This is a genomic window from Klebsiella sp. CB_Kp196, from assembly GCF_040061575.1.
GTDB lineage: Bacteria > Pseudomonadota > Gammaproteobacteria > Enterobacterales > Enterobacteriaceae > Klebsiella > Klebsiella michiganensis.
In genome coordinates, this window is record NZ_JBEAFH010000037.1 from 1 (window position 1) to 114627 (window position 114627).

Sequence of the window (114627 nt, forward strand, 5' to 3'; positions counted from 1 at the left end):
CAGCGCGGCAGTTCGCGGCGTATGCAGGACTGACGCCGGTGCAGCATGAGTCGGGCAGCAGCGTGATGCGGGCGAGCCGGATGAGCAAAGCGGGGCCGGTTCAACTGCGCAAGGCGTTATACATGCCAGCGTTATCGGCGCTGTACCATACGGCGTGGGGAAAAGCGTTCAGGAAAAGGCTGGAAGAGAGCGGAAAGCGGGCAAAAGTCATCATAGGGGCGATGATGCGAAAGCTGGCGCAGGTGGCTTATGGAGTACTGAAGTCAGGAAAGGCGTTCGATGCCTCACAGCATGAGCTGTTGATAGCGTAACAACGTTCCCTGAGAAAAAACGACAGCACCAGAGAGTGCTGTCGTTGGTGTGCCTGTCATCCGGGAGCCGGAGAAAGTATCGGCAACTAAAAATGGTTGCAGGCGTTCACAGTATCTACGCGCCCTCAGCGGTCTGCGGTCCGGTAGCCCGGGCAAGGCGCTGTGCGCCGCCCCCGGGAGAGACGCGCAGGGTGGTGAAGAATTGCCCCGGAGGCGAGCGGGGCTATTCTTCCGGGGTATTGGCGCGGACGTGGCGGCCGCTGGCAACAAAGTTGCCGGTGCCGAGATGATGGAGGGTATTGATCTTATCGTCGTCGAACTGCCAGCGTCCGCTGACGAACGCGCGCTCATCGGCGGCGGCGGAAACCACTTCGCCAAACAGCGTATCGTACTGCTCCTGAGCCGCCGTTGCCGGCAGCAGTCGGCACTCCATCCATGCAAGACACTTCTCTTCAATCAGCGGCAAGCCCAGCTCCGGACCTTGCACGACCGGGATGCCGTAAGCGTTAAATTTATCCTCATCGCGTCCGCTGATGCTGCCGACCGCGTAGGTCCAACTGGCGGCCTCGACGCCGGGAACGACGATGCCAAATGCGCCGTTGCGCTCAATAATTTCCCGCGTCCAGGCGCTTTTATCTACCACGATGGCCAGCCTCGGCGGAGCGAACTCCACCGGCATCGACCACGCGGCGGCCATGACGTTGCGGCGTTGAGAGTGGGCGTCATAGCTGGTTATCAAAATTGTTGGGCCATGGTTGAGCAGGCGACTGGCGTACTGAAGTTCCACGTGGCGAAAACGGCTCATATGCGTTCCTTGGTAAATGGGTCTGATGCCAGACAACACGTTAATCCGCAATGAAAATGTAATCAATACGTCATCGAGGGTCCCTATAGTCGGCGTCACTAAGTCCCAAAGAGGATAACAATATGTTAGCTCCCCTGAATTTGTCTCAGGTGAGCGCGCGCCGGCGGATGTTGACCGCGGGCAGAGCCTCGCTTTCCCGACGGGAGGGCGATAATGCGCGCGCTTACCAGCATTAAACTCGACGGCGTTTCTTTCGCCTTCGGCGCCCACACCGTGCTTAATCAGATTGATCTGCATATCGATGCGGGCAGCATTGTTGCGCTGCTGGGGCCTTCTGGCTGCGGTAAAAGCACGCTGCTGCGCCTGCTCGCCGGATTAACCGTACCCGCCAGCGGCAGCATTCACTTTGGCGATCGCCTGGTGGCGAAAACCGGCTGGGGCTTGCCGTCGGAGCAGCGCGATCTCGGCATGGTCTTTCAGGATTACGCCCTGTGGCCGCACATGACGGCGGCGCAGAACGTGGCTTTCCCGCTGCGTATGCGCGGCGTCGGGCGTCAGCAGCGACAGCAACGGGTCGAGGAGGCGCTGGCGATGGTCGGTCTCAGCGGCTTCGCCGACCGCAAACCGTCGGGCCTTTCCGGCGGTCAGCAGCAGCGCGTTGCGCTGGCCCGCGCCATCGTCGCAGAACCGCGCGTGCTGCTGTTCGATGAGCCGCTCTCCAATCTCGACAGCGAGCTGCGCGAGTCGCTGTGCCTCGAAATGAGCCGCCTGCTGCGCCAGCTGGGCATCACTGCTGTCTACGTCACCCACGACCGTCGCGAAGCCGAACTGCTGGCCGACAAGATTATTCATTTATCTGCGGGCTGCATTGCCGCCGTCCGCGCCGTGACTTCAACCTCAGGGGAATCCGTATGAAAACCGTTATCACCGTTACCAAAGGAGCCGCGCTCGCGATGATGTTGTCCGCCACCACGATCTCCAGCGCCCAGGCGCTCACCGTCTACACCGCCGGGCCGGGCTCGCTGGCGAAAAGCCTTGCCAGCGGCTATGAGAAGAAAACCGGCGTTAAGGTGAATATTTTCCAGGCCACCACCGGTAAGGTGATGGCGCGTCTCGAGGCCGAGCAGGCTAACCCGCAGGCGGATGTGCTGATTTCCGCCTCGTGGGATACGGCGGAAGATTTGCATCACCGCGGCTGGCTGCTGCCGTATCAGAGTGCCAATGCCGATAAGGTCCCGGCGAACCTGAAATCCGCCGATTACGTTGCTCAGGGTATTTCGGCCCTGGGGATCGTCTGGAATACCAAAAGCGGCACTCCGGAGCCGAAAGAGTGGCGCGACCTGACCGAAGCGGCGTTCAAAGACAAAGTGACGACGCCGGACCCGGCGCTTTCCGGCGCGTCGCTGGATTTGCTGATCGGGTTACAGAATGGCATGGGCGATAAAGCCTGGGCGCTATTTGATGCGTTAAAGAAGAATGGCATGGTGGTCAGCGGGCCGAACGCCCAGGCGGTGACGCCGGTGATGCAGGGGGCGAAAGCGGCGGTATTCGGCGCGGTTGATTATGTCTCTTACGGCAATATCCATCAGGGCGAATCGCTAAAGGTGATTTTCCCGGCCAGCGGCACGGTCATTGCACCGCGGCCGATGATGATCCTCAAAACCAGCCAGCATGCTGACGACGCAAAAGCCTTCGTTGATTATGTGCTGTCGCCGGAAGGCCAGGCGCTGGTCGCCGACGCCTGGCTTATGCCCGCCCGCAGCGATATTCCGGCGAAGCGCCCGCTGCTCAACGAGCTGAAAATTCTGCCGACCGCAGGCGATGGCAATAGCGAACGTAGCGCGGTGCTTTCCCGCTTTAATACGCTTTTCGCCCAGTAAACCGACTTTTCCCCCGGGCTTCGAAAGTTGGCTCGGGCACTTTCCCCGGAGGCGGCGCAGGCGCGCCTGTCCGGGCTACCGGACCGCAGACGGCTGTGACCCCGTAGCCCGGCTAAGCGCAGCGCGAGCCGGGAAGACGCAACGCCTGGGCATCAGCCCGGGCACATTCCCCGGAGGCGGCGCTGGCGCGCCTGTCCGGGCTACCGGACCGCAGACGGCTGTGACCTCGTAGCCCGGCTAAGCGTAGCGCGAGCCGGGAAGACGCAACGCCTGGGCATCAGCCCGGGCACATTCCCCGGAGGCGGCGCTGGCGCGTCTGTCCGGGCTACCGGACCGCAGACGGCTGTGCCCGGTAGCCCGGCTAAGCGCAGCGCGAGCCGGGTAAGATCGTATCCAGGAAAATACCGTGAAACAGAGACTTATTTCAGCGGGCACGCTGGCGGCGCTGCTGGTGCTGGTGGCATTGCCGCTGCTGTTTATTGTCCTCCAGGCAATTTTTCCCCAGTTTAGCGCCGGTTCGCTGGGCGGCGCGTTTAGCGGTGTATCAACGCTGATTGCCGACCCGCAGCTGCCGACGATGCTCGGCGGTACCCTGTGGGTGGCCTGCGGCGTGGCGCTGATGAGCGTGGTCATCGGTCTACCGCTGGGCGTCTTGCGCGGATTGTTTACTATCCCGCTGCCGCGGCTGTGGGATCTGCTTTTTCTGATCCCGTTTCTGACGCCGCCCTATATTGCCGCGCTGTCGTGGATGCTGATGCTGCAAAGTCATGGCTATCTCCAGCAGCTGACCGGCTGGGATCTCAACGATCTGCTTTTTAGCCGCATCGGGATCGTGTTGGTGATGACCCTCAATATCTTTCCGGTGGTCTACTTCGCCGTCTCGCGCAGCCTGTTGGCCAGCGGTCAGCGGCTGGCGATTGTCGCCCGGGTGCACGGCGCCAGCGCCTGGCGAGCGTTCTGGCACATCACGCTGCCGATGCTTTCTCCGGCCCTGGCGGCGGGGATGCTGCTGGCGTTTACCCTGGCCATTGAAGAGTACGGCGTTCCGGCGGCCCTGGGTTCGCGGGCGGGGCTGGTCATGCTGACCGTAGGCATTGAGAGTAAGCTCGCCGACTGGCCTGTCGATCTGCCCGGCGCGTCGCTGCTTTCGCTGCTGCTGATCGCGGTGGCGCTGCTGGCCTGGTGGCTGCAAAAACGGCTGACTGGCGATAAAGAGGTCACCAGCGTCACCGGCAAGCCGGGAGAGAATAGCGGGGCGGAGTTGGGCTGGCTGACGCTTCCGGCGGTGCTAGTGATGGCGGGCGTCGGGGGGCTGGCGGTGGTGATGCCGGGCGCGTCGATGGTGCTGACCAGCCTGATGAGCACGCTGTCGGGCGGTATCCACGCTGACAACGTTACCCTTCGCCATTTTGCCGCGCTGTTTGCTCAGCAGGGCGACGCGCTGTCGGCACTGGCAACCAGCCTTTCGCTGGCGCTGGCTTCGGCTGGGGTTGTTGGGCTGGTGGGGCTGCTCGCCGCCTGGCTGGTTGTGGTGCAAAAAATCAAGGGGAGCGCGATAGTCGATGCCTTATCGCTGCTGCCGGCGGCGCTGCCGGGCGTGGTGGTGGGCGTCGGGTTGATTCTGTTGTGGAATCAGCCGTTCTGGCCGCTTTCCCCCTACAACAGCTGGTTTATGCTGCTGCTCTCCTACAGTTGTCTCCTGCTACCCTGGCCGGTACGCTACGTCGGCAGCGCGCTGCGCCAGCTTGGCAATAATCTTGAGCCTGCGGCAAGGGTACATGGGGCGACGGCCCTACAGGCGCTGCGTCTGATCGTTCTGCCGCTGGTCTTCCCGGCGCTGCTGGCGGCGATGCTGATGGTGTTCGCCGTTGCCTCCCGCGAGCTGGTGACCTCGTTGCTGCTTGCGCCGGCCGGGACGCAAACCGTCTCGGTGTTTATCTGGCGCCAGTTTGAGCAGGGCTCGGCGGGAGAGGGAATGGCAATGGCATCGCTGACGCTCTTTACCGGTCTGGGGCTGATGCTCTGCGCGCTGGCGCTGATGCAGCGGGGCACGCGCGGATAAATACGATCGCACAAAATAGCTGGTCAGGCGAGAAAAACAGGCTATAAATGTCGGACACCGATTGCTGGAGGCATTGATGAGTCCCTTTTTAAGCGCCTATTTTTCTCGTCTGGGCTGGACGGGCACCCCGGACGTTTCACTTCACACCCTGCGCGAACTGCATATTCACCATAACGGCGCGATCCCCTTTGAAAATCTGGATGTGCTGCTGCCCAGAGAGATACATCTCGACGATCGCACCCTCGAAGAGAAGCTGATTCACGGTCGTCGCGGCGGCTACTGCTTCGAGCAAAACGGCCTGCTGGAGAGAGCGCTGCGCGAGATCGGCTTTCCCGTGCGCAGCCTTCTGGGGCGCGTGGTGCTGGCCAATCCGCCGCATATGCCGCCGCGTACCCATCGGCTGCTGCTGGTGGAGGTGGAGGGGGAACGCTGGATTGCCGACGTTGGTTTCGGCGGCCAGACCTTGACCGCGCCGATTAAGCTGCTGGCGGATATAGAACAATCCACCCCGCACGGCGAATATCGCCTGATTTACGAAGGGGAAGAGTGGGCGCTGCAGTTCAGCCATCACGGCCACTGGCAGTCGATGTACCATTTTGATTTAGGTCGCCAGTACGCTTCCGACTATGTGATGGGCAACTTCTGGTCGGCGCACTGGCCGCAGTCGCACTTCCGCCATCATCTGCTGATGTGCCGCCACTTGCCGGACGGCGGCAAAATGACGCTGACCAATTTCCACTTTACCCATTGGGATAAAAACCACGTTGTCGAAAAGCTCGATTTAGCGGACGTTCCGGCGCTGTATGAGGCGCTGCAAACGCGTTTTGGCCTCGGCGTGGATGATGCCAAATACGGCTTTAGCGAAGCGGAGCTGGCGGCGGTGATGGCGGCGTTTGATACCCATCCCGAGGCCGGAAAATAAATATCGTACAGGAACCGTTGGCTGGATAAGGGATGACTGTCAAACGGGGATGTTACCCGGCTTGCGCTACGCTTAGCCGGGCTACGGGGCGCTCCTGTCGCCCGGGTTAGGCGTTTTTGCCGCGACCCGGGATGATTGCGGATTTTGCTCAGCGTCTTGAACGTACCACCTGGTAGCGGCGGGTGAAATATTCAAACGGCGCGCTCCAGACGTGAACCAGCCGGGTGAACGGGAACAGCAGGAAAATCGTCATCCCCAGCACCAGATGCACGCGGAAAACAAAGGCCACGCCGCTGAGCATTTCTGACGAGCCGCCGCGGAAGGTGACGATGCCCTGCGCCCAGCCCACCAGCTTCATCATTTCACTGCCGTCCGGATACTGCGCCGAGAAAGGGATGGTGCTCAGCCCGAGCAGGCACTGAATCAGCAGAATGCTCATGATGATGATATCCGGCGCGGTCGAGGTGGCGCGAACGCGCTGGTTGGTCAAACGACGCCAGAGCAAACCGGCGCCGCCAATCAGCGTCAGGACGCCGCAGACGCCGCCGAGCACCATCGCCATCTGCTGCTTGACCGCAATGGGTAAAAACCAGGCATACATCCAGTGCGGCGTTAACATGCCGAACAGATGGCCAAAGAAAATGCCGAGTATGCCGATATGGAACAGATTCGACCAGATCACCATCCCGCGTTTATCCAGCATCTGGCTGGAGGAGGCGCGCCAGGTGTACTGGCCGTAGTCATAGCGCAGCCAGCTGCCGAGAAAAAAGACCGTCGCGCAGATGTAGGGGTAGATGTCGTAAAAAAAGACGTTCAGATACTGTATCATTTCGGGCCTCCCGCGCTGACGTCGACGTACTGCGGCGCCACGTCCTGGCTAAAGCGTCGTTGATATTGCTGTAACGGTGAGCTGTCACAGGCCGTGGCGTTGTCTTCGATAAATTTCACCTGTTCTTCTTCCCAGACCGCATCCAGCGCCTGGCGGGTGTCATCGCGGGGCTCGTTGTTGATCTGCTGCGTGACACTGTCACTTGAAAGCGGGATCCCGCCGAGGCTGAGCAGGGCGTCAAACAGCTGATACCAGGGGACACCGCGCTGCTTCAGCCGCCCGCCCAGCAGCGCCAGAATCGGCGCGACGTTGTGCAGACCTTCGCGCGCGTCGTTTTCCGGCAGGATGCTGAGGTATTCCAGATACAGCGGCAGGTGGTCGGGAAGTTCGCGACAGTTGAGCACCAGGCCCGCCTTTTCATACTGAGCGAGCAGGTCGACCATTGCCTGACCGCGGTCGCGAGACTCGGCGTGCACGTGTTCAAACAGCAGCAGCGACGTAGCGCGGCCCCGGTCGAACACTTCGCACCATTCGGCCTGCTTGTCCAGCAGCGGGGCATTCAGCATCTCCGCGGCGAAGTCGTTGAGCACAGGGGCGTCGTGACGCACCATGCTCAGCACCTCGTCCTTGCACTGCCAAAGAAACTCATCCGGGTACTCCATCAGCAGACCGATCGCTTTGAGGATTTGCATTATTCCCCCTCCGCTTTATCGCGTACTTCGGTGATGTTGATGGCGTCAATGCGGCTACTGTTGAACAGGTTGAATTTGGTGTCGGAGCCGTGGCAGCCGTCGCCGAAGGTAAAGCCGCAGCCGTTGCGCTCGGGGAAGGCGTCGCGCGCCATTTCGCGGTGGCTGGTCGGGATCACGAAGCGGTCCTCGTAGTTGGCGATCGCCAGATAACGGTACATCTCCTCGACCTGCTCAACGCTCAGGCCCACCTCCTCGATGGCGCGAGTATCGGTGACGCCTTCCACCGTTTGCGAGCGCATGTAGTGACGCATCGCCATCATGCGCTTCAGCGCGCGCAGTACCGGGCCGGTATCGCCCGCGCTGAGCATATTGGCGAGATACTGCACCGGAATGCGCAGGCTTTCGATGGCCGGAAGCACGCCGTCGCTTTTCGGCAGACCGCCGGCGTCGGCGTAGGACTGAATCGGCGACAGCGGCGGCACGTACCAGACCATTGGTAGGGTGCGGTATTCCGGATGCAGCGGCAGCGCCAGCTTCCAGTCCATCGCCATTTTGTACACCGGCGAGCGCTGGGCGGCATCAATCACGTTTTGTGGAATCCCCTGTTTCAGCGCTTCTTCAATCACCGCCGGGTCGTGGGGGTTGAGGAACACCTCGCACTGCCGCTCGTAGAGGTCGGTTTCGCGCTCGGTGCTGGCCGCCTCTTCAATGCGGTCGGCGTCGTACAACAGCACGCCGAGGTAGCGGATACGTCCCACGCAGGTTTCGGAACAGACGGTGGGCTGTCCGGACTCGATACGCGGGTAGCAGAAGATGCACTTCTCCGATTTGCCGCTTTTCCAGTTGAAGTAGATTTTCTTGTACGGGCAGCCGCTGATGCACAGACGCCAGCCGCGGCATTTGTCCTGGTCGATCAGCACGATGCCGTCTTCTTCACGCTTGTAGATGGCGCCGCTGGGGCAGGTGGCGACGCAGCTCGGGTTCAGGCAGTGCTCGCACAGGCGCGGCAGATACATCATGAAGGTATTTTCAAACTGGCCGTACATCTCCTTCTGAATCTTGTCGAAGTTACGGTCGCGGGCGCGCTTTTCAAACTCGCCGCCGAGCAGCTCTTCCCAGTTGGGGCCCCAGATGATTTTATCCATCCGCTTGCCGTCGATAAGCGAACGCGGACGGGCGGTGGGCAGGTGTTTTCCCTCCGGCGCGTTGTGCAGATGCTGGTAATCAAAGGTAAAGGGTTCATAGTAGTCGTCGATCTGCGGTATCACCGGATTGGCGAAAATTTTGGTGATGACGCCCATTTTGCCGCCCAGACGCGGGCGTATTTTGCCATTAACATCGCGCACCCAGCCGCCTTCCCACACCTCCTGATCTTCCCAGTTTTTCGGATAGCCGATGCCCGGTTTGGTTTCGACGTTGTTAAACCAGGCGTATTCCATCCCTTCGCGTCCGGTCCAGACGTTTTTACAGGTGACGGAACAGGTGTGGCAGCCGATGCATTTATCGAGATTGAGAACCATACCGACCTGTGAACGTATTTTCATTTTTTCGCCTCCTGTACCCCATCGCGACCTTCGTCATCCAGCCAGTCAATATTTTTCATTTTGCGGATCATGATGAACTCGTCGCGGTTGGAGCCGACGGTGCCGTAGTAGTTGAAACCGTAAGCCAGCTGGGCGTAGCCGCCAATCATATGGGTCGGTTTCGGGCACACGCGGGTGACCGAGTTATGGATCCCGCCGCGCCGTCCGGTGACTTCCGAGCCCGGAATATTCATCAGGCGCTCCTGCGCGTGGTACATCATGGTCATCCCCGGCGGTACGCGCTGGCTGACCACCGCGCGGGCGGTGAGCGCGCCGTTGGCGTTGAAGGCCTCGATCCAGTCGTTATCTTCAATACCCAGCTCGCGAGCGTCGGTTTCGCTGATCCACACGATCGGCCCGCCGCGCGACAGGGTCAGCATCAGCAGGTTTTCGCTGTAGGTGGAGTGGATGCCCCATTTCTGGTGCGGCGTCAGGAAATTGAGCGCTTTTTCCGGGAAGCCGTTAGCCGGAATCGCTTTCATCTGGCTGACGCTGCGGGTGTCAATGGGCGGACGATAAACCACCAGGCTTTCGCCAAAGGCGCGCATCCAGGGGTGATCCTGATATAGCTGCTGGCGGCCGGAGAGGGTGCGCCAGGGGATCAGCTCGTGGACGTTGGTATAGCCGGCGTTGTAGGAAACATGCTCGCTCTCGAGGCCGGACCAGGTCGGGCTGGAGATAATTTTGCGCGGCTGGGCCTGAATATCGCGGAAGCGAATTTTTTCATCCTCTTTATTCAGCGCCAGGTGCGTATGCTCGCGGCCGGTAAACTCGCCGAGCGCTTGCCAGGCTTTGACCGCCACCTGGCCGTTGGTTTCCGGGGCGAGGGCGAGGATCACTTCCGAGGCGTCAATGGCGCTGTCGATGCGCGGGCGACCTTTGGCCGGGCCATCAAGCTTGACGTAGTTAAGCTTGCCGAGGAAGTCGACCTCGTTCTGGGTGTTCCAGGTGATGCCTTTACCGCCGTTGCCCAGTTTGTCGAGCAGCGGCCCGAGGGAGGTAAAGCGCTCATAGGTCGCCGGATAATCGCGCTCAACGACGGCAATCGACGGCGCGGTTTTACCCGGCGTCAGCTCGCATTCTCCTTTCCGCCAGTCCAGCACGTCGAAGGGCTGCGACAGCTCCGCCGGGGAGTCGTGCTGCAGCGGCACCAGCACAACGTCGGTCTCTTTATCGAGGTGGCCGACGCAGACCTCGGAGAAGGTTTTGGCGATATCTTTGTAAATTTCCCAGTCACTTTTCGCCTCCCACGCCGGGTCAACGGCGGCGGAGAGCGGGTGGATAAACGGATGCATATCCGAGGTGTTCATATCGTCTTTTTCATACCAGGTGGCGGTCGGCAGAACGATATCGGAGAACAGGCAGGTACTGGACATGCGGAAATCGAGCGTCACCAGCAGGTCGAGCTTGCCTTCGATGGCCGCGGTCTGCCACTCCACCTCTTCGGGCTTCACGTCATCGCTGGCGCCCAGCTCATCGCCCTGAATACCGCTGTCGGTGCCCAGCAGATATTTGAGCATATACTCGTGGCCCTTGCCGGAAGAGCCCAGCAGGTTGGAGCGCCAGATAAACAGATTACGCGGATGATTTTTGCCGTTATCCGGCTGTTCGCAGGCGAAGCGGATCTCGCCGGACTTCAGCGCCCGGGCGGTGTAGTCGGCGGGAGTCAGTCCGGCCGCGGCGGCCTGCGCCTTGATGGTCAGCGGGTTGACGCCCAGCTGCGGCGCGGAGGGCAGCCAGCCCATGCGCTCGGCGCGAACGTTAAAGTCGATCAGATGGCCGCTGAATTGGCTGGCATCGGCCAGCGGCGACAGCAGCTCCCGGGCGGTCAGCTTTTCATAGCGCCACTGGCTGGCGTGATTGTAAAAAAAGGAGGTGCTGTTCATCTGGCGCGGCGGACGATTCCAGTCAAGGGCGAACGCCAGCGGCAGCCAGCCGGTTTGCGGACGCAGCTTCTCCTGGCCGACATAGTGCGACCAGCCGCCGCCGCTCTGGCCGACGCAGCCGCAGAACACCAGCATATTGATCATCCCCCGGTAGTTCATATCCATGTGGTACCAGTGGTTGACGCCGGCGCCGAGGATAATCATCGACCGTCCGTGGGTTTTATGCGCGGTATCGGCAAATTCACGGGCGATCTGCTCGATGTGCTGGCGCGGGACGCCGGTAATCTGTTCGGCCCAAGCCGGGGTATAGGCTTTCATCTCACTGAAGTCCTGCGCGGCGTTGGGATCGTCTAAACCGCGATCGAGTCCGTAGTTGGCGAGAATCAGATCGTAGACGCTAACCACCAGGCCAGATTCACCGTTGGCCAGCGGGAGCTGCTTAACCGGCAGCTGATGCAGCGTCACCGGATCCTGCTTGATGCTGCGAAAGTGCGGGTTTTCGTTGCCGCCGAAGTAGGGAAAGCCCACCGTCACCACGTCGTCACGGCTATCCAGCAGCGATAGTTTGAGTTCAATGGCTTGCCCGGCGGCCTGCTGTTCAAGGTTCCATTTGCCTTTCTCTCCCCAGCGGAAGCCAATCGAACCGTTGGGTGCCACCAGTTCACCAGCGCTGTTATAGGCGACGGTTTTCCACTCCGGGTTATTGCTTTCGCCCAGCCCGTCAACCAGATCGGCGGCGCGGACCATCCTGCCGGGAACGTAGAAACCCTCCTCGCGACGCTCAAGCATCACCAGCATCGGCATATCGGTGTAGGTGCGGCAGTAGTTGAGGAAATAATCGCTCGGGTTATCAAGGTGAAACGTTTTGAGGATCGCGTGGCCCATCGCCATGGCTAGCGCGCTGTCGGTACCCTGTTTCGGCGCCAGCCACTGGTCGCTGAGCTTGGCTACCTCCGAAAAGTCCGGGGTAATCGCGATGGTTTTGGTGCCCTTGTAGCGCACTTCCGTAAAGAAGTGGGCGTCCGGGGTTCGGGTCTGCGGGACGTTGGAGCCCCAGGCGATAATATAGCTGGAGTTGTACCAGTCGGCGGACTCGGGAACGTCGGTCTGCTCGCCCCAGGTCATTGGCGAGGCGGGGGGAAGGTCGCAGTACCAGTCGTAGAAGCTCAGGCAGGTGCCGCCGAGCAGCGACAGATACCGGGTGCCGGCGGCGTAAGAGACCATCGACATCGCCGGGATCGGCGAAAAGCCCGCCACGCGGTCCGGGCCGTAGTTTTTGATGGTCCAGACGTTGGCGGCGGCAATCAGCTGGTTCAGCTCCTTCCAGCTTGAACGGATAAACCCGCCTTTGCCGCGTACCTGCTTGTAGCTGAGGGTTTTGACCGGGTCCTGCATGATGCTGTCCCACGCCTGCACCGGGTCCGGGTGCTGAGCCAGCGCTTCGCGCCATAGGGCAATCAGCCGCTTGCGCGCCAGCGGATACTTCAGGCGGTTAGCGCTGTAGAGGTACCAGGAGTAGCTTGCGCCGCGCGGGCAGCCGCGGGGTTCGTGGTTGGGCAGGTCCGGGCGGGTGCGGGGGTAGTCCGTTTGCTGAGTTTCCCAGGTGACCAGCCCGTTTTTGACGTAAATTTTCCAGCTGCAGGAGCCTGTGCAGTTCACGCCGTGCGTTGAGCGGACGATTTTGTCGAACTGCCAGCGCTGACGGTAGCTGTCTTCCCAGTCGCGGTTGGTGTTGTACACCTGACCGTGGCCGTTGGCAAAGCTCTCGCCTTTCTGCTTAAAGTAGCGAAAGCGATCCAGTAGTTTACTCATGACCTTCCTCCTGCTCCGATAATGTCCGGCCTGAAAAGACCGTACGATCCCCAGGCCGGATAGGGCGTCAGCCGCCACCCGATGAATATGCCGTTATTGTTTTGCCGGTTTACGACGGCCGTAGACCAGCCAGGTCACCAGCACGCAAACCACGTAGAAAACCAGGAAGACCTTCATCGCCCCGACCGGGGAGCCGGTCATCGCCAGCGAGGTACCGAAGGCTTTAGGGATAAAGAAGCCACCAATCGCGCCGATGGCGGAGATAAAGCCGAGCGCCGCCGCGGTGTCGGTCACCGCTTCGTGCTGGGCCTGTTCGTCGCTGCCGCCGCGTTTCTTCACGCTGTCGAGGGTGATTTGGCGAAAGATCACGGCGATCATCTGGAAGGTGGAACCGCTGCCGAGACCGGCGGTCAGGAACAGCCCCATAAACACCACGTAAAAGGCGAGAAAACTGCCTGAGCCGCTGCCGGGGAGGGTGAGAAACAGCAGGCCGGTGAACAGCGCCATCAGCACAAAGTTCACCAGCGTGACCCGTACGCCGCCGAGACGGTCGGATATAATCCCGCCGAAAGAACGCGCCAGCGCGCCGATAAACGGCCCGAAGAAGGCCAGCTTAAGGATGTTAACATCAGGGAACTGCGTTTTCGCCAGCATGGCGAAACCGGCGGAGAAGCCGATAAACGAGCCAAAGGTGGCCAGATAGAGCAGGCTCAGCAGCCACATATGCGGGCGTTTCAGCACCGGCAGCTGCTCGCGAATCGAAGCCTTTGAGCTGGCGATGTCGTTCATTCCTACCCAGGCGGCGAAGGTGGCTATCACCAGCAGCGGAACCCAGACGAGGGCGGCGTTGCTCAGCGCGAGAAGAGAGCCATCCTCCTGAGGCACGCCATGGATGCCAAGAAAAGCGAAGATGGGGAGAAAAATCGCCGCCGGCGCGATCATCTGCATCACGCTGACGCCGAGATTGCCGAGGCCGCCGTTGATACCCAGCGCGCTGCCCTGTTTCGCTTTGGGAAAGAAAAAACTGATATTTCCCATGCTGGAAGCAAAGTTCGCACCGGCAAAACCGCACAGCAGGGCAATGGTGATAAATACCCAGAATGGAGTAGCGGGGTTTTGAATGGCGATACCCAGCCAGATACAGGGCACCACCAGAATAATCGTGCTTAATACCGTCCAGTAGCGCCCGCCAAATATAGGTACCATAAAGGAGTAGGGGACGCGTAATATTGCGCCGGAAAGCGAGGGCAGAGCGGTTAATAAAAAGAGCTGATCGGTGGTGAAATTAAATCCGACTTTATTGAGATTGACGGCGACGGCGCTGAATAGCATCCAGACGCAAAAGGCGAGTAGCAAACAACCTACGGAAATGCAAAGATTTCTGCGCGCTATTTGCTTTCCCTTATTCTCCCAAAACGCCGCATTTTCTGGTTTCCACTCTTTTAAAAGATAATGATTCTTTTTCTCATTTTTGCTCAGCATATTGCCCTCGAATGAACAGTAACCCGTCAAAAAAGAATAAACTGGTAAAACAGCAAATTAATAAAAGAAATAAAATCAGGGATGGGGATGTATCTGTTGTAATAAATGAAGAATAGATAAGAAAAGCGCGCCGAAAGAAGACGCGCGAATATTAGCTCAGGATTATTTGTTACTAAATGTAACTTAAAATTAAAAAAGTTCCATCGAGATAGAATAATTGATATGCCGATTGAAGGCGGCATCATCTATTTCCTGCATTCCCAGCGCATAAATACCGTCGAGGCCGCAGACGAGAGCAATGAGCCGCCAGGCAATGCTTTCCATATCGTCCCTTGGCTTAAACTCACCGGCAGCGGTTCCCTGGCGGATGATCTTCAGGGTCTCTTCATGCCACATGTTCATGGTGAGCAGATAGGCCCCCTTGATATCGCTGTCGCTATCGGCCAGCAGCTGCGCTTCGCGCCACAGGCGAATGTATGGCTCAAGCCTGCCGTCGTCGCTGCCCACCATAGAAAACAGGCGTTCACGCCACGTGGCGTCGTCGGCGACCAGCGGCATATCCATCATTTCGCGGATCAACCGTATGAAGGCATGGGCTTTTAGCTCGCCCGCGGAGGTGAAATGGTGGTGCAGCTGACCGGCGGAGACGCCGGCTTCGGCGGCAATCTGGCGGACGGTCATAGCGCTAAACCCGCCACGAAGCGCTACGCGCATGGCTGCCAGCACAATAACTTCCCGACGCGCATCGCGATTTAAGTAGCCCATAACGTTAGTGACCCCGGTTTTTTTGGCGATAGTAACAAAAAGTTGGACACTCGTTCAACAATCCGGCAGGATCCGTTTCCTGGACACTTGTCCAGTTTTAACGTTGAGGGAAAGTAGTATGTCTCGGCAATGGTTGACGCTGATGGCGATTTTGTTGGTTTATATTCCGGTGGCGATTGACGCCACTGTTCTCCACGTGGCTGCGCCAACGCTCAGCGTAGCGCTGGGGACCAGCGGTAACGAGCTGCTGTGGATTATTGATATTTATTCACTGGTAATGGCCGGTATGGTGCTGCCTATGGGCGCATTGGGCGATAAAATCGGCTTTAAACGGCTGCTGCTGCTCGGCAGCGGTATTTTTGGCACCGCGTCGCTGGCGGCGGCGTTTTCGCCCACGGCAGAGACGCTGATTGCATCCCGCGCGCTGCTGGCGGTGGGGGCGGCAATGATCGTGCCTGCGACCCTGGCCGGGATCCGCAGCACCTTTTCGCAGGCGCACCAGCGTAATATGGCGCTTGGTCTGTGGGCAGCTGTCGGTTCCGGCGGCGCGGCGTTCGGTCCGCTGGTTGGCGGCATGCTGCTGGAGCATTTTTACTGGGGATCGGTTTTCCTGATCAACGTGCCGATCGTCCTGCTGGTGATAGCGATTAATGCCAAAATGGTGCCGCGTCAGCCCGCGCGGCGCGAGCAGCCGCTGAATCTTTTCCAGGCGCTAATCCTGATCGCCGCCATTTTGATGCTGGTCTTTAGTGCCAAAACGGCGCTCAAAGGGCAAATGGCGCTGTGGTTAACCGGGCTGGTGGCACTATCTGGCGCCGCGATGCTGTTCTGGTTCGTGCGCAAACAGCTCTCGGCATCGCGTCCCATGGTCGATATGCGCCTGTTTACCCATCGCATTATTTTAAGCGGCGTGATGATGGCGATGACCGCGCTGATTACGCTGGTGGGTTTTGAACTGCTGATGGCCCAGGAGCTGCAGTTTGTGCACAGCAAAACGCCTTTTGAAGCCGGGCTGTTTATGCTGCCGGTGATGGTGGCGAGCGGTTTCAGCGGGCCCATTGCCGGCATGCTGGTATCGCGGCTGGGGCTGCGCGAGGTCTCCACCGGCGGAATGCTGCTCAGCGCCCTGAGCTTCCTCGGCCTGTCGATGACCGATTTCAGTACTCAGCAGTGGCAGGCCTGGGGACTGATGACGCTGCTGGGCTTCAGCGTCGCCAGCGCGCTGTTGGCCTCCAGCTCGGCGATCATGGCCGCCGCGCCGAAGGAAAAAGCGGCGGCGGCAGGGGCCATCGAAACCATGGCCTATGAGCTGGGCGCGGGACTGGGGATTGCCCTGTTTGGCCTGATCCTGACCCGCAGCTACACCTCGTCAATTGTTCTGCCGGGTGGAATTGAGGGCGCGGCGGCGGAGCAGGCGTCGTCCTCCATCAGCGAGGCGATTAAGCTGGCGCAGTCGCTGCCCGCCATACCGGCGCAAAGCCTGCTTGAAGCGGCGAAGGCGGCGTTTATTCATTCGCACAGCATCGTGCTGGCGACGGCTGGCGTCCTGCTTCTGCTGCTGGCGGCCGGCATCTGGCGTAGTCTGGCAAAAGCGCCTGAGCTGAATTAACCCTTACAGCTGAAGAGAAAGCGCCATCGCCGCCCGCCGTAGCGGGGCGAGGGCTTTCTCTTTCAGCGCGGCGGCGTTGGTATAGCCTGCCGGAACGCCAACGTTAAGCGCCGCCACCACCTGGCCGCTGCGGGAGAGCAGCGGTACCGCCAGCGAACATAATCCCACCTCAATTTGCCGGTCAGCGAGCGCGTAGCCCTGCATGCGCACTCTGGTGATTTCCTGCCGTAAACCCGGCATATCGCATAGCGTATACGGGGTATAGCGGATCAGATTGGCTCGTGACAGTGTCACTTCAAGCTGTTCTTCCGGCAACGCGCTAAGCAGCACGCGTCCCATCGACGTGGCCCACGCAGGCAGACGGCTGCCGCGGCCGATATCCACGCTGAGCAGGTTATTCACCGCCGCTCTGGCAATATACAGGACGTTATCGCCGTCCAGCGTGGCGGCGGAGCAGGATTCTCCGAGGTTTTTGCCCAGATTATCCAGGGCGCTCTGCGCGACTTTCGCCAGCGGCGTTCCGGCCAGGTAGGCGTGGCCCACCGCCAGCACGCGGGGGAGCAGCTCATAGCTGCGGCCATCCGGGCTATGCACCATACCCAGCGCGGCGAGGGTATAGAGGCAGCGGCGCACAGCCGCGCGGGAGATCTGCGTTTTCTGGCTAAGCTGGGAGATGGTCAGGCGCTGCCGCTGCGGGGTAAACGCGTTAAGGACTTCCAGCCCGCGCGCCAGGGACAGCATAAAGTTAGGGTCGTGTTCAGACTGGCGGGCGCTGAGAGTACCTGGTTTTTTTTCGCTCATACAACCCCTCTTTTATTGAAGATAAAAGTTCATGGGGCATCACTATATCGCGGGTGAAAAACGCGGCGATTCCTTGTTCTGGTTTTACCACGTCGATCACATTATTAACCCCAATTTAACAACCGCGTCGATAATCGCACAACATTTCGATTATCGCCGTTGACCGTCACGATTGGGCAGACCTATTGTCAACAGAATCGTTACCCCGCGTTATGAACAGGGGTATGAAAAGTTATGTATTTCATCACCAGGAAAAAAAGATGACCGCGACCATTGAACGTATTGAAAGCTGGCTGGTAGATATCCCGACCATTCGACCGCACAAACTCTCCATGACCACGATGGGCTGTCAGACGCTGGCGATCGTCCGCATAACCCGTTCGGACGGGATTTGCGGTATTGGCGAAGCCACTACCATCGGTGGATTGAGCTACGGCGTGGAGAGCCCCGAAGCTATCGTGTCGGCGATTAATCATTACCTGACGCCGCTGCTCAAGGGCCAGGCGGCCGATAATCTGAATGTCCTGACCGCGCGGATAAACGGCGCGGTTAAAGGCAATACCTTTGCCAAATCAGCGATCGAAACCGCGTTGCTGGATGCGCAGGGTAAGGCGCTTGGCCTGCCGGTTTCCGCGCTGCTTGGCGGCGCGCTGACGACCTCGCTGCCGGTTCTCTGGACGCTGGCGAGCGGCGATACCGAGAAAGATATTGCCGAGGGGGAAAGGCTGCTGGCGGAGCGTCGCCATCGCGCGTTTAAGCTAAAAATCGGCGCGCGCGAACTGGCGACGGATCTGCGCCACACCCGCGCGATTGTTGAAGCCCTGGGCGATCGGGCCAGCATCCGCGTCGACGTGAATCAGGCGTGGGAAGCCACCGTCGCGGCAAAGGGCTGCCGCGAGCTGGCGGCGATGGGTGTCGATCTGATTGAACAGCCGGTCAGCGCTCAGGACAACGCTGCGCTGGTGCGCCTCAGCCATCACATCGACGCGGCTATTCTGGCCGATGAAGCGGTAGCGACCCATTACGAAGGCTATCGCCTGGCGCAGCAGGGATTCAGCGGGGCCTATGCGCTGAAGATTGCCAAAGCGGGCGGGCCAAACAGCGTGCTGGCGCTGGCGAAGGTGGCGCAAGCGGCGGGAATTGGGCTTTACGGCGGCACGATGCTTGAGGGGACCGTTGGCACACTGGCCTCGCTGCACGCCTGGTCGACGCTACCCCTACAGTGGGGCAGCGAGATGTTTGGCCCGCTATTGCTGAAGGACGATATTGTCAGCGTGCCGCTAACGTTCGCCGAAGGCGAGGTGACGCTACCGCAAGCGCCGGGTCTTGGCGCTGAACTGGATGAAGACAAACTGCGCTTCTATAGCCGCAAAGGATAATGGAGGATTTTTATGCTATTTAAAGTCGATATGACCGTGAATATTCCGCTGGGATTTCCTGCCGACGAAATTGAGGAAATTAAGCAGCGAGAAAAAAAGTATTCACAACAACTTCAGCGCGAAGGTAAATGGCGACATATCTGGCGCGTCGCCGGCCTTTACGCCAATGTCAGTATTTTCGATGTGAAAGATGCTGAAGAGCTGCATCAAATTTTAATGGCTCTACCATTATATCCCTTTATGCAAATTCGCGTGGAGGCGCTCTGTCGTCATCCCTCCTCGATTCGCGAAGACGACCGTTAATAAAAAATAATAACTAACCTCGCGCCGAAACTATTCGGCGAATATCCTACAACGATAAGTGAGAAATATTATGAGTAATGTATTCGTACAACAAGATGCTGTGCAACATTTATTGCGTGAAAGTGCGGGTTTAAATGCAACCGGTGGTGACGAGCGTTTTAAAATGATTGTTCATCGTCTGCTGGAAAACCTCTGCACGCTGATTGATGACTATAACGTCACTGAAGAAGAGTTCTGGCATGCGGTGAATTATCTGCATGAATTAGGCGGCCGCCAGGAAGCGGCACTGCTGGCGGCGGGCCTCGGCCTTGAACACTTCCTCGACCTGCGCCAGGACGCGATTGATGCCGCAGCGCAGCGGGAAACCGGCACCCCTCGTACCATTGAAGGCCCGCTGTACGTGGCGAATGCGCCGCTGGCAGACGGACATACCCGCATGGATGATGGTAAAGATGCGGGGGAGGTGATGTGGCTTTATGGCCAGGTTCGCGACACCCAGGGCCACCCGGTAGCTAACGCTATCGTTGATATCTGGCATGCCAATACCCTCGGGAACTACTCTTTCTTCGATCAAAGCCAGAGTGAATATAATCTGCGTCGCCGCATTCGTACCGGCGCCGATGGCTGCTATAGCGTGCGCAGCATTCTGCCATCCGGCTACGGCTGCCCGCCGGATGGGCCAACGCAAAAACTCCTTGACCAGCTGGGGCGTCACGGTAATCGTCCGGCGCATATCCACTTCTTCGTTTCCGCGCCGGGTCATAAACATTTGACCAGCCAAATCAATCTCAACGGCGACAAATACCTGTGGGATGATTTCGCGTTCGCTACCCGCGACGGCCTGATTGCCGATCCGGTAAAAGTCAGCGACCGCGAGCTTATTCAGCGGCGTGAGCTGGAAGGTGAACATACCGAAGTGCGCTTTGATTTTACTCTGTGTAAAGCGCTTAACGCCGATGAAGAACACCGCGGTACGCGCCTGCGTGCGCAGGAGTAACGCGCGGCGTTAATTCTCTTCTCCGGCCAGGCCGTGGTCGGAGAATAAAGCGAAATTGCGACTTCACCGTTTTTCTATTCCTGAATTATGCAGGAGGGCCGACTCATGCAAAAAATGTTCACCACATTAAAAGATAAAATCAACAATGCATTAATTGTTGATCGTGAAAAACATATTTATCGCTGCCATCGCTCAATATTTACCGATCCGCAGCTATTTGATTTTGAAATGAAGCATATTTTTGAAGGGAATTGGCTGTTCCTTGCTCATGAAAGCCAGATTGCGCAGCCTGGAGATTATTACACCCTGACCCTTGGGCGCCAGCCGGTAATAATAACGCGCGATAAAAAGAACGAACTACATGCGCTAATTAACAGCTGCGCCCATCGCGGGGCGATGCTATGTCGTCGCAAAACCGGTAATAAAAGTTCATTTACCTGTCCGTTTCACGGCTGGACGTTCAGTAATAACGGCAAGCTTTTAAAAGCCAAAGATGAAAGTACCGGCGGTTACCCGGAGACTTTCAAGCATGAAGGCTCCCACGACTTAAAGAAGCTGCCGAGGTTTCAATCCTATCGCGGCTTCCTGTTCGGCAGCCTGAATGCCGATGTGCAGCCGCTGGAGGCGTACCTGGGCGAAACCTGCAAAATTATCGACCTGATCGTGGACCAGGCGCCGGAAGGGCTGGAGGTGCTTAACGGATCGTCGAGCTATGTATACGAAGGCAACTGGAAGCTAGGGGCGGAAAACGGTGCTGACGGCTATCACGTTAGCGTGGTCCACTGGAACTACGCTTCCACCATGTCGCGCCGCAACTACGAAGCGGAAGGGACGCACGCGGTAGACGCAAACGGCTGGTCGAAAAGCGTCGGCGGCGGTTACGGCTTTGATAATGGGCATATGCTGCTGTGGACCCGGGTGCTGAACCCGGAAGTGCGGCCGGTCTACGAACATCGTGAACGGCTGCAGGCGGAATTCGGCGAGTCTCGCGCCGGGCAGATGGTCAACGAAACGCGCAACCTGTGCCTCTATCCAAACGTCTACCTGATGGATCAGTTTTCGACGCAGATCCGCGTGATACGCCCCATCGCGGTGGATAAAACCGAAGTCACCATCTGGTGCTTTGCGCCGAAGGGCGAATCTGACCAGGCGCGGGCGCTGCGTATTCGCCAGTATGAGGACTTTTTTAACGTCAGCGGCATGGGAACGCCTGACGATCTGGAAGAGTTCAGCGCCTGCCAGCGCGGCTATCTCGGGGAAAATCTCGCATGGAGCGACCTCAGCCGCGGGGCGCTACATTGGGTCGATGGTCCGGACGAACACGCCCGGCAGGCCGGCTTGCGGCCGCTGCTGAGCGGCGTGAAATCGGAAGACGAAGCTTTGTATATCGCCCACCATCATCACTGGCAAAACGTGATGCTGGCGGCGCTGGAAGCAGAGCAGCGGCGTTACGAGCAGTCGATCACACAACGCGTGGAGGTGGTCTGATGCTCACTCTCGAACAGGTTCGCCAGTTTCTCTATTACGAAGCCCGCCTGCTTGACGACCGCCTGTGGGATGAGTGGCTGAACTGCTACAGTCCACAGGTGGTGTACTGGATGCCCGCCTGGGGGGATGACGACAAGCTCACCCGCGATCCTCAGCGTGAAATTTCGCTGATCTATTACCCGAGCCGCGACGGCCTCGAAGACCGGGTTTACCGCATCAAAACCGAGCGCTCAGGGGCCAGCACCCCGGAACCGCGCACCACCCATATGATCGGCAACGTTGAACTGCTTGGCGAAACCGAACAGGGCATGGAAGTACGCTACAGCTGGGTCACCTACTGTCACCGGTATCAGCAGACGGATACCTGGTTTGGTTCGACCTGCTGCACGCTGAGTGAGGACTCCGGCAAACCGCAAATCATCCGTAAAACCGTGCGCCTGAATAACGATTACATCCGTCAGGTGATTGACGTTTACCATATTTAAGAGGCACTTATGACCTTTAATATTGCTCTCAATTTTGAAGACGGCATCACCCGCTTTATTCAGTGTAACGCCGGGGAGAAAGTTCTCGATGCCGCCTATCGTCAGCAGGTCAATCTGCCGATGGATTGTTCGGACGGCGTTTGCGGCACCTGCAAGTGCCGCTGCGTCAGCGGCGAATATGGCCTGGGCGATGAGTTTCTTGAAGAGGCGCTCAGCGAAGAGGAAGCCGCAGAGCGCCAGGTGCTGACCTGCCAGATGGTGCCAACCAGCGATTGCGTCATTGATGTACCGGCGGCGGCGGCCCGCTGCAAAACCTCGCTGGCGAGCGTGGGCGCGACGGTGAAAGCGGTCAATCTCCTGTCTGACACCGCCATTGAGCTGGCGATCGTGCTGGATGAACCGCTGGACTTCCTGGCGGGTCAGTACATCAATATTCAGGTTCCCGGAACGCCGCAGGTTCGCGCCTATTCGTTTAGCTCCCTGCCGGGTGGGCGTGAGGGGCGCTTCCTGATCCGTAACGTGCCCGGCGGATTGATGAGCCAGTGGCTGACGCAGCGGGCCATTCCCGGCGATCGTCTGACGCTAAGCGGCCCGATGGGCAGCTTTTACCTGCGCGGCGGCGAGCGTCCGCTGCTACTGCTGGCGGGGGGCACCGGCTTAGCGCCGCTGCTATCAATGCTGCAAACGCTGGCCAGCCAGCGCAGCACCCGACCCATCACCTTGCTCTATGGCGTGACCCGCGACTGCGATCTGGTGAAAACTGACGAGCTTGAGGCATTTACCGGTCAGCTTCCCGCGTATCGCTGGCTGCCGGTGGTTGCTGATGCGCAAAGCCAATGCCCGCAGCGCGGTTTTGTTACCGAACATCTTAATGACGCAATACTCAACGACGGGGATGTGGATATCTATCTGTGCGGGCCCCCGCCGATGGTCAATGCGGTAGCCACGGCGCTGCGCGAGAGAGGAATTTCGCCGTCGGGGTTCTGGTATGAAAAATTTATCGCCAGCCAGAGCGCGGCGGCATAAGGAGCAACGATGCGATTTAACCATAAAGTCGTGGCTATTACCGGCGCCGCGCAGGGGATTGGCCGACAGACCGCAGAGCAAGCGGCGCGTGAGGGCGCGCGGCTGCTGTTGATTGACCGCTCTCGCTATGTTCATGAACTGGCGGCGGCGCTGAACGACGCCGGTAGCCAGGCGCTGGCGCTGGAAGCCGATCTTGAACAATGGGAAAGCACCGAGCGGGCTTTTGCCGACGGCGTGGCCCATTTTGGCCACCTGGATGTATTGATTAACAACGTCGGCGGCACCATCTGGGCGCGGCCGTTCGCGGAATATCAGCCGGAGCAAATAGAGAAGGAGATTCGTCGCTCGCTGTTTCCGACCCTGTGGGGCTGTCGGGCTGCGCTACCGTGGATGCTGAAGCAGGGCAAAGGCAGTATCGTTAATATTTCGTCGGTGGCGACGGCGGGCGTGAATCGGGTGCCTTATTCCGCAGCGAAAGGCGGCGTTAATGCGCTGACCCGTTCGCTAGCCCTTGAATATAGCGCAAACGGGATCCGCATTAACGCCGTGGCGCCGGGGGGCACCGAGGCGCCAGCGCGCCGGACGCCGCGGAATGAGGAGCTGCCGTCGGCGCAGGAGCAGGCGTGGTATCAGCAGGTGGTCGATCAGACGGTGGCCAGCAGCCTGATGCATCGCTACGGTACGCTGGCGGAGCAGGCCAATGCCATCCTGTTTCTCGCCAGCGATGAGGCCAGCTATATCACCGGCGTGACGCTGCCGGTCGCCGGCGGCGATCTCGGTTAGCGCCGGGTCGCCTGCCAGCAAAGCAGGGAGCCGGCGCACACCATTCCGGCGCCCTGCCAGAATGACCACGACAGCGCGGCGCTGAGCAGTGCCGCCGCCAGCGCCGAGGAGAGCACCGGCGTAAAGTAGGAGGCGGCGGCCAGCAGGCTGACGTTGCCGTGCAGGATCCCGACGTTCCACGCCGCGTAGCCTAATCCCAGGGCAACGGACAGCGCGATCAGTTTGGCTATCACCGGCCAGCTAAAGACCATGGGCGGCTGTTCGCTGAACAGGAACTTCAGCCACAGGGTCAGGGCGGTAAGCAGAACAAAAAGGGTAATCCCGTTTTTGCCCTTCGCGTATTTAGCGGTGACCGTGCAGTAGGCCGCCCAGATAAACGCGCCGATGAACGCCAGAATATAGCTCAGCGGGCTGGAAACCACGTTGCGGGTAATTTCATCTACATTCAGACCATGCTCACCGCCTAATACCCAGGTGACGCCGAATAAAGCGAGAAATAACCCCGGGATAACCAACCAGCTGCTTTTTTGGCCGTTAAACAGAATGGCGAATAAAATCGTCAGGCTGGGCCACAGATAATTAACCATGCCCACTTCAATAGCCTGCTGGCGGCTACCGGCTAATCCGACCGACAGCGCCAGGCAAATTTCATAGCTGACGAACAGCAGGCTTCCTGCCAGTAAATAGGGGCGAGGGATCTGACGTATTTGCGGGAAGCCGACGGTAAAGATCAGCAAAAGGCCGCTCAGGCTGTAGATCATCGCCGCGCCGCCCACCGGACCAAGCCCTTCGCTTACGCCACGAATCAGCCCGACCATGGTGCTCCACAAGACGATAGCGGCCAATCCAATGAGCGTGGCTCTCTTCTTCTCCATATTTAACCTGATGTTGGTTCAAACGCAGTCGGGTTTTATAACACTTTTTTTTCGCTTCCGGGGGATATTTTCCTCCGCGCTTAATCCCAATGGAGTAACGAAATTCAACGTGGCTGACTATTAAGGGGTCATGGGTTCAGGACATTGATTTGACGCAAATAAAACAGGGTTATTGCTGTTAATTTCCACTCCCGCAATGAATAAACATCCCGCATGGAGGGGAACAATGGACGTCAGCCGCAGAAAGTTTTTTAAAATCTGCGCAGGCGGTATGGCCGGAACAACAGCCGCTGCATTGGGTTTTGCGCCCAAAATGGCCCTGGCTCAGGCGCGTAATTACAAATTGCTGCGCGCCAAAGAGATCCGCAACACCTGCACATACTGCTCCGTGGGCTGCGGGCTATTAATGTATAGCCTGGGCGACGGCGCGAAAAACGCGAAAGAAGCGATTTACCACATTGAAGGTGACCCGGATCATCCGGTGAGCCGCGGCGCGCTGTGCCCGAAAGGCGCGGGGCTGCTTGACTATGTTCATAGCGACAACCGCCTGCGCTATCCGCAGTACCGCGCGCCGGGTTCCGATACATGGCAGCGCATCTCCTGGGATGACGCGTTTACCCGCATCGCCAAACTAATGAAAGCCGACCGCGACGCCAATTTTATTGAAAAGAACGAACAGGGCGTGACGGTTAACCGCTGGCTGTCCACCGGGATGTTATGTGCCTCTGCGGCCAGTAATGAAACCGGCATGCTGACGCAAAAATTTGTGCGCTCCCTCGGCATGCTGGCGGTAGACAACCAGGCGCGCGTCTGACACGGACCAACGGTAGCAAGTCTTGCTCCAACATTTGGTCGCGGTGCGATGACCAACCACTGGGTTGATATCAAAAACGCTAACGTCGTGGTGGTGATGGGCGGTAACGCCGCCGAAGCCCATCCGGTGGGATTCCGCTGGGCGATGGAGGCGAAAAACAACAACGATGCGACGCTGATTGTCGTCGACCCGCGCTTTACGCGCACGGCGTCGGTGGCCGATATCTATGCGCCTATTCGCTCCGGCACGGACATTACGTTCCTGTCGGGCGTGCTGCTGTACCTGATCGAAAATAACAAAATCAATGCCGAGTACGTTAAACACTACACCAACGCCAACCTGCTGGTGCGCGACGATTTTGCCTTCGAAGATGGCCTGTTCAGCGGCTACGATGCCGAAAAGCGTCAGTACGATAAATCGTCGTGGAACTATCAGTTCGACGAAAACGGCTACGCCATGCGCGACGAGACGCTGCAGCATCCGCGCTGCGTCTGGAACCTGCTGAAGCAGCACGTTTCGCGCTATACGCCGGAGGTGGTGGAGAATATCTGCGGTACGCCAAAGGCGGACTTCCTCAAAGTGTGCGAAGTGCTGGCGTCAACCAGCGCGGCGGACCGAACCACCACCTTCCTTTACGCGCTGGGCTGGACGCAGCATACCGTCGGGGCGCAGAACATCCGTACCATGGCGATGATTCAGCTGCTGCTCGGCAATATGGGGATGGCGGGCGGCGGCGTCAACGCGCTGCGCGGGCACTCCAATATTCAGGGGCTAACCGATTTAGGCCTGCTCTCGACCAGCCTGCCGGGCTACCTGACGCTGCCGTCGGAACAGCAGACGGATCTGCAAAGCTATCTCGCCGCCAATACGCCGAAGGCGACGCTGGCCGAACAGGTGAACTACTGGAGCAACTATCCGAAGTTCTTCGTCAGCCTGATGAAATCGTTCTACGGCGACGCGGCGCAAAAAGAGAACGACTGGGGCTTCCACTGGCTGCCGAAATGGGACCAGGCTTACGACGTTATCAAATATTTCAATATGATGGATAACGGTAACGTCACGGGCTATATCTGCCAGGGCTTCAATCCGGTGGCTTCGTTCCCGGACAAAAACAAGGTGGTCCGCAGCCTGAGCAAGCTGAAGTACATGGTGGTTATCGACCCGCTGGTGACCGAAACGTCGACCTTCTGGCAAAACCACGGCGAGTCGAACGATGTTGACCCGGCGGCGATTCAGACCGAAGTGTTCCGCCTGCCGTCCACCTGCTTCGCCGAAGAGGATGGTTCAATCGCCAACTCCGGGCGCTGGCTGCAGTGGCACTGGAAAGGCCAGGACGCGCCGGGCGAAGCGCGCAACGACGGCGAAATTCTGGCCGGCATTTACCACCGTCTGCGCGAGCTGTATCGCACCGAGGGCGGCAAAGGCGTCGAGCCGCTGCTGAAGATGGGATGGCACTACAAGCAGCCGGATCGTCCGGAATCAGAAGAGGTCGCGAAAGAGAACAACGGCTACGCGCTGGCGGATCTCTTCGACGCTAACGGCGCGCCGCTGGCGAAGAAGGGCCAGCTGTTGAACAGCTTCGCGCTGCTGCGTGATGACGGTACCACCGCGTCGTCCTGCTGGATCTATACCGGCAGCTGGACCGAGCAGGGCAACCAGATGGCCAACCGCGATAACGCCGATCCGTCAGGCCTTGGCAACACGCTCGGCTGGGCATGGGCGTGGCCGCTCAACCGGCGTGTGCTGTACAACCGCGCGTCGGCGGATATTAACGGCAAGCCGTGGGATTCGAAGCGGATGCTGATCCAGTGGAACGGCAGCAAGTGGGTTGGCAACGATATTCCGGACTTCAATACCGCGCCGCCGGGCAGCAAAACCGGGCCGTTTATTATGCAGCCGGAAGGACTGGGGCGCCTGTTTGCCCTGAATAAGCTGGCGGAAGGTCCGTTCCCGGAACACTACGAGCCGATGGAAACGCCGCTTGGCACCAACCCGCTGCACCCGAACGTGGTCTCCAGCCCGGTGGTGCGCCTGTATGAAGAGGATGCCCTTCGTTTAGGTAAGAAGGATAAATTCCCGTACGTCGGCACCACCTATCGCCTGACCGAGCATTTTCATACCTGGACCAAGCATGCGCTGCTCAATGCGATTGCGCAGCCGGAACAGTTTGTCGAAATCAGCGAAGGTCTGGCGAAAGCGAAGGGGATTGCCAACGGCGATCGGGTGACGGTCAGCAGCAAGCGCGGCTTTATTCGCGCGGTAGCGGTGGTGACGCGTCGTCTGCAAACGCTCAACGTTAACGGCCAGCAGGTAGAAACCGTCGGGATCCCGCTGCACTGGGGTTTTGAAGGGGTAGCCCGCAAAGGTTACATCGCCAATACCCTGACGCCAAACGTCGGGGATTCTAACTCGCAAACGCCGGAGTACAAGGCGTTTCTGGTCAACATCGAGAAAGCGTAAGGAGCGAATGCATGGCGATGGAAACCCAGGACATTATCAAACGCTCCGCCACCAACCCGATCACGCCCGCGCCGCGCGCGCGGGATTTTAAGGCGGAAGTGGCGAAGCTGATCGATGTCTCCTCCTGCGTAGGCTGTAAAGCCTGCCAGGTGGCCTGTTCCGAGTGGAACGATATCCGCGATGAGGTTGGGCACTGCGTCGGGGTGTACGACAACCCCGCCGATCTGAGCGCCAAATCCTGGACGGTAATGCGCTTTAGCGAAACCGAACAGAACGGCAAGCTGGAGTGGCTGATACGCAAAGACGGCTGCATGCACTGCGAGGATCCGGGCTGCCTGAAGGCGTGCCCGTCCGCCGGGGCGATTATTCAGTACGCTAACGGCATCGTCGACTTTCAGCAGGAGAACTGCATCGGCTGCGGCTACTGCATCGCCGGGTGCCCCTTTAACGTCCCGCGCCTCAATAAAGAGGATAACCGGGTCTATAAGTGCACCCTGTGCGTTGACCGGGTCAGCGTCGGCCAGGAACCGGCCTGCGTGAAAACCTGCCCAACCGGCGCGATTCACTTCGGCAGCAAGAAAGAGATGCTGGAAGTGGCCAACGAGCGCGTTGAAAAGCTGAAGAAACGCGGCTATCCCCATGCCGGGGTGTATAACCCGCCGGGCGTCGGCGGCACCCACGTGATGTACGTGCTGCATCATGCGGACCAGCCGGGGCTGTACCACAACCTGCCGAAAGAGCCCCAGATCGATACGTCGATCAACCTGTGGAAAGGCGCGCTGAAGCCGCTCTCGGCGGTCGGGTTTATCGCCACCTTTGCCGGGCTGATTTATCACTACATCGGGATTGGGCCGAATAAAGAAGCGGATGACGATGAGGAGGAGCATGATGAGTAAATCGAAAATGATTGTGCGCACGAAGTTTATTGACCGCGCCTGTCACTGGACGGTGGTCATCTGCTTTTTCCTGGTGGCGCTATCGGGGATCTCGTTTTTCTTCCCGACGCTGCAGTGGCTGACCGAAACCTTCGGTACGCCGCAGATGGGGCGAATTCTGCATCCGTTCTTCGGGGTACTGATTTTCGTGGCTCTGATGTTTATGTTTGTGCGTTTTGTCCATCACAATATTCCCGACAAGCAGGATATCCCCTGGCTAAAGGGCATTATTGAGGTACTGAAAGGCAACGAGCATAAAGTGGCGCGGGTAGGGAAATATAACGCGGGGCAGAAAATGATGTTCTGGACCATCATGAGCATGATTTTTGTGCTGCTGGTGACCGGCGTGATTATCTGGCGGCCCTGGTTTGCCCACTATTTCCCGATTCAGGTTATTCGCTATAGCCTGCTGATTCACGCGACCTCGGCGATTATTCTTATTCATGCGATTCTGATCCACATGTATATGGCGTTTTGGGTGAAGGGATCGATTAAAGGCATGATCGAAGGGAAGGTGAGTCGCCGCTGGGCGAAGAAGCATCATCCGCGCTGGTATCGCGAGGTGGAGCGTCAGGAAGCGAAGAAAGAGAGCTGTGAAGGGCTGAAGTAAGCGTAACTGAGCAACCCGCTCTGGCTGAAGCCGGAGCGGATCGGCTATTGGTAACAAGGGCGTCAATGGCGGAAATAACTTCGCCTCTGGCGCTTTTTAAGTTACAGATAAAATCTTCGCGCTTGATCGGCTTATTATTAAGGTTTGTCATCATCGGCGAACAAAGCATAAACGTTTAAAATTCAATATTTACCTCAGGAACTGAATAATCACGCCGTTTTATGGATAAATATGCCACCCGGCGTTTTTATCTGGTCTGCCGTTTAATAATGCACAATAATGCTGGCGGTATGTTTTATAACAAGTGATTAGTTGTATGAAAAAGACTATTTTTTCGTTAGCGCTTGGCACTTTTGGTCTCGGAATGGCGGAATTTGGCATTATGGGCGTATTACCTGAAATTGCCCATGACGTCGGAATATCTATTCCCGCCGCGGGCAATATGATCTCCTGGTATGCGCTTGGCGTCGTCATCGGCGCGCCGGTGATGGCGCTATTCTCCAGCCGCTTTTCGTTAAAATCGGTGATGCTGTTCCTCGTGGCGCTGTGCGTTATCGGCAATGCCATCTTTACGCTATCTTCCAGCTATTCGATGCTGGCGCTGGGGCGCCTGATCTCCGGTTTCCCGCACGGCGCCTTCTTTGGGGTGGGGGCGATCGTTCTGTCGAAAATTGCGCCGCCGGGGAAGGTCACCGCCGCGGTGGCGGGAATGATTGCCGGAATGACGGTCGCAAATTTGCTGGGGGTTCCCGCCGGAACCTGGCTTGGCCATCAGTTTAGCTGGCGCTATACCTTTCTGGCGATTGCGGTGTTTGACATCGCCGTGCTGGTCGCCATCGCCTGGTGGGTGCCCACGCTGTTTGATAAACCTACGACGCGCTTACGCTCGCAGTTTCATTTTTTAACATCGCCCGCACCGTGGTTAATTTTTGCCGCGACGATGTTCGGCAATGCCGGCGTATTCGCGTGGTTTAGCTATATTAAGCCGTTTATGATTAACGTCTCCGGTTTTGGTGAGAGCGCCATCATAGCCATTATGCTGCTGGCGGGGCTGGGGATGGTTCTGGGGAATTTATTTAGCGGTAAAGTCTCCGTCCGTTATAGCCCGTTACGTATTGCCGCCGTGACGAATGGCGTGATTGTCGTGACTTTATTACTTCTGTTCCTGCTGGGTGAGAATAAAGCCGCCGCATTAACCCTCGCGTTTATTTGCTGCGCGGCCCTGTTTGCCCTGTCGGCACCGCTGCAAATTCTGCTGCTGCAAAATGCGAAGGGCGGCGAGATGCTGGGCGCGGCGGGCGGCCAGATCGCCTTTAATCTCGGCAGCGCCATTGGGGCGCTATTCGGCGGGATGATGATTACGGCCGGTCCTGGCTGGCGTTTCGTTGCCTTACCGGCCGCGCTGCTTTCGTTTCTTGCGCTCAGTTCGCTGCTGATTTATGCCCGCCATCAGCGGCGTCTGGCCTGATTAAGCCCGCTGGCAGCTATTCCTGCCACGGCTCGCCGAGGGTCAGCATTAACCGGTTGGCCCAGGCAAAGAAAGCCGCCGATTGCAGTAAATCCAGTCGGGCGAGGGTATCCAGCCCCTGTTGCTCGACGGCGGCAAGGTGGTCAACGGACAAAGCGGGAGGGGTAACGGAAATCGCGGCGGCGAAATCGATCTGCGCCTGCCATCCCGGCGTCTGCCCGTCGCTTAACTGCTCTCCCGGCGTCACCGCCAGCAGCGTCTCTATCGCCGTTTCATCTTTGGCCAGCTGTGCCGCTTTGCGCGCATGCACCGAGGCGCAATAAATACAGCCGTTGATTTTGCTCGCCACCGTTGCCGCCAGCTCGCGCTCAGCGCGCGGCAGGCCGCCGGGAGTATAAAAGATCCCTTTGTCGGTTAACGTACGCTGCTCCAGCACCGGCAGGTTGCGCGCCAGCAGGCGGAAGTAGGGCGAATCGCTGTGGCCGAATTTCGCCAGCAGCGCCTGCTCGTCGGGGGTAAATTCCGCCAGCGGTTTAGCCGCCAGCCAGGGCTCCCAGTGCAGTTCATCGCGGGTGAAGTGCACCGGCGCCTTCTTACCGCTGATGGTTTGCGGCGAGGTATGCCAGAATCCCGCCACCGTCGGGGTTTGTGCGACGTGGATATTTTTGCCGTTAAGCAGGCGCAGCCCGACGACCAGCCGGCTCTGGAAGCTGACAAACGCGATAAGCTGGGCGAGGGTGACGATGCCGCGCAGGCTCCATCCGGCGCGGATTAAGGCCTCAAGCGCCGACGGCGTGGCCTCCACGGGCGTAAAGGTCAACAGCCGGGCAAAGGCCAGCGCCGGCGCCAGCCGCGGCGATGTGGGGTCGGCAATGCCAAAGCCGGCGTAGTGGGCGGCCAGCGCATCGCTCTCATGCAGCTTCGCCACCCTCGCGGCCACGGCAAAACGCTCGTCGAGCGGAAAGTCGTTATCCTGCTGACCAAACAGCGTTTCATAACTTCCCTGAGCATGGCGGGTGGCCGCCTCGCGCACGGCTCGCGCCGCCGCTAAGGCGGAATCGGGGGCAATTTCTGCCAGTTCGGCCAATATATCCTGACTGAGCGTCATGGTGACTCCTTATCGTATCTGCGGGGCAATATGCTGAGCGATCAGCTCAATGGAACGAAGCGTGTCGCGGTGCGAGGGTTCAACGGAGTGCACCTGAAACGAAATATCGGTTACCCGCCGCAGGACGCTATCGCGGGCCAGCGAAGCGGCGACGTGCTGCGGGTCGCCAACGTGTGCGTCAAGCTGCGGCAAAAAATCAGTGACAGTGTCACCAATAATATCATGACCTGCGGCGCGATGCTGGGCAGCCTGCTGGCGCAGGCCGGGTTCAGCGACCTGCAGCGCATACTGCTGGCTATCGGCGACAAAGGCCGTCCGCGAGGCGAGGATCCTTGGCTCGACGCCCGCCGGCAGCGCGGCGAGATAGGCGTCAATAATCGGATTCTGGATAGCGTCCAGAGGCAGCGTGGGCTGTCCGGCCGGACGCGGCTGCGTGCGCGAGAGCATCAGCCCGTGCCCGGCCTGAGCCGCGCGAACCGCCCCCTCAATGGAAAAGGTGGCAATCCAGATGCGCTCCGCCAGCTGCGGCGCCTGAGGGTACAGATGATTATCCGGGTGCGAGAGCGAATCCCCGCGCCAGGCGCTTTGAATCAGATGCAGGTGTTCAGCAAACACCGCGCTGCGCTGGTCCATCGTCAGCCCGAAGGGTAAAAACGAAGTGGGGGTGCCGCCGGAGCCGAAGCCCACCTCCAGCCGTCCATCGGCGAGCAGATCCAGCACCGCCGCATCCTCCGCCACCCGCAGCGGGTTTTCCATCGGCAGGGTGATAATGGCGGTGCCAAGACGAATGCGCTCGGTGTGCGCCGCGGCGTGGGCGAGAAAGACCAGCGGCGACGGCAGGCCGCCTTCGTGCTCATGAAAATGGTGCTGAGCGATCCACGCGCTGTCGAATCCCAGGCGTTCCGCGTGGCGAATTTGCTCGGTGGCCAGCCGGTAGCGCTCTTTAGGCGTGGCGTGGTCCAGCAGACGGGTGAAAAAGCCCAGTCGTTTACGCGTCATGCAACCTCCTTGCTCGGGGATGAAAAGTGGGGAATCGCGGCGATAAGCTCGCGGGTATAGTCATGCTGCGGGCCGCTGAACAGTCGGCTGACGTCGCCGTGTTCAACCACCTGGCCCGCCCGCAGCACCGTCACGCTGTGGGCGATACGGCGCACCGTCGCCAAATCGTGAGTGATAAACAGATAGCTCAGCCCCAGCTGCTGCTGAAGCTGCTGCAGCAGCGCGAGAATTTGCGCCTGCACCGTGACGTCCAGCGCCGAAGTCGCTTCATCGAGGACAAGGATCGTCGGTTCAAGGATTAAGGCGCGGGCGATGGCCACCCGCTGCCGCTGGCCGCCGGAAAGCTCACGGGCGGTTCGCGACAGCAGCTCCGGAGCGAGCGCCACGCGGGCGGCGACCGTTTCGACGCGTTGGCGCCGCACTTCGGCGTTGAGGCGGTCGAAGTTTTTTAACGGCTCTTCTATAATCTCAAACAGCGTTTGCCGCGGGTCAAGCGAGGCAAAAGGATTCTGGTAAACGAACTGAATTTTACGCCGCAGCTGGCGGAGCGCCTCGCGGCTGAGATGCCCGGCATCGATACCGTCGATAGCGATATGGCCGCTATCGGCCTTTTCGAATCCCAGCAGGATCCGCGCAAGGGTCGTTTTGCCGGAGCCGGACTCGCCGACCAGCGCGTGGGTGTTGCCGCGCTTCACCTCGAAGCTCACGGCGTCCAGCGCCTGCAAATGCGCGCGGCCTAATGAGAAGCGTTTGCTGATGCCCTCCACACGGATCGCCGGGGTCGCCAGCACGCGCCCGCTGGCCGGGGCAATGGTCAGCGTCGAACCCTGGAGATCGCTGAGCAGCTGGCGGGTATAGGTATGCTGCGGCGTACGTATGACGTCGCCGGTCGCGCCCTGTTCCTGAATCTCGCCGTGGCGAAAGACCAGAAGACGGTCGGCGCGTTCCGCCGCCAGCGCCAGATCGTGGGTGACGAACAGTACCGCCGTGCCGGACTCCCGGCGCAGCGTATCCAGCAGGTCGAGGATCCGTTTCTGTACCGTCACGTCGAGGGCGCTGGTGGGTTCATCGGCAATGATTAAGTCGGGTTTCAGGGCGATCGCGATAGCAATCAGCACCCGCTGCTTCATACCGCCTGAAAGCTGGTGGGGATATTGATCGATGCGCTGTTCCGGGTGGCTCAGCCCAACTTTGGTCAGCAGCGCCAGCACCTGCGCTTTACGCGCCGCGGCGCTGCTTTTTTGATGCAGACGCAGGATTTCCCCCACCTGCGCGCCGATGGTTTTCACCGGATTCAGGGAGTTGCCCGGATCCTGAGGCACCAGGCTAATCCGCGCGCCGCGCAGGCCGTCGAGGCGTTTAGCGGACCAGCCGCTGATATCTTCACCATTAATCAAGATACGCCCGCTGTCCCGGCGCGCGTTATCCGCCAGCAGGCCAATAATCGCCTGCGCGGTGGTGGTTTTACCCGAGCCGGATTCACCGACAAACGCCAGCATTTCGCCGCGTTTGACCTGAAAACTCACATCGTGCACGACCTCGCGCCATTCACGCTGTGAACGATAGCTGATGCGCAGATGCTCTACGCTTAAAACATTCATCGGCGTTCTCCGCTAAATTGACGGCTAATACGGTTGGCGGCGAGCACGACCGCAATCACCGCAATACCGGGCAGGGTGGTCAGCCACCAGGCGGTGGAGAGATAGTTGCGGCCTTCGGCGATCAGCAGACCCCACTCCGGGACCGGCGGCGGCGTGCCGTAGCCGAGAAAGCTCAGGGTCGAGAGCGCCAGAATGGCCTGGCCGAACTGGAGGGTGGCAAAGGCCAGCACCGCGGTGAGCGAGTTGGGCAGAATATGCCGCCAGAAAACGGCGAAAAAGGTGCCGCCGCTGCCGTAGGCCGCTTCGACGAAGTCGCTGTGGCGTACGCGGACCACCTCCGCTCGCGCCAGGCGGGCAAAGCTGGCGACGGCCGCCGCGCCTACCGCGACGGCGGCGTTGAGCGTGCCGAAACCGAGCAGAATGATGACCGTCAGCGACAGCAATAAAGAGGGGATCGCCAGCAGCACGTCGACCAGGCGCATGATTGCCGACTCCACGCGTCCCGCCAGCGCGCCGGCCAGCGTGCCCAGCGCGGTACCGATAAACAGGCCGATCGCCACCGCCGCCAGCGCGGCGGAAAGCGAATGAACGGCGCCGAAGACGATGCGGCTCCACAGATCGCGGCCCAGCTGGTCGGTTCCCAGCCAGTGGCCGGCCTGCGGGGCCAGCCGCTGGGCGCCGGGGAACCCTTCCAGCGGGCTATAGTCGGTAAACAGCTGCGGAGCGATAGCCATCAGCGCGGCAACGATCATCACCGCCCAGGCCAGCAGCAGACCGGGCTGGACGCGCCGCGTACGCCAGTTTGAAGTGCGGCGGCGCGCGGCGGTTGCGTAATCCACCAGGCTCATACGGCACCTCCGATAACGGTTTTCAGGCGCGGGTCGAACAGCGGCATCAGCAGGTCGACCAGCAGATTAATCAGCACGAAACCGAGGGCAGAGATCATCACCACCGCCTGCAGTACCGCGATATCCTGATTATTAACGGCCTGCTGCGTCAGCAGCCCCAGACCGCCGCGGCCAAACACGGTTTCGGTAATCAGCGCGCCGGCGATCAGTTCCCCCAGCAGCAGACCGGCGATGTTGAGCACCGGCAGCAGGGCGTTGCCGGTAACGTGCCGCCACAGGGCGCCGGTTTCGCTCAGGCCTTTGGCGCGGGCAACGGCGACAAACGGCTGCGCGGCGACCTGATCCAGACTGCGCATCAGGATTTGCGCCAGCGGAGCGGAAATCGGCACCGCGACGGCAATAATGGGCAAAATCAGCCCCTCAATCGGCCCGGGATTGATCACCGGGATCCAGCGCAGCTGAAAGGAGAAAATCTGAATCAGGGCGATGCCGAGCCAGAACGTCGGCAGCGAGATAAACAGCGCCGGCAGGGATTGCAGCGCGTTGCTGAGCCAGCGCAGGCCCGGCAGCCGTGAGGCGAAGGCGAGGGCGAAGGCCAGCGCCACCGCCAGAGCAAAGGCGGGCAGCGCCAGGCTTAATGTTTCCGGCAGGTTGCTGGCGATAAGCGCGCTGACCGGCAGCCCGGCCTGCAGCGAATAGCCAAAATCGCCACGCAGCATGGCCATCAGCGTGTGGAAGTACTGTCTCCACAGCGGGCTATCGGCCCCGTAGGCGAGGCGCATTTCGGCGATCTGCTCAGGGCTGAGCCCCAGATCCGGATTCTGAAACTTGATCAGTACCGCATCGCCGGGTAGCACCTGTAACAGGACGAAGGAGAGGGTAAACGCGGCCCACAGCACCAGTAAACCCTGACCGGACCGCCGCAGAAGATAGTGGCTCATCGCGGGCTCCTTAGTGCTTTTCCAGCCAGGCGCCGTAGAACGACGGGCGGCCTACCGCTTCAAAACTGACGCCTTTCACCCACGGCGCGCCGGCAAAGACCTGCGGCTCTTCAAATATCGGGATTACGTAGGCGTTGTCCAGCAGGTAGCGCTGGGCGTCGCCGGTGAGCTGGAGGCGTTTTTGCGGCTCGACTTCGGCTGAGATCGCGGTCAGCAGCGCGTTGAGCTTATCGTCGCGGAAGCGTTGGACCTTGTCGCTGGAGCCGCCTTTTTGCAGCAGCGCGTCGCGGTTAGCGGGGAAGAACATGCTTTTCACCACGTCAGGGTCGGCGCGGCCCACTTCTGACACGGTAAGCGGCGTTTTCAACGGGTCGAGGCTGTCCAGCGTACGGCTGCCGGCATCACCGGCTTTGACCGCCAGCGCAACGCCGACCTGGCGCCACTGCTGGGCGACAAGCTGGAGTACCTCTTTGTTTTGCGGCTGGGGCAGGGATTCATAGACGGTTAATGCCAGGCGCTGGCCATCTTTGACCCGTATACCGTCGGCGGCCGGTTTCCAGCCCGCCTCATCAAGCAGCTGTTTCGCTTTGGCCGGATCGAAAGCCAGCTTATCGCTAAGGTTAACGTATCCGGCCGCGGTGCTGGCGACGACGGAGGTCGCCTGCGGATAGTTGGCGGAGAACAGGGTTTCAACCACCTGTCTGGCGTCGGTGGCGTGCAGCAGCGCCTGACGAACGCGCAGGTCGGCAACCAGCGGATTATCCGGGCGGAAGCTCAGGCTGTCGTTAACGCCGCGCGTCGGGGCGGCATAGATTTTAAAGCCCCGATCGGTTGCCTGCTTTTCATCATAGGCCTGCACCTGGCGAATAAAATCGGCCTGGCCTGCCAGCAGCGCGCCAACGCGTACGCCATCTTCCGGGGTGACGATATAGGTTATGCCGTCGAGATTCGCTGGCCCCTGCTGGGCGAGGCTTTTCGGCCCCCATTGATAATCCTGACGTGCGACCAGAGCGAGTTCACGTCCCGGCTTTTCATCTTTAACCGTAAAAGGCCCGGAGCCAATAATATGGCGGGCGTCGCCCAGCTCTTCAAAATTTCGCGCCAGGGTGCTCAGGGAAACCAGCCCGGAGCCGATGGTCGCGGTGCCCTGCAGAAATCCCGGCGAGGGCTTTTTAAAGTAGAACTTAACCGTCAGCGGATCGATGACTTCGCTGCGATCGTAGTTATTAATCACCTCGGACACCGGCAGGCGGTGCGCTTTATTACCGAGGCCGTAGGTATCAAAGTTTTTGGCAACCGCATTGGCGTCAAGCGGGGTGCCATCAGAAAAGGTGACGCCAGGGCGAATCTTAAAGGTATATTCGGTTTTATCCGCGTTGGCGCTCCAGCTTTCGGCAATCCACGGTTCGACTTGTAAGGTTTTTGGATTTTGCCAGGTTAGCTTATCGGTTATTTGATTAAGAATACCGCCGTTAGGGTAAAAGCCTCCGGCCGGGGGATAAAGATTGGTATGCGGCTGCTGCTCCAGATAAATTAACGTGCCGCCTTTAACCGGCGCGTCGGCGGCCCACGCGGAAAACGCGCCGCTCAAAAAAAATGCCGCCAGCGCGGGCAGGCGAAAACGGGTGTGCATGGTGAATTCCTTTGTTATCTCTTGTTTGGCCATCATCGGGCGCGCGTTTTAACAAAGGAAGTAAGGATTTGCGCTAAGCATTTGCATAAAAAGCATTTATACCCGGCTCGATTTTTAGGGGCTGGTATTTACATGCCTTTCAGCTGAAACTCATGCTGGATAATTTAATGACTGAGAGATAGTCAGCGTAATAAAGGGATAGCGACGATGCTGAAGTATTTACTGATGTTGGCGATGACGGTGCTGGCAGGCTGTACCAGCGCACCCAATTTGCCCTCTACCGATACCATTATTAAGGTTAAACCTATTGAGTCGGGCATCATTGCCAATTCAAACAAATACAGCTATCGATTCTTCCGTAAAGGGGTGCCGCAGGAGTACCAGCGTTATAATACTTTCTACGAACGCTTCAATAAGGTCGCATCCGGCGTACGGGTGAATTTTGTCGTGAAACAGCATGAGGTTGTTGCGGAATATCTGGTGGTGCTCGACAAGCGCAGACTGGATGCCAGTCAGCTAAGTCTGTTAACCAGCCAGTATCACGCGACCGCGCTGGACAACGACCATCTTGGCGTACTGTTTAAAGCGACCGGTTTCTGGTCAACCGTTGATCCCAATGAGCTGGATGACGCTTATCGGCTTGCCAGACCCGTCGTCGTGTCAATTAACGATAAAACGCAGACCATTAGCCCTCTGGGAGAGATCGCCCTGATTCCGCTGGTGCCGCTATTTCCGCTGGTGATGATGTACGGTTGCGCAACGGGGCCGTGCGTGTAAAGGGACAATTAAACCTCTCCCGTAGCGGGAGAGGTCCGAAGATTAGCGGCGGAAATCAATGACCATACGGCCGCGAATCTGTCCCTGTTCCATCTCTTTGAAGATGGCGTTGATATCGCCCAGCGGACGCAGGGTCACTTTCGGTACGACTTTCCCTTCCGCGGCAAACTGGAAGGCCTCGGTCAGGTCCTGACGGGTGCCGACCAGCGAACCCACCACTTCGATACCGTCGAGGACCAGACGCGGAATGTCCAGGCTCATCGCTTCCGGAGGCAGGCCGACTGCTACCACGCGTCCACCCGCGCGAACCGCATCCACCGCTGAGTTAAACGCCGATTTGGCGACGGCGGTTACCACCGCGGCATGCGCGCCGCCGGTTTTCTCATGAATAATTTTGGCCGCGTCTTCGCTGCGGGAGTTGATGGTCAGGTCCGCGCCCATTTCCGCGGCCAGCTTCAGCTGTTCATCATTAACGTCAAGGGCGATGACTTTGGCGTTAAACACGTTTTTGGCGTACTGCAGCGCCAGATTGCCGAGGCCGCCGAGGCCATAAATGGCAATCCACTGGCCGGGTTTGATATGTGAGACTTTGACCGCTTTATAGGTGGTGACGCCCGCGCAGGTGATGCTGCTGGCCGCCGCAGAATCGAGCCCGTCCGGCACTTTGACCGCATAATCGGCCATGACGATACACTCTTCCGCCATACCGCCATCCACGGTGTAGCCGGCATTTTTCACCGAGCGACACAGCGTTTCGTTGCCGCTGTTACAATATTCACAATGCCCGCAGCCTTCGAAGAACCACGCCACGCTGGCGCGATCGCCCGGCTTCAGAGAATGAACGCCGGGGCCGACCTGCTGCACAACGCCCACGCCTTCATGGCCCAGAATGACCCCGGTTTTATCGCCAAAGTCGCCGTTCTTAACGTGCAGGTCGGTATGACATACGCCGCAGCAATCCATTTTTAAAAGGGCTTCGCCATGTTGCAGGGGACGAAGCGTTTTTTCCGTAACATTGACCTGATGATCTTGCGTGACGACAGCAGCTTTCATTCTGTTCTCCTTATTGAACATAAGCGTATTAACACAATTTTGTTTTTTACGCATGCTAAGGTTTAGCTTAAATCTTCATTAAATCAAGGAAATAATAGATATTCCTTGCCGGGGTGAGCTTGGTGCGCCGATTTTTTAATCAGAATTATTAATGAAATTCGCGTCACATTACTGTCATCGTTACGTCATACACGCTTCATTTGCGGCCTCTATCGTTCTGTTTTTCAATTTCTTATAACGATAGAGCGACACGACAATGCATCTGGTAAAAACACTCCTTGCCTCAGGCCTTCTGCTTTCCGCTACCGTTCAGGCGCAGAACGTACTGGATTTCCCGCAGCCGAAAAACAACCCTGAAGAGTTTTATGCCGTGACCGAAATTCCCGCGGGCGGCATTATCAAATATGAAACCGACGCCAAAACCGGCTTTTTGATCGCCGATCGTTTCCAGTCAATGCCGGTGGCCTATCCGGCTAACTACGGTTCGCTGACGCAATCCCTGGCAGGGGATGGCGATCCGCTGGACGTGGTGTTTTATACCCGCGCGCCGATGGCGCCGGGAACGCTGATTAAGCTGCGCGCGATTGGCGTGCTCAAGATGATTGATGGCGGCGAGAAGGACGACAAAATCATTGCCGTTCCGGCAAGCAAAATCGACCCAACCTACGATGACATCAACACCATCGGCGATCTGCCGAAAATCGAGCAGGAGCGTTTGCAGGCTTTCTTCCGCGTTTACAAACAGCTGCCGGAAGGGCGTAAAAAAGTGGAGCTGAACGGCTTTAACGATGCCGCCGCCGCGAAGCAGGAAATTAAAGCGGCATGGGATGCCTGGAAAGAGAAAAATCCGCAATAAGCGGAAAAACAGGCATCGCCCGGTGCCTGTCGCTTTTTCTTCGCCCTATTATCCGCAGAGTGAGGTAATACGGGGGACTACGCCGGAACCGCCGAAATTTCCGTTACCCTGCGTCCTTTTCTTCAGCCCCAGCGTGGCGACGATGCGCTCGAAATTGCTTTTTTCACGGGTAATAAGTCCAGGTCAATCTCACTGCTGACGTTGTCTCATATCACTGGTACGATATAAATCTCTTTCACGGCCCTTATACGTACATATTTATGACAGAAATACGCATTGGCTATGCCCGATGTTCAACTGACCGCCAGGATCTGGCTCAGGCGGCAGTTCGCCAGGGAGACACGCTGGTCGTACCGAAACTGGACAGGCTGGCCCGTTCAGTTCCGGATGCAAGAGATATTGCTGATGCCCTTCAGGCCCGTGGCGTGAAGCTGGCGCTGGGCAACAGCCTCTACGACCCTGCAGATCCGATGGGTAAGATGTTCTTTAATGTGCTGGCGACGTTTGCCGAGTTTGAAGGCGACCTGATACGTCTTCGCACGCGCGAAGAGATGGCCATCGCCCGGGCTAAAGGAAAACTGCGGGGGAAGCAGCCGAAGCTGTCAGATAAACAGCAGAAAGAGCTTTGCATGATGCGCGGAAGCGGCGAGTACTTGGCTGAATTATTCTCCGTCTCCCGCCCCACGGTCTATCGGACGCTTTCTCGTGGGAAATAATGGTTAACCGGATTTAATGAAATAAGCAAGGAGCGGCTATGTACTACAGAAATGAAGTTATAAGTTATTTGCAGGCTAATAAAATTCTTGCGTTAAAACTCGACCACGCATTAAAGGATGTAGGAAAAGACGTATCAAATCAGATTGAAAGGATCGGTGCAGGCGCAACGCGTGTGCTGTATTATACATCCTGCTTTACTGATGAATATCAGGACGTATGCCAGAAACAAAAGTCCGAAGATATCCGATTTACTAAAGGCGTTTATCATATTATAAGACATGGAGATGTTGTGTATGAAATGCTTAGGATTTACTTTGAAGAAGTATTCCGATACAAAACGTCCGATCAACTAGAGCACATCAAACAACTGTTAATGGCAGTAAATATTCATATTGCCGCAAGTTCACTCACAAATACAGGATTTGCTTTAGCAACAGCATCATTTGTCGCTGCAGGCATGAATTTAAGCCTTGAACTCAGTGCACTGGCAGGGAGAAGAGCGGGAGGTGTTGTTGGGGTTATTGGTTTATATGGCGTTGTGCAGAAAGCGGCAGATAGTGCGCGTCGTCTTCATATTACTTGTCCAGCGTACTACTCGGCGCTATATGCACAAGAGCTGGAAATGATGTACTTCCTGATAGAGCCATTGTTTGAACGAGCTGAGGCGTTTAATGCACAATGGGTATCGGATGGTGAGATTGCAGACATCATCACCAGGATGATTCGATAATCATGATGAGTCTTATTAAAAGGTTTTTCAGACGGATATTCAGGTCATTGATATCGATGTACGGTCCTGCCTTATTGACACTTTTATTTGCAATTGTCCTTTTTCAAATTTTCCCTGATGGACCAATATGGCCTGTCCCCATATTCTGCATTTTTGTGATCGTTGTTTTTTATCGATACGTGAAATGGTAATCATCAAAACATCAAAATTTAGCATTGTTTGAAATTTATTTATAAGGAAATGCTATGTCTACACCCGCACATTTATGGCTCGAAGATGAAAATGGTTCGCCGATTGTTGGCAGTTGCCTAATGCCACTTCGCCTGGGTTCAATCGAATTAAAATCATTCTCTCACGGTGTCACTATTCCGGTTGACCCGAGCTGGGGAAAACTTACAGGTACACGCGTTCACCGCCCTATAACGATAGTGAAAGAATTTGATCAGACAACACCACTTCTGTACCGCGCGGTCTGTGAAGGCCGGACCATGAAAAAGGCTACAATTAAGATGTACCGCATTCTGGAATCGGGCATCGAGGCCGAGTATTTCAATATCATTCTTGAAAACGTCAAATTCACAACGGTCGCACCATTCCTGTCTCCTAACGGTATGAGTAGTACTCACCTTGAAACGCTTGAATTGCGTTATGAAGCAATTACATGGAAGTATACGGAGGGTAATATTGTCTATCGTGATTCATGGAACGATCGTTGTTGTGCCTGATGACAAGGGGTACCAAGGGAGGCCATTGCCTCCCTTGGCTCTGACGAGGAGATAAAATGATCGACTTAACCGCCAGGATTGATATCGTTACCGGCTATCGTCCGGGAATGATTGGCCGCATTACGCAGATGCACGGCGAGTACTATGCGAAGCATTATGAATTTGGTCACTTTTTCGAGAGCAAAGTGGCCAGCGGGCTGGCGGAGTTTTCCGGTCGTCTTGAGAAACCGTGCAACCGGGTTTGGCTTGCCGTTCAGGGTGGGCAGATTGTCGGATCGGTGGCGATTGACGGCGAGGATCTTGGTAATAATGAAGCGCATCTGCGCTGGTTTATCCTCGACGATAGCTGCCGGGGAAGCGGTGTTGGCCGACGTCTGCTGAATGAAGCGATGGCCTTTTGCGATAGCCAGAACTTCGCCGCGGTGCGGCTGTGGACCTTCAGCGGGCTGAACGCCGCCCGCAGGCTGTATGAATCCTTCGGCTTTACGCTGGATAAAGCGTGGCAGGGGGACCAGTGGGGGCGGATGATGACCGAGCAGCAGTTTAGTCGGGTCAAACCCAGTTCGCCTGCCGGCGCGGAATAATCTCCCGGCGCGGATCGCCGCGCCGGGAGAGCGCCTGTTAGCCTAATAACGTCGCAATCGTTGTTATCTCCTTACGCCACTGCGCCTGCAGCTGCGGTTTTTGATGTTTTGGCTTGCGCGCCAGATCGTCGGCCAGCAGCTGCTCAAGCGTGACTAACCGCTCCAGCAGCGCATCCTGGTCCTCCTCCGGTTCGCTACTGTTCACCATCACGGCCTGCGTCGCCGGACGACGAACGGCGGTGCGCAAAATCTCATACACCTCTTCGCTGCTGTGCCATTCGCTCAGCCCGCGCTCGTCGATAAGCCAGAAGCGATTGCAGCTGCGGTTAATGAGCTCGCGATCGTGGCTCACCAGCAGCAGGCCGCCGGGATAGTCGCTCAGCGTAGCCGCCAGCGCCGTTTTGCCATCTATATCTAAATGGTTGGTAGGCTCATCCAGCAGCAGCAGGCTATAGCGCGCCAGAGAGAGGCCGACGAACAGCAGGCGCGAACGCTCGCCGCCGCTTAAGGTGGCGACCTTTTGCCCGTGACGCGGCCAGCTGAATCCGGCGGAAATCAGCGCCCGCCTGCGCGCATCCGGGCCTGGTTCAAAGGGCTCCAGCGCGTCGAGAAGGGTATCGTCATCCGCCAGCTGATGCAGGGTCTGGTCGTAATAACCCGGCTTCAGCCGCGGATGCAGGCGCAAACCGCTCTCCGCCGTTTCCTGCTGCATTTGCCGCCACAGCAGACGCAGCAGCGAAGACTTGCCGCCGCCGTTACGGCCCATCACCGCCACCCGATCGCCGCTTTTCAGGCGAGCCAGGCCCGCGGTAAACAGGGCCGGCAGACCGGGCGCGGGGGGAACGGGGAGCTGTTCCATCTCCAGCAGTCGGTCCGCCCGCAGCATGTCGCCGTGGAGCGCCAGCCTCCAGGGGGTGCCCATGGTCAGCTCGGTTTGGCTCTCCTTCAGGCGTTGAACCTGCTTCTCCATCTGCTTGGCTTTGCGGGAGAGATCTTCGTTGTCATAGGTCCGACCCCAGATAGCCAGCCGTTTGGCGCTGGCGGCGACCCGGTCGATCTCCTTTTGCTCGGCTTTATGGCGCTGCGCATCGCTGGCGTCCTGCTCTTCCAGCGCCCGGCGGGCGGCGCTGCAGGGCAGGGAGAAGGCGTGCAGCGTTCTGTCGCGCAGGATCCAACTGGAATTAGTTACAGCATCCAATAAGATATTATCATGCGACACCAGAACGAAGCTCCCCTGCCAGGTTTGCAGGAAGCTTTCCAGCCACAGGAGGGTCGGCAGGTCGAGGTGGTTTCCCGGCTCATCCAGCAGCAGGAGATCCGGCTGCTGAATCAGCGCCCTGGCAAGCAGTAGCCGGGTATGCTGACCGCCGCTCAGGGTTGACGCCCGCTGCGCGGCCTCATCTGGCGTAAAGCCCATCTCTGCCAATAGCCTCTCCGCTTGCCAGCGCTGACTCTCACGCTCAGGGGCGGGAAGTTTCGCCAGTACCACCTGCAGCAGGGGCTGCGCTAACAGCGCATCGGGTAGATGCTGTTCCACACGCGCCATCAGACAGTGACTGGCCAGCGCCACGCTGCCCGAACTGGGCACGATGGTGCCGTCCAGCACCTGTAGCAGGGTACTTTTTCCGCAGCCGTTATAGCCAATCAGGCCAATACGGTCGCCTTTTTTCAGGGTAAAGGAGAGGTTTGTGAACAGCGGGCCAAACGCCGTATCAACATGAAGAGATTGTGCAATTAGTAATGTGCTCATTGTGAACTTACTCAAGAGTTACAGGCATGTGAATGCCTCGTCAAACATCGCTGACGATAACCCGGTAAGCCCGAGGGAAGGGAGTTAGTCTATGGTTTCTTCGCTCAAGCTGAAGTTATCGCAGCACGATACCGATAACGCTTGAGCAGGTGCGATCGCCAAATGCACGTGAAAAAAACATTTCACAGTACGACATGGGATCCTCCTTTTTTATTCAGTGAGTTGATGGGTGCTGGCAGTGTAGAGGGAGAAAGCGGTTTTGACCAGATGAGAATAAAAAAAGGCCTGCAAAGCAGGCCCCCTGTATGACTCATCTACCGGTTAAATCGACGTGCGGCGGTAGTTCCGGTACTCCGGCTGCCAGAAGTTATCGGCGATCGCCTGCAGCAACGCTTCGGCGGAGGTTTTCACCGCCACGCCCTGTTCCTGGGCGATTTTACCCACCGCAAACGCGATAGCGCGCGAAACGCTCTGAATATCCTTCAGCTCCGGCAGAACCGGGCCTTCACCGTTATTCACCAGCGGCGAATGTTTCGCCAGGGTTTCGCTGGCGGCCATCAGCATCTCATCGGTCACGCGCGATGCGCCCGAAGCGATAACGCCGAGGCCAATTCCCGGGAAAATATAGGAGTTATTGCACTGGGCGATAACGTACTGTTTGCCTTTGAGGGTGACCGGGGCAAACGGGCTGCCGGTGGCGACCAGCGCCGCGCCGTCGGTCCAGCTGAGGATATTCTGCGGCGTGGCTTCCACCCGGGAGGTCGGGTTGGAGAGCGGCATCACGATTGGCCGCGGGCAGTGCTTGTGCATCTCGCGGATAATCTCTTCGGTGAATAGACCCGGCTGCCCGGAAACGCCGATCAGGATATCCGGTTTGACGTTGCGCACCACGTCGAGCAGCGACAGCACATCATTCGTGGTGTCCCACGTTTGCAGATGCTCACGCTTTTGCACCAGTTTGCTCTGGAACGGCAGCAGGTTCGGCATGGCGTCGGTCAGCAGACCGAAACGGTCAACCATAAAGACGCGTTTACGGGCTTCCTCTTCGCTTAACCCTTCGCGCTGGATTTGCGCGACGATCTGCTCTGCGATACCGCAGCCCGCGGAGCCGGCGCCGAGGAAGACAATTTTCTGCTCGCTCAGCTGGCTGCCCGCGCCGCGGCTGGCGGCGATCAGCGTACCGACGGTGACCGAAGCGGTGCCCTGGATATCATCGTTAAAGGAGCACACTTCGTGGCGATAGCGGTTGAGCAGGGGCATGGCGTTTTTCTGCGCGAAGTCTTCGAACTGCAGCAGTACGTCCGGCCAGCGGGCTTTAATCGCCTGGATAACGTCGTCGACAAACTGATAGTACTCGTCGTCGGTGATGCGCGGGTGGCGCCAGCCCATATACAGCGGATCGTCCAGCAGCTGCTGGTTGTTAGTACCGACGTCCAGCACCACCGGCAGCGTGTAGGCCGGGCTGATGCCGCCGCAGGTGGTATACAGCGACAGTTTGCCGATAGGAATGCCCATCCCGCCGATACCCTGGTCACCGAGGCCGAGAATACGTTCGCCGTCGGTCATCACGATAACCTTAACGTTGTGGTTCGGTACGTTTTGCAGAATATCGTCGAGGTTATTGCGGTTCTGATACGAGATAAACACGCCGCGGGCGCGACGATAGATCTCAGAGAAGCGTTCACAGGCGGCGCCGACGGTTGGGGTGTAGATAACCGGCATCATTTCGTCGAGGTGGTTGCCGACCAGGCGGTAGAACAGCGTTTCGTTGGTATCCTGGATATTGCGCAGGTAGATGTGTTTGTCGATCTCGGTTTTAAATCCCTGGTACTGGATCCACGCGCGTTCGGCCTGTTCTTCAATGGTTTCGACCACTTCCGGCAGCAGGCCCAGCAGGTTGAAGCTGCTGCGCTCTTCCATGCTGAAGGCGCTGCCTTTGTTGAGCAGCGGAAATTCAAGCAGCACGGGGCCGGCGTAAGGGATGTATAGAGAGCGGTTTTTCTTATGAGTGAATTGCATCGCACTAACTCCTTGATAATCGCTTCAGCCCGGGCGCGGCGACAGGCGGGGGGCTGGCAGGGAATGGCAGCGGGCAGAGTATAAAGCAGAAGACATCAAAGGAGGGTAAACATGAGGCCGATAGTCTTAAAAAAACACCATCCCGGGGAGAGGACGGTGTTTTTATCATCATTCAGCTGAAAAGTTAGCCACCGCGGCGCTTGCGGCCGGTGGCGCGAACATGGTTAACCGTGGTTTCCGCATCGCCTTCCAGCAGCACTTTTTTCTGCTGAGAAAGCTTGTAGTTCAGACCAAGAAGATGACGTGCCTGTTGGTTCGATTTCATTCTTACTCCTTTATCCTGTGTCGGTTTCAAGGACAAGCCCGACGGGTGTCGGACGAAATTTAACCCTTAAGTACGCCGCGCATTTTTAGCGCGGCGATAATCATCGTGGCCCATTTTGCCGGGTTTAGCAACGTTGAGTCGGCAGATTAAGAACAGTCTTTTTAGCGGACCCCGGTTCGTCGGCCGGGCAGGAGGTCACCCGCCATCCGGCAGAAAGGCCCGCACGTTAGCCAGTCTTACCACTTCATTTCGCCGGTATTCACTTTGGCGCTCAGTTCCAGCGAACTCTCTTCCGCGAGTCCCGGCCAGCGCTGTTTCATCGCCTTGATAACGCCGGCGGAGTCTTTGTGCGCGTTGAGCGCCTGCTCGAACTGGGTTAGATAATCGCGGGTAAAGGTAATCGCGCGGTCGCCTGCGGGCGGAGTCCCCAGGTAATGGCCGGGGATCACCTGCTGCGGATGCAACGCGGCCATCTCGTCGAGCGTACTTATCCACTGCTGGCGGCTTTCGACGCTCTGGGTATCCGCCGTCCAGACGTGCATGCCCCACGCCACGCCGGTCCCGCCAAGAATGGTTTTATTCGCCGGGATCCAGACATAGGCGGCATAATTTTGCGGCTGGCGGATCTCAACCTTTTCGCCGTCGATGGTGAAGGTGTTTGCCGTCAGCGCTTGCGGGACGTAAACCTGCTTCGGCGCGCCGTCCTTCATCTGCGGGCCCCAGTAGGCCAGTTTGGCCGCTTTGGTTGCGTTAATGTGTTTAACCACTTCCGCGGTCGCCACCACGTTGACATCCGGGAAAGCCTTTACCAGCGGCTCGAGGCCGAAATAGAAGTCCGGATCGCCGGAGGTAATCACGATGCGGGTCAGTTTTTTACCGCTTTTCTTAATCATTTCAACCAGCTTCTCGCCATCTTTGACGCTGAATTGAGCGTCAAACAGCACCGCTTCATGCGGGCCGGAGGCGAGGGTGGAGTTAACCGCGAAGATGCCGTTCTCCTGCGGGTTGTAGGTTTGCAGCGTTAGGGGCGCGGCCAGAACTGACGTGCTGAACAGCGTGGTCGCGATAGCAAGGGCAGATAATTTCATATTCGTTTTCTCTTGGTCAGGTGAATAGGCGCTATTGTACGGATTTCATGATTTGCGAAAATTCCTGAAAAAAGAGATGCTGAGTTTCATAAAACGTGCAGATGGAAATCAGTTATGGATCGGGTTATTGCCGCGCAGGTGTATATGCGCATTTGTGAACTGGGGAGCTTAAGCGCCGCCGCCCGCGCGCTGGGGATGTCGCGTCCGATGGTCAGCCGCTATCTGGAACAGATGGAGCAGTGGGCGGGAACCCGGCTGGTCCATCGCTCAACCCGCAAACTGACGCTCACGGCTGCGGGGGAAAAGGTGCTGCAAAAAACGCGCACCCTGACGCAGCTGTCGGATGAGATCGCCGGGCAAAGCGAGCGTGCGATCCCCAGCGGGACGCTGCGCGTCGCCTGCGCTCACTTTACGGCGATGCAGCTGATTTCGCCGCTGCTACCCGATTTTCTCGCCCGTTATCCGCAGCTGCGCCTTGAGCTGGATATCAATAATCACCCGGTCAGCCTGATCGGCGAACGGATCGACGTGGCGATTCGCATCACCGACAATCCGGAGCCCGGGGCTATCGCCCGCCGCCTTGGCGTGTGTCGTTCGGTGCTGTGCGCGTCGCCGCGCTGGCTTCAGCAGAACGGTCCGCTGCAAACGCCGGAAGATCTCACTCGTCACAACTGCCTGCATTACAGCCATTTTGCCAGCCAGACCTGGCAGTTTAGCGACGCCAGCGGCGAAAACGTGGCGGTGGCGGTTTCCGGCAACCTTAGCGCCGGGATCTCCTCGCTGCTGATGGAGGCGGCGGTCGCCGGCTGCGGCATCGCGATGCTGCCGGAGCTGGAGGCGCAGCGGGCGCTCAACAGCGGGGCGCTGAAACAGGTTTTACCGGCCTGGCGGCCAAAAGCGCTAAGCGTATATGGTATTTACCTTTCACGGGACTATCAGCCAAGCGCGCTGCCGCTGTTTCTCGGTGAGATTCAGCAGAAACTGGCGCAAACTCACGATATAAAAGGAACCCTTTAATGATAGTGCTTCGCCCAATGCGCGCTACGGAGTACCCGGCGTATCTCGACTACTTTATCCCCGACTACGCGGCGGAAATCTCCGCCAATTACGCGCTCTCGCCGGCGGCCGCGTTAGCCCAGGCACAGCGCGAAATCGCCGCGGATCTGCCCGACGGCGTCAATACTCGCGGCCAGGTTTTATGCTGCTTATTCGATGACAGTGACGGCGCGGAAAAGCGGGTCGGCTATCTCTGGTACAAGCCTGACGAAGAAATGCGCTCCGCCTTTATCTGCGATTTTTATATTTATCCGGCGTTTCAGGGACAGGGCCTGGGTAAACAAGCGATGGCGGCTTTTGAGCATGCGCTGAAAAGCCAGGGGATCGGCCAAATTAAACTGCGCGTCGCCGGGGATAATCAGCGCGCGCGCCATCTCTACGACGCCGCGGGTTTCCGCGTTACCGGCGTTAATATGAGTAAAAATATCCCGACGGATTGATCTGAAAAACGCCGCGCGCCGCCCAAATGCCTTAGGGGGTTCTATACTTAACCCTTTCATATCAAAAAAGGAGCGATATTATGGCAATCCATAAGAAAGGTCAGGCGCATTGGGAAGGGGATCTGAAAAGCGGAAAAGGAACCGTCTCGACCGAGAGCGGCGCGCTGAACCAGCAGCCTTATGGTTTTAACACCCGTTTCGAAGGCGTCAAGGGCACCAACCCGGAAGAGCTTATCGGGGCCGCCCATGCCGCCTGTTTCTCCATGGCGCTCTCGCTGATGCTGAGCGAAGAGGGCTACACCGCCACCTCCATTGATACCGTGGCGGTGGTGACGCTGGATAAGTCCGGCGGCGGCTTTGCCATCACCCAAATCGCGCTGCAGAGTAAAATTGTGCTGCCAGGCATTGAGGCCGATGCGTTTGACGGCATCATTCAAAAAGCCAAAGCCGGTTGCCCGGTGTCGCAGGTGCTGAACGCGGAGATAAGCCTCGACTACCAGCTCAATCCATAAGCTCACTGGCGCCCGCTATCGGCGGGCGCTCCTGCCCTAAAAGCCATCGTTGGCAAATGCCCCCGTCGTTAATAAATGCTATCTTTCTCGCTCACGGATCAGAGCAGGTGGGTAATGACCAGCATACGCGGAATGATTGAAGCTCAGGTTCTGGGCTTAACCGGCATGGCGCTAAAAGAGATCGATTTTGAACACCCCAAAGGCGAACCGGGGCTATTTGGTCCGCAGTCGGCCATCTGGCAGGTTCATGGCGATTTTACCTCCATGCTCTGCGGCGGCGTCAGCGCGCTGCTGTTACAGATGCTGCATCCTCTGGCGCTGGCGGGCGTCTGGGATCATTCAAACTTCCGCGAAGATATCTTTGGCCGCCTGCGCCGTACCAGCCAGTTTATTTCCGCCACCACCTTTGGTACCACCGCCGACGCCGAACGGCTGATCGCAAAAGTGCAGGGGATCCACCTGCGGGTGAGCGGCAAGGATAAAGACGGCACGCCCTATCAGGCCAGCGACCCGGCGCTGCTCACCTGGGTTCATGTCGCCGAATGCAGCAACTTTATGGCCTCGCACCTGCGCTACAAGCGGACCGTGGTCAGCGCCGCCCGCCAGGAGCAGTATTATCAGGAGGCCGCCGAAATTGCCCGCCGCCTTGGCGCTCGGGATATCCCGGTAACGCCGCGTCAGGTTGCCGACTACCTGCAGGATATGCGCCCAACGCTGCGCTGCGATGAGCGAACGCAGGAAGTTGCCGACGTCCTGCTATCGACCCGCCTGCCGGGGCGTCTGAGTCAGCCCGTCGGGCGAATGATGATGCGCGCCGGGATTGACCTTCTGCCGCCGTGGGCGCAGGCGATGCTCAATTTGCCGATGAGCGCGCTGCAGCGGCACAGCGCACGAATTGCGGTACACGGCGTCGCTCGCGTACTGCGCGCGTCGGTGCGTAACGGCGCGTATCATTGCGCAATGCGCCGGATGAATCAGTTTTAATTATTCAGGCTGCGTTTTTACGCCAAAAATATAGCCATGGCTATTATTGTCATGGCTATATTTTTTAAAAACAAACTATTCTCATTTATATATTTGACAGCAATAAAAATAAGTAAATATTCTCTTAACGGCGGCGGATTATTCAGGAAAAATTAAGCCAAATCGCGTACGTTATTTCTTTTTTTACGGGGGAGTCATCATGGCGAAAATGACTGACGATGGTCAGCGCGCCCAGGTTGCGCGTAAAACGACGCTGGTCAGCGTGGTGGTCAATCTTTTTTTATCCAGCGCCCAGGTTCTGGCGGGCGTTTTTTCCGGTTCGCAGGGATTAATTGCCGATGGTATTCATTCTCTTTCCGATTTAGTCGCTGATTTCGTCGTGCTGTTGGCCAATAAAAAAAGCGGCAAACCCTCGGATAGCGATCATCACTACGGACACCGGCGCTATGAAAACGGCGCTTCACTGGTGATTGGCGCGCTGCTGTTACTGGTTGGCGCGGGTATGCTGTGGTCCGCCTGCGGCAAACTGCTGCATCCGGCGTCTATCCCGAGCGTGCATATTACCGCTCTGTGGGTGGCGCTCGCCGCGCTGACCGCCAAAGAGATGTTATTCCGCTATATGCTCAGGGCGGCTAAACAAATTCAGTCGTCCATGCTGATTGCCAACGCCTGGCACGCCCGCTCGGATGCCGCGTCGTCGGTGGTGGTCGCGGTCGGCATCATCGGTAACCTGGCCGGCTTCGCCTGGCTCGATCCGGTGGCCGCGCTGGCCGTCGGCGCGCTGGTCACCCGCATGGGCTATACCTTTTCGTATGACGCCCTCCATGACTTGATGGATCGGTCAGTGGATAGCGACAGCGAGCAGCAGATAATCGCCACTATTCTGGCAACGCCCGGCGTCGTGGCGCTGCATGACCTGAAAACCCGACGCGCCGGCGATGGGATCCTGGTCGATGTACATATCGAGGTGCCGGGAGATTTATCGGTGGCGGAAGGGCACGATATTGCGCTGTTGGCCCGCGCGCGGGTGCTAAACAGCCAAAACGTGCTGCATATGATGATTCATATTGACCCTTGCCGCGCGGATAGCGACGCGATTATCGCTTAGGTTATTCCCCTGAACGCTTGAGGGCTATGTCAGCCTGCGGATAATATTGCCTGTGAAATAAAAAAGGACCATAATCCAGCGGCTATTCTTTCATCGCTGATAAATAGCCGGCTGACGCCGTGTCGTGTTTTTAAACAATATAAAAAGGCAATCGCATAATAGAAAGTATCTATTATTCGTTCGAAACTTCAGGAAGTAAAACAATGATTATCCGGCCAGAACAACACTGGTTCCTTCGCTTGTTTGACTGGCACGGCTCCGTGCTGTCAAAAATCGTCTTTCGCCTGCTGCTTAACCTGATGATGTCGATTATCGCGATCATCAGCTATCAATGGTACGAGCAGCTGGGTATCCATCTTACCGTCGCGCCGTTTAGCCTGCTGGGGATCGCCATTGCCATTTTTCTTGGCTTTCGCAATAGCGCCGGATACAACCGCTTTGTTGAAGCGCGCAATTTGTGGGGAACGGTGCTGATTGCCCAGAGAACGCTGGTGCGCCAGCTGAAGAATATCCTGCCGGCCGAAAGCGCAGCCCATCAACGCCTGGTGAGCTACCTGGTGGCGTTTAGCTGGAGCCTGAAGCATCAGCTGCGCAAGACGGATCCGAGCGCCGATTTAGCGCGTCTGCTGCCGGCGCAAAGCGTGGCGGAAATTCTCGCCAGTTCGATGCCAACCAACCGCATTCTGCTGCTGGCAGGCGATGAGCTTGGGCGCCTGCGCGCAGAAGGGAAGATCGGCGATGTCACCTTCAGCCTGATGGACAATAAGCTTGATGAGCTGGGGCACGCGCTGGGCGGCTGTGAGCGCCTCGCCAGCACCCCGGTGCCCTTTGCCTACACGCTCATTTTGCAGCGCACCGTGTATCTGTTCTGTACGCTGCTGCCGTTTGCGCTGGTCGGCGATCTTCACTATATGACGCCGTTCGTGTCGGTGTTTATCTCCTACACCTTCTTGTCGTGGGATTCGCTGGCGGAAGAGCTGGAGGACCCGTTCGGTACCGCAGCCAACGATTTGCCGCTGAACGCGATGTGTAACACCATTGAGCGCAACCTGCTGGATATGACCGGCCAGCATCCCTTACCGGAGAAACTGGCGCCGGATCGCCACTACAATCTGACCTGATTTTTGTATGTTTATTATTCGTTAAATAAGTTAAATCTAACGCGTAATAGATAACATTGATTATACAGCCACCGCCCTGATTGTTATGCTTTCGTTAACAAAAAACGCCCGTTACCCTGGCTGGTAACGGGTGATAAGAGATCGTGCGGCGTTTCACCTGCCATACGCCGCCGAAAGCGCATCAGGAGTGAACATGAGTAACAGAAGACGCGTCGTTCCCGGCGTCCATCCCTATGATGGTCCGGCGGGCGGCTGGGGTGCCTTAAAAGCCACCGCTATCGCCGTTCGTACGCAAATGGATGCGCTCGATGCCCCCGCCACGCTGCTGCGGACCAATCAGCCGGATGGCTTTGATTGTCCCGGCTGCGCCTGGCCCGACAAAGAGCATAAATCGACGTTTCAGTTCTGCGAAAACGGCGCCAAAGCGGTGACCTGGGAAGCCACCAGTAAACGGGTCACGGCTGAGTTTCTCGCGGCTAACACCGTGACGTCGCTGCTGGCGCGCAGCGATTTTGAGCTGGAAGGCTACGGGCGCTTAACCCAGCCCCTGGCCTACGATAAGGCCAGCGATACCCTGCGTCCGGTCTCATGGGACGCGGCGTTTACCCGCATCGGCGCCATTCTTCGTACGCTGCAGCCCAATGAAGTCGAGTTTTATACCTCCGGGCGCGCCTCTAACGAAGTGGCCTTCCTGTTCCAGCTGTTTGCCCGCGAATATGGCACCAACAACTTTCCGGACTGCTCCAATATGTGCCACGAGTCGACCAGCGTCGGCCTGCCGCAGTCCATCGGCATCGGTAAAGGGACGGTCTCCCTCGATGACTTTGATAAGACCGAGCTGGTTATCTCTATCGGCCACAATCCCGGAACCAACCATCCGCGCATGATGGGCACGCTGCACGAACTGGCGCGCCGGGGGGTGCCGATTATCGTCTTCAACCCGCTAAAAGAGCGGGCGCTGGAGCGTTTCGCCGATCCGCAGAACGTCATTGAGATGGCGACCTACGGCTCAACCAACATCGCGTCGACCTATTTCCAGGTCAAAGCGGGCGGCGACGCGGCGGCGCTTAAGGGTATCGCGAAGGCGCTGCTCCGGCTGGAAGCAGAGCAGGGCGAGGTGCTGGATCGGGCGTTTATCGATGAGCATACGCTGGGCTTTACCGAATTTGCGCAGGATGTGGACGCGACGCCGTGGCCGGATATTGAACGCGAGTCCGGCCTGACGCGCGGCGATCTTGAACGGGTAGCGGCGGCTTACGCTAAATCTAACGCCACGATTATCACCTACGGTATGGGCATCACCCAGCACAATAAGGGCACCTCTAATGTACGCCTGATAGCCGACCTGCTGCTGATGCGCGGGAATATCGGCAAGCCGGGAGCCGGGATCTGCCCGCTACGTGGGCACTCCAACGTACAGGGTAACCGTACCGTCGGCATCACCGAAAAGCCGAGCCCCCAGTTTCTCGCCAACCTGCAGCGGGTGTTTGGTTTTACGCCGCCGCAGAAGCATGGTCACGATGCGGTAAAAGCGCTACAGGCGATGATCGACGGCGAATCGAAAGCGCTGCTTTGCCTTGGCGGGAACTTCGCGGTGGCTATGCCGGATAGCGAACGGGCTTTTCCGGCGATGCGGGGGCTGGATCTGAGCGTGCATATTGGCACCAAGCTGAATCGCTCGCATCTTCTGGTGGCCAATGAGACCTTTATCCTGCCGTGCCTTGGCCGAACCGAACTCGATATTCAGGAGACGGGACGCCAGTCGATCACCGTGGAAGATTCGATGTCGATGGTGCACGCGTCGTCGGGCAAGCTGAAACCCGGTTCGCCAGAGCTGCGATCGGAGCCGGCGATTGTCGCGGCGATGGCCATGGCGACGCTGCCGGAAAGCAACGTTGACTGGCTGTCGCTGGTCGCCGACTACGATCGCATTCGCGATCTGATCGAGCAGACCATTCCCGGCTTTGACCAGTACAACCAGCGTATTCGCCATCCCGGCGGTTTTCGCATGCCGCTGCCGCCGACGGAGCGAATCTGGCCGACGCCGACCGGCAAAGCGATGTTTTCCGTTTTTCACGGGGTGCACGAAAACCAGCAGGTAGCAGGGCATGACGTGATGCGCCTGGTGACGCTGCGCAGCCACGATCAGTACAACACCACCATTTACGCCATGGACGACCGCTACCGCGGCGTGTTTGGCCGTCGCGACGTGTTGTTTATGAACGAGCAGGATATGGCTGAGCAGGGATTCGAACACGGCGATCGGGTAGATATCAGCTCCGCGCTGCCGGGCCACCATCAGCGGTTGGAAGATATCACGCTGGTCGCCTACAGCATCGCGCCGGGCACCGTTGCCGCTTATTACCCCGAAGCCAACGTGCTGGTCCCTCTGGATTATCTCGATAAAGAGAGCGGCACGCCGTCGTATAAATCGGCGCCCGTCCGTTTAACGCTGCGCTCGAAAGAGATCCGCGCGCTGGCGGGGCTTCGCTAAAGCGCCGTTTGCCCGCGGCGATCGTCGCGTCGTGGGCAAAATCGCTACCTCTGCGCCAGAATCAGCTTAATCCCCAGCCCGACAAAACCGGCGGCAAAGCAGGCTCTCAGCCCCTGTAACACCCGCGGACGCGACAGCACGTATCCGCGCATCGCCGCCGAAAAGGCGCCATAGAGCATAAAAACCAGCAGCGTCATCAGCATAAAAACGGCGCTCAGGATCAGCATTTCCCCGATCGGCGAAGCCGAGCCGCGCTGGATAAACTGCGGCAGAAAGGCGAGAAAGAAGAGCGGCAGCTTGGGGTTAAGCAAATTAATCAGAATCGCGTGGCTGATGACCTGGCGCGGGTTGCGTTGCTCGACGCCCTCCACGTTCAGGCTGCCGCGCTGGTTTAGGGTGACCCATGCGAGGTACAGCAGCCAGGCGACGCCGGCGTACTTCACCAGCTCGAAGGCGCCGGGGGTGCTGTGGAGGATGGCCGCCAGCCCGGTTATCGCCGCCAGCATATGCGGAATAATGCCCAGCGTGCAGCCGAAGGCCGCGGCAAAACTCATGCCTCTGCCCGCCGCCAGGCCGGTGGCAATGGTGTAAAGCGTCCCGGTGCCGGGGGCGATGACCACAATCAGCGAAGTCAAAAGAAACTCAGGGGTGATGAACGCCATGATGTCATTCCTGTTGCAGAGAATCGAGGCCCTGAGTATTTCGCAAAGCCGCGCGCCGGTATTGAACAAAATTGCACAGCGTCGGCTAGCGGCTCGCCTGATAGCTGCCTGGGGTCATGGCGAACTGCCTTTGAAACGCGCGGGTCAGATGGCTTTGATCGGCAAAGCCGGCCATGAAGGCGGTATCGGCGGGGGAGTGACCTTCGGCGAGCAGGCGGCGCGCCAGGCGCAGGCGGGCCTGTACCAGATAAGCGTGCGGCGTGATGCCGGTTTCGCGAGCGAAGCCGCGGATCAGCTGAAAGCGGCTGAGACCGCAGAGGGTAGCAAGCTCCTCGAGAGAGATTTTCTCTTCGGGGGCATCATCGAGATATTGCCTGGCCAGCGCGATGGAGGGGGTACCGCTTTTATCAGGCCGCCGTGCGCAGAGATGGTATCGGCTCACCCGCATCAGGCAGAGCAGTAGCGCCTCTTCTACGGCGGTATTCTCGGGGGCGCTGGCGACAATCTCGCTAAACAGCCGCAGCATCAGTCCGCGCAGCTGCGGGTCCTCGACCACCGGGCGCAGGAGAATATCTTCGGCCTTTATCGCCCCCTGAAATTCAGCGGCAACCCGCTCGGGATCGAGATAGATCATCTGCCAGCTGCGCGGGCCATTCAGCGGGATACCGTCGTGCATCTCCCCCGGATTAACCATAATGATATTTCCGGCGGCGGCCTCAATTTTGCCCAGATGGCTCCACGAACGCTGCGCGCCCTGAGTGAAAATCCCGATGCCGAACTGGTCGTGGGAATGGCGCGGAAAACTCTGTTCCGTGACTAACGACATGGCTTCCAGTCCCGGCATGGCGAGCCGGTGCTGCTGAACGTGATGAAGGCGAGTTTTCAACGGTTTCTCCTGCCGGGGCATAGCATGAGTGTAGCCTCAGGCACGCGGGACGAGCAACGGTCGACCGGCGCTTGAATTTCATCAACGCAGAACATAACATTTAGCTAACATTTTGCCTGCTGCGCTGCCAGCAGATTGCGCAAACAGTGGATGATAATGGATATTAAACAGCTTAAGTACCTGATTGCGCTCGACAGAACACGACATTTCGGCCAGGCCGCGGCGGCCTGCCATATCACCCAGCCCACGCTATCGATGCGTATCCGCAATCTTGAAGAAGAACTTAATCTGACGCTGATTCAGCGCGGGCAGCGGTTTGAAGGGTTTACCCCAGAGGGCGAGCGTATTCTGGCCTGGGCGCGAGCGCTGCTGGCGGCGCACGACGGGCTGGAGGCGGAGGCGGCTATCTGTCGCGGGCAGATGGTCGGCCAGCTAAGAGTCGGGATGGTGCCTTTAGCCAGCCTGAATCCGATGCAGCTGATCAAGCCGCTGGCGGATAAATACCCGGAGCTGCAGTTCAGTCTGCTGTCCATGACCTCGGAACAGATTATCGACGGCGTTAGCCGCAACCAGCTGGATCTGGGGATCTGCTATCTGCACCACGTCGATAGCCAACTGTTCAACGTGGTCTGGCTGCCGAATACCCGCATGGGGCTGCTGCACGATAGGCGTCATTATCAGTTTGCCGACGCGACGCCTGAGTGGGATACCCTGGCCGCGCTGCCGCTGGGCTTTCTGACCAAGGGCATGTACTACCGTGAATCGATTGAGATGAGCTTTAAGGCCAAGGGGCTGGCGCCAAAATACGTTTTTGAAAGCGACTCCACGTTTCAGATCATCCAGGCGGTGCAGGCCGGGATCTGCTGTGCGATTATGCCGCTGAACAACGGCCTCGAAGCGCTAAGCGATAATCTGGAAATCAGGCCGATCCCCGAGACGGAGGTCGACTCGATGCTGGCGCTGATCATGCGCAACAAAGAGCCGGTGTCGTCGCTGGCGGAAAAATGCTTCGCCGATGCGCAGGTGATTTTTAGCGAACGCCAGTCGGATGATGGAGCTTAGCTGGCCATCTGCGACTGGATAAATTCAAGCCAGACGCGCGTTCTGGCGGGCATAAAGTGGCGCTCCCGATAGAGGGCGGAGAGCTGTAACGGCGCCGGCGGCAGCTCCAGCGTGACTTCCTGGAGTTCACCGCGATCGATAAACGGGCGGCAGGGTTTCTCCCCCAGAATAGCGAAGCCAACGCCGGCTAGCCCGGCGGCGGCTACCGTCAAATATTCTCCAGGCTGATCCCGCGGGTTTTCGGACCAAAGATGCCCACCGACAGCATCACCATCAGCATACTGGCGACGATAAAGCTAATCACGCCTGGGGTACCGGCGTATTGCAAAATAATGCCGATCAAAATGCTGGTGATCGCCGTCGACAGCCGGCTGAAGGAGTAGCAGAAGCCGACCGCCCGCGCGCGGATGTGGGTCGGGAAAACTTCGGCCTGGTAGGCGTGATAACTAATGGTCAGCCAGGCGTTTGACCAGGTGATCATAAACCCGCAAATCACCAGCAGCACCGGGCTGTTCTGCAGGGCAAACAGGGTGCCAAACACCACCGTCATCAGCGCGGAAAGCACAATTTGCCATTTGTTTTCAAAACGATGAACGAAGCGGGTGCAGAACAGACAGCCAATCGGATAGGCGAGGGTAATAAAGAACGCGTACAGCAGGCTGTGGGTGATGCTCGCTCCCTGACCGGAAAGCAGGGCCGGTAGCCAGTTGCCGAAGCCAAAGAAGCCGATGGCCTGGAAGAAGTTCATTACCATCAGCATGATCGTACGTTTGCGGTACTGCGGCGCCCAGATCGCTTTAAAGCTTCCCAGCCTGCGCGGGTTATCCTGCCTCTCAACCTGGTGGCGCGGCGAGGGAGAAACGCCGCAGCGCTGTTCCATTTCGCACATCACCTTATGGGCTTCCTCGTGGCGGCCTTTTTCATCCAGCCAGCGCGCCGACTCCGGCAGCTTCTTGCGGATAACCCAGATGATCAGCGAACAGAGCGCGCCGAAGATAATCACCCAGCGCCAGCCGGTCAGGCCGAAAAGGGTAATCGGCACCAGCAGCCACGACATCAGCGCCACGGCGGGGACCGATAAAAACTGAATAAAGAAGGCGAAAGCGAAAGCTTTATTGCGCAGATGCGTCGGCACCCATTCGCTTAAATAGGTGTCGATGGTCACCAGCTCAATGCCGAGACCGACGCCGACCAGAAAGCGGCAGAAGATAACCCCTTCAGCGCTGCTTTGCAGGGCCATCATCAGCGAAAATACGCCGTACCAGGCAAGGGCAAACATAAACGTCAGGCGGCGGCCCAGTTTATCCGCCAGCGGCGCAAGCAGGCTGGCGCCAATAAACAGCCCCATAAAGGTGGACGACGCGAAGGCGGCCTGGTCGGAGATACCGAAGATACCCTGCTCGCCGGTATGGAAAATATCCTCTGCCAGCAGCCCGGTGCTGATATAGCCGGTCTGAAAAAGATCGTACAGCTCGAAGAAGCCCCCCAGCGCCAGGAGGGTGATAAAAGACCACAGGCCAACGGAGGCGGGCAGCGCATCGATGCGAGCGGTCAGGCTGGAGTGGGGATGTCCTGGGGAGGCGAACGCGGCGTCGCCCAGAACCTGGGTGGTAGACATATTATTATTTTCCTCAGATAAAATGTTTGCCTGCTAATGTTATTTGATTGTTAATGGTTTTAAATTTTTAATCGCATCGGGGGAGAGAGATTTGCAGAATAAAATAATGCCAATGTGGTTTGGCTGGCGTTGTGTGCTGGTTTTCGCCTGTGGCCCGGCCGCAGGGTGAAGGAATTCACCATCGGGCCGCTAAGTTTGACCTGCAATAAATTTAAGATAACGAGAGATTGTTGCGCTCAGGTTATTCACCTACATTCAAAGCGAGTACTCCCACTCAGGAAAAAATCATGTCCAGTAAGAAAGTCCTGCAGGCAGCGCTGGCGGCGGCGCTTTCGCTGTCAATGATGGCCACGCCGGTTTTCGCCAACCCGGGTAATGGCAACGGCGGCGGTAATCATGGCAATAACAGTAACAACGGCAATAGCGGTAAAAACAACGCTGATAAGGGCAACCAGGGTCATAAAGAAGGAAGTCCGGGGCAGAGAAAAAACTACGGCAAACCCGATCATGTCTCTGACGATATCAGCTTCTCCAGAGCGCGTTCGCTGGCGGTAAACTACGGTTTAACCGGCTATCAGTCGCTGCCGCCGGGAATCGCCAAAAATCTGGCGCGCGGTAAACCCTTACCTCCGGGTATTGCAAAAAAAGCGGTTCCGGCATCGATGCTCAACGAACTGCCTTACTATCCTGGCTATGAATGGCGCGTGGTGGGCCAGGATTTAGTGCTGATCGCGCTGAGTACGGCGATCGTGACGTCGATAATTAATGGCGTCTTTGACTAGTTAATTAACCCCGGTTCGCGCCGGGGTTAATCCTGGCGGGCAGGCTTAGCGCATTAAGGTCATTCTAAACAAATCGTCACTAAAGCGAGATTTTAACTTTACTCAAATAATTGAATGACTATAATGAGCACAAATTCACACAGGAGAAATATGTTGGACAGTCACCCTTACTTAAACATCAAGGCAAGCTGACGCTATTTTTTCTGCGCTGCTTGCCAACCGGCGGGCAGCAATCTCCTCATCCAGACGATTGCATCCCATAAAAAATAACGCAGCATGGCTGCGAGGATAATCGTCATGTTCATGTTTAAAAATACATTATTCCCTCCACCGTCAACGCGACGTTAATCGCCTCTCTGGCGACAATTTGTCGTGTGCTTAATAAAGCACGTAGTTAATTCTTCCAGCAAAAATGGAGGAAGCTATGTTGATGTTTCCTTATATCGCAAATTTACTCGCCGCGATGCTGTTGGGCGCGCTGATTGGCGCCGAAAGACAGTGGCGTCAGCGGATGGCTGGCCTGCGCACCAATGCGCTGGTCGCCACCGGCGCGGCGGTTTTTATTCTGAGCTCGATCTCCACATCGCCGGATAGTCCGGGACGTATTGCCGCGCAGGTGGTTTCCGGAATTGGTTTTCTCGGCGCCGGGGTCATCATGCGGGAAGGCATGAACGTGCGCGGCCTGAATACCGCGGCAACCCTGTGGTGCTCTGCGGCGATTGGCGTCCTGTGTGGCTTAGGCCAGTTCTGGCAAGCGGCGGCGGCAACGCTGATCATCCTGTGCGCCAATATTCTACTGCGCGAAGCGGCGCAGAGAATTAATCAGATCCCCGGCGCGACAGAAGAAGAAAAATGCTACGTCCTGAATATTATCTGTCATAGCGAACATGAAAACGCGATTCGTCAGCTATTGCTTAATATCAGTAAAGAGATGACGCTCAGCTTGCAGGGGCTGGTGTCGATAGCAGCAAAAGAACAAGGACATAAAGAAATCCGCATCGAACTGGTTGGTAATACCGACTCCCGCAAAGCGCGAGATCTTATTATGTCAAGAATTGGCGGTGACGAAAACATTACGTCAGTGCGCTGGTGCGTCGAGGGGAGTTAGCCTCCCTGATATTCTACTCTGGCAATGATTTGTCTAAGGAGGGAATGATGGATATTCCCAGGCAATTAAAGTAATAAGCGTTTAATAACGTAAAAATGAATTATGCATAAGTCAATTATGCAGGGATAACGACGTCTTAAATTTGAGGAATAATCATGACTGACATGAAAATAGAAAACCGGAAAATAAACCGGTCTGCGTCAGAAAATGATAAGCAGCATAAAAAAAGCTTCGCCATTGAAACCGAGGCATTTAACAGCCCGGATCATACGCTGGCGCGGCTCAACAGCAGCCGTCAGGGGCTCACCACCGAAGATGCCCTTGAACGGCTGAATGAATATGGCCGCAATGAAGTCGCGCACGAGCAGGCGCCGCCGGCGCTAATCCAGCTTTTGCAGGCATTCAATAACCCGTTTATCTATGTCCTGATGGCGCTGGCCGCCGTCAGCTTCGTGACCGATTACTGGCTACCGCTGCGTAACGGCGAAGAGACCGATCTGACCGGGATTATTATTATCGTCACGATGGTCAGCCTGAGCGGGTTATTGCGTTTCTGGCAGGAGTTTCGCACCAACAAAGCGGCGCAGGCGCTGAAATCCATGGTTCGCACCACGGCGACGGTGCTGCGTCGCGGTCCTGGTAACATGGGGCCGGCGCAGGAGGAGATTGCCATTGAGGAACTGGTGCCCGGTGACATCATCTTCCTGGCGGCGGGGGATCTGGTTCCGGCGGATGTCCGCCTGCTGGAGTCCCGGGACCTGTTCGTCAGCCAGTCGATACTTAGCGGCGAATCGCTACCGGTGGAAAAGTATGATGTTCTGGCCAGCGTGTCCGGCAAAGGGTGCGACAGGCTTCCCGAGCCGAACAAAGATAAAAGCCTGCTGGAGATGGGCAATATCTGTCTGATGGGCACCAACGTGACCAGCGGCAGGGCGCAGGCGGTGGTGGTGGCTACCGGAAACCGCACCTGGTTTGGTTCGCTGGCGAAGTCCATTGTCGGTACGCGCACCCAGACGGCGTTCGACCGTGGGGTAAACAGCGTCAGCTGGCTGCTGATCCGTTTTATGCTGGTGATGGTGCCGATTGTGCTGCTGATTAACGGCTTCAGCAAAGGAGACTGGGTTGAGGCATCGCTGTTTGCCCTGGCGGTCGCGGTGGGCCTGACGCCGGAAATGCTGCCGATGATCGTCAGCTCAAACCTGGCGAAAGGCGCTATCGCCATGTCGCGGCGCAAAGTGATCGTCAAGCGGCTGAACGCTATTCAGAACTTTGGCGCCATGGACGTGCTGTGCACCGATAAAACCGGCACGCTGACGCAGGACAATATCATTCTTGAGCATCATCTTGACGTCAGCGGCAGCGAGAGCGACCGGGTGCTGACGCTGGCGTGGCTCAACAGCAGCAGCCAGAGCGGGGCGCGCAACCTGATGGACCGGGCGGTGCTGCGCTTTGGCGAGGGGCGGATTGCGCCAGCGACCAAAGAGCGCTTCGTAAAGCTTGATGAACTGCCGTTTGATTTTGTCCGCCGTCGGGTCTCGGTGTCGGTGGAAGATGTCCGCCACGGCGATAAAAGCCTGATCTGCAAAGGCGCGGTCGAAGAGATGCTGATGGTGGCCACGCATCTGCGCGAAGGCGACCGCGTGGTTGCGCTGGATGAAACCCGCCGCGATCTGCTGTTAGCCAAAACGCAGGATTACAACGCCCAGGGTTTCCGCGTGCTGCTGGTCGCGACCCGCAAGCTGGATGACTCCGCCCTGACAACCCCGCTGTGCGCCGCGGATGAGCAGGGGCTGACGGTCGAAGGGATGCTGACCTTCCTCGATCCGCCGAAGGAGAGCGCGGGAAAAGCGATTACCGCGCTGCGCGATAACGGCGTGGCGGTCAAAGTGTTGACCGGCGATAACCCGGTGGTCACGGCGCGTATTTGCCTGGAAGTGGGGATTGATGCCCACGGTATCCTGACCGGCGCACAGATTGAAGCGATGACGGATAACGAACTGGAGCGCGAAGTGGAAACGCGTTCGGTATTCGCCAAACTGACGCCGCTGCAGAAGTCGCGCATCCTGAAAACGCTGCAGAAAAACGGCCACACCGTCGGCTTCCTCGGCGATGGCATCAACGATGCGCCGGCGCTGCGCGATGCGGACGTCGGAATTTCGGTCGACAGCGCGGCGGATATCGCCAAAGAGGCATCCGATATCATCCTGCTGGAAAAGGATTTGATGGTGCTGGAAGAAGGGGTGATCAAAGGGCGTGAGACCTTTGGCAATATCATTAAGTACCTGAATATGACCGCCAGCTCTAACTTCGGCAACGTCTTCTCGGTACTGGTGGCCAGCGCGTTTATTCCGTTTCTGCCGATGCTGGCGATTCATCTGCTGATCCAGAACCTGATGTACGATCTCTCTCAGCTCTCGCTGCCGTGGGACAAGATGGATAAGGAATTCCTGCGTAAGCCGCGCAAGTGGGATGCGAAAAATATCGGCCGCTTTATGCTGTGGATTGGCCCGACGTCGTCCATTTTTGATATCACCACCTTCGCGCTGATGTGGTACGTGTTTGCGGCGAATCACGTCGAAGCCCAGGCGCTGTTCCAGTCCGGGTGGTTTATTGAAGGGCTGCTGTCGCAAACGCTGGTGGTGCATATGCTGAGAACGCAGAAAATTCCGTTTATCCAGAGTCGGGCGACGTTGCCGGTGCTGCTCACCACCGCGGTCATTATGGCGATGGGCATCTACATTCCGTTCTCGCCGCTGGGGGCGATGGTCGGGCTGGAGCCGCTGCCGCTGAGCTACTTCCCGTGGCTGATCGCGACGCTGCTCAGCTACTGCCTGGTCGCGCAGGGCATGAAGCGTTTCTATATCAAACGCTTTGGTCAGTGGTTCTGATGATAAGGAGGCGCAGAGATGAATCGTTCTCCGGACACCCTCATCGCGCTGATATTTTTCCTGGTGGGTCTGCTGGTGCTGTTGCTGGCTATCTGGCAAATCCTGTTCTGAAAAAGGGGGCGCGATGCGCAGAGGATCGCTGGATAAAGTCTTTATTCAGGTGGCGATTATTGCGGCCATCATTATTCTGCTGACAATCTGGATTAGATAAGAGGAGCCCGGGCCATTGGCCCGGGTTTAGCATTTCTGCCGGGGAAAGGATTACAGATCGAAGCGGTCGAGGTTCATCACCTTGGTCCATGCGGCAACGAAGTCATTCACGAACTTCTGCCGCGCATCGCTGCAGGCATACACTTCAGCCAGGGCGCGCAGGACGGAGTTGGAGCCAAACACCAGGTCAACGCGGGTCGCGGTATATTTCTCTTCGCCGCTCTTACGGTCGCGGCCGATAAACAGCTCAGCGTGCTCGTCAGCGGCTTTCCAGACGGTGCCCATATCGAGCAGGTTAGCGAAGAAATCATTGCTCAACACCCCCACGCGGTCGGTAAACACGCCGTGTCGGCTGCCGTCGAAGTTCGCGCCCAGCACGCGCAGACCGCCCACCAGTACCGTCATTTCCGGCGCCGTCAGCGTTAACTGCTGCGCTTTATCAATCAGCAGCGTTTCGGTGGAGATGCCGCCGCCAACGCGACGATAGTTGCGGAAACCATCGGCCAGCGGCTGCAGCAGATCCATCGCTTCCACATCGGTCTGATCCTGACGCGCATCGACGCGGCCAGGGGCGAAGGGAACGCTAACCTGAACGCCCGCCGCCGCGGCAGCCTGCTCAATGCCCACCACGCCGGCCAGAACGATAATATCGGCCAGCGACGCTTTACCGGATGCCTGCTGAATCCCCTGCAGGGTCGGCAGCACGCGGGACGCGATGGCGTTTACCGGCCAGGATTTCTGCGGTTCCAGCGCCAGACGCGCGCCGTTGGCGCCGCCGCGTTTATCGCCGCCGCGGAAGGTGGAGGCCGATGCCCAGGCAACGGAAACCAGCTCGCTGACCGAAAGGCCGGCGTCGGCAATGGCGGTTTTCAGCGTCGCGATATCCTCTGCGGTTGGGGTGTGGACCGCCGCCGGTAGCGGATCTTGCCAGATCAGATCTTCTTTCGGCACTTCCGGGCCCATGTAGCGGGACTTCGGCCCCATATCGCGGTGGATAAGTTTAAACCACGCGCGGGCAAAGGCTTCGTTAAAGGCCTGCGGGTCGTTAAGGAAGCGGCGGGAAATCTTGTCGAACTCCGGGTCGAAGCGCAGCGTCAGGTCGGTGACCAGCATGGTCGGCTTGCGTTTTTTCTCCGGATTAAACGGGTCAGGAATGATCTCCGGCGCATCTTTCGCTTCGAACTGAATCGCGCCTGCCGGGCTGCGGGTTTGCACCCACTCATATTTGTACAGGTTTTCGAAGAAGTAGTTGCTCCACTGGGTCGGCGTTTGCGTCCAGACCACTTCCAGACCGGAGGTGATCGCGTCGGCGCCCGCGCCGCTGCCGTAGCTGTTCGCCCAGCCGAGTCCCTGCGCTTCAATCGGCGCCGCTTCCGGCTCTGCGCCAACGTGGCTGGTCACCGCGGAACCGTGGGTTTTGCCCAGCGTATGACCGCCGGCGATCAGCGCGACGATCTCTTCATCATTCATTGCCATATTGCCGAAGGTCGCGCGAATCGCGGAGGCGGCGGAGAGCGGGTCGCCGCTGGCGTTGGGGCCTTCAGGGTTGACGTAAATCAGCCCCATTTCGGTCGCGCCAATGGCCTGCTGATTCAGGCTTTCCGGATGACGATGGGCCAACCATTCGGTTTCGTTACCCCAGTCGACGTCCAGATCCGGTTCCCAAACGTCTTCACGACCGGCACCGAAGCCAAACGTACGGAAACCGGCATTTTCCAGCGCCACGTTGCCTGCCAGCATATAGAGGTCGGCCCAGGAGATTTTTTGCCCGTATTTTTGTTTTACCGGCCACAGCAGGCGACGGGCTTTGTCGAGGCTGACGTTATCCGGCCAGGAGTTGAGCGGTGCGAAACGCTGCTGGCCGCGGCCCGCGCCGCCGCGTCCGTCAACGGTACGATAGGTACCGGCGCCGTGCCACGCCATACGAATAAACAGCCCGATATAGCTACCCCAGTCCGCTGGCCACCACTCCTGAGAATCGGTGAGCAGGGCGCGCAGATCGGCCTTCAGGGCCGAGTAGTCGAGCTTCTTAAACTCTTCGCGGTAGTTAAAGTGTTCGCCCAGCGGGTTTGAACGATTGGAGTGCTGATTCAGCAGATCCACCCGTAGTTGATTTGGCCACCAGTCGCGGTTGCCGGTGCCACCGCCCGCGCTCTGGGTGGGCGTCGCCGTCTCGGCGTGGAAAGGGCATTTCCCTGCCGACGGGGTATTCGAAGGATCGTTTGACGTGCTCATATCAGGCTCCGTTTGCTTTTGTGAATGCCATTACGATATACACTGCTACCAATAAGCGATATTTGAATGAGTCTACGGATTTAATAGTTATTTCCGTTCAATGCCTTTGTAAAAACCGAACATATATCATTGTTCAATGATTGATTGTTCAGTATTGACTCAACCACAATAGTCGTAACATACGCGTAAAGGAATCGTTAAGACATCATCCCCGCCAGCGAAGACCGATTGTTTGAGTTACGACAATTTTAGTGCGTAAAACGGCTTAGCGCTGCCAGTATAAAGGCGTACCAAAAACGTCGATAAAATAGTCTATTACCGCACGTACGTTTAACGAAGGATGACGGGCGTGAGGGTAGATCGCCGACACCGGCGAGGGGCTGCTGCCGATCGCCGCGCTGTAGTGAGGCATCAGCTGAACCAGCCTTCCAGCCCCCATGGCTTCATTGACCATCCAATCGGGAAAGAGCACCACCCCCATGCCTCCCAGCGCAGCGGTCAGCAGAGCATCGGCGTTATTTGATGCCAGCCGCGGCGTTTGCGGATAGTGAACCCATTCTCCCTCCCCGAGGCGGAACAGCCAGCGGTTAGGTCCATTTGAACCGCTGTAGACCAGCGTGCTGTGGTGGCGAAGATCTTCCGGTTTCTCCGGCGTGCCGCAGCGCTGCAGATAGTCCGGAGCCGCAACCAGATAGTGATGCTGCATACCCAGTACTCTGGCATGAACGCTGGAGTCCGGCAGGCTGCCGATGCGGAAAATCAGGTCGGTCGCTTCGCGGTGCGGATCGATAAAATCATCGGTCAGCGCCAGCGCAATTTGCATCTGTGGATAGCGCTGCGTCAGCCCCGGCAGCCACGGCGCGATATGGCGCTGGCCAAAATAGACCGGGGCGTTGATCCGCACCAGTCCACCCGGCTCAAGACGACGGTCCTGCAGGTCACGCCTGGCAACGCTGAACCGTTCGCCGAGCCCTCTGGCATGTTCGGCAAACAGGCGTCCCGCTTCGGTGGGAACCACCGCCCGGGTATTACGATAAAAGAGCTGCTGGCCGAGCGCATCCTCAAGCTGGTGAATGACGCGCGACACCATCGAGGGCGAAACGCCTTCCCGCCTCGCCACCACGGAGAAACTCTGGCTGTCATAGACGGCGATAAACAGCTGTAGCGCCCGAAAATTTACATTACCCGCATCGCTCATTAATGCAATATCCGCAAAAGTGTTTCCCTGATTGTATCGTTTTTCACATTACTTCGCTGCTTTATGCTCTGCCACCCAATCAATAATCGGATATCAACGATGCAGTTATTACTTATTTTTCTTGTGATTGCCGGCGGCATGGGGTTATCCGTGGAAGCCGGACTACTCGGGCCGCTTGCCGGTCAGGTAGGGGACCTGTGGGCCACCTTCAGCATTTTTAGCGTCGGGAGCGCGCTAACCTTTCTGCTGATGCTGCTGTTTGGCCCCAGGCAGGGTCCCTCGTTCTTCTCCTTACCGGGCTGGCAGCTTACCGGGGGCGTACTGGGGCCCATTTACGTCGTCATCTTAACCATTGCCGTACCGGTTATCGGTATCGCCATGACGATGATCGGCATTCTGGCCGGTCAGGTATGCAAAAGCCTGCTGATTGACCACTACGGTCTGTTTGGTTCGGCAAAACGTAAAATCGATGGACGGCGGGTTATCGCGCTGCTGTTTATCATCGTCGCCCTGATTCTGATCGCCACAAGCTGAGGAGTTAACATGAGTAGCATAATGATTTTGCTGGCGCTGGTCGGCGGCGCGATGCTGAGTATGCAGGCGGCGATTAATGGCCGTTTGGGCAGCCAGGTGGGCGTATTTCGCAGCGCGTTTCTCACGTTTGCGGTGGGCGCCTTGATCACGGCGCTGCTGATTTTTTATTTTGCCCCCCATCAGTCGACAACGCTGCTGGATGTGCCGAAATGGCAGCTGCTGGGCGCATTTTGCGGGGTTCCCTATATCGTAATTATGGTGGTGGCGGTGCAGCGTATCGGTACCGCGACGGCCACGGTGGCGGTGATTTTTGGCCAACTGGCCATGAGTCTGCTGATCGATAATTTTGGCTGGCTGGGTAACGACGCCATTGCCTTTTCAGCGGGGCGGCTGGGGGCCATCGTCTGTCTGGGGCTGGCGCTGTTCTTTATTTACCGCTCCAGCGCGGCGGCAAAAGCTGAAGATAAGGAGAGTTAGCCCACCTGTTCAGGTGAGTTGTCGCGCATCGCCAACCGCGGTCATACTGTTCGTCACCCTGTGACTGGCGCTTTAGACAGGTACTGTCGGGGAGCATGGGGATCGCCGCCGCGCGCCTGGGCATCACATCACTTTACCGGAGATACGCTATGCCTGAGATACCGTCGCTGCTGACCTTCGCGCTTGTTGCCCTTGGCCTGGTATTGACCCCGGGGCCGAATATGATCTATCTGATTTCGCGCTCGATTTGCCAGGGAAGAAGGGCCGGACTGGTCTCCCTCGGCGGGGTGGCGCTGGGGTTTGTGTTTTATATGCTGTGCGCCGCTTTCGGTATTACCGCACTGATCTTCGCCGTTCCCTACGCTTACGACGCGTTGCGCATCAGCGGCGTGGTCTATCTGCTTTACCTGGCCTGGCAGGCGGTGAAGCCCGGCGGGCGCTCGGTCTTTGCGGTGCGCGACCTGCCTGCCGATAGCGGCCGTAAGCTGTTTATGATGGGCTTTATTACTAACCTGGCGAACCCTAAAATCGCCATCATGTATCTCTCACTGCTGCCGCAGTTTATCTCTCCCGGACACGGCAGCATCCTTGCGCAGTCGCTGGTGCTGGGAGGGACGCAGGCGCTCATTAGCGTAGCGGTTAATGCGCTGATTGTGGTGATGGCCGGGCAGGTGTCGCTGTTTCTCGCGGGGCGCCCGTTATGGCAGCAGTTTCAGCGCTGGCTGATGGCGACGGTGCTGGCGGGGATGGCGGTGAAAATTGCCTTCGAGGCGCGGAAGTAATCGCTGCGCCCGGCGGTGCTACGCTGCCGGGCGCAAGGAATGGCTTTAGGCTCCTGGCCCTATCAGCTGTGAGCGGATCGTCGCCTCCGGCATCATCTCCAGCAGGCCGTTGCTCAGCATCTCTCCCGCCTCCTGCAGCGCGCTAAGCGGCATTTCCGGCAGGCTTTCAAGAATAAACCACATCCGCGGACTCTCCACGCTCAGACGAGTACGTACTCCCTGTCGCCAGTTCCAGCGTCGGCAGGTCACGCCGCGATCGTCGCCCCAGACCACTTCTCCCGCGTCGGGATATTCGTGAACGATCTGCCCCTCTTTGACGGTATCGAACGGTTCGCTGCCGTCCGCGAGCTTGAGGTGCGGGGCGCCAACGTAAGCCGCCAGGTTTTCGCCGCCGACCGGCACGGCGTAGCGCAGGCTCACCGCATTATAGAGATCGACGATGGGATCGATCGCAGCCATCTCGCCATCGCGCAGCACCCGCCTGCGCAAGGCTTCCGCCGAGCAGGGCGTCCGCTTGGGTTTTGCGCCAAAGGCGCGGAATACCTCGTTCCAGGCCTGCAGGTGCGCCTCCGCCCACTGCGGCTCGCCGGCGATAACCGCCTGGCAGGCGGAGCGGAGCGCATCGGACCCGACCAGGGGGGCGCGTACGGCGCCGGAAACGACATCAATGCTCAGGGCGCGAAAGCCGGGGGCCAGCGCGGAGACCTGCGGGCTGATTGACGGTAATACGCTATTCATTGGATAATCCTGTAATGACCATTTTAAAGCATAATATCGACCGATGACCAATAAAGTCAATATAACGACCGACGCGGGCGCCGATGCCGCCATGATTAATGAAGCCGTTGCGGCGCGCATTAAGCGCTACCGGGCGGAAAAGAAGATCTCCCTGGATGAGCTGTCGCGACGCGCGGGCGTCAGCAAAGGTATGCTGGTAGACATTGAAGCCTGCAGGGCCAATCCCAGCATTGCGCTGTTGTGCCGTCTGGCCTCGGCGCTGGGCGTTTCCGTGGCCGATTTTGTCAATGTCGCCACCGCGCCGCCGGTAAAGGTGATTGCAGAAGGCGAGATTCCCACGCTGTGGCAGGGCGAGCAGGGCGGCAAGGCGCGGCTCCTTGCCGGTACCAGCGGTCCGGATATGGTTGAGCTCTGGCAGTGGAGCCTCAATCCGGGAGAAATGTTCACATCGCCGGGGCACGGGGAGGGGACGACTGAGCTGCTTTTCGTGACCGAGGGCGCCTTAACCCTGACGGTTAACGACGGGGTCTATCTGATTCGAGAGGGGGATTCCGCCGTCGCGCGTACCGACGCCCCGCATAGCTACGCTAACGCCGGGGATAAGATCGCGCGATTCACCATGACGGTGAGCGAAAAAGCGCGCTAGCAAGCGTTTCCCGGCGAGCGGCTATCGTCCCGACCGCTCGCCGCCTTCACGCCATACGCACCAAATCCATGCAATGCCCCATCATCACTCCCCATTTTTGGGAGCCGCGGCGGCGCCTGCCGTCGTAGGGCTGATTTTACGCGCGCTGCGCGCCTGGCATAGACCTTGCACACTCCTGTTCAGAAGGCAGCGCAACAGACAATTGAGATAACACAATAGCTGGCTAGGGTTCCGGTTCACTCAGGTGAACGTCTGGTCCGAGAGCTGGCGACCTCTGCGAGGTTACACGGCGGGACAAAAGCCCGGGAGACAGCAGCACCGTTGGGTGTCGCGCTGCCCCCGTTTCTCGTGCTAACCAGAGGTCCACCATGAAGACACCGCCGATCCTCCGCTCTCTTATCCTGTCGCTGGCGCTGCTGGCCAGCGTCCCCTCGTTTGCCGCCGTCAAAAAAGAGTTCAACATCTGCTGGACTATCTATGCCGGATGGATGCCCTGGGGCACCATCAGCAACGAAAAGATCATCGACAAATGGGCCAGCAAATACGGCATCAAAATCAATATCGTTCAGCTTAATGACTACATCGAATCCATTAACCAGTACACCGCGGGCCAGTTTGACGGCTGCACCATGACCAACATGGATGCCCTGACCATTCCGGCGGCGGGGGGCGTTGATACCACGGCGCTCATTACCGGCAGCTACTCCGACGGCAACGACGGCGTGGTGCTGAAGGGGGCGGATAAAAAGCTCAGCGATCTGAAAGGCATGGCGGTGTATCTCCCGGAGCTTTCGGTATCGCACTACCTGCTGGTTCGCGGTCTGGAAAAAGCCGGGCTGCAGGAAAAAGACGTCAAAGTGGTCAATACCTCGGATGCGGATATCGTCTCGGCTTTTGGCACCAGCGGCGTACGCGCGGCGGTGGCCTGGAATCCGCAGCTTTCGGTTATCAAAAAGACGCCGCAAACCACGGAGGTCTTTAGCTCTTCGCAGGTTCCCGGCGAGCTGATCGACATGATGGTGGTGAATACTCAGACCCTGAAAGATAACCCGGCGCTGGGTAAAGCCCTGACCGGCGCCTGGTTCGAGATGATGGCCAAAATGCAGGCCGGAGATACGCAGGCGCTAAGCGCAATGGCCGCCGATTCCGGCACCGACCTCGCGGGCTACCGGGCGCAGCTAAAAACAACCCATCTCTTCTGGACGCCTGCCGATACCCTGACGTTTATCTCCTCGCCGGCGCTGGCAAAAACCATGCAGCGGGTGGCGCAGTTCTCTTTTGATAAAGGGCTGCTGGGAGAGGGGGCGCAGAGCGCTGACTTTATCGGCATGACCTTCCCCGGCGGCGTCACCGTCGGCGATACCGCCAACAGCAAATTGCGCTTTGACGACAGCTATCTGAAGCTGGCCGCGGCGGGGCAGCTGTAATGATTGACCTTGGGAGTCCACGCCATGCGCCACATTAACCGCTATCCCCGGCAGGGTATGCGCCTGACGCTGATGCTATTGCCCTTCGTCCTGATGATCGCCGCCTGGTTTATCGGTTCGGCGGTGCGGCTGGAAGCCAACCCGCAGGATAAGCTGCTGCCCGGCCTGTCGCAGATGATCGCGGCCATCGATCGGATGGCCTTCACCCCGGATAAACGCAGCGGCGAGTATCTGCTGTGGGCCGACACGCTGATTAGTATGAGCCGCCTGCTGATTGGTCTGGCGCTCTCGTCGCTGATTGGCCTGGGCATCGGCATCGCCGCCGGCGTGTTCCCGATGTACCGCGCGGCGCTGTCGCCGCTGATGACCGTGGTGTCGATGATCCCGCCGCTGGCGATCCTGCCGGTGCTGTTTATCGTCTTCGGCCTGGATGAGCTATCAAAAGTGATGCTTATCGTCATTGGCATTACGCCGATGCTGGCGCGCGACCTTGAACAGCGGGCGCGGGAAATCCCGGCGGAGCTGTTTATCAAAGCGCAAACCCTCGGCGCCAATAGCTGGACGGTGGTGCTGCGGGTAGTGCTGCCGCAGCTGCTGTCGCGGCTGATAACCTCCCTGCGCCTGCTGCTGGGCTCCGCATGGCTGTTTTTGATCTCCGCCGAGGCCATTTCCGCCACCGCCGGTCTCGGCTATCGCATATTCCTCGTCCGCCGCTATATGGCGATGGATGTGATTATTCCTTACGTCATCTGGATAACCCTGCTGGCATGGCTGATGGATCTGGCGCTGCGTCAGCTGCACAAAGCCTGTTTCCCGTGGGCGGAAGGAGGCCGGGCATGAGCTTTATCGACATCAAAAATATCTGGCAGGAGTACGGCGACCACGTGGTGCTGGAGCGCATCAATTTGCAGGTGAAAGAGGGCGAGTTCTGTTCGATGGTCGGCGCGTCCGGCTGCGGGAAGTCGACGTTTTTACGCCTGCTGCTCGGCCAGGAAAAGCCGACTCGCGGGGAAATCACCCTCGACGGCCAGCCGCTGGCGGCGGAGCCGGACCGCAGCCGCGGCGTGGTGTTTCAGCGTTATTCGGTTTTCCCGCACCTCAACGTGCTGGATAACGTCGCCATTGGCCTCGAACTCCCGGCGTCACCGCTGTTTGGCCGGCTGTTTGCCGGCAGGAAACGCGACGCGCGCGAACGGGCGCAGCGGATGCTGGAGAAAGTCGGGCTGGGGCACGCGCTGAATAAATATCCGGCGCAGCTCTCCGGCGGGATGCAGCAGCGGCTGGCGATCGCCCAGGCTTTCGTCATGCAGCCGCGCGTACTGCTGCTTGATGAACCCTTCGGCGCGCTGGATCCCGGTATTCGCAAGGATATGCACGGGCTGCTGCTCCAGCTGTGGAGCGAAACGCGGATGACGGTATTTATGGTCACCCACGACCTCGCGGAGGGCTTCAACCTTGGCACCCGGCTGCTGGTTTTCGACAAAGTGCGCATCGATCCGCAGGCGCCCAACGCCTGGGGTGCGCGCGTTACCTACGATATTCCGCTCAATGAAGCGCGAATGTCGCAGATAACCACCGGCAGCGACAATAACGTTTACGCATTAAGGAGATAGTTTGATGACCGCACTTTTTCACTCATCCCCCAGCCTGCGCGAAGAGCGGCTACCCGGCGGGGCGCACACCTCGTTGATTTTGCGCAAAGGGCAGATTCTGCGCCTGACCGATATCGACGGCGGAGCCAACGTCAGCATGATGATGCTGAATCCCCATGAGAAGAGTGAGCGCCTGAATCTGCCGGATACCCTCAAGGGGCAGCACACCGCGCGCCTGACCGCCGGGCACTGTTTCTACTCCGACATGGGGCGCGTTCTGGCCGGGATTGTTGCCGACAGCTGCGGCTGGCACGACCCGTTCGGCGGGATACTCAACGCCGACGAGACGCGTGAAAAATATGGCGCAGGACGCTACCAGGAGCTGCGAAACGGCTTCTACCGCAACGGCGTCGATAACCTGCTGGTTGAAATGGGTAAATGGGATCTGGGCCTGGAGGACCTGCTGATGGTGGTTAACTTCTTCAGCAAAGTCACCGTCGATGAGGATGGCCGTTTTCAGTTTATTTCCGCCAACAGCCGCGCCGGAGATTACGTTGAGCTGTTTGCGCCGATGGATGTCCTCATGGTGCTGACCGCGCTGCCGCATCCTCAGGACCCTGCCGCTGAGTACGCCCCGCGGCCGATCCAGCTGAGCTGGTACCAGGCTGACGATGCGCAGGCGGCCGCGGAAGCGCTCTTTACCCGCGATGAAAACCAGCGCGCGTTCCTCAACACCCAACTTTTTGCCCTGTAAGGAGGCTGCGATGACCCTGATCGCCAGTAACCGTCGTCCCGAAGATGCCGTCTATCGCCATGTGATCCCGGCAGGGGAACCCTGGCTGTTTGAGGTACAAAAAGGGCAAACCCTGCGCCTGCTTGACCTCGAAGGCAACCAGGCCATTGATACCCTGTTTTACAACGCCGATAACCCCCGAGAACGCTACGATCCGCAGCGCACGCTGCGCCGCCAGGGCAATGCCTATCTGACCACCGGCAGCGTACTCTATTCCAATCTGGGCAATCCACTGCTGACCATCGTTGCCGACACCTGCGGTCGCCACGATACCCTCGGCGGCGCCTGTGCCCAGGAGAGCAACACCGTGCGCTACGCCCAGGATAAACGCTATATGCACAGCTGTCGGGATAATTTCCTCTGCGCCTGCCTGCACGATGGCCGCCTGCATAAGCGCGATATCGGCGCCAACATTAACTTTTTTATGAACGTCCCGGTGACGCCGGAAGGCGGTCTGACCTTTGAGGACGGGATATCGGCGGCGGGGAAATACGTTGAGCTGCGCGCCGAGTGCAACGCCGTGGTGCTGATTTCCAACTGTCCGCAGTTAAATAATCCCTGCAACGGCTGGAACCCCACGCCCGCCGAGGTGCTGGTATGGAACTGACCCGCTGGCAGCGCTGGCGTCTGCTGGCCTTTCGGCTCTTCGCCGTCCGCGCAGACCGCCTGAACAGTACGCCGACGCGCAAACCTTAAGCGCCGGTTCACCCCGGGGACGACCTCAGGGGAACATCGAATTATTGCGGGACGACCCGCGACCCTGTGAGTTCCGCTTATGTTTGATACCTTACTGATTGCCAACCGCGGCGCCATCGCCTGCCGCATTCTGCGCACCCTGCGCGCGATGCAGGTGAAGGGCGTCGCCGTCTATTCCGAAGCCGACCTGAGTAGTCTGCATATCCGCGACGCGGATGAAGCGTTAAGCCTCGGCGACGGCCCGGCGGCGCAAACCTATCTGGTGACGGAGAAGATCCTGGCCGCCGCGCAGCAGAGCGGCGCCAAAGCGATCCACCCCGGCTACGGCTTTCTGTCTGAAAACGCGGCCTTCGCCGAGGCCTGCGAGGCGGCGGGGGTGGCGTTTGTCGGCCCCACTCCGCAACAGCTGCGCACCTTCGGCCTGAAGCATACCGCTCGCGCCTTAGCCAAATCCGAGGGCGTGCCGCTGCTGGAAGGCAGCGAGCTGCTGGCCGACAGCGGCGAAGCCTGCCGGGCGGCTGAGGCGGTGGGCTATCCGGTCATGCTCAAAAGCACCGCCGGCGGCGGCGGAATTGGCATGCGCGTCTGTCGCGACGCCCGTGAGCTGATTGAGGCGTTTGCCGCGGTGCAGCGGCTGGGACAAAACAACTTCAGCGACGGCGGGGTATTTCTCGAAAAATATATCGAACGCGCCCGCCATCTGGAGGTACAAATCTTCGGCGACGGGCGGGGAGAAGTCATCGCGCTCGGCGTGCGCGACTGTTCAGTCCAGCGGCGTAACCAGAAAGTGATTGAAGAGACGCCCGCGCCGAATCTGCCTGACGGGATGGCGCAGGCACTATGCGCGGCGGCTATCGCGTTGGGCAAAGCGGTGAGCTACCGCAGCGCCGGGACGGTGGAGTTTGTCTATGACAGCGCGGCGCGGCAGTTTTATTTCCTCGAGGTAAATACCCGGCTTCAGGTCGAACACGGCGTCACGGAGCAGGTGTGGGGCGTTGACCTGGTGCGCTGGATGATTGAGCTGGCGGCGGGGGAACTGCCTCCGCTACCTGAGCTGGCCGCCGGGTTACGCCCCCAGGGCCATGCTATCCAGGCGCGAATTTACGCCGAAGATCCGGGGCGGCAATTCCAGCCTTCTCCCGGACTGTTAACGGACGTCTTCTTTCCGCCGGCGGACGGCGCAGCCCTGCGTATTGACCGCTGGGTGGAAGCCGGGTGCGAAGTCCCGCCGTTCTTCGACCCGATGCTGGCGAAAGCGATCGCCTGGCGCCCCAGCCGCGATGAGGCTATCGCCGGCCTGGCGCAGGCGCTGGCGGAGACCCGCCTGTACGGCGTAGAAACTAACCGCGTGTACCTGCAACAAATTCTTGGCTTTGCGCCCTTTACCGAAGGCGAGCCCTGGACCCGCTGCCTTGAGCAGCTGCGCTACCGCGCGGCGACCGTGGAGGTGCTGAGCGCCGGAACCCAGACCAGCGTGCAGGACTATCCGGGACGTTTGGGGTACTGGGCGGTGGGCGTACCGCCGTCGGGGCCGATGGACGATCGCGCCCTGCGTCTCGGCAACCGCCTGCTGGGCAATGCCGAGGGAGCGGCCGCGCTGGAAATCACCCTCAACGGGCCGACCCTGAAATTTAATACCGACGTTCAGGCGGTGGTGTGCGGCGCGCCATTGGCGGTGACGCTCGATGGCGTAGACCAGCCGCTGGACTGCGTATTGACTATTCCGGCGGGGGCGACCCTGAAGCTGGGCGCGATAAGCGGCGCGGGAGTCAGAAGCTATCTCTGCCTGAGCGGCGGCATTCAGGTACCGGACTATCTGGGGAGTAAAAGCACCTTTACCCTCGGCCAGTTTGGCGGCCACGGCGGACGGGCGCTGCGCGGAGGCGACGTGCTGCATCTGGCGCCGCACGCCGCCGCCAGAAGCGGGGATCAACTACCCGCCACGCTACGCACGGCGCTGGCTGAGGTGCGGACGCTGCGGGTGATTTACGGCCCCCACGGCGCGCCGGAATTCTTTGCGCCGGAATATATTGCGACGTTCTTCGCCACGGAGTGGGCGGTCCACTTTAACTCCAGCCGCACCGGCGTGCGCCTGATTGGCCCCAAGCCGCTGTGGGCCCGCGACAGCGGCGGCGAAGCGGGGCTGCATCCGTCGAATATTCACGATAACCCTTACGCGGTGGGCGCGGTCGATTTTACCGGCGATATGCCGGTGATCCTTGGACCGGATGGGCCGAGCCTCGGCGGTTTTGTCTGCCCGGTCACGGTGATTGAAGCCGACCTCTGGCAGTTAGGCCAGCTCAAGGCCGGGGATAAGGTACGTTTCGTGGCGGTGGATTTACCCACCGCCCGGCGGCTGGCGGAAGGGCGGCGCGCCGAGCTGGCGACCCTAAGTCACCAGGCGATAGCCTGGCAGCCCGTGCCGCTGACGTCGCCTGTCGTGATGACCTGCGGCGAGGCGGACAAACGCCTGGTGGCGCGACTCTCCGGCGATACGCATCTGCTGCTGGAAGCCGGGGAGCCGGAGCTGGATCTGGTTCTGCGTTTCCGCATTCACGCCCTGATGCAGGCCCTGGAAGCGCAATCAAGAGACGGCGCGATCGATATCACCCCGGGGATTCGCTCGCTGCAAATCCATTTTCAGCCGGAAACGTTGCCCCTTGAGACGCTGCTGGCGTGGGTGCGCGGCGAGTGGTCCACGGTCTGCCTGAGTGACGATCTGCAGGTGCCGACGCGCGTGGTGCATCTGCCGCTCTCCTGGGACGATCCGGCCTGCCGCAGGGCAATCGATAAATATATGACCACCGTGCGCCAGGACGCGCCCTGGTGCCCGAGTAATCTGGAATTTATCCGTCGCATCAACGATCTGCCCGATGAACAGGCGGTATGGAATACGGTATTTGACGCCAGCTATCTGGTGATGGGGCTGGGCGATGTTTATCTCGGCGCGCCGGTGGCGACGCCGCTTGACCCGCGCCATCGCCTGGTTACCACCAAGTACAACCCGGCGCGCACCTGGACGGCGGAAAACTCGGTCGGCATCGGCGGGGCCTATCTGTGCGTCTACGGCATGGAGGGGCCCGGCGGCTATCAGTTCGTTGGCCGGACCCTGCAGATGTGGAATCGCTATCGCGAAGTAGCGGATTTTGCCGGCAAACCCTGGCTGCTGCGTTTCTTCGACCAACTGCGTTTCTATCCGGTTTCGGCCGAAGAGCTGCTGCAGATTCGCCGCGATTTCCCGCTCGGACGCTACCCGCTGCGCATTGAGCACAGCACGCTGCGGCTGGCGGAATACCAGCAGTTTCTCCGCCGTGAAGCGCACAGCATCGGCGCGTTTCGCGAGCATCAGCAGCAGGCGTTTAACGCCGAACGCGATCGCTGGATAGCCAGCGGGCAGGCCCATTTTGACAGCCAGGAGAGCGCCGTGGATGAGGGCGGAGACGCGCCGCTGCGGCAGGGCGAACAGGGGGTGGAAAGCCCGATTTCCGGAAACCTGTGGCAAGTACAAACGGCGGCAGGCAGCCGGGTCCGCGCGGGGGATGTGCTGGTCGTGCTGGAGTCGATGAAGATGGAGATCCCGCTGCTGGCCCCCTGCGATGGCGTTATTCAACAGGTTCACGTGCAGCCGGGCAGCGCGGTACGCGCCGGACAGCGGGTGGCGGTGATTATTGAGGAGAAGGCATGATGCAGCAGACGTTTGATTTACGCCTGGCAACCCTGGCGGAGCGTTACCGCACCGGTAAAACCACACCGCGCAGCGTGCTGGCGGACATCCGCCAGCGGGCGCAGGCGCTGAACCCCGAGTTCCGGTTGTTTATCCATATTCTGAGCGAAGAGGAGCAGGAGCCATTTCTGGCGGCGCTGGATGGCCTTTCGCCGGCCGCGCTGCCGCTGTACGGCGTGCCGTTCGCCATCAAAGACAATATCGATCTGGCGGAGATTGTCACCACCGCGGCCTGTCCGGCGTTTGCGTATCGGGCGGAGCAGAGCGCGACGATTGTCGCTCAGCTGATTGCGCTGGGCGCCGTGCCGGTCGGTAAAACCAATCTCGATCAGTTCGCTACCGGCCTGAACGGTACCCGATCGCCGTACGGTCGCTGCCGCAATAGCTATCATGCGGAGTATCCCTCCGGCGGTTCCAGCGCCGGTTCCGCGCTGGCGGTGGCGCTGGGCGTTGCCAGCTTCTCGTTGGGCACGGATACCGCCGGTAGCGGCCGCGTCCCGGCAGGGCTGAATAACCTGGTGGGTCTGAAGGCCAGTAAAGGGCTGATATCCACCGCAGGGGTGGTCCCCGCCTGTCGTACGTTAGACTGCGTGACCTTTTTCAGCCCCACCGCCGACGAGGCCAGCCAGCTGCTGGCGCTCGTCGCACAGTGCGATCCGCAGGACGCCTGGAGCCGCCGTAATCCTCAGTGGAACAGCCGTCAGGCGTTCGGCAGGCCGTCCGCGGGGTTTCGTTTTGGCGTTCCGCGCGAGCTCAATTTCCTCGGCTGCCGCGCAAGCGAACGCCTGTTTTCCCAGGCCCGGCAACGGCTGACGGCGCTGGGCGGGGTGGCAGTTGAGATTGATTTCACGCCGTTTCTGGCGGCAGCCCGGCTGCTGTATGACGGGCCGTGGGTCGCCGAACGCTACGCGGTGGTCGGTCCGCTGATGGCGCGGCAGCCGGAGGCGGTGCTGCCGGTTATTCGCGACGTGCTGGCAAAAGCGCCGGGCACCGACGCCACGGCGACCTTTACGGCGATCTATCAGCTACAGCAGTACAAAGCCCGGTGCGACGCGATACTCGAGACCCTGGACTGCGTGCTGACGCCCACCTATCCGCGCCCGGTGACGCTTGACGAGCTGGAGGCGGAGCCGATCGCGCGCAACGCCGATCTCGGGTACTACACCAACTTTATGAACCTGCTGGACTATGCCGCGGTGAGCGTGCCATGCGGATTTATGCCGGACGGATTGCCTTCGGGCGTCACGCTGTTTGGCCGGGCCTTTACCGACCAGTATTTACTGGGCCTGGCCGATGCGTTTCAGCGCGCTGAGCGGCTGCCGCTGCCGGGCGGAGCGCGGCTGGAGACCCCGCCGCCTGAACGCGTCGCCGGCCATGACCGAATGGCGCTGGTTGTTTGCGGCGCTCATCTCTCTGGCCTGCCGCTTAACGGCCAGCTGCTGGCGCGGGGCGGTAGGCTGCTGCAGGCGACCCGCAGCGCGCCGCACTATCGTTTATACGCTCTCGCGGACGGCAAACGCCCGGCGATGGTTCGCGCCGATAGCGGCGGGGCGTCGATCGCGGTTGAAGTGTGGGAGCTACCCAGCGCGGAGGTCGGTTCGCTGCTGGCGGCCATCCCCGCGCCGCTAGGCCTGGGAAAAGTTGAGCTTGCCGACGGACGCCGGTTAGCGGGCTTTATCTGCGAAGCCAACGGATTAGGCGAAGCCACGGAGATTACCGCCTACGGCGGCTGGCACGCCTGGCTGGCACGTTAAACTACAACCCCTCCATCGCTTTTTGATGGAGGGGGTTGGTGACAGTGTCACCTTAAATTTCTAACATGCTGAAACATTTCTGCCAGATCATTAGCAACCTTTCGGTAGGGCTCCCGCTGCGATAACGCTATTCTTCCCCGCTTTTCCCTTTTCAGGCACTTTGTAACCCAGGTAAATGACCGCTAATGTCCCTAATGAGAGATGAAATTCGCGACCATTCAGCGGAAAAGATGCTATTTATCCGCCGTGCCGTCATTGCGTTTCTACTGGTGGTGATTTGCTTCGCCATCCTGATCCTTAATCTTTACCGCCTGCAGGTGGATCAGCACGACTTTTATCAGACGCGTTCAAACCAGAACGACATTAAAATGCTGCCCATCGCGCCGAGCCGGGGGCTGATTTTCGACCGCAACGGCATCCCGCTGGTACAAAATATTACCCTCTACCGTTTGCAGGTGATCCCGAGCAAAATCGCCGATATGACGGCGCTGCTGCAGCAGCTGACGCCGATCGTTGATTTAACCCCGCAGGATATCGCCGACTTCCGCGACGATATGCACCACAACAGCCGCTACAAAGAGGTGACGTTAAAATCGGACCTGAGCGATGTTGAAGTAGCGCGTTTTGCGGTCAATGAGTTTCATTTCCCCGGCGTCACGGTGGAGAGCTATCAGCAGCGCGCTTACCCCTACGGCGCCGAACTGGCGCACGTGGTTGGCTATGTCTCGAAGATCAACGACAGCGATCTGCAAAAGCTGGCCAAAGCCGGGGAAGAAGAGAACTACGCCGCCGACCACAATATCGGCAAGCAGGGCATTGAAGGCTACTACGAGAAAGCGCTGCACGGCACCACCGGCTATCAGGAAGTGGAAGTGGATAACCACGGGCGGGTCGTGCGTCTGCTAAAAGAGGTCCCGCCGGTGGCCGGGAAGAACATCTACCTGACGCTGGATCTGCACCTGCAGCAGTATATCGAGTCGGTGCTGAAGGGGCAGCGCGCGGCGGTAGTGGCCGTCGATCCGCGCGATGGCGGCGTGCTGGCCATGGTGTCGAGCCCCAGCTACGATCCCAATCCCTTTGTCAGGGGCATCGGCTATCAGGCCTACCGTTCGCTGCTCGATAACCCGGACCGGCCGCTGATTAACCGGGTCACCCAGGGGCTCTATCCGCCCGCGTCGACGGTGAAGCCCTACATGGCGCTGTCGGCGCTGTCGGCGGGCGTGATCACGCCAACCACTTCCTTCTTCGGCGCGCCGACCTGGACGCTGCCGGGGACCCAGCGCCGCTACCGCGACTGGCTGAAGAGCGGCCACGGCATGCTTAACGTCACCAAAGCGATAGAAGAATCTGCGGATACCTTCTTCTATCAGGTGGCGTTTGAGATGGGTATCGACCGCATTCACGAGTGGCTAAGCAAGTTTGGCTACGGTCAGTCTACCGGCATCGATCTTAACGAAGAGTATGCCGGGGTGCTGCCGAGCCGGGAGTGGAAACAGCGGGTGCATAAAAAACCGTGGTATCAGGGGGATACCATTTCCGTCGGTATCGGTCAGGGCTACTGGATTGCCACGCCGATCCAGATGGTCAAGGCGCTGACGACCCTGATTAACAACGGCAAAGTGCAAAATCCGCATCTGCTTTACTCCATGAAGCAGGGTAATAAGGTCGAGCGCTATCAGCCGCCGCAGGATCTGCCGCAGGTTGGCGATCCGCATTCGCCGTACTGGGGCGTGGTGCGCAACGGCATGTACGGCATGGCGAACCTGCCAAACGGCACCGGCTATAAGCTGTTCCATACCGCGCCGTACCAGATCGCCGCAAAATCCGGGACGTCCCAGGTCTTCAGCCTGAAGGAGAACCAGACCTACAACGCGAAGATGATCCCGGTGCGCCTGCGCGACCATATCTTCTATACCCAGTTTGCCCCCTATCAGCATCCGAAGGTGGCGATGGCGCTGATTCTGGAGAACGGTGGCGGCGATGGCGTGGTTGCGGGGCCGACGGCGCGCGCCATCCTCGACCATATCTTCGACCCGGCCAACGCGCCGGCGGAACAGGGCGCGACGTCGACGGTGCCGCAGGTGGAGAGCGCCGACGCGCAGTAAACGTTATTCACTCTGAGCATAAGCGTTAGCGGATTGGTTATTTGCCGCCGCCGGCGCTTTTGCTCATAGTAGCGTTCTGTATTGCTGTGAAAAAAGGCGCTCTGATGTCGTTAAGCCGAAATACGCTTCTTCTTGTACAAACCGGGACTCCGCCGGATGAAATCGTCTCCGACCACGGCGATCTTCCCCTCTGGTTTGGCAATTTACTGGCGCCGTGGCGCAAAAAAATCAGCGTGGCGCGCGTCTATGCCGGAGAGCCGCTTCCCGCGCCGGATAACGCGACCATCGCGGTGATTACCGGCTCCTGGGATATGGTGACCGAACGCCTGCCGTGGAGTGAAATGACCGCGGCCTGGATCCGCGAGGCGATGGCGATAGAGATGCCGCTGTTTGGCGTTTGCTACGGGCATCAGCTGATGGCGCACGCCCTGGGGGGGGAGGTGGACTACCATCCAGCCGGACGCGAAGCCGGAAGTAAAACCATTTCGCTGTCCGCACACGGCCTGGCGGATCGTCTGCTGGCTGACCACCCGGCGCCGTTCAGCGCGCACCTCACGCATATGCAAACGGTCACCCGATTACCGCCAGGGGCGAAGGTGCTGGCTTCGTCGCAGCACGACCCTCACCAGATTGTACGCTACGGCACGCATGCCGTTTCTACGCAGTTTCATCCGGAGATCACCCCGGCGATTGCCCGCTCGCTGATCGCGTTCCGCCAGGCGGCGCTGCGCAACGAGGGGGTTGACCCGGACAGGCTGAGTCGTGACGTTGTGGAGAGCCCGGTGGCCTCGGCGATTCTGACCCGCTTTGTCGCAGGCTACCTGCAGCCAGACCTGAACCCGGCTTAACCTCAGCGCTGTTTTTCCGCGAGCCAGGCCGCCGTTTCACCGAGGATTTCGTCGGAAAACGTTGAATCCGCGGTCATCCGCGCCAGAATTAACGCGCCGACCATGGCCGACCAGCTGCCAATCGCCGCGCGGCGGCTGGCTTGAGCGTCCCGTTCATCCATCGCTTCACTGAGCTGCGCTATCTGTTGCTGCAGCCGCGCGCTCATTTCGTCACGCGCGGGTTCGGACTGGCGGATGGTTTCCGCCGCCAGCGCCGCCAGCGGGCAGCCGCTGGCAAAATTATCCCGATGTTCGGGGGAAAGATAACGCTCGATTTGCGCGACGACGTCGTTTTTCGCCGCGTCGTTCTCTATCTTCAGTTCCGCGAGGGTTTGGGCGATCAGGTCATCCTTCGATTTGAAGTAGCCGTAGAATCCGCCGTGGGTCAGACCGGCTGATTTCATAATATCGGTGACCGTGACCGCGTCAAAACCCCGCTCGCGAAACAACCGCCCGGCGGCGGTCAGGATTGTCTGCTTATTCTCTTCAACCTGTTTTCTGCTCACTCTCATGGCGTCGTCCTGCTGCGAAATTATTTATGATGACCATCATATAACATTATTTACAGCATACACAGCCCGTGCCATTATACATGACGACAATCATGTATAAATTGAGGAGTACACCTATGAGCAGTGAATCAGCGGTGCTGGTAACCGGCGCATCGACCGGAATTGGCGCAGTCTATGCCGAACGTTTTGCCCGCCGCGGCCATGACCTGGTGCTGGTCGCGCGTAATCACGAGCGGCTGACGGCGCTGGCCGAGCGGCTGCGCGACGAAACCGGCGTTCAGGTCGACATCCTGCAGGCCGACTTAACCCAGGATAGCGACATCGCCGCCGTGGAGCAGCGGCTGCGGGAAGACGCGCGTATCAGGATTCTGGTCAACAATGCCGGCACCTCGATTCCCGGTGATTTCCTCCACCAGAGCAGTGACGATATCACTCGCCTGATTACCCTCAACGTGACCTCTGTGGCTCGCCTGGCGAACGCGATCGCGCCGCGTCTGGCCGAGGCCGCAGAGGGGGCGATTGTCAACATTGCATCGGTCGTTGGGCTGGGTCCGGAAATGGGGTTGACCGTCTACGGCGCCACGAAAGCCTTTGTGCTGTTTCTCTCGCAGGGACTCGACGTTGAGCTGAGCGCGAAAGGCGTATACGTTCAAGCGGTACTGCCGGCGGCAACGCGCACCGAGATTTGGCAGCACAGCGGCAAAGACGTGGATACCATTCCCGGCGTCATGGAGGTGGATAAACTGGTGGATGCCGCCCTGGTGGGGTTCGACCGCCGCGAATCGGTGACCATACCGCCGCTGCATGATGAAACGCAGTGGCAGACGCTGAACGCGACGCGTCAGGCCATGCTCCCCGGCTTTGCGCAATCTGAACCCGCGGCCCGTTACCTGTCGCGATCGTGAGTTTGTCGCACCGTGTATCGGAAAGGAGAGTCGATACACGGTGCGACAACATCCCGCCATGTCACGCCCGGCGCAGATACAACGCCTTTGGAAGGCAGTGCTGCGCACAGCTATCATCGGGCCGGTAGCCCGGGCAGGCGCTTTGCGCCGCCCCCGGGAGAAGAGCGCTGAGTGGCAGAATACCCGGAGGCGGTGCTGCGCACCTGTCCGGGCTACAGGTTCACAGCCATCTTCAGGCCGGTAGCCTCAATATCGTGACAACGTCACAAATTCAGGGCGAAAAACCATTAAAAAAGCCGATAAGGTGAGTTATCGGCTTTCAAGGTTAATGCGAAAACACATTTACTGCGCCAGCAGCTCCTGGGCGGTACGCTCTACCAGACTCAGCAGCACCTTCACGTCCTCTAACGTCACGATCGGGTTCAGCAGCGTCAGCTTCAGACAGGTGACGCCGTTGTGCTCGGTCACGCCGACGTTAGCGCGACCGGAAGCCAGCAGCGCATCGCCAACCCGCTGGTTGAGCAGGGCGATCGCGGCATCGTCGCTGCCCGCCATCTGCTGCGGACGGGAACGGAACAGCACGCTCGCCAGCTGCGGCTGCATGACCAGCTCCAGTGTCGGCTGCGTTTTGACGTAATCCGCCACGTTCAGCGCCATCGTCACGCCGTGATCGATGATTTCCGCGTACTGCTTCTGGCCCAGCGCCTCCAGGCCCATCCACAGCTTCAGCGCGTCGAAGCGGCGGGTGGTCTGCAGCGATTTGGATACCAGGTTCGGTACGCCGTGCTCTTCATCGAACTCAGAGTTCAAATAGGCCGCCTGATAGCGCATCAGCTCATAGTGACGGGCTTCTTTTAACAGAAACGCGCCGCAGCTGATGGTCTGGAAGAACTGCTTGTGGAAATCCAGGGTGATGGAGTCCACTAAGTCAATGCCGTCCAGACGATCGCGATACTTCTCGGACATCAGCAGCGCGCCGCCCCAGGCCGCGTCAACGTGCAGCCAGATCTGGTGCTCTGCCGCGACGGCCGCAATCTCGCGCAGCGGGTCGATTGCCCCCGCGTCGGTGGTGCCGGCGGTGGCAACGATGGCCATAATCTGTTCGCCGTTAGCCTGCGCCTCGGCGATTTTCGCTTTCAGATCCGCCACGTCCATCCGCGCGAATTCGTCGGTTTTCACCAGCGTCACGGAACGGTAGCCGAGGCCCATCAGCGCCATGTTCTTCTGCACCGAGAAGTGGGCGTTTTCTGAACACAGCACTTTGTACTGACGAATATCGCCCGGCAGACCATCCTGCTGGATGGAATGACCCCGGCGGGCAAAGAAGGCATCGCGCGCCAGCATCAGGCCCATCATGTTGCTCTGGGTGCCGCCGCTGGTGAAAACGCCCGCATCGCCGGCGCCGTAGCCGACCTGAGCGCGCAGCCATTCAATCAGCTTGATCTCGATGATGGTGGCTGACGGGCTTTGGTCCCAGGAGTCCATGCTCTGGTTGGTGGCGTTAATCAGCACTTCCGCCGCCTGGCTAATCACCAGGCTCGGGCAGTGCAGATGCGCCACGCACTGCGGGTGATGTACCGACAGGCTGTCTTTCAGGAAGTACTCGATCGCACGTTCAATCGCCGCCTGGTTGCCCAGACCCTGTTCGTTGAAATCAAGGGTGATTCGCTCACGCAGTTCGTCAACGCTTTTCCCCTGATACATTTCAGGCTGCTGCAGCCACTGCGCTACCGCCTGGCTGGTCTGGGCGATCGCTTGCTGGTAGGCATCAATACTTTGCGCGGAACCAGCAAGAATCGGATTCAACTTGGACATTGCGGTCACTTACTCCACTCAGACCGGTTTTACGCCGGCGGCCAGCAGGGCCTGTTCAAATTTGTCGAAGAAAATTTCCAGCTCAGCGTTGCTGATCAGCAGGGACGGCAGCAGACGCAGCACGCAGCCGTGGCGACCGCCGCGCTCGAGGATCAGACCCGCTTCGAAGCATTTCTTCTGCAGCAGCGCGGAGAGTTCGCCATCCGCCGGGTAGCAGCCCATGTGGTCCGGCGCTTCGTTCGGTTTAACGATCTCGATGCCGATCATCAGGCCCAGACCGCGAACGTGGCCGATAACCGGATAGCGTTTCTGCATCTCGGCCAGCTTGCCTTTCAGCCATTCGCCCTGAGCGGCGGTTTTATCCGCAATGTTATTGTCTTTCAGGTGGCGCAGGGTGGTCAGGCCGGTGGCCATCGCCAGCTGGTTGCCGCGGAAGGTGCCGGTATGGTGACCCGGTTCCCAGGCGTCGAACTGCTTTTTGATACCGAGAACGGCCAGCGGCAGACCGCCGCCAACGGCTTTCGACATCACGATAATGTCCGGCTCGATGCCCGCGTGTTCGAAGGCGAAGAATTTACCGGTACGCGCAAAGCCAGCCTGAACTTCATCGATGATCAGCAGAATGCCGTGTTCCTGAGTCACTTTACGGATGCGCTGCAGCCACTCGACCGGAGCCGGGTTCACGCCGCCTTCACCCTGAACGGCTTCCAGGATCACCGCCGCCGGTTTACGCACGCCGCTTTCGACGTCATTGATCAGGTTTTCGAAGTAGTAAGTCAGCGCTTTCACGCCGGCTTCACCGCCGATACCCAGCGGGCAGCGGTACTGGTGCGGGTAAGGCATAAACTGCACTTCCGGCATCATGCCGTTAACCGCCGCTTTTGGCGACAGGTTGCCGGTGACGGACAGCGCGCCGTGGGTCATTCCATGGTAGCCGCCGGAGAAGCTGATCACGGAAGAACGGCCGGTGTATTTTTTCGCCAGCTTCAGCGCCGCTTCCACGGCGTCAGCGCCGGACGGACCGGTGAACTGCAGGCAGTATTCTTTGCCTTCGCCCGGCAGCAGGGAAAGCAGGTATTCAGAGAAGCGATCTTTTAACGGAGTGGTCAGATCGAGAGTATGTAACGGCAAGCCGCTGGTAATGACACTTTGGATGCTCTGCAGCACATCAGGGTGGTTGTGGCCGAGTGCCAGAGTACCTGCGCCGGCAAGGCAGTCCAGATACTGTTTATTATCCGCATCGGTCAGCCAGACGCCTTCCGCTTTGGTAATCGCAAGGGGCAGCTTGCGCGGGTAGCTCCTGACATTCGATTCGAATTCAGCCTGACGGGCCAAAAAGGTATCGTTGTTTGCATCTAATAAATCTGCGCCTAAAGTATCAATACGGACTTTATCCGTCATCATATCACTCCCACAACCAGCGTTACGGTTGAGCGCTGGTTGAATAAATTGGTGTAAGAAATTGAATCGCCATGCATTAAAGCGGGCACAATATATGGCTTTTTAGATACGCATTCAACGTTTTATTGATTAAGGTATATTTACGTTATTTTTACACAGGCAAAAACCAACGTAACCATTTGATTTAAATCAGGTGTTTTAAAGGATAAAAGACCTTTAAAATTGTAATTATTAGTGAGGAAGTTTCTCGTTTTTTAATACTGCCGGGCGGGCATTGCTGGCGAAAAGTTTCCGCCAGCAATGGCATGACTCAATGCAGCTCAACCGCATAATTTGTTAAAGGTGTGACTTTTTTCACCAACTTATTGTTATATAAAAACTGTTCATAAGCTTCATACCGTGGTTTATCCAGCGCCGCGGGATCGCTGGCAAACAGAGGAAGGGTTTTCAGCCATGCCTGCTTGTTCAGTTCGGTGTTGAGCTCGGGATGCGCGGCGGCAAACGTCTGCCAGGTTTCCTGCGGGTGAGCGCGCAGGTAAGCGACGCCTTTTTGCAGCGCCTTGAGGAAGGCCCTGATTTTCGCCGCGTGGACTTCATCCCGGTTGGCGACAATCACCAGCTCGTCGTAGGCCGGTACGCCGTAATCCTCAACGTTCATCACCTGCGGATCTTTCCCCTGCAGCTTCAGCTCCAGCGCTTCGATATTACGATAGCCGCCAATGACCGCGTCGACCTGTCCGGCCAGCAGGGCGCTGGTCAGCTGGAAGTTAACATTGATGAGCTTGATGCTTTTGGGATCGATTTTCGCATGCTGCGCCATGGTGGCCAGCGTCGCCTGTTCGATGCCGCTCACCGAATACCCCACTTTTTTGCCCTGCAGATCGGCGGGAGATTTTATGCTTTTATCCAGCGCGATCACCGTATTCAGCGGCGAATTAATCAGCGTGCCGACGCGGACCAGCGGCAGCCCTTCATCAGCAAAAAAATGCACCTGCGGCTGGTAGGTAATCGCCAGGTCCGCCTGGCGGGCGGCGACCAGCCGCGGCGGCAGCGCCGGGTCGGACGGCGGCACAATCTTGACGTCCAGCCCCGCGTCTTTAAAGGCGCCAATCTGTTCGGCCACCAGGATCGGCGCGTGGTCGGGATTGATATACCAGTCCAGCACCAGGGTGAGTTTCTCGTTGGCCAGCGCCTGACCGCTGAACAGCGCGGCAATCGTCATACCGGCATAAACACGTTTACGCATGATTAGTCCTTTTATTTAAGAGCGTTATTCCGGCGTCCAGTTAATCAGCCGGTGTAAGAAAGCATCCACCGCCAGCCAGAGCAGGACGGTCAGTAGCACCAGAATAAACAGGGCCGCAAAGCAGATATCGGTTTGCAGACGGGCGTTGGCGTTAAGCATCACGTAGCCCAATCCTTCGGCTGAACCGACCCATTCGCCGATGATCGCCCCGATGGGGGCGACGGCGGCCGCCATCCGCAGGCCGGAACCGAGGGCCGGAAGGGCAGCCATCAGGCGAACGTGGCGCAGCTGCGCGCCAAAAGAGGCCCCCATCGTGCGTGCCAGATCGAGATAGTCGTGGTTAACCCGGCGCAGACCGTCAAAAAACGCTGAGGTGACGGGAAAGAAAATCACCAGCACCGCCATCATGACCTTAGCGCTCATGCCGAAACCGAACCACAGCACCAGCAGCGGGGCAAGGGCGAAAACCGGGATCGCCTGACTGGTCAGCACCAGCGGCATCAGCCAGCGCTGAAGGCGAGGCGAGACAATCATGCACAGCGCCAGGATCACGCCGAGCAGAACGCCGAGCGCGAGGCCGCTGAGGATCTCGCTTAATGTGATCAGCGTATGTTCGCCGAGGTACGCGCGGTTGACCCACAGAGCGCTTGCCACCGCCGAGGGGGAAGGCAGCAGGAAAGCGGGAATGCCGCTGCGGGTCGCCAGCCACCAGAGCAGCAGCAGGCCGCAGAACACCACGGCGGCGCGAAACAGTTTTGCGCTCATCCGTTAGCCCTTATGAGCTGTTGCAGCAGCTCCGCCTGGCTGGCCAACAGCGCCGGGTCGTCCGGCGCGCGCGGCGGCATGCCGGAGAGGTGATGCCCGTCGTCAATCCCGCCGGGAGCGGGGGAAAGGACCAGCAGACGGTGGCTCAGGCGGCAGGCTTCCATCGGGTCGTGGGTGATCAGCACGACGGTGCGGTTTACCAGCAGCCCGGCGGCAAGGGTCTGAATGCGCGTGCGGGTAATCGTGTCGAGCGCGGAAAAGGGCTCGTCCATCAGCACGATGGGCCGGTCTTCGTAGAGCGTACGCGCCAGCGCCGCACGCTGGCGCATGCCGCCTGAGAGGGCGGCCGGGCGGTCGCCGGCGCAGTGTTCAAGGCCAACCTGCTGTAACAGCGCGGCAACCCGCCGATGGTCCACGCGCTCCCCGCGCAGACGCGCGCCAAGCGAGACGTTGTCGCGCACGCTTAACCACGGATACAGCAGATCTTTTTGCCCCATCCACGCCAGCCGCTTGTTTATTGGCTGCCCGTCGCTGGCGCGAACCTCACCGGCGGTGGCTTTTGCCAGCCCGGCGATAATACGCAGCAGGCTGGTCTTTCCGGCGCCGCTGGCCCCCAGCAGCGATACCCACTGGCCGCCGGGGATAGTGAACGTCAGATTGTCGAAGATCTGCCGCGAGCCAAAGCGCAGGCCCAGGCCGCGCACCTCAATTCCGGGAGCCGTCACGCCGGGCGCTCCGCGACGGCGTTAAGGCCCATCTGCCAGAAGTTAGCCTCCAGACGCGTGGCGGTGGTGAAAATAGCGCTGAGTTCAGCGAAACGCGCCTCACCGCCGCGCTGCCGCCAGAGGGTTTCCAGCAGGCCGATGGCGTTATTGACGCCGTTCAGGTAACCCTCATCGCCGTAGTTGCGGATCCACGAGGCATAAGGATTGGCGGTCAGCCGGGTCGCCGGATCGTGCAGCAGGCCGAGGCCGATTTCCGCGTAGCCGGCAACGCAGGGCATCAGCGCCGCCAGCAGATCCAGGGCGTCGCCGGAGTGGCCGATGTCCAGTACGTAGCGGGTGTAGTTGACGGTTTCCGCGGCTTCCGTTTCGGCGGCCATCGTCGCTTCATCCAGCTCCCATTCCCGGCAGTAGCCAACGTGGAGCGGCAGTTCGTCGAGAATGGCGTTCATCGACGCGGCGGCAGCGCGCATTTCCGCCAGGGTGCGCAGCTTGCTGACCAGCAGGGCGTAGCTGCGGGCGAAGTGGATCAGAAATAGATAGTCCTGCGTCAGATAGCGGCGAAAAGCGGGCTCGGGGAGGGTACCGTTGGCGAGCTGGCGCAGGAAGGGGTGGGCGACGTAGTGCTGCCAGTCGGCGCCGGCCTGCTGACGCAGACGACCATAAATACCCTGGGTAAACGCGGGAAGAATCACAGGACCTCCTGAAAAAAGGGAGATCCGGGCGTGCTGAAAGAAGTGTGAACAGGCAATGGCGCAAAACTGGCGGAAATGCCGACCCGTCCCTTCGCTGGCATGACCCAGATCAGGTTCAAAGGGTTCGGCTTACGCCATCTCAGCCCTCACGGGACACCCCTCGGTTTGGCCCCTGTTATACGACATTCCCTTTTTGATTACAATGCTGTGAATTTTATGAGGAAAGGTGACGTTGTCACGTGTGAGTGTCGCGAGAAAGGGCTTTGTACATCGCGGCAGCCCGGCGGCGGCTGATGCCTTGCCGGGCGCGTATTATCAAAGGATCAGTGAAATTCTACCCAGCTGGCGCCGCTGTCTGCTGAACGTACGCACTTCTCGACCCAGTGCACGCCGAGCGCCCCGGCTCTGGCATCCGGATACCAGAAGTTTTCCAGCAAAGCGGCGTCGCGACGGTCGGTGGCATCCATGGCGATGGCAAAGCGGCGATACAGATTCGACCAGGCCTCAAACAGCCCTTCGGGATGGCCGCCGCCGATCCGGTCGTCCTGGAGGGCCAGCGGATCGAGATAGGACATTCCGCGTTCGAGGATGCGCACCGGCTCGCCCTGAATTTCGTAGCGCAGCTGGTTCGGCTGTTCATCCCACCACTCCAGGCTGGCTTTCTCCCCGACGATGCGGACTTTCTGTCCGTGCATTGAGCCGCTGTTGACCGCCGAGCACCACATCGACCCTACGGCGCCGTTGTCGTACTCCATCAGCACATGCGCGTTATCCTCCAGCGGCGCGCGGCTTTTGACAAAGCTCTGGCGGGAGCACATCAGGCGAGTGATATTAAGCTTCGGCGCCATGGTCTCCGCCAGGAACAGCGGGTGGGTGGCCAGATCGCCCAGCACGTAGCTGGGGCCGACGAATTTCGGGTCCACCCGCCAGCGGGTGCTGGGGTTATCCTGCTCTACCGGCTGGTTATGGAAACCGTGGGCGAACTGCATATTGATGATGCGGATCTCGCCCAGCAGCCCCTGTTCAATCATCTGCCGCGCCTGCAGAATCAGCTGATGCCCGGCGTAGCCGTAGGTGACGCCGATGATTTTGCGCTGTTTTTCGCTCAGGGCCACCAGCGCGTCGGCCTCTTCGCCGGTAAAACAGAGCGGTTTTTCGCAGACCACATGCAGTCCGGCCTCCAGCGCCGCGCGGCAAATGGCGTAGTGAGTGTTGTTTGGCGTGGCGATGGAGACCGCTTCAATGCCGTCTTCCCGCGCCGCCTCTTCGCGAAACAACGTTTCGTAGTCGGGGTAACAGCGCCCGGCCTCCACGCCCAGCTGCTGGCCAAACTCGCGCCCGCGCCGGGGGTCAATATCAAAGGCTCCGGCCAGCAGGGTAAACGATCCGTCACGCAGCGCCGCAGAGCGGTGAATATAGCCAATCTGGCTGCTTCCGCCGCCGCCCACCATGCCCCAGCGCAAGGAGCGGCCAACAGGTTTAATACCGTTAATCATGTGTTTTCTCCCGATTAAAAACCAACCGAGCGCAGGTAGCGCAGGCTTTCCGTGACCGCCTGCAGGCTGCCCTCGACGTTGCGCGGATCGCGCTCTTGCTCAATGGTGATCCAGCCCTGATAGCCCCGCTTGTCGAGAAAGGCGCGCACCGCCGGATAATCAATGGCGCCGCTGCCGAGCGGGCACATCACCCCCTCCGCGCAGGCGGAGAAGAAGTCGATGCCGCGGGAAATCACGCTCCTGAACACCTGCGGGTCGACATCTTTAAAGTGCAGGTAGTCAAGGCGATCAAAATGGCGATCCAGCCAGCTGATGGGGTCCATGCCCGAATAGAAGAGATGGCCGGTGTCGAGACATAAACCGGCTACGTCATGGGGGATTTGCGCCGCCAGCAGATCGATTTCATCGGCAAACTCAATGCAGCCGCCGGCGTGAGGATGGATAACCGGGCGAACGCCGTACTCCTGCCACGCCAGTCGGCTGATGGTCACAATGTGGTCGACCATCCGCTGCCAGTCGGCGGGTGACAGGCGGGGAGCCCGCTCGCCGCGCCCTGCATATTTCGCCCGCTGCGGATTGCCGAAATCAATAATGACCAGATAAGGCGGCTGGAAGGGGTTGCCCGGCGTCTTTTCCGCCGACGGCACCTGCGAAAGGTTGCGGCAGAGGTTATGCGTCAGTTCGACAATATTCGCGAAGTTCTCTTCGCTGACCAGATCGTCGAAGATCGTTCCGGCAACCAGCGACAGCCCCTGTTTATTCAGCGCTGCGCTGAGTTCATCGGCCCGGGTCGGCAGATAGCTCCACGGGCCCAGTTCAATGCTTTTATAACCGGCGGTCGCCGCTTCTTCCAGTACCTTGGACCACGGCGGCAGATAAGGGTTTTTGGGATCATCGACGCCCCAGCTGCACGGCGCGTTGGCAATATGTATGGTCATGATGGCTTCCTTTTCAGATGAGGAGAAAACATGACCAGTATTGAATGAAAATTTCATATCCAACAATGATGAAATTTAAATTCTTTGATGGTATTCAAGGTTTATTTTGATAACATAAATGATAGTTTTTTATCAAATGCAGCGCTGAAGCGGGGCGCGGCGACTTTACCCGCGCCTGCGGCAATCAGAGGTTTTCTTTAGTGAGGAGGTCAAACGGCTGCAGAGCGTTGATAAACGCCACCTGCGGCTGGCTGGCGGCGTGGACAAACGCGTTGATGGTGGCGGCGGCAAATTCGTCAAGCCGATGGGTAAGCATGAGATCGATAGTGCCGTCAATTAGCGCCAGCTCGCCGCTATCCACCGGGCCATGACAAATCAGGGTGACCTGATGCTGGCGCTGGCGCGCGCGCAGGGCGGCGACAATCCCTTCCACGCCGCCGCAGGGCGCGTAAATGGCCTTGAGATCGGGGTACTGTTGCAGCATCTCTTCCGTAACCTGGCGCGCGACATCGGCGCGTTCGTGGCTGCGCACCGGTTCAAGCACCCGATCGCCTTTGCCCTGTTCACGCAGGTAGGAGCGGAAACTTATCTCGCAGCTTTCCTGACAAATAAACCGATTATCGCCGACGATAATGCCAATTTCGCCGTCGTCGTGGCACAGCCTGTCCACCGCCCAACCGGCGGTGCGGCCCGCTTTCTGGTTATCCAGCCCGATATAGCCGGTACGCTGCGGGATGCTCATATCGGAGAGCAGGGTGAAGACGCGGACGCCTTTTTCGATGGCCTGCACGACCGCATGGCGGATAAGCGGATTATCCAGCGCGACAATACCGATAACGTCGACCGTATCGCTCAGACGGGCGATCGCGGCGGCCATATCGTCGATGGCGTTAATATCATAATGCAGGAAAGCGGGGGCCTGCGCCGGGCTATGCCACGGTAACGCCGCCTGCTCCAGCGCCTGCGCCAGCTGATGGTAAAACGAGTGTGACTGCTGTAGCAGAATGAAGCCCATTCTGAGGGCTACCGCCGGCCGATCCGCCGCCAGCCGATAGCGGGATTGCTCCAGCGCGAAGCCTAAGCGCCGCGCGGATTCCAGCACTTTACGTTCGGTGCTCTCTTTCACGGGCGTGCGTTTATTGAGCACCCTGTCCACCGTCGCGATACCGACTCTGGCCTCTTTGGCGATATCCGCCATGGTGACTTTTTTTGCTGACATGATTCTCTTCCTTTGAGGGTAATGATAAAAAGCTATCATTATTGTGACAGGCAAACAGCGAGGCGGGTCAGACTTCAGGAAAATCATTTCGCCGCACTGGCTTCATTGACCTGATATTCAACCGCCAGGGTCTACACTAAGTGCATCCCCACTCAGGAACAGGATGTTATGACGTATTCCCTCTCAAAAAAATTCCTCGCCGCCACCTCTGCGCTGCTACTGCTCTCCATGAGCGCGGTCCCGGCCAGCGCCGCCGCCGATAATAGCGACGCGGTCTCTCCGCTCAGCGCCGGAAATGGCTTAAGCGAAGCGGCAAAGCAGTATCTCCTGCGCTATCCCTCCCGCAGCGGCGTGGACGGCAAAACCGCCCGCGAAGATACCGCCGCGGTCTTTATTCCGTTTGGCGCCACCCCGGAAGGGGGATGGCCGGTTGTGGTCTGGGCCCACGGTACCGTGGGCGTGGCTAATCACTGCGCGCCGTCGTTAAACCCGCGCAGCGATCGCGATAAGCAGTACCTGAACACCTGGCTGTCGCTGGGCTACGCGGTGGTCGCGCCGGATTATGCCGGTCTGGGTTCGTCTGGCCTGCACCATTATCTTAATGCCCGCGGCGAAGCGTGGAGCGTGCTTGATAGCGTTCGCGCCGCCCTGAAACAGTTCCCGCTGAAAAATGAACTCATTCTGGTCGGACAGTCGCAGGGCGCGCACGCCGCGTTCGCCAGCGCCGGATATCAACCCCACTACGCGCCGGAGCTGAATGTTCGCGCAACGGTGCTGACCGGAACGCCGTATTTTGAGAAGGGGACCACCGCAGCCGACATTCTTCCGCCGGCAGGCGGCAAAGCGCCGAGCGGCGGCGACCCGAAAATACCCTATATTTTCTATATTTACCTCTCGGCTGCCGATAGCAACCCGCAGCTCAATCCGGCTGATTATTTCCAGGATAAAGCGCTGCCGCTGCTGAAAGAGGCGAGCAATTTATGCATTACGCCGCTCAACGATGAAGTGATGAAGGCCGGTCTGAATGCGGCTAATGCCCTGAAGCCGGGGGTGGATTCGCTGTTAAACGCCAGCGTGGGCGCCATGCTCTACCCGACGCTGAAAATCGATCACCCGGTGTTTATCGGTATCGGCAGCGCGGATATTAACGTGCCGACGGCAATGCAAAAACGCTTTGCGGACGCGGTGAAAAGCGCGGGAACCCGTGCGGACGTGCATATTTATGAGGGGCTGGATCATAGCGGTACGGTTAACCCGTCTTTACGCGACTCGGTGCCGTTTTTGATTAAGACGCTCAACGATAAGCGGTAGCGGCGAAGGGATGATGAGCCGCCCTGAGCAAGGGGCGGTTCAGCACAGGTATGGCGTCGATTACCAGTATTTGGGGATCAGATAGCCATACATAACGACGGCGACAACAATCATCAGCGTAATAATCGCCCAGTCGGCTTTTAGTGATTTTACCGCGTTCATAAGTTCCTCTTTTTCAATGAATCACCGGGTAACGTTACCGCCGTCACGCCTGCATGTAGGTGATGGAGATCACATAAAAAACATTTGTCATACAAATAAAGTGTGTCAATTTTTTTACTCTTCTCAGCAATATTTTGCCCGCTCATTCGTCTACCTCCGCACAGGGTAATTATTCAATAGCGTAATGAGGTAAACAGACGATGAGAGATATCGATATGCACGGTCAGCACCACCATCACCGCTTTGGCCGCCACAGAATGGCGAAGCCGCTTCTTATCGGCGTGGCGCTAATCGCCATACTTGGGCTGCTGGTGATGTCGCTGTGGAATGCGCTGCTGCCGGCCATCCTTGGGGTGAAGAGCATTGGCTTCTGGCAGGCGTTAGGTGTGCTGGCGCTGTCGCGGATCCTGTTCGGCGGTCTCGGCTTTCGCCCGGGAATGTTCGGCATCGGTAACGCGCGGCGTCGGATGCATGAACGCTGGATGAACATGAGCCCGGAGCAGCGCGATGAGTTTGTGCAGCGCTTTGGCCACCGCGGGCATCGCGGCCACTGCGGCTGGCGCGACCGCCGCAGCGAGCATGCTCCGCAGCAGGAGAGTTCGCCTAAAAGCGCGGATCCCGAGTGAGCACAATGAAAAACAGGATCGTGGCGCCATCACGGCTTGTTTCCGCCCTCGATGCCTGCCGGTCGCGGCTGAAGGCTTTTATTCGCGGACGGACCCCGCTGCGCGATGAGGCGGACGATATCCTGCAGGAAGTGACGTATCAGCTCATTCGCGTCGAGCAGCCGGTGGAGAATATCGCCGCCTGGTTGTTCCGGGCGGCGCGTAACGAGATGACCGACAGGGCGAGAAAAAAGCGCGAGCTGCCGCTGGCGGGCGGTTTCAGCGACGAGGAGGAGGGCGATTTTCCCGAGGATGAGCTGGCCGAAACGCTGTTTGGCGTTGCGCAAACGCCGGAGGATGAGTATCTGAAAGCGCTGCTCTGGGAGGAGTTAAGTCAGGCGCTCTCGGAGCTGCCGCCTGCCCAGCGTGAAGCCTTTGAGAAAACCGAACTGCATGGCTACAGCTACCGGGAGCTGGCAGAGGAGTCCGGCGTCAGCGAACAGGCGCTGCTCTCACGTAAGCATAAAGCGGTACTCTACCTTCGTACCCGCCTGCGCGCGCTGTACGATGAACTGCTGGCCAGTTAGGCATTCTCCGGCTCCTGCTGTAGGGGCCGGAGAGGTGCGTTTAAACCGCTGATTGAATTATTGCCTGTAGCCCCAGGCCGTGAGGAAGGCGCTAATCGCGCATTCGGCGAGCTGCTCCAGCCTCTCTGGCGCCACCGCTTTTTGCGCAATTAAGGCCCCCGGCAGCGGATAGCCCATAATCGCGCCGAGAAACGCCGTCGCCTCTATCTCCGGGTCGCTGAGGGTCAGCAGACCTTCGTCTTGTTTCTGCGCCAGGATATCGCTCAGCGCCTGCAGTACGCGGCCTGAGGGGCGCTGTTCGAGCGTGACGTAAAGCTCGGGCTTTTGCACCAGCACCTGGATCAGCAGGCGCTGAAAGTGAATATTCTCCGGCGCATAAAAGTGTTGTTGCACCACTTTCGCAAACCCGCGCAGCAGCGCGGGAAGATCCTGCTGACGATCCTGCAAAAGCTGGCGCAGGGGCGGCTGCATGGTGTCATTGAGAAACGCGAACGTCTCCAGCAGCAGCGCGTCTTTGCCGCCGGGAAAATGGCTGTACAGGGTCGGGCGCGTGGTACCCGCTTCGGCGGCAATGGTATCCAGCGACACATCAAGCCCGTGGCTGAGAAACAGCTCACGGGCGGTTTGTAAAATGCGTGGGCGGGCTTTCATTGGCCGCCCGCGTTGATTTCCCATCAATTGAGTCCTTACCGTTTGCGCCCTTTAAGGCGCATCATTCCTTGCTGTACCAGCAGGAAAAAGAGTGGAACGAAGAGCAAGGTCAGCAGCGTCCCGGTGAGCATACCGCCGATCACCGCGGCGCCAATCTCACGCTGGCTGGAAGCGCCGGCGCCGGTAGAGAGTACCAGAGGGATAACGCCGACAACAAATGCAAGTGAGGTCATCACGATGGGGCGCAAGCGCAGGCGAGCGCCCTCCAGCGCCGCGTCGGCCAGCGTTTTACCTTGTTGAAACCGCGCCAGGGCGAACTCAACGATCAGAATCGCGTTTTTGGCGGAAAGCCCCATGGTCGTCAGCATACCGACCTGAAAGTAGATATCGTTTTCGTATCCGGCGAGCAACGAAGCGCTCACGGCCCCAAGAATGCCTAACGGGACGATCAGCAGTACGGCGACAGGAATCGACCAGCTTTCATATAAGGCGGCGAGACACAAAAACATAAAGGCCAGCGACGCCAGGTATACCCATAACGTCTGCACTGAGGAGGTCTGCTCCTGCCAGGATAAACCGCTCCATTGCCTTTCAAACCCGCTCAGCTCGCCCACCAGTTCGGACATCGTCGCCATCGCCGCACCGGAACTGACGCCCGGCGCCGCGTTTCCCTGGAACTGCACGGCCGACAGTCCGTTAAACCGCTGGAGCATTTGCGGCCCGGTGGTCCAGCGGAATGATGAGAAGCTGTCGAAGGAGGCCATGTTGTTACTGTCGCCGCGGACAAACCAGGCGGATAAATTCTCCGGCGTCGAACGCCAGGCCGCATCCCCCTGCATATACACGCGCTTGACGCGCCCGCGGTCGATAAAATCGTTGATGTACACGCCGCCCCAGGCCGCAGAGAGGGTGCTATTGATGGCGGTCTGATCCAGCCCCTGGGCCTGGGCCTTTTGTCTGTCGACATCCACCTGCAGCTGCGCTTTCTCCTCCAGACTGTTAATTCGCACGGCGTCCAGCGTCGGCGTTTGCCTGGCGGCAGTGAGGAGGGTGGTTTGCGCCTCGATGAGCGCCTGGCGGCCGTTTTCCGAACTGTCCTGCAGCCAGAGTTCAAAGCCGCTCGACTGCCCGAGTCCGCGTACGGTAGGCGGCGACATGACGCTGATGGTGGCCAGCCGGGCGTTTTTTAAAAAGTACCGGTTCGCCCGCGCGATAATCGCCTGCGCGCTGTTCTGCTCCCCGGGGCGCGCGTTCCAGTGCTTTAGTTCGGCGAAGGCCATCCCGACGTTCTGCCCGCTGCCGGCGTTGTTTCTGCCGGTGACCATAAAGATGACGTTGAGGTTATCCTCCTCCTCGGTCATGAAATAGCGGGTAATGTCCGCGCCGACCGCCTCGGTCATCGCCATCGGCGAACCGGATGGGAGCGTAAACTGAACCATCACCGCGCCCTGATCCTCTTCGGGCAGAAAGCCGCTGGCCAGCTTCTGATACTACCAGAGCATCAAAAGCGTCAGCGTCAGGGCCAGCAGCACAAAGCGGAGCGGGCGAACGGTTATCCGCCGGAGTATGGCGAGGTAACGGTTCTGGCTGGCGGCGACGCCGCGGTTGAAACAGGTGAAGAATCGCCCTTTTTTAAGGTGCCCGGGTTTAAGCAGATGGGCGCACAGCGTCGGCGTCAGGGTTAACGCCACCAGCGCAGAGAGCGCCATTGCCGAGACGATGGTGACGCTGAACTGGCGGTAGATAATCCCCACCGAGCCGCCGAAAAACGCCATCGGGATAAATACCGCAGAGAGAACCAGCGCGATGCCAATCAGCGCGCCGGTGATCTCATTCATCGAGCGCAGGGTGGCTTCAGGCGGGGTAAGATCCTCCTCCGCCATCAGGCGTTCAACGTTCTCCACCACCACGATGGCGTCATCAACCAGTAAACCGATTGCCAGAACCATCGCAAACAGGGTGAGGGTATTAATGCTGTAGCCCAGCAGGCTGAGGATGCCGAAGGTGCCGAGCAGAACCACCGGCACCGTGAGCGTCGGGATCAGCGTAGCCCGCCAGCTCTGAAGAAAGAGGTACATGACGGCCACCACAAAAAGAATCGCCTCTATCAGCGTACGCACCACGCTTTCAATAGAGACCGTCACGAACGGCGTGCTGTCGCGCGGGTAAGCGGCGACAACGCCTTGCGGAAAGCGCGGCGTCAGGCGTTCGACCTCCGCCCGGATCTTCTCCGCCGTCGCCAGCGCGTTAGCCCCCGAGGCCAGCTGAATTGAGATCCCGGCGGAGGGGAAACCGTTGAGCGTGGTTTGGTTTTGATAGTTTTCCGCGCCGATCTCCACCCGGGCGACATCGCGCAGATAGACCACCGAGCCGTCGCTGTGGGTGCGCAGGATAATGTTTTCGAACTGTTCCGGACGCTCAAGGCGGGACTGGGTGGTGACCGTTGCATTCAGATACTGCCCCTCCAGCGTGGGCAGCGAGCCGATTTCACCGCTGGTGACCTGCGAATTCTGCGCCTCGATGGCGGCCTGCACGTCGGAGGGCATCAGACCGTAGCTGGTCAGCTGCAGCGGATTGAGCCAGATGCGCATTGCATACTGGGCGCCGAAAACGGTGGTTTCTCCTACGCCTTCAACCCGGCTCAGCGGCTCCTGCAGGGAACTGACGAGAAAGTCGCTAATATCGAGGCTGGTTAACGACCTGCTTTGGTCATACAGGGCCACCACCATCAGGCTGTCTCCCTGTGATTTGGTCACCGCGATCCCTTGCTGCTGCACCTCCTGCGGTAAGCGCGTGATAGCCTGATTGACGGCGTTTTGCACCTGTACCTGCGCCATGTCAGGGTTAATGCGCTGATCAAAACTGAGGCTAATGCGCGCCTGGCCCGCTGAACTGCTGCTGGAGGAAAAATAAAGCAGGCCGTCGATGCCTTTAATCTGCTGCTCCAGCACCTGCGTCACGCTGTCTTCCACGGTTTCAGCCGAGGCGCCGGGGTAGTTTGCCGTGACGTTGACGCCGGGCGGGGCGATATCCGGATACTGTTCAACCGGCAGGGTCAGCAGGGCAAGGGCGCCGACCGCCATAATACAGAGGGCGATGACGGCGGCGAAAACTGGGCGAAACACAAAAAAGCGAGCCAGCATCGTGGTGCACCTTCGGTCAGTTAAGGGATGCTTGCAGAGCAAACACGGCGGATGGCGCGTTTATCGCATCGTCGGGCGGAATCGGGGTAAAGGGCAGCCCATGGAATGCCTCATCGTGGACTTTGCTCATCAAGAAGGCGCCGATCTCAGAACATGACGTCGTACGCTGGTACTCACTCCACAGATAGTCGTAGGTTTGAATGCTGAAAATATTCTGCTGCAGTAAAAAGTGCAGATAGCGTTGCCGCTGTTCCACGCGCTGGCTCATGCGCAGGGCGCGACAGCGCCAGGCCTCGGACGGTTCTTGTAGGTGCGAGCAGGCGTCATAGAGCGGGGCGCCCTGCGCGGGCAGGCTGGGTAAAGCGGCGTTCATCGCGCAGGGGAAAATGGCTAATGCAATGAAATAAAAAAGCTTTCCCCATTTTTCTTTGTTAATCATCAGATTCACTCCGCCAGTTTATTTACTTTACAGTAAAGTAAATAAACTGTTTAAACAAGCGTTCATCTGTACGAAGAGTAAACGGGGAAAGCGAGGGGGATGAGCAGGATACGCCTGCTCAGGATTTAAAACATGCCGTTGCCGCTGGCGGTTTTTTGCGGAACGTTCTGGGTCACGTCCCAGTGTTCAACGATTTTATGCTGCTCGTCGACGCGGAAGATATCGATAATCGCCCGCGTCACGCCCGGCTCGCGACCGGTGACCTCAACGTGCAGGATCACATGATCGCCGTCGACAAACGCCTGCTTAATTTCGCTGTGCGAGTCGGGATATTTGTTCTTCAGGAAGGCGATAAATTGCTCAAAGCCTGCAACGCCGTCTTTCGCCATCGGGTTATGCTGTACGTAGCGGTCTCCCAGATAGGGTCTGGCGGCGGCAAAGTCTTTGTCATTTAACGCTTTATTATAAAAATCAATAACATTCTTTTTATTCAGCTGTTCATTTTCACTGTTGCCCGCAAAAACGGCGGGCGTCAGAGCGCAGAACAAGGAAAAGGCGACGATCGATTTTTTCAACATACATCCTCCGGTGGGGTTGATACCAGGCGCCTGGCCTGTCAGGTGAGTGCATCAGCTTCCCCAGCGGCTTTTCAGGTAGTTAACGGCCTGCTGGGTTTGCGGCTGATTGAGGTAATTCTCTCTGAATAAAATCGTGCCCTGAATTTGCGGCATGGATTCATTCAAATCAAGCTGCTTTTTCAGTTCCGGCACGCCGCCGCTAATCATCCAGTCAGGTTCGTTCTTCGATGGCTCGCCAACTTTGTACAGCGCCACGCCGATATAGAGGCGGGTACGGGTGGGTTTCACCACGTCAGCCCACCACTTTGCCAGCACATCGTAGCGGGCCGCGTCGCGGGCGAAAGGCCAGTAAATCTGCGGCGCGATGTAGTCCAGCCATCCCTGCTGGACCCAGAGGCGGGTATCGGCATACGACTCATCGTAGGCCGCTGCGCCGCGGGTATCTGAACCCGCCGGATCGTGGGAGCGGTTGCGCCAGACGCCTGCCGGACTGACGCCAAATTCAACATCGGGATTCAGCTGCTTGATGGTGCGGGAAACCTGCTCAATCAGCAGCTGCGTGTTGTGCCGCCGCCAGTCCGCTTTCGCGGCAAAGCCCTGGCCGTACTGCTGGAACGTCCGGTTGTCGTTAAGGGCCGATCCCGGTGATTCGGTGTAGAAGTAATCGTCGAACTGGACGCCGTCAACCGGGTAATGCTCCACAACCTCGGCCACGATGCTGGTGATCCAGTCGCGGACTTCCGGAATGCCCGGATCGAGCACGAAGCGATCGCCGGAGGTGCGAATCCACTCAGGGTGCAGGACGTATACGCTGGCGGGAACCTGCGACAGCGTGCTGTTCAGTTCGGTGACGGTTTTCGGCCGCGTATTGACCGAGACGCGATAGGGGTTAAACCAGGCATGAACGCGCATGCCGCGCTTATGGGCTTCATCCAGCATAAATTTGAGCGGATCGTAGCCCGGATCCTCACCGATTTTGCCGGTCAGCATATCGGACCACGGCAGAATCTTCGATGGCCAGAGCGCGGTGCCATCCGGTTTCACCTGGAAGAAGACGGTGTTAATGCCGAGGCTTTTTAAATTATCCAGCTTGGCAACCAGCGCCTGCTGCTGCAGGGCGATGCGCCGTTCGGCGCTAATGCCGCCATTGACGGATTCCAGCGGCGGCCAGTCGAGGCGCGACACGGTCGTCAGCCAGACGCCGCGCACCGGCTCCTGGCTTTTGGGCAACGTCGGCTGGCGGGCCGCGGGCGGCATGGGCGTGACAAGAGAAACGGGCGGTTTGCTACCGCAGTGGGCTAACAGCAGCGCGGCAGCTATAGCTACCGCGGATATTTTCACCTTGTTCAGAATAAACTTACGAGAGCGGATCGTCATCATATTTGCCAGCTTTTCTGGTCATCGCACAAAAGAGTCATTTTCGTATTATTCGGCTTTAAGTCAATCATTTAGCTACAGATGCGGCGGCATAAGCACGCAAACCTCAGACGCAGAAAACGCCTCCTGCGCCGCGCAATGGTTTGCCATGATATATCATTGATATGCATTAAAACTTGATCGGTTCAGGGCGAGTATAAACAGGATTTATTAAAATTTGGCCAAACAATTGACCTTTGGCCTTTTCCGGCGAGTCAAACTGGATTAGCACAATGAACTACTCATCATCACGCCATCGTCTGTGGATACTCCTGTTTCTGCTTGCGTTACTGAGCCTGGGAACCGGGCTTTGCTACTGGCAAATGCAAAAAAAGGTGGATCAAGATATCCATTCGCGCCTGCAGCAGGCGATAGCCAGCCTCGATGTGACCGTCTCCCATGCGGAGCAGGCAGCCGATCTGGCTGAGCCTTTTTATGGTAAAAGCTGTAGCGAGAATGTCCTGACGGAGCTGCGCACGCTGGTGGCCACCATTCCCGATGTGCGCACGGTGAATTTAGGTAAGGATAACGAAATATACTGCACCTCGGTTTTTGGCGGGCGTAAATTTCAGTTCGATCGTCGCCAGTATACGCATGGCGCTCTGCGCCTGCTGAGCGGCAGCGAAATCACGCCGTTTCATCCCTTGATGGTTTACAGCGAACAGGATGAGCGGGGAAATACGATTCTGGTTGGCGTTGACGGCTATTATTTATACAACATTTTGACCGTTCTTGATGGCGATGCGCATCTCTATCTTCAGGTTGGCGATCGGATAATGACCCGCAAAGGGGAAGTGACGGCGACGCCGGATATCAAGGTTCCCGTGCGCCTGGCCTCTGAGCTGTTTACCTATTCGGTTATTGCCGATCGCGGCTACGCCTCTGGCGTCGGTGCGTTTATCCGCTATGAGCAACACACGCTTATCGCCATTATTCTGGCCTCCTTGCTGCTCACCTTTTTATTCAGAAACTACCTCCGCTACCGTAATACGATTGAGTATCAGCTCAGAAAGGCTATCGAACTGAAGCAGCTCAAGCCCTATATTCAGCCAATTATCAACAATGACAGCGGAGCGGTTATCGGCGGTGAGGTGCTGGTGCGCTGGGAACATCCGAAGCAGGGATTTATTGCGCCGGATAAATTTATTTCCGTGGCAGAGCAGACCGGTTTGATTAAAGACGTGACGGCGATTTGCTTTGCCGAGGTGATCCGTCAGCTTCGGCGCCATCAATCCGTTATCCCTGGAGGGTTGTTTATTTGCTTTAACACCAGTTCGGTAAACTTTCAGGACGACGAAATAGTGACCCTGTGCCAGACGTTTATCCAGCAGATGAAAGAGGCGCAAGTCCGCCTTGTTCTGGAGATAACCGAGCGGGAGTCGATCGAAAATACCCGGCAAACATCAGCGGTGACGGACAAACTCAGGCGTATCGGCGTCCAGTTTTCGCTGGATGATTTTGGTACCGGCTACGCGAACTACAGCTACATCCAGCAATTTAATCCTGAGATTATCAAAATCGATAAGGTCTTTACCCTCAACATTGTGACCAACACGGCTTCCGCGCTGGTGGTGAAGAATATGGTTAATCTGGCCAGGAAGTTTCATTGCCAGATTATTGCTGAGGGCATCGAGGATAAGGAGCAGCTCGCGATGCTCAAAAATATGGGGATTACCCTCTATCAGGGCTATTACTTTTCTAAACCGGTGCCGGTCGATGCGTTTATTCAGATGCTTCCTCGCTCGTTTAGCGAGTCAGGAAGGCGCTAAAGGCGACGCTCTTGCCCACGCAAAACACAGGAAATTAAAAGGTGATCGACTCGGCAAAACCGAGCAATAATAACCCGTTCAAGCTGAAAATTTGGCATTATTGAGAAACAACTCAACAACATGGAGGTTGTCTTGTTTGAATCTCATCTCAATATTTTTATCCGCGCGGTTTTCGTTGAAAATATGGCGCTCAATTTTTTCCTCGGGATGTGTACTTTTCTCGCTATCTCCAAAAAAATCGATGTCGCATTTCGCCTCGGGGTAACCGTGACGGCGCTGCTGGCCATTGCGACGCCGATTAACAACCTGATTTACCATTACCTACTGAAAGAGAATGCCCTCATCGAAGGGGTTGACCTGAGCTTCCTCGATTTCATCACGTTTATCGGCGTTCTTGCGGCGCTGGTGCAGATCCTCGAAATGGTGATCGACAAATATTTCCACGCGTTAAACCATGCTCTGGGGCCGTTCCTGCCGCTGTTAACTATCCACTGCGCCATTTTCGGCGCGACGATTTTTATGGTGCAGCGTGAATACAGCTTCCTTGAATCACTGACTTATGGCACCGGATGCGGTATTGGCTGGGCGCTGGCGATTGTGGCGCTGGCCGGCATTCGTGAAAAGCTGAAATATGCCAATATGCCGAAAGGCTTACGCGGTTTAGGCAGCGTATTTATTACCGCCGGCTTAATGTCGCTGGGGTTTATGTCGTTCGCCGGCATCTCGCTGTAGGCTACGCTGAACGTCGGGGGGAGAGTTTCTGCCGTCCAGACCCAGGGGTTGTACGGCAGAAGGCGCGAAATTATTGCCTCAGCGTTTTACTGCGGGTAGTTAAACGCATCCGGATGGTTCTCCAGGCTGCCGCTCAGGGCGGCAAAGAGCACCGTCTTGCCATCGATAGAGCGCTCATCGCTAACATTCAGCCAGGTCAGTGTCTCCTGGGCGGTTTTTTCGTCAACGGCGGAATAAAGCCCGGACATCTGTCCGGATTTTTCCGACCACAGCACGGCGAAGCGCTCCGCTGCGCAGTCGTGGGGTTTGCAGACGCTGAATACCTGATAGACCTCGGCGCCAAGCTTCACCGTCCGGGCAGGCGAGCCCGTGCCGCCAGACTTTATCCAGGCGGGCAGGTTATGCCCTTTAACCATCTGGCTAAAGGCTGCCGGTTCCTTTTTGGCCAGACCGTCCAGCGTCATATCGGTTTGCGCCATGGCGTGGGTGGATGCAGCCAGAAAAGCGATAGCGGTTAAGTGTTTAAGCATAAAATTGCTCCTGCGAACTTTTTGGTTCCTTGTGATGACCGGTGATAATGGCTCTGATTAGCTGTTTTTGGTCTGAACCCAAAAAGCGTGGATAAGGCCTGGAATATAGCCGAGGATCGTTAAAATAATATTGAGGATAAACGCCCAACCAAAGCCTTTACCCAGCAGTACGCCAAGCGGGGGTAGAATAATCGTCAACACAATTCGCCAAAAACCCATAATATCTCCCTGTTAAGTGAGTTAGCTCATAATTATTTTAGCGGTTGCGTCTGTTTTTGCAAATTTTAACTTTTTGAATAATAAGACTGCTAATATTACCCGCACCTCGTTACTACATATTTAATAAATAGAAAAGCCCCAATTCACCTTTCTGACATATATAAGATTATTCCAGGGTGATGCTTGCGTCAGCAACGCTGACAAAGCAAGAGTGTTCCATCGTAAACGCATTTAAACGTAAATAAGGAATGCAGGTAACGAGGCGGGAAGTGCGCTACACTGGCGGGGAGATTTATCCCATCATGAAATGGCGGCGGCATGGACAACATTATCCTTTATAAAGTTATCGTCATCCTGACCATTGTCGGGTGGGGCTGGAGCATGCTTAGAAGGAAGCAGAAAAAGCAGGTCCTGGAACCCGCTATTGCGCAGGCGAATGCCAGGGAGCGTTATCAGTGGCGTTATTTCAGGTGGGGCTGGAGAGTTTTGCAAATCGTCTGCGGTTTTTATTTGCTGATTACCCTCATCCAGTTTCTTCTCTGCCGCTAGCGTTCGCCGCTGCGGCGAGCTGGAACAGCGCGCGACAGCGACGAGCGCTTCTTTTATGCGACGCCGGTACCGCCGTCTGAGCACCAGACCTGACCGGAAGCGTACGAGCAGGCATCTGAGGCGAGGAGAACGTAAAGGGGCGCAATCTCGACCGGCTGTCCCGGTCTGCCGAGCGGCGTATCCTCACCAAAATGCTGAACTTTCTCTTGCGGCTGGCCGCCGCTTGACTGCAGCGGAGTCCAGTACGGGCCGGGCGCCACGGCGTTAACGCGGATACCGCGCGGACCAAGCTGCTTAGCCAGCGATTTGGTAAACGCCACGTTGCAGGCTTTGGTCTGGGCATAATCCAGCAGGATCTCGCTGGGTTTAAACGCCTGCACGGAAGAGGTGTTAATGATCGCCGCCCCCTGCGAGAGATGACGAAGCGCGGCTTTTGTTATCCAGAAGGGCGCATAAACGTTGGTTTTAAACGTGGCGTCAAACGCGGCGGTCGTTAACGTCTCAATGGATTCACAATACTGCTGCCTGCCGGCGTTGTTAACCAGAATATCCAGCCCGCCCAGCTCAGCGACCGCCTTTTCAACCAGGGTATCGCAAAATGACTCAATCCGAATATCGCCGGGAATGGCGACGGCTTTTCTTCCCTCGGCCTGGATCAGCGCGATAACGGCAGCCGCGTCGGACTCCTCCTCCGGCAGGTAGCCGATAGCGACATCCGCGCCTTCCCGCGCGTAGGCAATCGCGACAGCCCGACCAATCCCCGAATCACCGCCGGTAATCAGCGCTTTTTTCCCCGCCAGCTTTCCGGAACCGGTATAGCTGGTCTCACCGTGATCGGGAAGGGGCTTCATTTCGGATGCCAGCCCCGGGGGCTGCTGCGGCTGCTCGACAAACGGCGGAAGTGGATAGTGTAGCGTTGGGTTATTTCCTGTTGTCATACCGGCCTCCTTAATAAATGAAATTTAAGATTAGTCAATGACTGCGTTTGGGCGATAAAAAAAGCGCAAACCAGGAATAATTAACATCGTAAAACCAGGAATTATTTACCTGGCTTTTAAGTCAACATGTAATACCAGAACAGCGCAATTTCATCTTTTTCCGGTAACGCGCTGTAGAGATAACGATCGTATCCGCCCAGGGTAAAGCCATAATTTCGGTAGAAAAGGCAGGCGGGAACGTTGACGTTCTGGGTTTCCAGCTTTAATCCCGCCGCGCTCATGCTCCGAGCCCATATATGGGCTGCCGCCATGAGCTTGTTGGCCGCGCCCGTTCTGCGCTGTGAGCGCTCGATGGCGATATAATCCACGGAAATAAATTTGTTCCAGATCAAGGAAGCGGTGATAAATCCGGCCACTTGTCCCGCGTCGGTTTCGGCGATTAAAAATATAGCATCCGGATTAACGCAGTGGTTTTCCAGCGTCTGGATGTCCAGTTCATAGGTTTTATTATAAGCGCTGGGAAGTGTTTCAATTTTCAGATCATTATTGACAAAGGGGCCGGTGGCAATCTGGCTGACGGTGAAGGAAAAATCACAATATTCCAGGCGAGCCAGGTCGGAATTTAATCCTTTACGAATCTGCATAGCATTCCTTGTTTTTTAAGCGATTTATTAATCATAGACAACGTCTTTAAAAATAACAGCCTCGCCATCAACAGCGCACGCGTTTAAACCTGGTCTAATCTTATATTCATACCGCATTTTCCACAGGTCATTTGAGGATATTTAATGGAATCCAGAGTATTTAAAAAACATTGGGGGGCGGAGTTCATTGCCGCGGACACGGTCCGCTTTCGCGTCTGGGCCGAAGGTCAAAAAACGATGACGCTGAGCCTGACGGGCCGGGATATTCCGATGGACGCCGCGGGAGAGGGCTGGTTCCAGATTGACGTCCCCGGCGTAAAGCATGGTGATGAATATATGCTCCGTTTAGCCGACGGCACGCGCATTCCGGACCCGGCGTCGCGCGCGCAACGCGATGATGTTAACGGCCCCTCGGTGGTCATCGACCCCAGGCGTTTTCAGCCGGTTAACGCTGGCTGGAAAGGGCGTCCGTGGGAAGAAACCGTGATATATGAACTTCATCCGGGCACCTTTACGCCGGATGGCACCTTTCTGGCCGCCATCGAAAAGCTGCCTTATCTGGCGGAGCTGGGGATCACCCAGATAGAGGTCATGCCCGTAGCCCAGTTTGGCGGTTCCCGCGGCTGGGGTTACGACGGTGTATTACTCTATGCGCCGCACGCAGCGTATGGCGCACCGGAGGATTTTCACGCCTTTATTGATGCCGCCCACGGGTTAGGGCTATCGGTGGTTCTCGATATCGTACTGAACCATTTTGGCCCGGAAGGCAACTATCTCTCTCGGCTGTCGCCGGGCTTTTTTCATCAGGACCGGATGACCCCGTGGGGTAACGCTATCGCCTATGAAACCGAGGCCGTGCGGCAGTATATTACCGAGGCGCCGCTGTTCTGGCTGACCGAATACCAGCTTGATGGGCTGCGCTTTGATGCTATCGATCAGATTGAAGATCGCTCCGCCAGGCACGTACTGATAGAAATAGCCGAAAATATCCGCGCCGCGATTCCCGACCGCCACATCCACCTCACCACTGAAGACAGCCGGAACGTGATTTTCCTCCATCCGCGCGATGAGAACGGACAGACGCCGCTCTTTACCGCCGAGTGGAATGATGACTTTCATAACGCCGCCCACGTTTTCGCGACCGGCGAAACGCACGCCTATTATCAGGATTTTGCGCATCAGCCGGCAAAGAATGTCGCAAGGGCGCTGGCCGAAGGGTTTGTCTACCAGGGTGAGCTTTCTGCGCAAACCGGAAAACCACGCGGCGTGGCCTGCGCCGCTCAGCCGCCGCAGTTTTTTGTCGACTTTATTCAGAATCACGATCAGACCGGGAACCGTGCGCAGGGGGAAAGGCTGATTTCTCTTGCCGGCGCCGGGAAAACGCGCGTTCTGCTCGCCGCATTGCTTCTGTCGCCCCACATTCCTTTGCTGTTTATGGGCGAAGAGTTTGCGGAGACGAACCCCTTTCTGTTCTTTACCGATTTTCATGGCGACCTCGCGAAGGCTGTGCGGGAAGGGCGGGCTAAAGAGTTTGCCGGGCACGCGGGGCACGATGCATCGGTCCCTGACCCGAACGATCCCCGGACCTTTATCCGTTCTAAGCTCGACTGGCAGAAGGCGGCAAGCGAGGAGGGGAAAGCCTGGCTGCGCTTCACGCGCCACCTTATCCAGCTGCGCCATCGCTACATCGTCCCGCTGCTCGCGTCGGGAGGGGCCGCGGAGGGCATGATCCTGCACGCGGCGGCGCAGGCGCTGGCGGTGAGCTGGCAATTCTCCGGCGGCACGCTCTCCGTGGTGCTGAATATCGGCGAGGAGCGGGCCGCGATGCCGGAAATACCGGGCGAGGTCATTTTTAGCTGGCCGGAGCGGCAGGAGGCGTTATCGCCAAATAGTATTGTTGTCCGTTTTGCACATGGAGAAGCCTCATCATGATCCCTTCCGCAACCTATCGTATTCAGTTCCGTAACGGCATGACCTTCGATCGCGCGGCGGCGCTGGCGCCATATCTCAAAGACCTGGGTATCAGCCATCTTTACGCCTCGCCGATTTTTACGGCAACCAGCGGGTCCACCCATGGCTATGATATTACCGATCCTAACGAGATCGATCCGGCCATCGGGGGCCGCGAAGGGTTTGACCGGATGGTGAAGGCGCTGAGAAACGCGCAAATTGGCCTGATTCTGGATATTGTTCCCAACCATATGGCGACCTCGCTGGAGAATCGCTGGTGGCGGGACGTCATCGAGCAGGGCAAAAACAGCGCCTGGGCCCATTATTTCGATATTGACTGGACGCGTCCCGTTACGCTGCCGTTTCTGGGGGATACCTTTGAGGCAGAGCTGGAGAGCGGGGCGCTCGCGCTAAAACGCGATCCGGAAACCGGGAAGCCGGCGTTCGTCTACTATGACCAGGCCTGGCCCCTGAATCCTCAAACCCTGGCGACAGGTGAGCAACTACTAACATCCTCGGATCGCGACGCCATTCTGGCGCTGCACAAGGCGCAAAGCTGGCGGCTGATGTCCTGGCGGGAGGCGCCCAGGCAGCTCTCCTGGCGGCGTTTTTTTGAAATTACCGGCCTGATTGGCGTCCGGGTTGAAGACCCGGCGGTGTTTGACGACACCCACCGCCTTATCCTTGAACTGGTGCATTCTGGCATCGTCGATGGTCTGCGCATTGACCATATTGATGGCCTTGCCGACCCGCTGGGGTATTTGCAGCGCCTGCGCCAGGCAACCGGGCCAGAGTGCTACATTACGGTGGAAAAAATCCTCGCCAAAGGCGAGCAGCTGCCCGCCGACTGGCCCGTCTCCGGCACCACAGGATATGAGTTTATCGCTTCGCTGGCGGAAGTGCTGGTGGATGACAATAACCTCGATCAGCTGCAGCAGGTTCATGATGAAGCGCTCGGCGGAGCGATAGATCGCCATACCGCGCTGCGCGAGGCGAAAGGACTGATGGTGGATCGCAATTTTGAGGGTGAATTTACCACCTTATTGCGGCTGGCCACCGAACTGGCGGAGCGTAATAGCATGGCGGTTGAGAGCGACGCGCTGCGCCATGCCTTGCGTGAACTGCTGCTAGCCTTCCCGGTCTATCGTACCTACGGCACCGCCGAAGGACTGACCGCAGGCGATATTACGCTGTTAAACCGGGTGGTTGACCAGGTGAACGCCAGGGAAGACAAACCCGATGCCAGGGCGCTTGAGGTCATTATCGCCATCCTGACCGGCAATCTGCACGAAAGTAGCCTCGACACCGCGTCACTCTTCAGAACCCGCTTTCAGCAGCTGACGGGGCCGTTGATG

At 58.4% G+C, this 114627-nt stretch carries 102 protein-coding genes, 4 pseudogenes and 2 riboswitches (1 of these 108 only partly in view); of the genes and pseudogenes, 59 read left to right on the forward strand and 47 right to left on the reverse strand.

The genetic code is table 11. The annotated features are described in order from the left end of the window. The coding region (locus tag ABLU87_RS10430) for a transposase (RefSeq protein ID WP_348865977.1) at positions 1 to 311 on the forward strand (311 nt) is incomplete at its 5' end. A gap of 223 nt (positions 312 to 534) precedes the next feature. On the opposite strand, the gene ABLU87_RS10435 is transcribed toward ABLU87_RS10430, so the two are convergent. Then, entirely contained in the window at positions 535 to 1116 is a 582-nt protein-coding gene (locus tag ABLU87_RS10435; RefSeq protein WP_004850682.1) for a flavin reductase family protein, read from the reverse strand. Between the two features lie 210 nt (positions 1117 to 1326). Here ABLU87_RS10435 and ABLU87_RS10440 point away from each other — a divergent pair, with 210 nt between their 5' ends. From ABLU87_RS10440 to nhoA, 4 genes are all read left to right on the forward strand, one after another. After that, positions 1327 to 2031 carry an ABC transporter ATP-binding protein gene (locus ABLU87_RS10440; protein ID WP_183129354.1) on the forward strand — a complete coding sequence of 235 codons (705 nt, stop codon included), beginning with the start codon at positions 1327 to 1329 and terminating at the stop codon, positions 2029 to 2031. Then, the gene (locus tag ABLU87_RS10445) at positions 2028 to 2996 is read left to right on the forward strand and encodes an ABC transporter substrate-binding protein (protein ID WP_085521245.1); all 969 of its coding nucleotides are present in this window, start codon (positions 2028 to 2030) and stop codon (positions 2994 to 2996) included. The genes ABLU87_RS10440 and ABLU87_RS10445 overlap by 4 nt, the downstream gene beginning before the upstream one ends. A gap of 406 nt (positions 2997 to 3402) precedes the next feature. Next, positions 3403 to 5058: an iron ABC transporter permease gene (locus ABLU87_RS10450; RefSeq protein WP_122117686.1), complete on the forward strand. Its 1656-nt coding sequence runs from the start codon at positions 3403 to 3405 to the stop codon at positions 5056 to 5058. A gap of 76 nt (positions 5059 to 5134) precedes the next feature. Beyond that, the gene (gene nhoA, locus ABLU87_RS10455) at positions 5135 to 5980 is read left to right on the forward strand and encodes an N-hydroxyarylamine O-acetyltransferase (protein ID WP_032693479.1); all 846 of its coding nucleotides are present in this window, start codon (positions 5135 to 5137) and stop codon (positions 5978 to 5980) included. Positions 5981 to 6128: 148 nt separating this feature from the next. Here nhoA and narI read toward each other — a convergent pair whose 3' ends face one another. The 6 genes from narI to ABLU87_RS10485 form a co-directional block, all read right to left on the reverse strand. Beyond that, positions 6129 to 6809, reverse strand: a complete 681-nt coding sequence (narI, locus tag ABLU87_RS10460; RefSeq protein ID WP_014838419.1) for a respiratory nitrate reductase subunit gamma — start codon at positions 6807 to 6809, stop codon at positions 6129 to 6131. Continuing rightward, positions 6806 to 7501, reverse strand: coding sequence for a nitrate reductase molybdenum cofactor assembly chaperone (narW, locus tag ABLU87_RS10465; protein ID WP_122117687.1), 696 nt, complete (start codon positions 7499 to 7501; stop codon positions 6806 to 6808). The genes narI and narW overlap by 4 nt, the downstream gene beginning before the upstream one ends. Continuing rightward, on the reverse strand, positions 7501 to 9045 hold the full coding sequence (gene narH / locus ABLU87_RS10470) for a nitrate reductase subunit beta (RefSeq protein WP_004101903.1): 1545 nt from the start codon (positions 9043 to 9045) through the stop codon (positions 7501 to 7503). Before narH ends, narW begins: the two co-directional genes overlap by 1 nt. After that, positions 9042 to 12782, reverse strand: a complete 3741-nt coding sequence (locus ABLU87_RS10475) for a nitrate reductase subunit alpha (protein WP_122117688.1) — start codon at positions 12780 to 12782, stop codon at positions 9042 to 9044. The genes narH and ABLU87_RS10475 overlap by 4 nt, the downstream gene beginning before the upstream one ends. Positions 12783 to 12875: 93 nt before the next feature. Continuing rightward, positions 12876 to 14264 carry a NarK family nitrate/nitrite MFS transporter gene (locus tag ABLU87_RS10480; RefSeq protein ID WP_025108243.1) on the reverse strand — a complete coding sequence of 463 codons (1389 nt, stop codon included), beginning with the start codon at positions 14262 to 14264 and terminating at the stop codon, positions 12876 to 12878. Positions 14265 to 14453: 189 nt separating this feature from the next. Further along, positions 14454 to 15029 (reverse strand): TetR family transcriptional regulator, encoded by a 576-nt coding sequence (locus ABLU87_RS10485; protein WP_049069852.1) that lies wholly within the window; start codon positions 15027 to 15029, stop codon positions 14454 to 14456. A gap of 118 nt (positions 15030 to 15147) precedes the next feature. On the opposite strand from ABLU87_RS10485, the gene ABLU87_RS10490 reads away from it, so the two are divergent. Beyond that, the gene (locus ABLU87_RS10490) at positions 15148 to 16638 is read left to right on the forward strand and encodes an MFS transporter (RefSeq protein WP_122116830.1); all 1491 of its coding nucleotides are present in this window, start codon (positions 15148 to 15150) and stop codon (positions 16636 to 16638) included. Positions 16639 to 16641: 3 nt separating this feature from the next. On the opposite strand, the pseudogene ABLU87_RS10495 reads toward ABLU87_RS10490, so the two are convergent. Continuing rightward, positions 16642 to 17479: pseudogene (locus tag ABLU87_RS10495) on the reverse strand (IclR family transcriptional regulator C-terminal domain-containing protein). Between the two features lie 172 nt (positions 17480 to 17651). Between ABLU87_RS10495 and ABLU87_RS10500 the strand changes: the two are divergent. The 7 genes from ABLU87_RS10500 (at position 17652) to benD (ending at position 23900) form a co-directional block, all read left to right on the forward strand. Next, a complete protein-coding gene (locus tag ABLU87_RS10500) occupies positions 17652 to 18818 on the forward strand; it encodes a muconate cycloisomerase family protein (protein ID WP_162557314.1) in 1167 nt (388 codons plus the stop codon). Positions 18819 to 18830: 12 nt separating this feature from the next. Next, complete coding sequence (gene catC / locus ABLU87_RS10505) at positions 18831 to 19121, forward strand: muconolactone Delta-isomerase (protein ID WP_004101911.1); 291 nt, start codon at positions 18831 to 18833, stop codon at positions 19119 to 19121. A 70-nt stretch (positions 19122 to 19191) separates the two neighbouring features. Beyond that, the gene (catA, locus tag ABLU87_RS10510) at positions 19192 to 20118 is read left to right on the forward strand and encodes a catechol 1,2-dioxygenase (protein WP_122116829.1); all 927 of its coding nucleotides are present in this window, start codon (positions 19192 to 19194) and stop codon (positions 20116 to 20118) included. A gap of 105 nt (positions 20119 to 20223) precedes the next feature. Continuing rightward, positions 20224 to 21606, forward strand: a complete 1383-nt coding sequence (locus ABLU87_RS10515) for a Rieske 2Fe-2S domain-containing protein (RefSeq protein WP_046878380.1) — start codon at positions 20224 to 20226, stop codon at positions 21604 to 21606. After that, the gene (locus tag ABLU87_RS10520) at positions 21606 to 22091 is read left to right on the forward strand and encodes an aromatic-ring-hydroxylating dioxygenase subunit beta (protein ID WP_025108250.1); all 486 of its coding nucleotides are present in this window, start codon (positions 21606 to 21608) and stop codon (positions 22089 to 22091) included. Before ABLU87_RS10515 ends, ABLU87_RS10520 begins: the two co-directional genes overlap by 1 nt. 9 nt (positions 22092 to 22100) lie before the next feature. Further along, entirely contained in the window at positions 22101 to 23117 is a 1017-nt protein-coding gene (gene benC / locus ABLU87_RS10525; protein WP_122116828.1) for a benzoate 1,2-dioxygenase electron transfer component BenC, read from the forward strand. A 9-nt stretch (positions 23118 to 23126) separates the two neighbouring features. Continuing rightward, positions 23127 to 23900 carry a benzoate diol dehydrogenase BenD gene (gene benD / locus ABLU87_RS10530; protein WP_025108252.1) on the forward strand — a complete coding sequence of 258 codons (774 nt, stop codon included), beginning with the start codon at positions 23127 to 23129 and terminating at the stop codon, positions 23898 to 23900. Here the strand turns inward: benD and yddG are convergent. After that, complete coding sequence (gene yddG / locus ABLU87_RS10535) at positions 23897 to 24775, reverse strand: aromatic amino acid DMT transporter YddG (RefSeq protein WP_004850709.1); 879 nt, start codon at positions 24773 to 24775, stop codon at positions 23897 to 23899. The genes benD and yddG overlap by 4 nt on opposite strands. Positions 24776 to 25001: 226 nt before the next feature. Between yddG and fdnG the strand changes: the two genes are divergently transcribed. The 4 genes from fdnG (at position 25002) to araJ (ending at position 31062) form a co-directional block, all read left to right on the forward strand. Then, positions 25002 to 28049, forward strand: a complete 3048-nt coding sequence (gene fdnG, locus ABLU87_RS10540) for a formate dehydrogenase-N subunit alpha (protein ID WP_122116827.1) — start codon at positions 25002 to 25004, stop codon at positions 28047 to 28049. 11 nt (positions 28050 to 28060) lie between these two features. Continuing rightward, positions 28061 to 28945, forward strand: a complete 885-nt coding sequence (gene fdxH, locus ABLU87_RS10545; RefSeq protein WP_122116826.1) for a formate dehydrogenase subunit beta — start codon at positions 28061 to 28063, stop codon at positions 28943 to 28945. Beyond that, positions 28938 to 29594, forward strand: a complete 657-nt coding sequence (fdnI, locus tag ABLU87_RS10550; RefSeq protein WP_004120645.1) for a formate dehydrogenase-N subunit gamma — start codon at positions 28938 to 28940, stop codon at positions 29592 to 29594. The genes fdxH and fdnI overlap by 8 nt, the downstream gene beginning before the upstream one ends. A 316-nt stretch (positions 29595 to 29910) precedes the next feature. Further along, positions 29911 to 31062, forward strand: coding sequence for an MFS transporter AraJ (araJ, locus tag ABLU87_RS10555; protein ID WP_025108255.1), 1152 nt, complete (start codon positions 29911 to 29913; stop codon positions 31060 to 31062). Between the two features lie 16 nt (positions 31063 to 31078). Here the strand turns inward: araJ and ABLU87_RS10560 are convergent, their stop codons facing one another. The 6 genes from ABLU87_RS10560 to ABLU87_RS10585 are packed head-to-tail and all read right to left on the reverse strand — an operon-like array spanning position 31079 to position 38192. After that, complete coding sequence (locus tag ABLU87_RS10560) at positions 31079 to 32170, reverse strand: alkylhydroperoxidase domain protein (protein WP_004850720.1); 1092 nt, start codon at positions 32168 to 32170, stop codon at positions 31079 to 31081. A 9-nt stretch (positions 32171 to 32179) separates the two neighbouring features. After that, entirely contained in the window at positions 32180 to 33169 is a 990-nt protein-coding gene (locus tag ABLU87_RS10565) for a putative FMN-dependent luciferase-like monooxygenase (RefSeq protein WP_025108257.1), read from the reverse strand. After that, complete coding sequence (locus ABLU87_RS10570) at positions 33166 to 34770, reverse strand: ABC transporter ATP-binding protein (protein WP_122116825.1); 1605 nt, start codon at positions 34768 to 34770, stop codon at positions 33166 to 33168. Before ABLU87_RS10570 ends, ABLU87_RS10565 begins: the two co-directional genes overlap by 4 nt. Next, complete coding sequence (locus ABLU87_RS10575; protein ID WP_014229287.1) at positions 34767 to 35618, reverse strand: ABC transporter permease; 852 nt, start codon at positions 35616 to 35618, stop codon at positions 34767 to 34769. The genes ABLU87_RS10570 and ABLU87_RS10575 overlap by 4 nt, the downstream gene beginning before the upstream one ends. Further along, complete coding sequence (locus tag ABLU87_RS10580; RefSeq protein ID WP_038424479.1) at positions 35615 to 36559, reverse strand: ABC transporter permease; 945 nt, start codon at positions 36557 to 36559, stop codon at positions 35615 to 35617. Before ABLU87_RS10580 ends, ABLU87_RS10575 begins: the two co-directional genes overlap by 4 nt. Positions 36560 to 36569: 10 nt before the next feature. Then, entirely contained in the window at positions 36570 to 38192 is a 1623-nt protein-coding gene (locus ABLU87_RS10585; RefSeq protein ID WP_025108260.1) for a TIGR04028 family ABC transporter substrate-binding protein, read from the reverse strand. A gap of 207 nt (positions 38193 to 38399) precedes the next feature. On the opposite strand from ABLU87_RS10585, the gene ABLU87_RS10590 reads away from it, so the two are divergent. Beyond that, the gene (locus ABLU87_RS10590) at positions 38400 to 38969 is read left to right on the forward strand and encodes a hypothetical protein (RefSeq protein ID WP_014229290.1); all 570 of its coding nucleotides are present in this window, start codon (positions 38400 to 38402) and stop codon (positions 38967 to 38969) included. 42 nt (positions 38970 to 39011) lie between these two features. Here the strand turns inward: ABLU87_RS10590 and adhP are convergent, their stop codons facing one another. Continuing rightward, the gene (gene adhP, locus ABLU87_RS10595; RefSeq protein ID WP_049082262.1) at positions 39012 to 40022 is read right to left on the reverse strand and encodes an alcohol dehydrogenase AdhP; all 1011 of its coding nucleotides are present in this window, start codon (positions 40020 to 40022) and stop codon (positions 39012 to 39014) included. Between the two features lie 256 nt (positions 40023 to 40278). Here adhP and ABLU87_RS10600 point away from each other — a divergent pair, with 256 nt between their 5' ends. The 6 genes and pseudogenes from ABLU87_RS10600 to ABLU87_RS10625 all read left to right on the forward strand — a co-directional run. Next, entirely contained in the window at positions 40279 to 40878 is a 600-nt protein-coding gene (locus ABLU87_RS10600; protein ID WP_014229291.1) for an inorganic diphosphatase, read from the forward strand. Positions 40879 to 41138: 260 nt separating this feature from the next. After that, positions 41139 to 41594: a recombinase family protein gene (locus ABLU87_RS10605; RefSeq protein WP_048263035.1), complete on the forward strand. Its 456-nt coding sequence runs from the start codon at positions 41139 to 41141 to the stop codon at positions 41592 to 41594. A gap of 38 nt (positions 41595 to 41632) precedes the next feature. Continuing rightward, the gene (locus ABLU87_RS10610) at positions 41633 to 42325 is read left to right on the forward strand and encodes a hypothetical protein (protein WP_048263036.1); all 693 of its coding nucleotides are present in this window, start codon (positions 41633 to 41635) and stop codon (positions 42323 to 42325) included. A gap of 2 nt (positions 42326 to 42327) precedes the next feature. Continuing rightward, positions 42328 to 42516: a hypothetical protein gene (locus ABLU87_RS10615; RefSeq protein ID WP_042927132.1), complete on the forward strand. Its 189-nt coding sequence runs from the start codon at positions 42328 to 42330 to the stop codon at positions 42514 to 42516. 54 nt (positions 42517 to 42570) lie between these two features. Next, positions 42571 to 43050, forward strand: a complete 480-nt coding sequence (gene tssD, locus ABLU87_RS10620; RefSeq protein WP_042934095.1) for a type VI secretion system tube protein TssD — start codon at positions 42571 to 42573, stop codon at positions 43048 to 43050. A gap of 77 nt (positions 43051 to 43127) precedes the next feature. Next, positions 43128 to 43634, forward strand: a pseudogene (locus tag ABLU87_RS10625) (GNAT family N-acetyltransferase); the annotation flags it as partial. A 37-nt stretch (positions 43635 to 43671) separates the two neighbouring features. On the opposite strand, the gene ABLU87_RS10630 reads toward ABLU87_RS10625, so the two are convergent. The 4 genes from ABLU87_RS10630 to ABLU87_RS10645 all read right to left on the reverse strand — a co-directional run bounded on the left by ABLU87_RS10630 (position 43672) and on the right by ABLU87_RS10645 (position 48816). Further along, the gene (locus ABLU87_RS10630) at positions 43672 to 45384 is read right to left on the reverse strand and encodes an ABC-F family ATP-binding cassette domain-containing protein (protein WP_122116824.1); all 1713 of its coding nucleotides are present in this window, start codon (positions 45382 to 45384) and stop codon (positions 43672 to 43674) included. 321 nt (positions 45385 to 45705) lie between these two features. Further along, complete coding sequence (locus tag ABLU87_RS10635) at positions 45706 to 47403, reverse strand: NAD-dependent malic enzyme (RefSeq protein ID WP_049083649.1); 1698 nt, start codon at positions 47401 to 47403, stop codon at positions 45706 to 45708. Positions 47404 to 47587: 184 nt separating this feature from the next. Then, on the reverse strand, positions 47588 to 47728 hold the full coding sequence (sra, locus tag ABLU87_RS10640) for a stationary-phase-induced ribosome-associated protein (RefSeq protein WP_004101955.1): 141 nt from the start codon (positions 47726 to 47728) through the stop codon (positions 47588 to 47590). A gap of 236 nt (positions 47729 to 47964) precedes the next feature. After that, positions 47965 to 48816 carry a Vmh family MBL fold metallo-hydrolase gene (locus tag ABLU87_RS10645; RefSeq protein WP_048263040.1) on the reverse strand — a complete coding sequence of 284 codons (852 nt, stop codon included), beginning with the start codon at positions 48814 to 48816 and terminating at the stop codon, positions 47965 to 47967. A 114-nt stretch (positions 48817 to 48930) separates the two neighbouring features. Between ABLU87_RS10645 and ABLU87_RS10650 the strand changes: the two genes are divergently transcribed. The 7 genes from ABLU87_RS10650 (at position 48931) to ABLU87_RS10680 (ending at position 56531) form a co-directional block, all read left to right on the forward strand. Beyond that, positions 48931 to 49833 (forward strand): LysR family transcriptional regulator, encoded by a 903-nt coding sequence (locus ABLU87_RS10650; protein ID WP_025108266.1) that lies wholly within the window; start codon positions 48931 to 48933, stop codon positions 49831 to 49833. After that, positions 49833 to 50312 carry a GNAT family N-acetyltransferase gene (locus ABLU87_RS10655; protein WP_032695032.1) on the forward strand — a complete coding sequence of 160 codons (480 nt, stop codon included), beginning with the start codon at positions 49833 to 49835 and terminating at the stop codon, positions 50310 to 50312. Before ABLU87_RS10650 ends, ABLU87_RS10655 begins: the two co-directional genes overlap by 1 nt. 80 nt (positions 50313 to 50392) lie before the next feature. Next, on the forward strand, positions 50393 to 50824 hold the full coding sequence (locus tag ABLU87_RS10660) for an OsmC family protein (RefSeq protein WP_004138064.1): 432 nt from the start codon (positions 50393 to 50395) through the stop codon (positions 50822 to 50824). 114 nt (positions 50825 to 50938) lie between these two features. Further along, positions 50939 to 51808 carry an oxygenase MpaB family protein gene (locus ABLU87_RS10665; protein ID WP_122116822.1) on the forward strand — a complete coding sequence of 290 codons (870 nt, stop codon included), beginning with the start codon at positions 50939 to 50941 and terminating at the stop codon, positions 51806 to 51808. A gap of 199 nt (positions 51809 to 52007) precedes the next feature. Next, positions 52008 to 52916 (forward strand): cation diffusion facilitator family transporter, encoded by a 909-nt coding sequence (locus ABLU87_RS10670; RefSeq protein ID WP_032749154.1) that lies wholly within the window; start codon positions 52008 to 52010, stop codon positions 52914 to 52916. A gap of 203 nt (positions 52917 to 53119) precedes the next feature. Next, positions 53120 to 54037 carry a bestrophin family ion channel gene (locus ABLU87_RS10675; RefSeq protein ID WP_014229301.1) on the forward strand — a complete coding sequence of 306 codons (918 nt, stop codon included), beginning with the start codon at positions 53120 to 53122 and terminating at the stop codon, positions 54035 to 54037. 193 nt (positions 54038 to 54230) lie between these two features. Then, positions 54231 to 56531, forward strand: coding sequence for an FdhF/YdeP family oxidoreductase (locus ABLU87_RS10680; protein ID WP_122116821.1), 2301 nt, complete (start codon positions 54231 to 54233; stop codon positions 56529 to 56531). 44 nt (positions 56532 to 56575) lie between these two features. Here ABLU87_RS10680 and ABLU87_RS10685 read toward each other — a convergent pair whose 3' ends face one another. After that, entirely contained in the window at positions 56576 to 57193 is a 618-nt protein-coding gene (locus tag ABLU87_RS10685; protein ID WP_077270600.1) for a LysE family translocator, read from the reverse strand. Between the two features lie 85 nt (positions 57194 to 57278). After that, complete coding sequence (locus tag ABLU87_RS10690) at positions 57279 to 58079, reverse strand: AraC family transcriptional regulator (protein ID WP_064357501.1); 801 nt, start codon at positions 58077 to 58079, stop codon at positions 57279 to 57281. Between the two features lie 156 nt (positions 58080 to 58235). Between ABLU87_RS10690 and ABLU87_RS10695 the strand changes: the two genes are divergently transcribed. Further along, on the forward strand, positions 58236 to 59141 hold the full coding sequence (locus tag ABLU87_RS10695; RefSeq protein WP_122116820.1) for a LysR family transcriptional regulator: 906 nt from the start codon (positions 58236 to 58238) through the stop codon (positions 59139 to 59141). On the opposite strand, the pseudogene ABLU87_RS10700 reads toward ABLU87_RS10695, so the two are convergent. Continuing rightward, positions 59138 to 59344: pseudogene (locus ABLU87_RS10700) on the reverse strand (LysR substrate-binding domain-containing protein); the annotation flags it as partial. The gene ABLU87_RS10695 and the pseudogene ABLU87_RS10700 sit on opposite strands and share 4 nt — an antisense overlap. Positions 59345 to 59349: 5 nt before the next feature. Further along, the gene (locus ABLU87_RS10705) at positions 59350 to 60759 is read right to left on the reverse strand and encodes an MFS transporter (protein ID WP_025108275.1); all 1410 of its coding nucleotides are present in this window, start codon (positions 60757 to 60759) and stop codon (positions 59350 to 59352) included. Between the two features lie 287 nt (positions 60760 to 61046). Between ABLU87_RS10705 and ABLU87_RS10710 the strand changes: the two genes are divergently transcribed. The 5 genes from ABLU87_RS10710 (at position 61047) to mgtU (ending at position 65748) form a co-directional block, all read left to right on the forward strand. Then, positions 61047 to 61541: an anti-virulence regulator CigR family protein gene (locus tag ABLU87_RS10710; protein WP_122116819.1), complete on the forward strand. Its 495-nt coding sequence runs from the start codon at positions 61047 to 61049 to the stop codon at positions 61539 to 61541. Between the two features lie 412 nt (positions 61542 to 61953). Continuing rightward, positions 61954 to 62649: an MgtC family protein gene (locus ABLU87_RS10715; protein WP_025108277.1), complete on the forward strand. Its 696-nt coding sequence runs from the start codon at positions 61954 to 61956 to the stop codon at positions 62647 to 62649. Positions 62650 to 62804: 155 nt separating this feature from the next. Continuing rightward, a complete protein-coding gene (gene mgtA / locus ABLU87_RS10720) occupies positions 62805 to 65537 on the forward strand; it encodes a magnesium-translocating P-type ATPase (RefSeq protein WP_025108278.1) in 2733 nt (910 codons plus the stop codon). A gap of 18 nt (positions 65538 to 65555) precedes the next feature. After that, entirely contained in the window at positions 65556 to 65648 is a 93-nt protein-coding gene (gene mgtR, locus ABLU87_RS10725) for a protein MgtR (protein ID WP_014229313.1), read from the forward strand. Positions 65649 to 65661: 13 nt separating this feature from the next. Then, on the forward strand, positions 65662 to 65748 hold the full coding sequence (gene mgtU, locus ABLU87_RS10730) for a magnesium transporter protection protein MgtU (RefSeq protein ID WP_251009858.1): 87 nt from the start codon (positions 65662 to 65664) through the stop codon (positions 65746 to 65748). Positions 65749 to 65798: 50 nt separating this feature from the next. Here the strand turns inward: mgtU and katG are convergent, their stop codons facing one another. Together katG and ABLU87_RS10740 are read right to left on the reverse strand one after the other, a co-directional pair. After that, the gene (gene katG, locus ABLU87_RS10735) at positions 65799 to 67982 is read right to left on the reverse strand and encodes a catalase/peroxidase HPI (RefSeq protein ID WP_032695023.1); all 2184 of its coding nucleotides are present in this window, start codon (positions 67980 to 67982) and stop codon (positions 65799 to 65801) included. Between the two features lie 265 nt (positions 67983 to 68247). Beyond that, positions 68248 to 69180 (reverse strand): LysR family transcriptional regulator, encoded by a 933-nt coding sequence (locus tag ABLU87_RS10740; protein WP_032695022.1) that lies wholly within the window; start codon positions 69178 to 69180, stop codon positions 68248 to 68250. Between the two features lie 99 nt (positions 69181 to 69279). Between ABLU87_RS10740 and ABLU87_RS10745 the strand changes: the two genes are divergently transcribed. The 3 genes from ABLU87_RS10745 (at position 69280) to ABLU87_RS10755 (ending at position 70973) form a co-directional block, all read left to right on the forward strand. Next, the gene (locus tag ABLU87_RS10745; RefSeq protein WP_004850792.1) at positions 69280 to 69714 is read left to right on the forward strand and encodes a DMT family transporter; all 435 of its coding nucleotides are present in this window, start codon (positions 69280 to 69282) and stop codon (positions 69712 to 69714) included. Positions 69715 to 69723: 9 nt separating this feature from the next. Continuing rightward, positions 69724 to 70191 (forward strand): DMT family transporter, encoded by a 468-nt coding sequence (locus ABLU87_RS10750; RefSeq protein WP_025108281.1) that lies wholly within the window; start codon positions 69724 to 69726, stop codon positions 70189 to 70191. A 149-nt stretch (positions 70192 to 70340) separates the two neighbouring features. Then, positions 70341 to 70973, forward strand: a complete 633-nt coding sequence (locus ABLU87_RS10755; protein ID WP_014229317.1) for a LysE family translocator — start codon at positions 70341 to 70343, stop codon at positions 70971 to 70973. A 45-nt stretch (positions 70974 to 71018) separates the two neighbouring features. Here the strand turns inward: ABLU87_RS10755 and ABLU87_RS10760 are convergent, their stop codons facing one another. Beyond that, positions 71019 to 71711: a B3/4 domain-containing protein gene (locus ABLU87_RS10760; RefSeq protein ID WP_064357494.1), complete on the reverse strand. Its 693-nt coding sequence runs from the start codon at positions 71709 to 71711 to the stop codon at positions 71019 to 71021. A gap of 43 nt (positions 71712 to 71754) precedes the next feature. On the opposite strand from ABLU87_RS10760, the gene ABLU87_RS10765 reads away from it, so the two are divergent. From ABLU87_RS10765 to ABLU87_RS10810, 10 genes are all read left to right on the forward strand, one after another. Then, entirely contained in the window at positions 71755 to 72357 is a 603-nt protein-coding gene (locus tag ABLU87_RS10765) for an XRE family transcriptional regulator (protein ID WP_014229319.1), read from the forward strand. 212 nt (positions 72358 to 72569) lie between these two features. Then, positions 72570 to 72668: riboswitch (guanidine-I (ykkC/yxkD leader) on the forward strand. Positions 72669 to 72725: 57 nt separating this feature from the next. After that, the gene (locus tag ABLU87_RS10770; RefSeq protein WP_014838452.1) at positions 72726 to 73784 is read left to right on the forward strand and encodes a putative urea ABC transporter substrate-binding protein; all 1059 of its coding nucleotides are present in this window, start codon (positions 72726 to 72728) and stop codon (positions 73782 to 73784) included. Between the two features lie 24 nt (positions 73785 to 73808). Further along, a complete protein-coding gene (locus ABLU87_RS10775) occupies positions 73809 to 74624 on the forward strand; it encodes an ABC transporter permease (RefSeq protein ID WP_009652192.1) in 816 nt (271 codons plus the stop codon). After that, a complete protein-coding gene (locus ABLU87_RS10780) occupies positions 74621 to 75397 on the forward strand; it encodes an ABC transporter ATP-binding protein (RefSeq protein WP_009652163.1) in 777 nt (258 codons plus the stop codon). Before ABLU87_RS10775 ends, ABLU87_RS10780 begins: the two co-directional genes overlap by 4 nt. Before the next feature lie 4 nt (positions 75398 to 75401). After that, complete coding sequence (locus ABLU87_RS10785) at positions 75402 to 76130, forward strand: urea amidolyase associated protein UAAP1 (RefSeq protein ID WP_014838455.1); 729 nt, start codon at positions 75402 to 75404, stop codon at positions 76128 to 76130. Between the two features lie 10 nt (positions 76131 to 76140). Further along, positions 76141 to 76776, forward strand: coding sequence for an urea amidolyase associated protein UAAP2 (locus ABLU87_RS10790; protein ID WP_009652130.1), 636 nt, complete (start codon positions 76141 to 76143; stop codon positions 76774 to 76776). Between the two features lie 168 nt (positions 76777 to 76944). Then, positions 76945 to 80550, forward strand: a complete 3606-nt coding sequence (gene uca, locus ABLU87_RS10795; RefSeq protein WP_122117671.1) for an urea carboxylase — start codon at positions 76945 to 76947, stop codon at positions 80548 to 80550. Then, entirely contained in the window at positions 80547 to 82343 is a 1797-nt protein-coding gene (gene atzF, locus ABLU87_RS10800; protein ID WP_122117672.1) for an allophanate hydrolase, read from the forward strand. The genes uca and atzF overlap by 4 nt, the downstream gene beginning before the upstream one ends. Before the next feature lie 185 nt (positions 82344 to 82528). Next, positions 82529 to 84448 carry a penicillin-binding protein 2 gene (mrdA, locus tag ABLU87_RS10805; RefSeq protein WP_183129353.1) on the forward strand — a complete coding sequence of 640 codons (1920 nt, stop codon included), beginning with the start codon at positions 82529 to 82531 and terminating at the stop codon, positions 84446 to 84448. A gap of 104 nt (positions 84449 to 84552) precedes the next feature. Beyond that, positions 84553 to 85296 (forward strand): glutamine amidotransferase, encoded by a 744-nt coding sequence (locus tag ABLU87_RS10810; protein WP_122117673.1) that lies wholly within the window; start codon positions 84553 to 84555, stop codon positions 85294 to 85296. 2 nt (positions 85297 to 85298) lie between these two features. Here ABLU87_RS10810 and ABLU87_RS10815 read toward each other — a convergent pair whose 3' ends face one another. Continuing rightward, positions 85299 to 85847, reverse strand: coding sequence for a TetR/AcrR family transcriptional regulator (locus ABLU87_RS10815; RefSeq protein WP_122117674.1), 549 nt, complete (start codon positions 85845 to 85847; stop codon positions 85299 to 85301). A gap of 116 nt (positions 85848 to 85963) precedes the next feature. Between ABLU87_RS10815 and ABLU87_RS10820 the strand changes: the two genes are divergently transcribed. After that, positions 85964 to 86752 carry an SDR family oxidoreductase gene (locus tag ABLU87_RS10820; protein WP_122117675.1) on the forward strand — a complete coding sequence of 263 codons (789 nt, stop codon included), beginning with the start codon at positions 85964 to 85966 and terminating at the stop codon, positions 86750 to 86752. A gap of 342 nt (positions 86753 to 87094) precedes the next feature. Here ABLU87_RS10820 and ABLU87_RS10825 read toward each other — a convergent pair whose 3' ends face one another. The 9 genes from ABLU87_RS10825 to ABLU87_RS10865 form a co-directional block, all read right to left on the reverse strand. After that, positions 87095 to 88576 (reverse strand): aspartate aminotransferase family protein, encoded by a 1482-nt coding sequence (locus ABLU87_RS10825; protein ID WP_160740681.1) that lies wholly within the window; start codon positions 88574 to 88576, stop codon positions 87095 to 87097. Positions 88577 to 88585: 9 nt separating this feature from the next. Continuing rightward, the gene (locus ABLU87_RS10830) at positions 88586 to 89971 is read right to left on the reverse strand and encodes a diaminobutyrate--2-oxoglutarate transaminase (protein ID WP_009652210.1); all 1386 of its coding nucleotides are present in this window, start codon (positions 89969 to 89971) and stop codon (positions 88586 to 88588) included. Between the two features lie 307 nt (positions 89972 to 90278). Further along, positions 90279 to 91214: an ABC transporter substrate-binding protein gene (locus ABLU87_RS10835; RefSeq protein WP_048263072.1), complete on the reverse strand. Its 936-nt coding sequence runs from the start codon at positions 91212 to 91214 to the stop codon at positions 90279 to 90281. A gap of 24 nt (positions 91215 to 91238) precedes the next feature. Continuing rightward, on the reverse strand, positions 91239 to 91979 hold the full coding sequence (locus ABLU87_RS10840) for an ABC transporter permease (protein ID WP_004850829.1): 741 nt from the start codon (positions 91977 to 91979) through the stop codon (positions 91239 to 91241). Beyond that, complete coding sequence (locus tag ABLU87_RS10845; RefSeq protein WP_122117535.1) at positions 91976 to 92704, reverse strand: ABC transporter ATP-binding protein; 729 nt, start codon at positions 92702 to 92704, stop codon at positions 91976 to 91978. Before ABLU87_RS10845 ends, ABLU87_RS10840 begins: the two co-directional genes overlap by 4 nt. Next, positions 92701 to 93396, reverse strand: coding sequence for a TenA family protein (locus ABLU87_RS10850; RefSeq protein ID WP_122117536.1), 696 nt, complete (start codon positions 93394 to 93396; stop codon positions 92701 to 92703). Before ABLU87_RS10850 ends, ABLU87_RS10845 begins: the two co-directional genes overlap by 4 nt. Positions 93397 to 93465: 69 nt before the next feature. Further along, positions 93466 to 93567, reverse strand: a riboswitch (TPP riboswitch). Positions 93568 to 93719: 152 nt separating this feature from the next. After that, complete coding sequence (locus ABLU87_RS10855; RefSeq protein ID WP_025108379.1) at positions 93720 to 94892, reverse strand: Gfo/Idh/MocA family oxidoreductase; 1173 nt, start codon at positions 94890 to 94892, stop codon at positions 93720 to 93722. Positions 94893 to 94906: 14 nt separating this feature from the next. Then, entirely contained in the window at positions 94907 to 95830 is a 924-nt protein-coding gene (locus tag ABLU87_RS10860; protein WP_064404906.1) for a TIM barrel protein, read from the reverse strand. Positions 95831 to 96014: 184 nt separating this feature from the next. Beyond that, complete coding sequence (locus tag ABLU87_RS10865) at positions 96015 to 97049, reverse strand: LacI family DNA-binding transcriptional regulator (protein ID WP_064404909.1); 1035 nt, start codon at positions 97047 to 97049, stop codon at positions 96015 to 96017. 168 nt (positions 97050 to 97217) lie between these two features. Between ABLU87_RS10865 and ABLU87_RS10870 the strand changes: the two genes are divergently transcribed. Continuing rightward, complete coding sequence (locus tag ABLU87_RS10870; RefSeq protein ID WP_014838467.1) at positions 97218 to 98360, forward strand: alpha/beta hydrolase; 1143 nt, start codon at positions 97218 to 97220, stop codon at positions 98358 to 98360. A gap of 60 nt (positions 98361 to 98420) precedes the next feature. Here the strand turns inward: ABLU87_RS10870 and ykgR are convergent, their stop codons facing one another. Beyond that, positions 98421 to 98522, reverse strand: coding sequence for a small membrane protein YkgR (ykgR, locus tag ABLU87_RS10875; RefSeq protein ID WP_004137159.1), 102 nt, complete (start codon positions 98520 to 98522; stop codon positions 98421 to 98423). A 200-nt stretch (positions 98523 to 98722) separates the two neighbouring features. Here ykgR and ABLU87_RS10880 point away from each other — a divergent pair, with 200 nt between their 5' ends. Beyond that, positions 98723 to 99148 carry a hypothetical protein gene (locus ABLU87_RS10880; RefSeq protein ID WP_025108376.1) on the forward strand — a complete coding sequence of 142 codons (426 nt, stop codon included), beginning with the start codon at positions 98723 to 98725 and terminating at the stop codon, positions 99146 to 99148. A 5-nt stretch (positions 99149 to 99153) separates the two neighbouring features. Continuing rightward, complete coding sequence (locus ABLU87_RS10885; protein WP_014229338.1) at positions 99154 to 99714, forward strand: RNA polymerase sigma factor; 561 nt, start codon at positions 99154 to 99156, stop codon at positions 99712 to 99714. A gap of 57 nt (positions 99715 to 99771) precedes the next feature. On the opposite strand, the gene ABLU87_RS10890 is transcribed toward ABLU87_RS10885, so the two are convergent. The 5 genes and pseudogenes from ABLU87_RS10890 to ABLU87_RS10910 all read right to left on the reverse strand — a co-directional run bounded on the left by ABLU87_RS10890 (position 99772) and on the right by ABLU87_RS10910 (position 105866). Next, on the reverse strand, positions 99772 to 100389 hold the full coding sequence (locus tag ABLU87_RS10890; RefSeq protein ID WP_032749122.1) for a TetR/AcrR family transcriptional regulator: 618 nt from the start codon (positions 100387 to 100389) through the stop codon (positions 99772 to 99774). Between the two features lie 11 nt (positions 100390 to 100400). Continuing rightward, a pseudogene (locus ABLU87_RS10895) lies at positions 100401 to 103508 on the reverse strand (multidrug efflux RND transporter permease subunit). A gap of 16 nt (positions 103509 to 103524) precedes the next feature. Further along, positions 103525 to 103947, reverse strand: a complete 423-nt coding sequence (locus ABLU87_RS10900; RefSeq protein WP_122117537.1) for a hypothetical protein — start codon at positions 103945 to 103947, stop codon at positions 103525 to 103527. Between the two features lie 125 nt (positions 103948 to 104072). Continuing rightward, positions 104073 to 104525, reverse strand: coding sequence for a nuclear transport factor 2 family protein (locus tag ABLU87_RS10905; protein ID WP_025108372.1), 453 nt, complete (start codon positions 104523 to 104525; stop codon positions 104073 to 104075). A 51-nt stretch (positions 104526 to 104576) separates the two neighbouring features. Then, positions 104577 to 105866: a glycoside hydrolase family 10 protein gene (locus tag ABLU87_RS10910; RefSeq protein ID WP_165795118.1), complete on the reverse strand. Its 1290-nt coding sequence runs from the start codon at positions 105864 to 105866 to the stop codon at positions 104577 to 104579. Positions 105867 to 106174: 308 nt separating this feature from the next. Here ABLU87_RS10910 and ABLU87_RS10915 point away from each other — a divergent pair, with 308 nt between their 5' ends. Together ABLU87_RS10915 and nqrE are read left to right on the forward strand one after the other, a co-directional pair. After that, complete coding sequence (locus tag ABLU87_RS10915) at positions 106175 to 107710, forward strand: cyclic diguanylate phosphodiesterase (RefSeq protein WP_046877562.1); 1536 nt, start codon at positions 106175 to 106177, stop codon at positions 107708 to 107710. Between the two features lie 120 nt (positions 107711 to 107830). Continuing rightward, a complete protein-coding gene (gene nqrE, locus ABLU87_RS10920; RefSeq protein WP_009652200.1) occupies positions 107831 to 108442 on the forward strand; it encodes an NADH:ubiquinone reductase (Na(+)-transporting) subunit E in 612 nt (203 codons plus the stop codon). 86 nt (positions 108443 to 108528) lie between these two features. Here nqrE and ivy read toward each other — a convergent pair whose 3' ends face one another. Next, positions 108529 to 108972 carry an Ivy family C-type lysozyme inhibitor gene (gene ivy, locus ABLU87_RS10925; RefSeq protein ID WP_122117538.1) on the reverse strand — a complete coding sequence of 148 codons (444 nt, stop codon included), beginning with the start codon at positions 108970 to 108972 and terminating at the stop codon, positions 108529 to 108531. A 57-nt stretch (positions 108973 to 109029) separates the two neighbouring features. Continuing rightward, positions 109030 to 109191, reverse strand: a complete 162-nt coding sequence (locus ABLU87_RS10930; protein WP_004102047.1) for a YqaE/Pmp3 family membrane protein — start codon at positions 109189 to 109191, stop codon at positions 109030 to 109032. A 318-nt stretch (positions 109192 to 109509) separates the two neighbouring features. On the opposite strand from ABLU87_RS10930, the gene ABLU87_RS10935 reads away from it, so the two are divergent. Continuing rightward, a complete protein-coding gene (locus tag ABLU87_RS10935; RefSeq protein WP_122117684.1) occupies positions 109510 to 109740 on the forward strand; it encodes a hypothetical protein in 231 nt (76 codons plus the stop codon). Positions 109741 to 109793: 53 nt separating this feature from the next. On the opposite strand, the gene ABLU87_RS10940 is transcribed toward ABLU87_RS10935, so the two are convergent. Together ABLU87_RS10940 and ABLU87_RS10945 are read right to left on the reverse strand one after the other, a co-directional pair. Further along, the gene (locus tag ABLU87_RS10940) at positions 109794 to 110678 is read right to left on the reverse strand and encodes an SDR family oxidoreductase (protein ID WP_025108367.1); all 885 of its coding nucleotides are present in this window, start codon (positions 110676 to 110678) and stop codon (positions 109794 to 109796) included. Positions 110679 to 110794: 116 nt separating this feature from the next. Then, positions 110795 to 111322: a GNAT family N-acetyltransferase gene (locus ABLU87_RS10945; RefSeq protein ID WP_025108366.1), complete on the reverse strand. Its 528-nt coding sequence runs from the start codon at positions 111320 to 111322 to the stop codon at positions 110795 to 110797. Between the two features lie 144 nt (positions 111323 to 111466). On the opposite strand from ABLU87_RS10945, the gene treZ reads away from it, so the two are divergent. Both treZ and treY read left to right on the forward strand, forming a co-directional pair. Beyond that, positions 111467 to 113254, forward strand: coding sequence for a malto-oligosyltrehalose trehalohydrolase (gene treZ, locus ABLU87_RS10950; protein WP_122117683.1), 1788 nt, complete (start codon positions 111467 to 111469; stop codon positions 113252 to 113254). Further along, positions 113251 to 114627: the 5' portion of a malto-oligosyltrehalose synthase gene (treY, locus tag ABLU87_RS10955; RefSeq protein ID WP_122117682.1), read on the forward strand. Its footprint extends 1176 nt past the window's final position; 1377 of the gene's 2553 nt are visible here — the first part of the coding sequence; the start codon lies at positions 113251 to 113253; the stop codon falls past the right edge of the window. Before treZ ends, treY begins: the two co-directional genes overlap by 4 nt.

Bases quoted from the DNA above. Each gene is read 5' to 3' on its own strand.
- ykgR (WP_004137159.1), bottom strand. From the start codon at position 98,522: ATGAACGCGGTAAAATCACTAAAAGCCGACTGGGCGATTATTACGCTG.
- ABLU87_RS10610 (WP_048263036.1), top strand. From the start codon at position 41,633: ATGTACTACAGAAATGAAGTTATAAGTTATTTGCAGGCTAATAAAATT.
- ABLU87_RS10655 (WP_032695032.1), top strand. From the start codon at position 49,833: ATGATAGTGCTTCGCCCAATGCGCGCTACGGAGTACCCGGCGTATCTC.
- ABLU87_RS10695 (WP_122116820.1), top strand. From the start codon at position 58,236: ATGGATATTAAACAGCTTAAGTACCTGATTGCGCTCGACAGAACACGA.
- catA (WP_122116829.1), top strand. From the start codon at position 19,192: ATGAGTAATGTATTCGTACAACAAGATGCTGTGCAACATTTATTGCGT.
- ABLU87_RS10915 (WP_046877562.1), top strand. From the start codon at position 106,175: ATGAACTACTCATCATCACGCCATCGTCTGTGGATACTCCTGTTTCTG.
- ABLU87_RS10615 (WP_042927132.1), top strand. From the start codon at position 42,328: ATGATGAGTCTTATTAAAAGGTTTTTCAGACGGATATTCAGGTCATTG.
- ABLU87_RS10870 (WP_014838467.1), top strand. From the start codon at position 97,218: ATGACGTATTCCCTCTCAAAAAAATTCCTCGCCGCCACCTCTGCGCTG.
- ABLU87_RS10645 (WP_048263040.1), bottom strand. From the start codon at position 48,816: ATGAAATTATCTGCCCTTGCTATCGCGACCACGCTGTTCAGCACGTCA.
- ABLU87_RS10660 (WP_004138064.1), top strand. From the start codon at position 50,393: ATGGCAATCCATAAGAAAGGTCAGGCGCATTGGGAAGGGGATCTGAAA.
- atzF (WP_122117672.1), top strand. From the start codon at position 80,547: ATGATGCAGCAGACGTTTGATTTACGCCTGGCAACCCTGGCGGAGCGT.
- treZ (WP_122117683.1), top strand. From the start codon at position 111,467: ATGGAATCCAGAGTATTTAAAAAACATTGGGGGGCGGAGTTCATTGCC.
- uca (WP_122117671.1), top strand. From the start codon at position 76,945: ATGTTTGATACCTTACTGATTGCCAACCGCGGCGCCATCGCCTGCCGC.
- ABLU87_RS10865 (WP_064404909.1), bottom strand. From the start codon at position 97,049: ATGTCAGCAAAAAAAGTCACCATGGCGGATATCGCCAAAGAGGCCAGA.
- katG (WP_032695023.1), bottom strand. From the start codon at position 67,982: ATGAGCACGTCAAACGATCCTTCGAATACCCCGTCGGCAGGGAAATGC.
- mgtA (WP_025108278.1), top strand. From the start codon at position 62,805: ATGACTGACATGAAAATAGAAAACCGGAAAATAAACCGGTCTGCGTCA.
- ABLU87_RS10560 (WP_004850720.1), bottom strand. From the start codon at position 32,170: ATGACGCTCAGTCAGGATATATTGGCCGAACTGGCAGAAATTGCCCCC.
- ABLU87_RS10945 (WP_025108366.1), bottom strand. From the start codon at position 111,322: ATGCAGATTCGTAAAGGATTAAATTCCGACCTGGCTCGCCTGGAATAT.
- ABLU87_RS10765 (WP_014229319.1), top strand. From the start codon at position 71,755: ATGACCAATAAAGTCAATATAACGACCGACGCGGGCGCCGATGCCGCC.
- ABLU87_RS10855 (WP_025108379.1), bottom strand. From the start codon at position 94,892: ATGATTAACGGTATTAAACCTGTTGGCCGCTCCTTGCGCTGGGGCATG.
- ABLU87_RS10445 (WP_085521245.1), top strand. From the start codon at position 2,028: ATGAAAACCGTTATCACCGTTACCAAAGGAGCCGCGCTCGCGATGATG.
- ABLU87_RS10810 (WP_122117673.1), top strand. From the start codon at position 84,553: ATGTCGTTAAGCCGAAATACGCTTCTTCTTGTACAAACCGGGACTCCG.
- ABLU87_RS10650 (WP_025108266.1), top strand. From the start codon at position 48,931: ATGGATCGGGTTATTGCCGCGCAGGTGTATATGCGCATTTGTGAACTG.
- ABLU87_RS10710 (WP_122116819.1), top strand. From the start codon at position 61,047: ATGTCCAGTAAGAAAGTCCTGCAGGCAGCGCTGGCGGCGGCGCTTTCG.
- ABLU87_RS10785 (WP_014838455.1), top strand. From the start codon at position 75,402: ATGACCGCACTTTTTCACTCATCCCCCAGCCTGCGCGAAGAGCGGCTA.
- ABLU87_RS10600 (WP_014229291.1), top strand. From the start codon at position 40,279: ATGCATCTGGTAAAAACACTCCTTGCCTCAGGCCTTCTGCTTTCCGCT.
- ABLU87_RS10790 (WP_009652130.1), top strand. From the start codon at position 76,141: ATGACCCTGATCGCCAGTAACCGTCGTCCCGAAGATGCCGTCTATCGC.
- narI (WP_014838419.1), bottom strand. From the start codon at position 6,809: ATGATACAGTATCTGAACGTCTTTTTTTACGACATCTACCCCTACATC.
- ABLU87_RS10930 (WP_004102047.1), bottom strand. From the start codon at position 109,191: ATGGGTTTTTGGCGAATTGTGTTGACGATTATTCTACCCCCGCTTGGC.
- ABLU87_RS10630 (WP_122116824.1), bottom strand. From the start codon at position 45,384: ATGAGCACATTACTAATTGCACAATCTCTTCATGTTGATACGGCGTTT.
- ABLU87_RS10900 (WP_122117537.1), bottom strand. From the start codon at position 103,947: ATGATTAACAAAGAAAAATGGGGAAAGCTTTTTTATTTCATTGCATTA.
- ABLU87_RS10575 (WP_014229287.1), bottom strand. From the start codon at position 35,618: ATGAGCCTGGTGGATTACGCAACCGCCGCGCGCCGCCGCACTTCAAAC.
- mgtR (WP_014229313.1), top strand. From the start codon at position 65,556: ATGAATCGTTCTCCGGACACCCTCATCGCGCTGATATTTTTCCTGGTG.
- mgtU (WP_251009858.1), top strand. From the start codon at position 65,662: ATGCGCAGAGGATCGCTGGATAAAGTCTTTATTCAGGTGGCGATTATT.
- fdxH (WP_122116826.1), top strand. From the start codon at position 28,061: ATGGCGATGGAAACCCAGGACATTATCAAACGCTCCGCCACCAACCCG.
- ABLU87_RS10775 (WP_009652192.1), top strand. From the start codon at position 73,809: ATGCGCCACATTAACCGCTATCCCCGGCAGGGTATGCGCCTGACGCTG.
- ABLU87_RS10490 (WP_122116830.1), top strand. From the start codon at position 15,148: ATGTCTCGGCAATGGTTGACGCTGATGGCGATTTTGTTGGTTTATATT.
- ABLU87_RS10590 (WP_014229290.1), top strand. From the start codon at position 38,400: ATGCTGAAGTATTTACTGATGTTGGCGATGACGGTGCTGGCAGGCTGT.
- ABLU87_RS10515 (WP_046878380.1), top strand. From the start codon at position 20,224: ATGCAAAAAATGTTCACCACATTAAAAGATAAAATCAACAATGCATTA.
- ABLU87_RS10905 (WP_025108372.1), bottom strand. From the start codon at position 104,525: ATGTTGAAAAAATCGATCGTCGCCTTTTCCTTGTTCTGCGCTCTGACG.
- ABLU87_RS10520 (WP_025108250.1), top strand. From the start codon at position 21,606: ATGCTCACTCTCGAACAGGTTCGCCAGTTTCTCTATTACGAAGCCCGC.
- ABLU87_RS10940 (WP_025108367.1), bottom strand. From the start codon at position 110,678: ATGACAACAGGAAATAACCCAACGCTACACTATCCACTTCCGCCGTTT.
- ABLU87_RS10760 (WP_064357494.1), bottom strand. From the start codon at position 71,711: ATGAATAGCGTATTACCGTCAATCAGCCCGCAGGTCTCCGCGCTGGCC.
- ABLU87_RS10570 (WP_122116825.1), bottom strand. From the start codon at position 34,770: ATGAATGTTTTAAGCGTAGAGCATCTGCGCATCAGCTATCGTTCACAG.
- ABLU87_RS10475 (WP_122117688.1), bottom strand. From the start codon at position 12,782: ATGAGTAAACTACTGGATCGCTTTCGCTACTTTAAGCAGAAAGGCGAG.
- benC (WP_122116828.1), top strand. From the start codon at position 22,101: ATGACCTTTAATATTGCTCTCAATTTTGAAGACGGCATCACCCGCTTT.
- ABLU87_RS10885 (WP_014229338.1), top strand. From the start codon at position 99,154: ATGAAAAACAGGATCGTGGCGCCATCACGGCTTGTTTCCGCCCTCGAT.
- nqrE (WP_009652200.1), top strand. From the start codon at position 107,831: ATGGAGGTTGTCTTGTTTGAATCTCATCTCAATATTTTTATCCGCGCG.
- ABLU87_RS10565 (WP_025108257.1), bottom strand. From the start codon at position 33,169: ATGACGCGTAAACGACTGGGCTTTTTCACCCGTCTGCTGGACCACGCC.
- ABLU87_RS10605 (WP_048263035.1), top strand. From the start codon at position 41,139: ATGACAGAAATACGCATTGGCTATGCCCGATGTTCAACTGACCGCCAG.
- narH (WP_004101903.1), bottom strand. From the start codon at position 9,045: ATGAAAATACGTTCACAGGTCGGTATGGTTCTCAATCTCGATAAATGC.
- araJ (WP_025108255.1), top strand. From the start codon at position 29,911: ATGAAAAAGACTATTTTTTCGTTAGCGCTTGGCACTTTTGGTCTCGGA.
- narW (WP_122117687.1), bottom strand. From the start codon at position 7,501: ATGCAAATCCTCAAAGCGATCGGTCTGCTGATGGAGTACCCGGATGAG.
- ivy (WP_122117538.1), bottom strand. From the start codon at position 108,972: ATGCTTAAACACTTAACCGCTATCGCTTTTCTGGCTGCATCCACCCAC.
- ABLU87_RS10830 (WP_009652210.1), bottom strand. From the start codon at position 89,971: ATGATGACGGATAAAGTCCGTATTGATACTTTAGGCGCAGATTTATTA.
- tssD (WP_042934095.1), top strand. From the start codon at position 42,571: ATGTCTACACCCGCACATTTATGGCTCGAAGATGAAAATGGTTCGCCG.
- mrdA (WP_183129353.1), top strand. From the start codon at position 82,529: ATGTCCCTAATGAGAGATGAAATTCGCGACCATTCAGCGGAAAAGATG.
- ABLU87_RS10480 (WP_025108243.1), bottom strand. From the start codon at position 14,264: ATGCTGAGCAAAAATGAGAAAAAGAATCATTATCTTTTAAAAGAGTGG.
- ABLU87_RS10685 (WP_077270600.1), bottom strand. From the start codon at position 57,193: ATGGCGTTCATCACCCCTGAGTTTCTTTTGACTTCGCTGATTGTGGTC.
- ABLU87_RS10750 (WP_025108281.1), top strand. From the start codon at position 69,724: ATGAGTAGCATAATGATTTTGCTGGCGCTGGTCGGCGGCGCGATGCTG.
- ABLU87_RS10635 (WP_049083649.1), bottom strand. From the start codon at position 47,403: ATGCAATTCACTCATAAGAAAAACCGCTCTCTATACATCCCTTACGCC.
- yddG (WP_004850709.1), bottom strand. From the start codon at position 24,775: ATGGAGAAGAAGAGAGCCACGCTCATTGGATTGGCCGCTATCGTCTTG.
- ABLU87_RS10745 (WP_004850792.1), top strand. From the start codon at position 69,280: ATGCAGTTATTACTTATTTTTCTTGTGATTGCCGGCGGCATGGGGTTA.
- ABLU87_RS10835 (WP_048263072.1), bottom strand. From the start codon at position 91,214: ATGCGTAAACGTGTTTATGCCGGTATGACGATTGCCGCGCTGTTCAGC.
- ABLU87_RS10890 (WP_032749122.1), bottom strand. From the start codon at position 100,389: ATGGGAAATCAACGCGGGCGGCCAATGAAAGCCCGCCCACGCATTTTA.
- ABLU87_RS10670 (WP_032749154.1), top strand. From the start codon at position 52,008: ATGGCGAAAATGACTGACGATGGTCAGCGCGCCCAGGTTGCGCGTAAA.
- adhP (WP_049082262.1), bottom strand. From the start codon at position 40,022: ATGAAAGCTGCTGTCGTCACGCAAGATCATCAGGTCAATGTTACGGAA.
- ABLU87_RS10740 (WP_032695022.1), bottom strand. From the start codon at position 69,180: ATGAGCGATGCGGGTAATGTAAATTTTCGGGCGCTACAGCTGTTTATC.
- ABLU87_RS10755 (WP_014229317.1), top strand. From the start codon at position 70,341: ATGCCTGAGATACCGTCGCTGCTGACCTTCGCGCTTGTTGCCCTTGGC.
- ABLU87_RS10770 (WP_014838452.1), top strand. From the start codon at position 72,726: ATGAAGACACCGCCGATCCTCCGCTCTCTTATCCTGTCGCTGGCGCTG.
- ABLU87_RS10860 (WP_064404906.1), bottom strand. From the start codon at position 95,830: ATGACCATACATATTGCCAACGCGCCGTGCAGCTGGGGCGTCGATGAT.
- ABLU87_RS10780 (WP_009652163.1), top strand. From the start codon at position 74,621: ATGAGCTTTATCGACATCAAAAATATCTGGCAGGAGTACGGCGACCAC.
- nhoA (WP_032693479.1), top strand. From the start codon at position 5,135: ATGAGTCCCTTTTTAAGCGCCTATTTTTCTCGTCTGGGCTGGACGGGC.
- ABLU87_RS10500 (WP_162557314.1), top strand. From the start codon at position 17,652: ATGAACAGGGGTATGAAAAGTTATGTATTTCATCACCAGGAAAAAAAG.
- ABLU87_RS10580 (WP_038424479.1), bottom strand. From the start codon at position 36,559: ATGAGCCACTATCTTCTGCGGCGGTCCGGTCAGGGTTTACTGGTGCTG.
- ABLU87_RS10880 (WP_025108376.1), top strand. From the start codon at position 98,723: ATGAGAGATATCGATATGCACGGTCAGCACCACCATCACCGCTTTGGC.
- benD (WP_025108252.1), top strand. From the start codon at position 23,127: ATGCGATTTAACCATAAAGTCGTGGCTATTACCGGCGCCGCGCAGGGG.
- ABLU87_RS10935 (WP_122117684.1), top strand. From the start codon at position 109,510: ATGGACAACATTATCCTTTATAAAGTTATCGTCATCCTGACCATTGTC.
- ABLU87_RS10485 (WP_049069852.1), bottom strand. From the start codon at position 15,029: ATGGGCTACTTAAATCGCGATGCGCGTCGGGAAGTTATTGTGCTGGCA.
- ABLU87_RS10675 (WP_014229301.1), top strand. From the start codon at position 53,120: ATGATTATCCGGCCAGAACAACACTGGTTCCTTCGCTTGTTTGACTGG.
- ABLU87_RS10585 (WP_025108260.1), bottom strand. From the start codon at position 38,192: ATGCACACCCGTTTTCGCCTGCCCGCGCTGGCGGCATTTTTTTTGAGC.
- sra (WP_004101955.1), bottom strand. From the start codon at position 47,728: ATGAAATCGAACCAACAGGCACGTCATCTTCTTGGTCTGAACTACAAG.
- ABLU87_RS10815 (WP_122117674.1), bottom strand. From the start codon at position 85,847: ATGAGAGTGAGCAGAAAACAGGTTGAAGAGAATAAGCAGACAATCCTG.
- ABLU87_RS10435 (WP_004850682.1), bottom strand. From the start codon at position 1,116: ATGAGCCGTTTTCGCCACGTGGAACTTCAGTACGCCAGTCGCCTGCTC.
- ABLU87_RS10715 (WP_025108277.1), top strand. From the start codon at position 61,954: ATGGAGGAAGCTATGTTGATGTTTCCTTATATCGCAAATTTACTCGCC.
- catC (WP_004101911.1), top strand. From the start codon at position 18,831: ATGCTATTTAAAGTCGATATGACCGTGAATATTCCGCTGGGATTTCCT.
- ABLU87_RS10820 (WP_122117675.1), top strand. From the start codon at position 85,964: ATGAGCAGTGAATCAGCGGTGCTGGTAACCGGCGCATCGACCGGAATT.
- ABLU87_RS10665 (WP_122116822.1), top strand. From the start codon at position 50,939: ATGACCAGCATACGCGGAATGATTGAAGCTCAGGTTCTGGGCTTAACC.
- fdnI (WP_004120645.1), top strand. From the start codon at position 28,938: ATGAGTAAATCGAAAATGATTGTGCGCACGAAGTTTATTGACCGCGCC.
- ABLU87_RS10840 (WP_004850829.1), bottom strand. From the start codon at position 91,979: ATGAGCGCAAAACTGTTTCGCGCCGCCGTGGTGTTCTGCGGCCTGCTG.
- ABLU87_RS10680 (WP_122116821.1), top strand. From the start codon at position 54,231: ATGAGTAACAGAAGACGCGTCGTTCCCGGCGTCCATCCCTATGATGGT.
- ABLU87_RS10705 (WP_025108275.1), bottom strand. From the start codon at position 60,759: ATGTCTACCACCCAGGTTCTGGGCGACGCCGCGTTCGCCTCCCCAGGA.